Source organism: Phaeodactylibacter sp., assembly GCF_040219495.1.
GTDB lineage: Bacteria > Bacteroidota > Bacteroidia > Chitinophagales > Saprospiraceae > Phaeodactylibacter.
The window spans coordinates 1-115,343 of the sequence record NZ_JAVJSK010000079.1; the positions used below are offsets into that span (position 1 = coordinate 1).

Consider the following 115,343-nt stretch of genomic DNA (forward strand, 5'->3'; position numbering starts at 1 on the left):
AGAGTTCTGTCTCCTTGTTGCCCTTTACCAGGCTACCTAACACTGTATTTCTTAATTAACCGATAAATATTTTACCTATGAAAAATGTAAACCTGAACCTGAAACCGCCCGCACAGACGCGATTGCTCTTTCTTTCTTTCTTTCTTTCTTTCTTTCTGTAATTTGGTAGTAGCCCAGCAAAGCAGTTTCTACCTGGAGACCTGGCAGGCCAGTCAGGGGGCGCAGCCTGCGGTATCGCTGGACCGGGTGCTGAGCACGCCTAACCGCTTTGGAGGCGCATTTACAGCTGGAAGTGTGTACAATGAAAGCGCTGGGTATTATGACCTGCTGGTTACCCAATACCATGGAAGCGGAACGGTAATGTATCAGGACACCTTTAACCTTCCTGTGCCAGGAAACATTATTGTCGGGGCCATTACGACCAACAGCAACAAAACAGAATTATTCGTTACAGGCACGGTTTATAATGGCAGCGCCAACAGCTATGACGTCTTGACTATGAAGTATGGGGTTACAGGCCAGGTAGACTGGTACAGCACTTACAACGGCATTGGTAATGGATACGATGGGGGCAGTAGCCTTCTCGTAGATAGCGATACTATATATGTGGGAGGCGCGATAACGGATACCACCGGCTTATTTGGTGCGCTCTGTATCAAGTATCTTGACGGAGGGACTGAAGTCTGGGACCATGTCACTACAGTGAACAACCGGGATTTGGTAATAGGCACCCTATCAAAAAGCAACCCTGGTGAGCTGACTATTGGAGTGGGCCTTGAATTTAATAATGGTACTCACAGGGTAGGCTCAGCAGTATTGGCAACGTCCGATGGGAGCACGCTGAGCGGGTTTTCCGAAAATAGCCAGGTGGACCTTGACGAAATCATTGGATTTGCGGCTGATACCGAACAAAATCTCTATGTTACCGGCTACAGCAATGCGGCTGGCAATGGGGATGATATTGTCACGGTGATGCTGGATGACACCCTTGGCCTGGTCTGGGAGTCTGTTTACAATGGGGCTGCCAATAGTGACGACCGCCCTTCCAGCCTGGACATCGATTCTTTGGGCAATGTATATGTCGGGGGCTATGCCACCACCTCCAACGACAGGGACTTTGCGGTGATCAAGTACAACAATAGCGGCACGCAGCTGTGGGCTGCGCTGTACGATGGGCCGAGCCACGGCGATGATGAAGCCAAAGCGGTAGTAGCAGGCAAAGACGGGCTGGTCTACGCCACCGGCTCAACAGATACCCTTGGGCAAAAGGACTACCACACCCGTATATTGAAAGCCAGCGACGGCACGACAGAATGGTCGTCCAGCTTCAATGGCTTGCACAGCAAAGACGATGAAGCGACCTCTATTGCATTAGATGGTGAAGGCGGTTTGTCTGTTCTGGGCAAGAACGGGCTGTCAAACGGTAAAACGGAATACATGCTCGTGCGGTACGCGAAAAAAGAGCTGGTCATCCCTCCGGGGGATGGAGGAGCTTCGCCGGCAATCGCTTTCACAGAGCAGCGGGGGCAGCTGACTGATACGTCAGGAACATCAGTAGATGATATACGTTTCTACAGCCTTGGAACTAACCCAAGTATTTTTGTCAGAAAGGATACGTTGAGCCTAGTTGGTTCAAGAATTGATTCAAGCGCTAGCACGACAGACACGCTCCACCGAGTAGATATTTCGTTTAAAGATAGTAAATCATCATTAATGTCGGTAGCTGGCTTGGAGAAGCAACCTTACTATGAAAATTACTATTTAGACCATATACAGGAGGGTAGAGCAAAAGTAGGTCAGTATGGTCGTGTAGTAATTTCTGATCTATACGACAATATCAACTTACAGCTTTTTGCAAGTCCTTCAGGGGTGAAATATTACTTCGTCGTTGAACCTGGAGGAGACCCTTCAGACATTGAGCTTGAGCTCAATGGCCAGGATGCTTTAGCTATTGATAGCAAGGGGCGCCTAGGAATCCAAACCAGCCTACATGATTTTTTACTGGCAAGCCCTTCTTCGTTCCAACTTGATACTGCCAACCAAAAAACCTCTACCTCTTGGCAGCCAGAATTCAGTATTTCAGGCAGCAATGTTACTTTTGACAGTATTGGAGTTTTTGATACGACAAAGGTATTGGTAATTGTTTTAGAAGAACCGATTTCCAAAGAAGAAGATGGAAGCGGCAATGTAGAGTGGTGTACATATTTTGGGGGTACAAACTATGAGGAAATATTTGAATCTGATGCGACTGAAGGAAATGAATACGCAATTACCGGCTTAACGTTTAGCCCTGACTTCCCTAATGAAAATGGGGTTTTTAATTACTTGGCACAATCAGACGCATTTGTTTCTACTTTTGATAGTGAGCTGAATCTCTCTTGGAGCAGTTATATCGGCGGAAATTTCGATGATAGAGGGAATGATGTAGTGTTTTCTGGTGCATCAGGATTTAATTTAATCTTAGTTGGATCTACCGCAGGGAGTGGAACTGGAACAAATAGTGCCGGATTTCCAATTCTTGATAATGGTTTTTCCTTTATTGATGATTCGAATTCATGTGCAACTGAGAATAGTACCTGCCGTAACGCTTTTATTACTTTGTTTACCGCTGATGGGCAAATTAACCATTCCACTTTTTTTGGGGTCGATCAGTCTGCTACGATTACAGGGGGTACTGCTCAGGCTTTTGCACTGCATGAGTCTCCGAGTAAAAACATTTATATTGGTGGATTAGGTGTAGTGCCAACCAACACAATTACTGGTGGAGATTTTACAGATTATGAAGGGACCGGATTTATAGCAAAATTTGGCAATAATCTTTCATCTATTGAATGGTCCACAGGTTTCATGGATAACGTTAGTAGTATTAATTCGGATGGTTTTGGTAATATATTTGTACTTGGGCGATACGTTGATAATACAGGAGATACTTACGGAGCTCCAATACAGGAAAACTCTAATTCAGATGTTTATTCATTCAATGGCGGATCATCAGACATAGGAATTTCCAAGATAAATGAGGCTAATAACGATTTAGTCTGGTTCTCTTATTTTGGGGGTGACGGGGGAGATAATGAATCAGCAATGGATGTGGATAACCAAGGTAATGTTGTATTTACAGGCGAGACGAGTTCTACTGATTTTCAAGTACAGTCTTCAGGAGTAACTGGTAGTTTATTCCAAAATACTATTGATGGATCATCAGATGGCTTTGTTGCAAAGTATTCAAATACAGGGCAGCTTTTGGCCTCCTCGTACTATAATAGTGGGAATTTTTTGAACTTCACATCTGTTAAAGGGGATGCTAATGGAAATATTATTGTAGGAGGACTTGCCCAAGGGGGAATTAGTACTATTAATTATCAAAGTTTCTATTCTCAAGCAGCAACAGGTACAACGAATATTGATGGCTTTCTATTAGGCTTGGATGGGGACTTCACCCCTTACTGGACTACCTACTTTGGCGCAGATGGAGTTGATGCTATTTACACTTTAGATGTGACCTCAGATCATCTTTTTTTGGGGGGAGTTGTGACACAAACCCCTTCTTCTCCTACTGATACTGACTTCCCATTGATGATGTACTCAAATAAACCTGAAAGTTATTTTGTGGACTTTATAAACGAGCCTTCGAATCAAGCATCTTTATTTTTGGCCAGGCTTAGTTATGATGCATTAACTTCTACTAAAGACTTGAAATTGTCAAAAGATAGTGAGTTAGTTGTATATCCAAATCCAGCCTTGGAAACACTCGAAGTAAAGGTTTCAAAAGGTGAGATTTTTAGTTTTGTCGTTTACAATGCTTTGGGGCAAGTTGTTGAAATTAAGGAGAATGTTGGCAACTCTTTTTATGTTTTGGATATCCATGCATACCCCTCTGGTACTTACTTTATCACGGTCAGGTCTTCCTACGGAAATAGTTCTACACAGTTTACAAAGGTGGGTGAGTAATAATCAAATATCTAATTCTGAGCAGTGGCTAAGTGATTATGTTTAGCCACTGCTTCTTTAAGTTTTGCCATCATGCGTTATCTGGTATTATTCGCTATGTCTTTATGGTTATCTCCAATGATTGGAAATAGTCAGGTGTTCATGGGGGGAGATGTGAAAATCGAAAGGGATTCCATACTGCCATCATTTATGTTTAATGTGGAAATTGATATTTATTATGCCACAGAAGACACAACTTACAAAGGGCATTCTATACCTGTAAATGTATCTGCTGGATTCACGGGTCGAGTTGATTGGGTAAGAAAAAGTGTGCTATCAAAAAACCTAATTCAGTTTAGGTATGAATTCTCTTCTGCTATCGGTGTAGAGAATAATACTGTAGTCCAGGTAGATACAATTTTCACTTTTGAAGACGTGAACAATTTAAGTATCAATCCTGCTAACTTCATACTCAGTAATGCATTCAGCAGTACACCAATTGTAGTTGTCCAGGATCAAGATATAGCTAATTTCGAAAACAATCAGGATACCTATTATTTTGACCAATATGGGGTGTTGCACTATCCATTTAATGTGTCTGAAAGCGACGGAAATCAAGTTGATCTTGGCTTTGAAAATGTGCTAACATATGAAAATGATTTTTATGAATTACCAGTTGCCACGGATTCAATATATGTAGATAATATTGCTAAGGAATTTATATGGGACAGGCCAACAGCGCCTGGAAAATATCTATTTGCCTTTAGATTGTTGGAGTATAGCCCAGGAGTGCTAGTCTTTGGTGCGAAAGAACGCTTTCAAGTAATTGAAATAAAGGAGTCAGATTTAGTGGTTAATACAGAGAAGGTAATTGATGAAAGCTTCAAAATAAACCTTTTCCCCAACCCCACCACTTCCACCCTACATATAGAACTACAGCATGCCCAATCCACCCAAGCCAAGCTCCAAATCGAAAACTTTGCCGGCCAAACACTTCACGCTGAAGCCCTGTATCTAAGCCCTGCCCTTCAAAGCTGGGAAGTCGATGTGGCGGACTGGCCAAGTGGTGTGTATGTGGTAAGCTTGCAGGCCGGGGCGGAGCAGGTGGTGCGGAAGTTTGTGAAGGAGTGACGAGTAGAAGCGACGGCAAAATAAGCAGGATGGCAGTATCAAATGCGCCGTAGAGCCATTGATCAGATTAAACAAGCGGATCAAAAGGTACGCGGCACGAAATCCGCCTTATTAACAATAGCCGCTGAGTCTCCGGTAGCGCGGATGACAAATAGCCCTTTGTTTTCTGCCATCTGTTCTGCCCCGGCATCGGCCTGTAGGAAAGCTACCGCACCATAAATGGTATTGGGGGCGTATTCCTCAACCCAGGTTTTGAAGGAGGCCATTTTGTCGAGGAACTCATGGATGTGCTTGGGCTTGAGGGTGGTTTTGACTTCTACGACCACCACTTCTGTGCCATTTCGGGCAACGATGTCAAACTCATAGCTTAGCCCTTTATGACTGCCTTTGACCCGCCGGGCGGTCTGCTCTACTTCGATACCGCGCCTTTGTAGTATAGGCACGAGGTCGCCTTCCACCAGGCTTTCCACCAGGCGCCCCCACTGCGAGGAGAACAGCCCATAAAGTTCGTTGAAGCGTTTGTCCAGCTTTCTATCGGTCTCTTTAAACTTCCTGTCGGTCTCTTGAAACTTCCGGTCAGTCTCTTGAAATTTCCGGTCAGTATCCTTAAACTGTCTATCGGTCTCTTGAAATTTCCGATCGGTCTCTGCGAACAATGCTTTGATTTCGTCCCAGCTGATACCGTTGTTTTCTGCCATGGTTGGTAAGATGATTATTCCTTATAACCAGCTCATTATAAGTTTGGTTCCGTTTAGGTGTACTTTTGGGTTAGGCTCCTACTGAGAACCTGACCGGCCAAACCCTTCATACCGGAGCTCTGAATTTGAGCCCGGTCCTCTAAAGCTGGCAGGTTGATGTGGCAGACTGGCCGAGCGGGGTTTATGTGGCCCGCTTGCTGGCAGGGTCGGAGCAGATGGTGCGGAAGTTTGTGGTGGAGTGAGTGAAGGAAGTTTGGGGCTCGATTTGAGCCATCATCTCTGGGCGAATATTAAGGGGACCAGTGACTGGTCAGGTTCATTTGACGAACCATTGCCCGACCGTGGATTTGAGGTAGGAGCATCAATAGGGGTACAGTATTTCCTGCAAAGGGGGAATTAGATACCTGAACCAGTACAGCCATTCCTACTGCCTGGGATCTATATTTATTTCCTGCGCTCCATTTCGAAGCAAGAACGGGCCTGCATCCCGGTCAAGGTCAGGCTTGTTTTCCCATTTTAGCCGAAGTTCATCAGTATTCAGGACCGCATGGGCTTTTACTTTTTTACCCTGCATTTCCCACCCGAAGTAGTCCTGCCAGGCTTTCAGATGGAGCAGCAGGGCAGGTGGCGGATTGGTCAGCTTCAAAAAACCACTGGGCATTTGAGCGAATAAATTGCCATTTGTATGATTGTGAGTATTCGGCAGCTCAATGGCGTGCTTGCGGCAGTCGATGAAGATGTTGTCGGTTACGCTTTGTGCGCGGGCGGTTCCTCCTCTGCCCGCTACGATGCGGGTTGGATTGAGGTAGGAGCCGTAGCCAGTGTTTTCGATATCTATCGCCAGGTTGTGGTGGAAATGGATGCTGTCTGAGCCATCCGTGTAAAAGGCGTTGCCACCCGCACCGTAGTCGCCGCTGATCCAGTACTGGCTGCGCAGTTTGTGGAAAACGTTGTGGTCGACGTGTATAGCGCCCCGGCTGACTTCCACATAAATGGCACCCCGGGCCGTGGTGATATCCGAAAAGAGATTTTGGGTCACCCTGCAGTTTTCGCTGGAAAGATAGTCCAGCCAAATACCGGGCGCATAGGTAATGTGGCGGAATACATTGCGCCGGATCAGCGTCCCCCGGGCGCGGTGAAATTTGATTGCACCGGACTCCCAGCCGTGCTCCGCATCGTGCCAGCCAATGTGCTCAAAGAGGTTGTCCTCCACCAGCAGTTGACGGGCACCATTGGCCTGCAATCCGCCGGTGCCGCAGTGGCGGAAGGTATTCCCGCGCACGACATGGTGGCCGAGCCCGGGCTGGGAATTGGTATGCCACATTTCGTTGCCAAGGTCAAGGGCAATGCTATTGGCCCATTCCAGGGTACACTCCTCAATGATCCAGTGGTTGCCCCGGCGGGCAGAGACCATGCCGCGCTGTGGCATGGCAAACCCATTGCCGGCTTTTTCAAAAGTGAGCCCTTGCAGCCTGATGTAGGGCAGCCCGTAGGCTTTCGGCGCAAAGATCTGCTCCTGCACGGTCGCTTCAATGGATGTGTAGTCCGCAGGCCCGGTCCGCCCGGGGAACCGGACGTGCAGCCTCAGCCCGTTGTGCTCAATCCAGTAAGCGCCCTGCTCCGCTTCGGCAAGGTCTACCGGATGCTCCGCCTGCTTCAGCAACTGCCCATCCAAAAATAGACGGCCCCGGCGCTGAAAGTGGGCGTGCATGTTGATATTCTTATAGTCCACCCATTCCAGGTCCTGCCCGAGGTTCCGCAGCGCAAAGGGATTGTAGCCCATAAACCATTCCGGTGGCAGATCGTATTGCCAGATCTGTAGTGGTGGTTTCTCAGTATCTTCGTAGGTGTGCCGCTGCCCGGTATAGCGCCATCCTTTGCCGGGTTCCCATCCTTCCAACGGCAATTCCCGCGCACCGCTAATCACCACCCGGTGGCCGGGTGCAGCCGCATACGTGATCATCTTCTCCGGACTTGTTCCACCCCGTGCAGGATGTACCGCTTCCCGGTAAGTCCCGCTTTTGATCAGTACCTGCTCCCCGGGCTGCAAAGCCGCCGCTGCTTTTCCAATAGTACGCCAGGGCCGCGCCTCCGTACCCGGGTTTTCATCACTCGCCTTCGGATGATTTTGGTCTACAAAAAAAGTTTGGTCGGGCTCAGCTTTTCTTTCCCAGCTTTCAAAAGCATTACCATGTGGCATCAGGCTGCTGTCGAAATTCCGGTAAGGCGATTGGGCATACAGGGTACAGTTGAGTATCAGAAGGAGTAAAAAGGCAGGATAGCGGATTGGCATAGTTGATGTTTTGGATAACAAAATATTACCGGGGGGCAGCAAGCTCAAATTCAGCGTTTAGATGAGCCTTCGAGCTGTTACCTGCAAATACCGAAAAGCGCCCCGGCTCCGCTTCCCATTTTCCATTGGCGGTGTAAAAAGCCAGATCAGCCTCCGTAAGCTCAAAGGATATTTTGCGGTGCTGCCCAGGTTCCAGAAAGACCTTCTGAAACCTCTTCAGCTCCCGCACCGGACGTGTACTGCTGCCCGTATGATCGCGCGTGTACAGCTGCACGACCTCGTGCCCCGCCCGGTCGCCGGTATTCGTAAGGGTCAGGCTGACCGTCAGTATTTCGCCCGGTGTAAGAGTCGAAGTATTGAGCTTTAAGTCTCTGATTGTGAATTCGGTATAGCACAATCCGTAACCAAAGGGATAAAGGGCATCCGTGCGCTCGTCAATATAGCCCGACCAGAAAATATGCGGATGATTTTCGTCTCCGGGGCGGCCGGTATTTTTCTGACTGTAGTAAAGCGGCAGTTGCCCTACGGAGCGGGGAAAGCAGACCGGCAGTTTCCCGGAAGGGTTATACGCTCCGGTCAGCACATCGGCTATGGCGTGCCCGGACTGACTGCCCAAAAACCAGGTTTCCACGATGGCGGGGATGCGCTCGTCCATCCAGCTAAGGTCGAGCGGACGGCCATTCATGAGCACGAGGACGATGTTTGGATTGACTTCGTAAACAGCTTCCAGCAGTTGCTGTTGTACACCCGGCAGGTCGAGGTGTACCCGGCTGCGGGCTTCTGCCGACATAAAGCAGTCTTCCCCCAGCGCCAGTACCACCAGTTCAGCCTCCGCTGCCACCCGGCGGGCTTCCGCAAATCCAGAGGTATCGTAGTCGATCGTTAGGCGGTCGCGGAAGCTGCGGGCACCCGTTGTGATGCCACAGCCTTTGGCATAGCTCCAGCGGGCATCCGGCCAGGCCGCCTGCAGCCCTTCCCAGATGGACACCGCGGAACTGTCTATGCCCCTCGCTCGCCAACTGCCCAGCGGGTTGTCCTTGTCTTTGATCAGTGGGCCAATCAGGGCAATGCGCTTTTGCTTGGACAACGGCAGCACATCCTCTTCATTTTTAAGCAAAACAATGGACTGCCGGGCGACCGACCGCGCCGCTTCCTGATGCTCAGGGGCAGAGAGCCATCGTTTTTCCCGTTCAGCGTCACAGTAGCGGTAGGGGTCATCAAAGAGCCCCAGCTCAAATTTGACCCGCAGTATGCGCGCCACCGCCTGATCAATGACTGATTCGTCCAATTGTCCGGAAGCCACCAGCTCCTTCAGGTGATAGTAGTAAGTCAGCGAGCCCATGTCCATATCAGTACCCGCTTTTAAAGACCGTGCGGCGGAAGCTTCCAGGTTGGAAGCCTGCCCGTGACTGACGACCTCCTTCACCGAGTTGTAGTCAGATACCACAAACCCTTCAAAGCCCCAGTTGTCCCGCAGTACCTCCTGCAGCAGATAGGCATGCGTGGTCACCGGCACGCCATTGAGCTCGTGATACCCGCCCATGAAGGTCGCCACACCGGCATCCACGCAGGCTTTGAAAGGTGGTAGCACCACATTGTGCAGGGTCTGTCGGCTCATGTCTACGGTATTATAATCCCGGCCAGCCTCCCCAAAACCATACCCGGCAAAATGCTTGGCGCAGGCTGCTATGGTCGTACTGGCCGATAGATCATCGCCTTGAAACCCTTTCACTTTAGCAACGGCTACCTGCGCATTCAGGTATGGGTCTTCCCCGGCACCTTCCATGATCCGGCCCCAGCGGGCATCCCGGCTGACATCCACCATCGGGGCAAAAGTCCAGTGTACACCGGCGGCGGCACTTTCCCGGGCGGTGATGCGGGCCGAGGTGGAAATGGCTTCCAAATCCCAACTGCTGGCCTCGGCGATAGGGACTGGGAATAACGTCTCGTACCCGTGCAGGGCATCCAGCCCAAAGAGCAGGGGGATAGCGTGCCGGTTGGCTTTCAGGTGCATTTCCTGAATGGCCCGGGTGTGTTCGACTCCGGTGATGTTCAGCATGGCGCCCAGCAGGCCCTTGCTGAGTAAGTCGTACCGGATTTTATTTTCCCCTTCATCGGGGGGCGGACCGGTGATGTCAAAGTGATTGCTGATTTGCGTCAGCTGACCGATTTTCTCTTCCAGGGTCATGGCATCCAGGAGCGCCTGGATTTCAGCTTCATGATTGGTTGTGTTATGGTTTGGGATTTGGGCATAGAGCCATCCAATGGCAGCTACCCAAAAAATGGTGACTAAGGCTAATGGTTTCATGGCTAAGGCTTTCTAAGTTATCGGTTGTTCAGTAGTTTTTGGACTTCAATGCCGGCGAAGATGAGCCCCAGCAAGCCATGGGAGTCGTCCTTTACCACCGGACGCTTGTAGTAGTACTGCACGTCTTCGGTGCACATGGTGCCCATGCAGATTTGGCTTACGGTCCCGTCTTCCCCGATGACGCTATCCAGAGCTTTCCAGCCTTTCAGTACGTAAGGGCGGTACTTTTTATCCTTGATCCATCCCTGATTGATGCCACGGGCAATGGCCATAGTGAAAATGGCGGTGCCGGAAGTTTCCTCAAAGGAATCAGGACGATTGAGGACGTTGTGGTAAAAGCCGGATACAGGGTCTTGCATCTTGACCAGCCCGTCCACATGGTCGCGGTAAATTTTCAGGATGTTTTTGTACTTTGGATGGTCTTTGGGCAGGTGGAGCAGAACTTCCGTGGTTGCCCAGATACCCCAGCCATTGGCACGGGACCAGTAGGGGAGCTTGACTTCGGGGCGCTCGGAGTACTGCGCGTGCATGTAGAGGTCCATCTCCGGGTCGTACACCCGCTTGTGGAAGCCCAGCACCTGATTGGCGGCATCGTCGAAGTATTGCTGCCGCTCAGCAGGGGCTTCAGTAAGTAATGCCGATTGCAACAGGAACGGTATGCCCATGAACATATCATCCACCCAGGTGGTGTACTTAAAGGGCGTTTCCCGGGTGAACGTACCATCGGGCAGGCGGATTTGCTCTTTCATCAGATAATCCTGAGTAGCCTCCACCAGCGCCTCATATTCTTCCTGCCGGTCAAAGTTATTGTCTTTGCGTAATCGGTAAATAAAGGGCAGGGCAGGAGCGGAGGTGAAGTCCAGCAGGGGCGTATTCCAAAGATGGGTATGGCGGGAATACGGCCGGTGCAGGGTATACTTCTCGTACCCGATGTACGGCTTGATATCAAACATGAAATTACAATAAGTGGTCAGATAGTCCACATACTTTTGTTCTCCGGTAAACTCGCCCAGGTTCCGGATAGCCCAGGCGTAGCCCGCCGTATGGTAATTCCAGTCGTAGAGCGTGCCCCAGAGCGGATCAGCATCAATTACGTCTGCCAGGATTTCCACTTTAGGCAATTGCCAGGCGATTTCCTGACCGCCGTATTCGTACAAACGCCCGAGTACAAAACCTTCTTCCAGTGGATAAGTGGTGCTCAACCCGGCCCGACCCGGGTTGGGGAAGGGGCCAATGACGAGCCAGTTGGACAGCTCTGCTACCTCTTCGGTGATATGCGGCAGGTATCCGATGGACAGCTTCATCCATTCATCGTCCTGCTTTTGGCCCTCCGCGACTTTGGGGAAGCGGGGGCGCAGGAAGACTTTCCAGTCGGTGCCTGCACTTTCCGATTTGATGAGCAACTCATTGCGGCCTTTCTGAATGGGCAACTGAATGGTGTTTTCCAGAAAGATATCCCGTTCTTCTTCCCGCACTACGGCGGGCCCGGTTTTTTGTTTTTCGTAGACGACTTTTCCGTTGAGCCAGATTTTCAGCCCGTCGCTGTGGCTGACTTCCAGGGGCAGCGTAGAGGTACGTTCGCTGTTGATGACACTTAGCGCGTAAGCCACGCCCGGTTTGCCCATTGGGAAAGTCCGCTCCAGGTTGAGCGTGTTCATACCCCGAAAATAGGTGCCCGGTTTTTGAAGGATTGCCCGGAAAGCGAAAGGAACATCCCGTAGGGTCTTATCCGCCACCGCTTTTACAGCATCGACGGGCTGTCGTTCAAATTCCTGGGCAAAAGCGAAGAGGGTGGAAAAGAGCAGGCACCCCATCAGGAACACCTGCCTTCTAACAATACGTCGTGTATGAAACTTATTCATGGTTGTTTATTTTTTGAACTGAAGGGTGCGGCTTTCACCGGGCTTCAGGGTTGTTGTTGAAGTATTCCAAAGGGCAAGCTCGCCTAGAGGGCGGGCCCGGTCGGCGGCATTTTCCACCAGTATCCTGACGTTGGCTACACCTTCGGTGGGATTGTGAAGGACGACCTCCAGGGCTTCCGCCGTTTCGGTTTGGCTCCTGACTTCCACGTGGTCAAAGGGGATGCAGATGCCCCGGTCGGGCTGCACATAGAGCCCCGGGATTTCCACGTAAGTGAGCATAAGCGCCGTCTCCGACCAGGTGGTGAGGTAGGAAATTTCCCCAATGCCTTCCAGCCAGTCGGTGGTGCTGACCCGTTCGCACATCCAACCTTCCTTTGTCCCTTCGATGGGGTTGAGGGGATGGGGAAGGTACTGTGGCATATTGCGGGCAATGTCCTGCAGCAGTTCGGCATAAAAAGCATCGCCGGTCGCCCGGTAAAGCTTGAGCAGCGCCTGCCCGGAGTGGGTGCAAATGCCGGGTGCGCCGTGTTTGTTTTGGGTATTGGCGTTGACTGCGCCCATGGAGTGCATCCCTTCCCTGCCAAACAGGGAGTTTTCCGGAAAAGGATAATCGTAGGCAATCACCCAGGTCGCAAACTGCCGGGCGATATCTTCACCCATTTGCAGCCATTCCGTATTGCCGGTGGCTTCGTAGAGACTGGCGTAGGATTCGATCAGGGCATAGCAGGACTCGCTATCGGGGTTCTGCATGGCGTCGCCCGGGCCGCCGTTGGTCAGGCCGCGTTGTATGTAATTTTTGTAGTAGTAGCGGCCGGCCGCTTTCGCTGTTTCCAGGTAAGCAGGTTCGTCAAAATAGGAGGCGGCCAGGGTGAGGGCTGCCGGGATAATTCCCCCGCTCGTGGAGCCGCCTACAGCGACTTCCCCGGAAGGATTGTCTACGAAGTGCCCAAACTGACCGTGGTCGTCCCAAATCTTCACCAGGGCATCGGCTACGCCCTGTGTGCCGGCAACCCAGTTGGGCTTTGGGGTAATCCCCAGGCTGTCCATCAGCATCAGTTGCTTTAGGACGTAATAGAGCCCATCCCCGCTCTTGCGGATCAGGTGCCAGTTTTTGGTGTGGGGCTTGCGGATATCCCCGCCGTACCATTGATCGCCATGTTCCCCGGAGTCCCAGAACAGCCCGGAGGGGGCAAGCCCATCCGGAAAGAGCCAGTCGAACTGCCGGAGCACCCGCTGCCGGGTGGTGTCATGCCCTTCCCAAAGCAGGGGCAGGGTGGAAATCATACCGCCCGTCCAGCCGATCTGCCAGTCTTGCAGGAACATATTGCGGGGCCCGACTGAATAATAGCCATGTTCGTCTTCCCAGTTCAGCCTGTTAAACTTGGCTTCCTGTACGGGAAAGGCCTCGGAAAAGGGCAGGATCAACCGGTGCTCACCTGCCGGCAAATAGCTTTTGCGGATATCGGTGTAGTAATCGAATAATCTTTGCAGTTCAGGCGCTGAAAACAAGTGCAACTGAAAGGTAATCTGAACCGTGTCCCCCGCGGTGAAATCCGCAGGTATATCATCGGAGGGCCAGCGGCTATCCGTAATCCGGTATTTATATTGCTCACGCACCACAGGAGCGGTGAGGCTAATGGTCGCTTTGTCCCGGTTCCTGTTCTCGGTGATGTCTATGCCGGAATCGCCAAGCCGGGTCTGTGGCGGGGTCAGCAGCCATACGCCCTGTTGTTTTTGCGGTTGATGGAACCCAATAGCGGGCAGGGTCATATCGCCCGTCCGCTGTTGGATGCGCGAGGGACCATCACTCACGTTGAGCTTGGGCACATCGCTAATGATTGTGGGTATGTCGGGCCCGATATCTCTGGGGTCCAAAAGTTTGGGCGAGTAGCGGATGCGCCGGTAAGGGAAGCGGTTCCCATTGTAAACGGCCCCCGGCATTAGCACATAGTTGTCGGTGGACCAGTCTGAAAATTCAAAATCGATAGATACTGAGGCGGAAGGCGTTTGCCCGGATTGACAAATAAAGGTGGCGGTGCCTTCCAGTACATCAGGCTGACCGGGAAGGGGTTCCAGGTCGAGCTGAATGGCCCATGCACTACCGGGTAGGGCAAGTGGATTATTCCCGGCTTGCAGCGGGGTGCTGTACCGGTTTGTCAGCAGATTGAAGTGTTCCGCATCGTACTGATTGACCCGCGCGTGCAGCTTCAGGTCAGGAGGTAGTTTTGGGGCCTGAGCAGGCAAGATACCCATACCGCATAGCAAAAATGCCAGGATCAGCGGGATAGGGATATTGCCCCAAAGGCGTCTTGGAAAATACAGAAGCATATCCAAAGGATTAAGAGGTTGAAAATCAAAATTATCAACCAAAGGATAAGCAGTGAAGCGTATTGTAATGAGGTAAAACCGCTGTTAACGAGCGTTTCACAAAACAGAAGGGTGCCCTTCCGAAGACGGAAAAGACACCCTTCTTCTTCTGCGATTAGCGCTTACTGCTTAATCAGTTTACGGATCGCCCGGAACGCGCCCTCCTGCATCACACGCACGGTGTACATGCCATTAGGCAGGGTGTTCAGGTTCAACGTTTCCTGTAGCACCGTACCGGCTTTGTCTACACGGATGGCGCGGACTTCTTTGCCGGTGTAATCATATACGCCAATCAGGATGGCACCCTGAGCGTCGTTGTCGAGGCGGATGTTCACCACATCCCCGTTGCTTGGGTTCGGGAACACGCGGAGCAGGTCAGAATGATCGACTTCCTGAGTGTTCGTCAGCGTACCGAGGCGATATTGACCGGATTGTAAGCCATCTACGGCGAACTTCACGGTGCCAGCGCCGGCAACAGGTGCCAGACCAGTGTCTGTCCATTCTTCACCATCGTAGTAGAGCAGCTTCAGGTTGCCTACCGATCCCGGTGCATCAATACCAGCTGCTTCAAAGTCGAAGATCATATCAACATTTGGGCTGTTGCCGATGACCTCTACGTGCCAGATGCGTTCCCAGTTGCTGGGTGAGCTTACCGGCAAGCCGTTGTGGGCCGCCATGACGAAGTTGTCTACCGCGAACGGAGAACGGGCGTCAATTTGCAGACCGGCACCGGCAGCAGAACGGTGTTCCTGTTCGGTGGTACCGTCGATGTACAGGGCCTTACCCACCCCAATAAGATCCTCGGTGTAGTCGGTATTGGTGTACAGTTTCAGGTCGGTATCGCCTTCCATGATGTCCAGTCCGTACTTCACGGCCAGGTAGTTGTGCACGATGAGATTCTGGGCAGCGTTCAGCCCTTTCTTGTAGACCACGACTTCCGGAATGCTGATCGGCTGGAAGCCACCAACGATAACCGGAGCATCCACTGCCGGAATGATACCGTTGTAGCTGTTGAGCTTTTCAATACCACCATTGCTGCGGAGAATCGCCTGAGCAAAGTCACCCTGCAACTCTGCATTCACGATGTAGTAATCCTGGTCATTAAACTCAGAGTCACTGCGCAGGAAGAGCGACCGTTCGATGACAAACTGCATGGTGTGGGGATTGGCACCACCGTTGAATTCCAGCACGTATGCTTGTGCGGCTGCACCGGAGGAGATATCTCGCTTCTGGAAAATAGCCGCAAAGTCAGCATAGAACTGATTCCGCTTGAATACGGTGAAGATGGAAAGGCCTGCTCCGCCGTCGAGGTTGTCCGCATCATCAATGATGAGGGAACGGTTAAGCGGAGTGGAACCGTCGTCCAGCCCAAATTGAAGTACCGGCTTTCCATTTAGCCCATCGGCTATGTAGGTAGGAGCAGGCTTCTGGCTTTCGCCGGTGTTTGGAATACCGTTGTTGCCGCCTTCCACGTAGGTGTTGTAAGCATCGTTACCGTTTCCTGAACGGTCTTCCCATGTGAAAACCTGTTCGCCATCGGCTATATCTGCAATGGCATCAGCGCGGAGCCAAAGGGCGTTTTCGGGCTGTCCGGCAATTGCGTTGTCGGAAGCGCCCACACCACCAGGTCCGGTACCGGTACCAGGTACGGTATTGACAACCGTATAGGTGGCTTCAAGGATAGGCCCAAAGGCAGTGCCTTCTGCATTTACCCCGCGTGCACGGATCGTCGTCGTCTCGGTCAGCAGGATGCCGCCGCCCGGATAGGGTGTCAGTGGGTCTCCGCCTTCATCTGTATAGAAAACGAAGGCATCATCCGGCTGTATGTCGATCGTTACGTTGACCGCGTCGTTGTACTCCACCAATGGAGTAGGGGAGAATACTGGTAATCCAACGGGCGCAACGTTGTATGTTGCAGAAACTGTACTACTGGCTACGAGCCCATCTGCAAATGCGCGGGCGGTGACTGTAGCCGTGTCCGTCAGTAGAATGCCGTCTGCGTAAAGCAGGCTTTCTTCCGTAGGCTCAGTACCATCCAGGGTGTAGTAAATGGTGGACCCCGGCGTTTGGGGTACAATTTCCACGGTTACTTCAGGGACATAGTCTCCGGCAGGGGTAATGATTGCCGGTGGGGCTACAATCTGACGGTAGTCGAGGAACAGGCGGGCAGGCTGCCAGCCCTGATCGGAAATCCAGACATTGGAGCCCGGTGTATTGTCCCGGCCACGAATTACAAATGAAACATATTCATGCCCCTGACTGATGGCGTTCTTGACAAAATCAGTCAGCTCAGGGCCTGAAAGGTCGTGGAAGGCGCTTTCGGTCACGTTGTACGCTGCCAATGGGCCAGTCACGTTCTCTGGCCGCGTATTCCAGGTCACTGTGGTTTCATCCCACGAATTATCGGTCGTTCCGTACACTTCAATCCAGAAGTTATCGAGGGGGATGCCGGCATTTTCCTGATCACCTCTAAGGGTAAGGGTCGCAGTAACGACATTGGAACGGGCACCGTCAAGGTCAAACTTGACCAGTGTCTCCCGGTCATTATTGGCATCATCATCCATGGCAATCTGCATGGCGGTAGTGCCGTCGTAGTTGTCGTCCGGTGCGCCTTCTGCTACGTAGGAATCTTCGATCACCCGCTTCTCTTGTGTGGAGTAGTCGAGGGCGAGCTGTGCAGGCACCCAGTTCTTGGAAGAAATCCAGCCTCGGAACGTAGTCTCATCGCGGCCACGGACCACGAAGGTCAGGTTGCTGCGGCCCGCTTTGATGGCATCATTGACGTAAGTGGTCAGTGCACTGCCTTGTACCAGGTGTACCGCACTTCCGGTGATGTTGTACTGTGCGAGTGCATCCGTAGTGACGGCAGGCGTGGTATTCCAGGTCAGGGTGCCTTCCGACCAGTCGTCGCTGTCTGTACCATAAATCTCAATCCAGAAGTTCTCGTCCTGTGATGGCGGTTCATGTTGTGCACCACGCAGCATCAGGGTAGCGGTACCAATGCCATTCCTGGAGGCACTGATGTCAAACTTGAGGTAAATGTCCTTGCTCTCGTTAGTGGAAGCGGCATTGATCACGTGCATATCTGCATCAGCGATCTCAAAGTTCATGTCGGCTTCCGATTCGGAGACAAAGACGTCCTCGATGACTGTCAGGGTATCATTCTCCAGGCGGAACAGGTTAGGCCGGCTGATGTCGAGGACCGGGCCATAGTTGCCGTTCTCCACCCCACCAATCCACATATTGGAGGTGGAGTCTTTGGCGGCGGACCGGACCAGGAAGCTGACCGTTGTTGCCCCTTTGCGGATTTCCTCATTGATGTAGTCTACCAATCGGCTGTCGGTATTGACGAAGTCTTTGCGGGCAGAGCTGCTGTTGAGCAGGGAAGTGGCCAGGACTTTGTCTTTTGCCGGGCGGTTGTTCCAGGTCACCGCTTCAGGGTCAAAGTCGGCCTTTACGCTTTGCAATTGAACCTCGAATTCCTCTTCAAAGTCTGCATCCCCGGTTTTGCCCCGGTAGCTGAAAGAAGCCGATTCAATCTGTTCGCCGTTCAGGCCGCTGAGGTCATACTTTACGTAAGACTGCACGCGCATGAGGGCACCGTCCACGGATTCGCGGTAAGCAAGGATATTTCCGCCCACTTGCGACTGATCGAGGGTGGAGTCCGGGTGCATTTCGAGCACTACTGCATCACCAATACCGTAGGCGCTGGCCATCGGTTTGGTATCGTACTCCAGGATTGGGCCGTAGTTGCCATTTTCTGCACCACCAATCCACATATTGGAGGTAGAGTCTTTGGCGGTGGAGCGCACCATAATATGCAGCTCGGTAGCGCCTTTGCGGATCTCTTCGTTGATGTAATCCTGGAAGCGGGTGCCTTCATTGATAAAGGCTTTACGGGCGGAGCTGGCATTCAGGGTGGAAGTGGCCAGCTTCTTATCATTCTGAGGCTTGTTATTCCAGGTTATGGTACTGCCATCATAAGCCGCCTTTACGCTGAAGGCTTCTAGTCCGAATAGTTCTTCAAAGTCTGCCGCTCCGGTTTTACCCCGGTAGCTAAAGCTGATGTTTTCGACCTGCTTGCCGCTCAGGGCGCTGATGTCGTAGGTCACATAAGACTGTACGCGCATGAGGGCACCGTCCACGGATTCGCGGTAAGCGAGGATGTTGCCTCCGGTGTTGGACTGATCAATAACGGAATCCGGGTGCATTTGCATGACCACCGCATCGACTGCAGCGTATTGGCTGCCCTTTGGCGCGATGGTGTAGTCTAAAACCGGGCCATAGTTGCCGTTGTCTGCCCCGCCGATCCACATATTGGAAGTCGAGTCTTTGGCAGCAGAGCGCAGCAATAAGCCCACGGTTGTGTTGCCTTTACGGAGTTCCTCGTTGATGTAATCCGCGAACTGAGTCCCTTCGTTGATAAAGGTTTTGCGGGCGGAGCTGCTATTCAGGATAGAGACGGCCAGCTTTTTATCTTTTTGGGGTTTGTTGTTCCACGTCAGGTTGTCCGCATCAAAATCACTCTTGATGCTGTGTATTTCAACTTCAAAGAGTTCTTCAAAATCAGGCGCTCCGGTTTTACCCCGGTAGCTCAGGCTAACGGTTTCCAGCTGTTGGCCCGCGAGGTGGCTGATGTCGTACTTTACATAGGATTCCACGCGCTTCAGTTCGCCGTCCACGGATTCGCGGTAAGCGAGGATGTTGCCACCGGTATTGGACTGATTGATTATGGAGTCCGGAAAGGCTTCCATAACAACTGCATCGCTGTGGGCGTAGCCGCTCTTTTCCGGTGAGATGGTGTATTCCAGAACCGGGCCATAGTTGCCGTTGCCAATACCGCCAATCCACATATTGGAAGTGGAGTCTTTGGCAGTGGAAAGGATCAGGAATCCGATCGTTGTCTCGCCTTTACGGGCAGCTTCATTGATGTAATCTACAAATTTGCTGCCATCATTCACAAAAGTCTTACGGGCGGAGCTGCTGTTTAGCGCAGAAATAGCCAGCTTACTGTCCTTTTGGGGTTTGTTGCTCCAGGTCAGGTTGTCTGCATCGAAGTCACTTTTGAGGCCGTGCAGCTCAATTTCAAAGAGCTCTTCGAAGTCGGCCTCGCCCGTTTTGCCCCGGTAGCTGAAAGCAGCACTTTCTACCTGGGTGCTGTTGAGGTTGCTGATGTCAAACTTGACATAAGAATATACAGCATAGAGGTTGTCGCCTTCCCGGTGCCGGTAAGCCAGTATATTGCCTCCGATGTTGGATTGGTCTATGATGGAATCCGGATGGGCTTCCATCACCACGGCATCTGCCTGGCCGTATTTGGATACGGTTTGTCCCCATATCGGGCTTAGGGACAACAAGCAAAAGACCATAGCGGAAATCAGGTATCTAATTAGCATGCCTTTTTGGTATTTGGTTAAGAAAAAAATCATTGGCAACAAGTTGGGCAGCTTCCCGGGAATATCCGTGTAAGAATGTCCCTTTCAACCGGGACAATTGTCCCATAAGCCCTTCAGCGGCCCGCTCTTTTGCATTCTGGTACGTTTGTCATGGTTCATCGGGATATAATTGCACACCGGACGCAGGGGCAAAATTTATATTTGTCCATAGAACCTAACCAAGGCTCTGCCAAACCGGCTGAGCATGGCATACCAAAAAGACACAACCATGAAGCATTTTTTATTCCTGCTCCTTATGCTGCTGTCCGCCCACACCTACGCGCAGCGCACCCTGACCGGGCAGGTGACGGATACCGATGGGGAGCCGCTCATTGGCGTAAATATTCTGGTGAAAGATACCGAGGTGGGCACCATTACGGACTTTGATGGGCAGTACTCCCTGCGTGTGCCGGAAGAGGGCGAAGTGCTGATATTCAGCTACATCGGCTATGCTGCCCGGGAGGTCCTCATTGGTACACAAACCCGCATTGATTTGGAAATGACTACAGACGCAGAGGCGCTCGATGAAGTGGTAGTCATCGGTTATGGGACCAAGAAAAAGCGGGACGTTATTGGTTCTGTAGCAACGGTGAAATCCGAGGACATTACGAAACTGAAGACGACCTCTTTTGTGGATGGGCTGCAAGGGCAGGCCTCCGGGGTGCAGGTGGTCTCTAATAGCGGGGTGCCCGGTGCGCCTTCCACCGTGAAAATCCGGGGCATCAGTTCCCTCTCTATTGATACTGACCCCCTTTGGATTGTTGACGGTATGCCGATTTATACCGGTTCCTCTCTTGGTTCGAGCAACGGTGCTACCGCCCAAGACCCCATGAGTATGATCAACCCTAACGATATCGAGTCGATTCAGGTACTGAAAGATGCTGCTGCAACGTCCATATACGGCTCGCGTGGCTCCAATGGGGTCATTATCATCACAACCAAATCCGGGAAAAAGGGCAAAGGGTCTATCACGTTGGATTACTCCGCCGGCCTGACCGAGCCTTCCCGCGCTGCTGAGGATATCGGCTTCGCGAATACCCGGGAGTGGTTCGATCTGGTGGAGACTGCGCGGCTCAATTCCTTCGGGGGTGAAGCGGAGGCCTTGTTCGACCCCAATTCTATCCTCAACCTCTTTCAGGATGACCCAATCGCCCGGTTGAGCCGGGAGGAAGCGATGGCCATCAATACGAACTGGTTTGATCAGATCCTGAACCAAGGCAATTATCAGGACATCAACGTGTCTGGTGCTAAAGGTTTTGAAGGGGGCAATATGTATGTCTCCTTTGGCTACCGCAACGACAATAGTGTGCTGCGCAACAACGGGCTGGAACGCTATTCCGTGCGGGCCAATCTGCAATTCAATCCCTTCCAAAACCTGAGTGTGGAGACCCGCCTCAATTTCAGCTATACCAACAACGACCGCGTAAAGCAACAGGTAGGCGGTGCCCTGGGCAACAACAGCGGTGGCAACAGCGCCGGCTGGGGTAATGCCAACCGCAATGCGCTGCCCTGGTACCCGATATTCAACTCCGACCATCCAACCGGTTACTGGAACCCCATGTCCGGGAATAACCTGGTAGCCGCTATCGACCGCGATCTGCTGGTGGATGAAGTGACGAGTTACCGTGGGCTGGGCGGACTGGCGCTCGAGTACAATATACCACAGGTGCAGGGGCTTTCACTGCGGGCGGAGGGGTCCTTCGACCTGGTGCAGTCCAATACCCTGAACTGGGTGACCGCCGCTCTGCGCGAGTTTGGCTCCTTTGCTTCCGACGAAAGCCGGGTGCGCCAAAGCATCAATTACAACCTTTACGCAAAGTACAACCGGGACTTCGGCAATCATGGGCTCAGCTTTACCGCTGGTACAGAATCGCAATCGATCAATCAGCAACTCCGTCTTATGGAAGGGCAAAACCTGACCGGCACCTACAAGGAAATTGGCAACCCTCAGGACCTGCTGACCCTTTCCGGCGGCCTTTCCTACGAAGAGTACCTGCGTGCTTTTTTCGGCAGAGCAGACTACAAGTTTATGAACCGCTACTTCTTGGGGGTCAGCTTCCGGCAGGATGGTTCTTCCAAGTTTAATGAGGCCTACCGTTGGGGCACTTTCCCAGCGGTCTCTGCCGGCTGGGTGATCAGCGATGAGCCTTTCTGGAATAACCGGACCTTTAGTTCGGTCAAACTCAGGGGCAGTTATGGGCAGACGGGCAATAAGAACATCCCGAGCAACCGCTTCGTAACCACTTACACCAACCGCACCGACTGGCGCTATGGCCCGGCGGATGTCATTCTGGAGGGCACCCGCATCACCAATATCGGGGTGCCGTCCCTAACCTGGGAAACCACGAGCAGCTATGATGCCGGGATAGACTTCGGGCTCTGGGACGGCAGGCTCGCCGGTTCGGTAGCCTACTATCAGCAGGATGTTTCCGACCTCCTGCTGGCTTCGCCTCTGGCTACTTCAGCAGGGCTGGAAGGGAACCGCATCTGGGGCAATATCGGGGATATGTCCAACTGGGGAGTGGAGCTGGAACTGAGTTCCACAACGATTCGCCGGGGAGACTTTACCTGGACTACTGATTTCAACATCACCACCAACCGGAACCGCGTTAACCGGCTCACCCCTGATCTCGACCGTTCCGGGCGGGGGCTGCTTAGCGGCAACCGGGTTTCTCAAACCGGAGGGCGTTTGTGGGCCTATTACATGGCAGAAGACGCAGGAGTAGACCCCGAGCGCGGCGTGAATATGATCTGGGAGATTGATATAGACCATTTTGAAGCCACCGGAGAAACCCTCAAAACCGGGCGGAAAATCCCGGCTACTTTGAATAACCTGCAAAATCACCGCATTGTACACGAGGATAAGACCACCGTCCCGACCTTCTTCGGTGGCCTCAGCAATGCCTTCAAATATAAAGGCATCGACTTGTCGGTCTTCCTGAGTTTCTCCGGAGGCGACTACATCTACGATTACGAAGAGCAACGCACGACTGACGTTCAGTATGGTCAGGTGGTGCTCCGTTCTGACCTTGTCGGGAATACCTGGACCCCGGACAATCCAGACGCCAAGTACCCCGAGTTACGCTGGCAGGGCGCCTACCCCTACGGTTGGGACCCTGAAGTGGACAATCCGGATTCGCCCACCGGCAAAGGCGACTGGACGGATGCTACCGGTAACTATAAAAATGAAACCGTTAACTGGACCAAGTACCTCTACCGGGCAGACTTCCTGCGCCTTCGCAACGTGCAGGTAGGCTACACCTTCCCCAATGAGCTGGCTCAGCGCTGGCGCCTGCAAAGCCTGCGGGTATACCTGACCGGTACCAATCTTTGGGTCTGGGCACCGCACTACAATGGCTGGGATCCGGAGTCCGGTGGTGGTGTGCTGCCGCCCCTGCGGATGTACGCCGGAGGGATAACTGTGAAATTCTAACCTAAAAACGAGCCAAATTATGAATACCATAAAGCAACGCATCTTGGCCTTGAGCTTACTCCTGGCATTCGCCGGATGCAATAACGATGAGTTTTTCGAGCTGCAGAACCCGCCTGAATTCCCCTGGCTCAATATGGAAGAGCTGGAGCGTGGCGTGGTGACCCCGTACAATTATGCCTTCACGAATTCCTGGAGTAACTTTTTCGGGGACGACCGCCTGATTTTTGACTGTATGTCAGATGCCGTTTATCTGCTGCCCAATACTTCCGCAGATATCCCCTTCGAGGAAATGTACCTGCGGACTACCAGCGTGGAGATGACCAAGGCGAATTCTGGTTTTTCGCTGGGCTATAAATGCATCACACATGCCAATTCCGTACTCGACTTTTTGATAGAGAATGACTACCGGCCATTCGATAATCCTACGGAGCGCGACCTGGCCAATCTGGATCGCATTCAGGGTGAGATGCAATTCATGCGCGCCTACGCTTATTTTTACCTGACGAGGAGACACTGCCCGGTACCAGGAGTACCCCAATTTGCAACCGAGGAAATACTGCCCCTCAGGCTGGAAACACCGCTATCGGCAGAAGAAGCCAACAGCCCGCAGTATGTGTCTACTGATGTGATCTACAACCAAATCATTGAAGACCTGAAGGCAGCGAAGGAGCTCCTGCCTGAGGCCTTTGACGCGGGCATTCACCATCCGTCCTACATTCAGGGGCGGGCCACTCGTTACGCAGCAGCGGCTATGCTGGCACGGGTGTACTTCCAGATGGGCGCTTTTGACCTGGCAGAGGCCGAGCTGGACTTTGTGATCAACGGGCCTTTCTCTCTTGATGAAGACCCTATCGAAGCTTTCAACAAAGACTATGCAGCAGACGGTGCCGAAGTCATCTGGGCGACCAACAACCACGACCCCGAGATCATCCGCCCTAATAAAGTGCCAACGAGTATGAACTGGAGCGACTACCGGGCAACTAATGGCGGGCGGGGTGTAAACCACAAACGCTGTACCTGGAACCAATTCCCGATGAGCCATAGTATCCTGAAGCAGATCGGCTGGATGGACGAGGACCTGGGCGTGACGGAAGAAGCCCTGCAAGACAAACGCTATCAGCAACTCTTCTGGCGCATCGAGGGCAATCCGGGCACTAACTCTGCTGACCCCACCGAATACGAAATGCAGTACCCGCACATTAAAGACCCTCACGTATGGGGAGACAAATACTACCGGGCGACCGATGGGCAGCGTTCTAATATTCCAGTCATCCGCCTGGCAGAAATGTTGCTGACCCGTTCCATCATTCGGTTTAATGATGGAGATCTTGCCGGTGCGGCTGAGGATTTGAATAAAGTCAGAACGCGCGCAGGATTAGAGCCTTTGACTGCCGTGGCCGAACAGGACATTCACCAGGAGCGCATCAGGGAGCTGGCCTTTGAGGGCGACCGCTTCCATTACCTGCAGGCGCTGCAGTTGCCGATTGACCCCGGCGACCGGGAGGCTGCACCGATTGAGTATCCGTACAATGATTTATACTGGAAATTACCACAGTCTGAACTCGACTTCAAATAAGACCATCATGAGAAAAACAATCCTTTTTATCCTTTCAGCTGCGGTAGTCCTGTTAATGGCAGTGGGCTGTAACAAGGATACGATCAATATCCCGTTCATCACCATCACCGGTGAAGCCATGCAGCCGAGCGCGTTTGGTGCTGCTGATGGCGCAATCGACATAGCCGTGGAAGGCGGTGCGCCGCCCTATCAGGTTTTCTGGAGCCACGGGCCGGATACTGAAGATGTTTCCGGATTGCCAGCTGGGAGCTACACCGTCAAGATTATTGATACCAAGTCCACGGTAGCTTCGAAGACCTTCGAATTATTACAACCGGAGGCAACACCGCTCAACCTGGATTTCACCGTGGAAGAAGTCACCTATTTCGGTGGCAACGACGGTACGGCAACCGTGTCAGTCAGCGGAGGCACAAGCCCCTACACCTTCCTTTGGAGCAATGAGGAGGACACCGAGCGCATCGGAAAACTCACCACTGGCTGGTATGCGGTAACGGTGACCGACGGTGGTGAACCCGCCGTAGTCACCATTGACTCTGTGCTGGTTGGCCAGCCGGAATTTGTCTGTGGCCGCGACAGCATCACCGATGTGGATGGCAACAAATACCCAACCGTTGACATAGGCGGACAATGCTGGACCACCCAAAACCTGCGCACCGAGCACCTTCCTGAAAATCCGGAAGCCGCGATAGAGGGCCGCTTCTGCCAGGACCTGAACTGCACGAATGCCATGGGCGCCCACTACACCTGGGGTGCTGCCATGAACGGGGCTGAATCCGCAACGGGCGAGGAAGAAGTACAAGGCATCTGCCCCTGTGAATGGCACCTGCCCACCAAGGAAGAATGGGAAACCTTTAATGCTTACCTTTCGGTTGACGGGCAGGGCGGAACGGGTGTGAATGTACCCAATAAGATCCGGGGCGAAGGCAGCCCTTCCGGCTTCGATGCCCTGATGGCTGGCAACTGGGGCTATTCGGTCTTCGAGGGAGAAAATGCTGTATTCTGGACGGCAACGGAACAAGCTGACGGCAGAGCTTTTTACCGCCTGATCAACAATTTCCCGTTGCTTGGACAGGGGCATGTGGTGAAAAACAGCGGGCTGAGCGTACGCTGTGTAAGGGACCGGGAATAGGCATAAAAAAAGGCATGCTTTCAACCCAAAGGAGTGATATTTGTCATTGCTTTGGGTTGTTTTGTTTTGGGGAGGGTTGGTTTTGGTGATTTTTGTTGGGTGGAAATAGGGTGTAATGAAATTTTAGTTAAATTGTAGGCAGTGAACATCGTTTACAATTTCAGACAAACAGAAAACATGCGAAGCCTAATTGCCACCACCATTCTCCTGATTGCCTGGAGTGCCGTGGCCGCCCAGAATTACCGGTTTGATCAGCTTAATGTCGCTGATGGTTTGTCTCAGAATACCGTTAACACGATTCTGAAAGACAAGCGCGGGTACATTTGGATAGGCACCAATGATGGGCTCAATCAGTACAATGGGTATAGCTTTCAGGTATTCCGGCATCAGAATGCCAACCCCAATTCCCTAAAAGGGAACAAGGTCCTCACGCTGCTTGAAGACACCGCCGGCCGTTTGTGGATCGGTACGGCCAGCGGTTTATGCATCTACAACCCTGAACAGAGTCAGTTCGATCCTGTCCATCTTGAATCTGATCCATCTTCCGGCCCCGGGGATCCGTACATTCGGACGATCGAGCAAGACCAGTCCGGCCGGATTTGGGTAGGCACCCTTAGCGGTATGCTATATGTAAGGGAAAATGATGGCGATGGCTTCAGGGAAGTCCGGTTCAACTCAGCGCCAGTAGCTGATGTCAGCGCAATCTGTGAAGATCAGAAAGGCACCATTTGGATAGGAACAGACCATGCGGGGCTGTACTATAAATCGAAGGGGCAAATTGATTGGACGTTTCTGCCCATCGAAGCACTGAATGGAGGGCAGGGGCTTGCCAAAACAATTGTGGAAGACCAAAGTGGGCACCTTTGGGTGGGCACACAGGGCGCAGGGCTTTTTAAGATCAGCGCCGACCGGTCAGGCCATCAGCATTATAAAGCAGCTCAAACGCCCGGTCTGCAAAACGATTTGATTAAGAGCCTCGCGCTCGGTCCCCATGGAAGACTATGGGTGGCTACGGATGGCGGCGGCTTATCTATTTTTGATACCCAAAGTGAAGTTGTACAGCACCTGGGGTATAATCCTTATGATCCGCAGTCTGTTGCCAGCGATGCCGCCTACGCCCTCTTCAGGGATGAGGAGGGGCTAGTCTGGGTCGGTACGTTTGACGGAGGAGTGAGTATTTTTAACCCCAATCACAAAGCTTTTCACCACATTGGCCGCAGCCTGGTCAGCAGCCGGGGGTTGAGCCATCGCTCTGTATTGTCCTTTCTGGAAGACCGTCGCGGTGATATCTGGGTTGGTACGGATGGAGGCGGGCTGAATATCTGGACACCAGGTGCCGATCAGTTCCGGATACTTACTCAGGCTGACGGGTTGAGCAGTAAAGTGGTCACGAGCTTATGCGAGAGCCCAGCCGGACAGATATGGATAGGTACTTACAGGGGCGGTTTGCAGCAGTTTAATCCCGAAACCGGTCACCTGGAAACCTACAAATACCAAGCGGGTAATCCAAAGGGCATCCGCAACGATAATGTCTGGGCTGTGCTGCCGCAGGGCGAACAGCACCTTTGGGTGGGTACGCTTGCCGGGCTGGACCGTCTGGATTTAGCTACGGGCTCTTTTGAGCATTGGTCTACCTTCAGCCCGGAAGGAGAGGAAGCTTATGCCGAGCGGGTGACTACGCTCTACCGTGGCCCTTCCGGTACGGTTTGGGTAGGGGGAAAAGGTGTCCGGTATGTCTCAGAAAATTTAGGCGAAATGATCCCGCTGAAGGTGTCCTCCGGAAGCACCCTTAATCAGTTTGACAGCAGGGCTTTTCTGGAGGATACAGGCGGACGGTTATGGATCGGAACAGAAGGCGGCGGGCTTTTCATCCGATCCGCCAATGGAAGTGAAATCCGCAACTACACCATGTCAGACGGGCTGCCCAGCAATGCCATTCACACGTTGTACGAAGGAGAAGATGGAGCCATTTGGATGAGTACGAACAAGGGGCTTTCAAGAGTTTGGTTGGATAGCACATCCGGATCGCTGCGATGCCGGAATTATTGTAAAAAGGATGGGCTGCAGAGCAATCAGTTTTCCTACAATGCCGGGCTGCAAACCCGGGATGGGCACCTTTACTTTGGAGGCATTAACGGGTTTAACTACTTCAGGCCTGGTTTAATTCAGGATAATCCCCACGCACCGGAAGTAGCCCTGACCGGGCTTAAGCTTTACGATAAGTACACCACCCCGGAGGACGAAGGCTCTCCACTGAAAAAACCTGTTAGTCAGGTGCAGGAGTTGGTACTGAGCCATCAGCAGAGCCAGTTGTTTGCATTGGAATTTACTGCACTAGGCTACACCTCCAGCGAAAAGAATCAGTATGCCTATAAGCTCGAAGGCTTCCTGGACGAGTGGAGCTATATCGGTGACCGCCGGAGTGTGTCTTTCACCAACCTCAATGCGGGCACCTACACCTTCAAGGTCAAGGCGGCCAACAACGATGGCGTCTGGAATCCCGAGCCGGTTGCTCTGAAGATCGTCATCAAGCCACCATTCTGGAGAACCCCCTGGGCTTATGCGTCCTATATCCTTATTTCTGTGCTGCTGCTTTTTGGCTTCCGGCATGCGCTGCTCATGCGCGAACGGTTCAAAAACAACCTCCGGCTTAAAGACCTGGAGCGTCAGAAAATCGAAGAGGTTAACCGGTTGAAACTTGCTTTTTTCACGAATGTATCCCATGAGTTCCGGACCCCGCTTACCCTGATTTCCGGCCCGGTGGAGCAGCTACTGGAATCCGGGCAATTTGGTGGCCGCGCTGCCCGGCAGCTTCAGATCGTACAGCAAAATACGAAGCGCCTGCTACGGCTGGTGAATCAACTGCTGGAGTTCAGGAAAATGGATGAGGATCAGGTACAATTATCTCCACAGTCTTCTGACATGGTCTCCTTTGTACAGGGGGTGAAAACGGCTTTCGATGGTCTGGCAGAAAGCCGGGGCATCAACTATCAGCTGAATACTTCTCTGCAGCGCATCCCAATCTGTTTTGATCCGGATAAGATGGAGAAAATCGTATACAACCTCCTGTCCAATGCCTTTAAATTCACCCGGCAGCGGGTAGAGGTCGATATCAGGCAGAGCAAGCGGGTGGTTGAATCCGGAGAACCCCCAAAACCTGTAGTGCTGATTAGCATTACTGACGATGGGTCGGGCATCTCGCCTCAGCACCGGGACCGGGTTTTCGACCGCTTTTATCAGGTACAGCCGGGACAGGGGCATGCCGTTGATGAGCTCCCGCAGGGCACTGGTATTGGGCTGGCCTATGCTAAAGCGCTGGTCGAAATGCATGGGGGCGGGCTGGAGCTGGAAAGCGACCCTGGAAAAGGCAGCCGGTTTACCATCTGGTTGCCGCTGGATGCACAGGGCTTAGACTGTGGGCCGCAGCAGGAACTGGAAGTGCCTGAGCTGGTCGTGGAACAAGAAACCGAAGCAGCGCACCTGAACCCAACCGTTGCCCTTCCGGAGATGCTGGTCAAAACCGGAACGAAGCCCACTTTGCTCATTGTGGAGGACAATGAAGATGTCCGCCACTTCCTGCGGATGAGCTTTGAGCCCTTCTTTACCATCGCCGAAGCTGAAAACGGTGAGAAAGGTATTGTCAAAGCGCTGGATTTGTTGCCGGATCTCATTCTTAGCGATATTATGATGCCTCAAAAGAGCGGCATTGAACTGTGTCAAACCCTGAAAACCGACGACCGGACAAGCCATATTCCAATCGTTTTGCTGACCGCCAATCAAAGTGAGGAGAAACTGGTGGTTGGGCTGGAAACCGGCGCAGATGATTACATCACTAAACCCTTTAAGTTCCGCCTGCTGAAAGCCCGCATCTTCAACCTCATCCACAACCGGGAGATGCTTAAGCAGCGGTTCAGCCAAAACATTTTGCAGCCGGAGCCCGATCAGCCCCCTTCCCCGGATGAGCAGTTCCTGCAAAAGGCCATCCGGATTGTGGAAGACAACCTTAATGAAAGCGAATTCGGGGTCAGTGATTTTGCCAAAGCGCTGGGCATGAGCCGGTCGGTCCTCTACCGAAAGTTCAGTGCCCTGACTGATCAGTCGGTGAAGGAATTCATCAATATTATCCGTCTCAAGCGGGCCGCTGAGATGCTTAAACTTGGGGTATGCGATTCTATTTCGGAAGTGGCTTACTCCGTAGGCTTCTCAGATGCACAGTATTTTAGCAAAAAATTCAAAAAACACTACAACATGACCCCAACAGCTTATATGTCGGCTAATCAGGAGAAGGCTACAGCTGATAAGGGCGCAGAAGGACATTTGTAACGGGCATTTGGAACGAAATTCCACACGCTTTCTCCGGTTTGCGCCTATGTTAGGCACCTAATCAGAAGCCTATGTGGAATATTATCATCAATTGGGCCCGAAAAAAGACGCTGGAAAAACCCTACTGGCACTGGGTGGTACTGGAATACTTTTTCTTTGCGTTGCTGATCGGGATGCTGATCCTGCTCCTGGTATTTATTGGGTAGCAGCCTGCTTAAAGCCATGCATCCGTTCCCTAACCCATCAGGATTTTGCCAAGAGCCTACTTCAGGTTGATTTCCTCCTTTTCAACCTTGTTGCCGGTTGCTAAAAATTGAGCGGCTATGCCCATCGGGTCATTATCCCGGAATACCAAATTACGGCTTTCAGCGCCCAAGACCTCAAATAACGTAGCCGTGCCCGGCTGAGGCAGGGTGTTAGTGATGTAGGCGTTTTGTACTTCCGTAAGCCGGATTGCGCTCCCTTTAGCAGCCTGTTTGCCCCGTACGCGGTCCATTTCCACGTTCTTCACCCGCTGCAGCGCTACTGCTGCATCCCATTTGGGTTCCATTCCTTTCGAGTTATCCCAGTTGATGGTAAGGTCAGAAAGGATGAGCCCGTCCACATCGTGGGCCTCGAAACCATGGGTGGCACGTTTGTCGGGTTTATCTTCCGCCTCCATCGTGAGTTGTATATTGTACAGCCGGATATTTTCAAGCATTTGTTCGCCGGGGTAGCCTTCAATTTTGCTGGTGCCCTGCCCGCGTGCCTGAATGTTTTGGAAGGTCACATTCTGAATTTTGCCAAGTTTGGAATCCGGGAACCGGCGCTTGAGCACCAGCCATATCGGATCGCCATTGCCCCACCAATTGAAGTGCTTACGGTCGCACTCTATGGTGATATTGGAAAACAGCACATCGCTTACCGTTGCCCCGTCCCGTACCACGATGCTCAGCCCCCGGTTGCTGTTGCGGATCACGCAGTTGGTAAAGGTGATGTGTCGGAAGTCGCCGTGGCTTTCGGTACCCAGCTTCAGCCCGGTGGAGGTGGACACCAAAGAACAGTTGGTTACCGTAATGTTCTCACAAGCCCGGTAATCCTCACCGGTGATCGTGGACTTCAGCACAATGGAATCATCACCAGTAATGATGGTGCAGTTGGAGACCACTACGTCCTTGCTCCCGTCAATATCAATCCCATCGGCATTGACACCCTGCTCCAGGCTGGAGAAAATATAAACCCCATCCACAAAGACCCGTTCGCACCACTTAAAGTGCAGGGTCCAGTCGGTGGATTCGATCATGGAAATATCCCGAATCCGGATGTCTGTGCAGTCCTCTAAGAAAACCATACAGGTGTAAGGCTTTACCTTGTAGTACATTTTCATTTCCACACCGGAATTTCTGGCGTTCTCCGTTTCCTCTGCTATGAAGCCATCTACGCTTTTCAGAGGCTCGTACGTCCGGCGGGCCTGCCCGTGGATCGTCCCCTTTCCGGAAATGCTGATGTTTTTGGCACCTTTTGCGTAAATCAGTACAGGCGTACCTTCGCCCGGCAATTTACCGGAGTCGTTCTTTTTGTAGACCACGAAGTCATTCTCATAGTCCTTTTCCCGCTGACTGGCGTAAAGGGTGGCGCCCGGTGCCAGGTGGAAATCCACATTGTCTTTTAGTACGATGGTGCCGGTGGTATAAGCCCCGGCCGGCAATAGCACCTGTCCGCCGCCCGCGGCATAGCAGGCATTAATAGCTTTTTGCAGATAAGGCTGCGCATATTGAGCTGAATCTCCGCTTGCTCCGAAGTCCCGCACATTAAAAACGGGGGACTGAGCACCAAGTGAGAAGCTGGAAAACATCAGGAACAAACACAATAAAAGCGGGCTATTGCCAATTGAACAGTCTTTGCGAACCATCATCTTCTTTGGGAAAAAGAGCAGTGCAGGACCTAGCTGTAACCCCTGCCGGATGATAAGATCGTAACTCCTGACAGGCTTCAGTCGGCTTTTGATTACAAGCCACAGGACAAGCCCTCCTTTCCCAAAGGGCTTCTCGAAAAATAAAATACACAACTGGTTTTGTTCCAACGTTGGGGCAAAAGCTTTTCGAAAGTTGTGTATTTTATTTTTGCCCACTACAAAGCATTTCGCTGACTTATGAAGTACGCTATTCAACCACTTTTTGAGGTCCGTTGCCACCACGGCGAGGGGCCGGTCTGGGACCCGCAGGCGGAGCAGTTTTACTGGGTCGACCTCATGCAGGGGCAGTTCTTTATTGGCGATTGGGAAACCGGCCGGGTGGAAACCCATGTAGTCGGGCAGCCGCTTGGTGTACTGGCCCTGCGTGAACAGGGCGGTGTGGTTATGGCACTGCGGGACGGCTTTTTTACCTACGATACCCACAGCCGTGAGCTGAAGCAGGTATCACCCACTGAAGCCGACGTACAAGCCACCCGCTTCAATGACGGCGCGGTAGACCCTAAAGGCCGCTTTTGGGCCGCCACCATGACTTACGATGGCACGGAGCCGGTCGGCAACCTGTATTGCCTGAACGAAGCGGGAGCAGTACAACGCCACGAGCAAAACCTAATGCTCCCCAACGGTATGGGCTGGTCTGCAGACCGAAAAACCTACTTTTTCGCAGATACCGAGCGCCATGTTGTTTATGCCTACGACTATGATTTGGAAACCGGCCGCCTCAGCCACCGCCGCAACTTCATTGAGTTTGGCCCCGAAGGCTTCCCCGATGGCCTTACCGTTGATACCAACGACCACCTTTGGGTCGCTATGTGGCAGGAAGGCAAGATCAGCCACTTCGATGCGCAGGGGAAGAAGGTGGAAGACATCGAATTGCCCGTTTCTCACCCCACAAGCTGCTGCTTTGGCGGACCGGAAATGCAGCACCTGCTCATCACAACCTCACAGCGCCCCTTATCTCCGGAGCAGAAAAAAGCCCAGCCCCTGGCAGGGGTGTGCCTGCAAATACAGACCAACACAACTGGGCAGCCGGAGCCCCGCTATTTGGGTTAACCTTTGTCAAAATTCATCACATGAAATATTTCCCGTTCTTTTTAATCCTCCTGTTGGCGGGCAGTTGTGCGGAACCTGCCGGGGAGGCGGACGCGCAGCTGTTGGAGCCGGCATTCGACCTCGACAGCCTTACTGAAGTTGCAGCCCGGCAGTATGCCAAAACGCTGGAAACTTTACCGGACACCAACCGCATTCCCCGCAATGCTCATCCGGACGGCACCTGGAACCTCGTCAAAAAGGGCAGCTGGGTCAGTGGTTTTTATCCGGGTGTGCTGTGGCACCTCTACGCCCTTACCGGTGATGAAAAGTGGAAAGAAGCTGGTGCGGCCGAGCTGTTGAAACTGGATTCCGTTCAGTTTTTCGATTACGATCATGATATCGGCTTCCGGATTTTCAACTCATTTGGCAGTGCCCTGCGCTTTACGCAAGACTCCAGTTACGCCCCGGTGATTGTGGACGCCGCTAAAACCCTGAAAACCCGCTACCGGCCGGTCACTGGTGTTATTCGCTCCTGGGACTGGCACGATCAATGGCAGTATCCGGTGATTATCGACAATATGATGAACCTGGAGCTGCTGTTCTGGGCAGCCCGGCAGACTGGAGACGCGGAAATGGAAGCGATCGCCGTTTCCCACGCCAAGCACACCATGGACAATCACTTCCGGGACGATTACAGCACCTACCACGTTCTCGACTACGACACCCTCAGCGGTGCCGTGCGGGAAAAAGTCACTTTTCAGGGCTATGCCGACAGCTCCATGTGGGCAAGAGGGCAAGCCTGGGCCATCTATGGATTCACCCTGACTGCCCGGGAAACCGGACGGGCGGACTTCCTGAAGCAGGCGAAAGGCGCAGCGGATATCTTCCTGAAAAGGCTGCCGGAAGATGGGGTGCCCTACTGGGACTTTGATGCCCCCGGCATTCCCGACGAGCCGAAGGATGCCTCCGCAGCTGCTATTGCCGCTTCTGCACTGCTGGAGCTTTCTCAGTTGGTGGAAGCAGCCGACGACCAAATCCGGTACCACAACGCAGCCATTGCCCTGCTCAATGCCTTAGCCACACCGGAATACCTGGCAGCATTACCTCAACAGGGCTTACTGCTGCATTCCACCGGCCATAAACCCGGCAACAGCGAAATTGATGAGCACATTATTTATGCGGACTACTATTTTCTCGAAGCCTTACTTCGCCTTAGGGCACTTCAAAAGCCAGCAGAATGAAAACCACCGTATTAATTTTTAGCCTGATCTGCTGGACGCTTTGGCTTGGGGGGCAGACTCCGCCTTCCATCGGTGCGCAGGTGTACATCGAGCCCGGACAAACAGCAGAAGAGATTGAAGGCTGGTTTTCCATCATGGCAGAATATAATATGACCGTTTGCCGCATCCGGATGGACGAAACGCACATGGCTCAGACAGACGGTAGCTGGGACTTTACGCTGTACGATGCCGCGTTTGAGGCTGCCGGGCGGCATGGCGTCCGGGTATTTGCCACCCTTTTCCCGGCGAATACGGGCACGGGCGTAGGCGGCTTTAAATTTCCCGAAGATGCGGCTCACCTGGCTTCCATCGAACGCTACATTGGAGCCGTGGTGCCTCATTTCAGCAAGCATCCGGCGCTTTTTGCCTGGGTGCTGCAGAATGAGCCAGGTGTGGGCGGGATTTTGCCGAAAGGCGCGTACACGGAACAAGCCTGGTCGGAATGGAAAGCCTCCAATCCTTTGCCAGCTGACCCCAATGGCTTCATGCGGGAAGACTTCCGGGAGCCGGAGTTCATTCGGCAGCATACCACCGCTTACCTGAGCTGGATAGCGGCGGAAATTGAAAAGTATGACTCTGGCCGCCATTTGCACGTCAACAGCCACATGCTCTTTGTGACCTTGCCAGAGTATGAATTTCCAGTCTGGCGGAAGCTGCTTTCCTCCTTTGGTGCCTCCATGCACCCGAGCTGGCATTTCGGCTACTTTGAACGCGATCAGTACCCGGTGGCGATGGGCGCGAACAATGATATCATCCGGAGCGGTGCCGGTGAGAAGCCCTTTTGGGTCACCGAATTACAAGGCGGCAACAACAGCTACAGCGGCTTTAACCCCATGACGCCAAGTCCGGAAGAAATAGAGCAGTGGCTGTGGGGCAGCTTGTTCAGCGGAGCCGAAGGCATCATCTTTTGGTGCCTGAACCCCCGGAAAGCCGGGCTGGAAGCCGGAGAGTGGAGCCTGCTGGATTTTCTGGACGAGCCAACGGACCGGATGGGAGCGGCGGGAGAAGTAGCGGCCTGGTTGGATCAAAACCCGGATTTTGCAAAGGCGCGACCGCAGACTGCAAACATCCATGTCCTCTACAACCGGGAGTCCATGTACCTGCAGCGCGACCGGGAAGTCCGCTCAGTAGAAGTGGAGCAATACTTTGAAGGCCGGTTGCCTGGAGCTACCATCAAGTCGGTTCTGGCGCACTACGAGGCATTGCTCGAGCAGGGCATTACGCCTGAAATTGGCAGCATGGATGACTTCGACTGGAAAGCGAGGGGCAGGGCAGGGGCAGCGGTGATCATCCCGCATCAGATTGTAATGCCGCGCCGGCACTGGGAAGGATTGAAAACCTTTGTTGCGGAAGGCGGGCAATTGTTGTTGACAGGTTTGTCTGCCCATTTTGATGAGTATGGCCAGAATATCATGACGGGTGGTTTTCCTTTCCGGGAAGTACTGGGCGGGCAGGTGCGCGAGTTCAGGGTGATGGGCAATACTTTTTTGATGTCTGTCAATGAGAAGAAGTTGCCGGCCCACCTTTGGCAGGGCACACTGGCGGTGGACGAAGGGGCGGTACTAAGCTTTGCACAGGACAGCCTCCCTGTTGCATTGCAGCATCAATACGGTCAGGGGCGCACCCTTTGGATTCCTGCTCCAATCGGGTTGGCAGCCTGGCAACAGGATAACATGCCACTGGCTCAGCTGCTGCAAACCTGGCTGGAAAATACTGAATCCCCGCAGGTTCGTTTCAGGGGCCATCATCCCGGCGTCACTATGAAAGCGATGGCCTCCGAGTCGGGGCTGTACACGATGCTAATCAATACAAATGACTATCCAAAACAGGTAGCGCTGGAATTTGCTGAGCTGCGGTCAGGGCAAATCCTCTACGATTCTGCTGGGGCTGAATGCCGGGAGAATGGGGTGTTGTTACCACCGAATGCCTGTGTGGTATTATTTTGGGAAAAACAAAACTAATTGTATGCAACAATTTCTTCCTGTGCTGTCTCTGATTTGCCTGCTGCTTTCCCCTGTAATTGCTCAGGAACAGCCCAATCTGGAGGGGCAGCCCTGGCCGGCACAATGGATCACTCATCCTACCGCTGATGCAGAAGCTTTTGGGGTATACCTGTTCCGGCAGGAGATGAATGTGGAAGCTGTTCCGGATGATTTTCCCATCCGGATTTCGGCGGATAACCGCTACAAGCTTTTTGTGAATGGCCGATACGTTGGTAAAGGACCTGCCCGGGGCGACCTTCTGAACTGGCGCTTTGAGACGTACGATCTGAGCCCTTATTTGCAGTCCGGAGTGAATGTGGTTGCCGTGCAGGTATGGAATTTTGGAAAATATAAGCCCGTCGCGCAAATCTCAAGAGGCACCGCGCTGATCATTCAGGGGGAGGACCGCAACAGCTCCCAGTTCAATACGGGCACCGGGCAGTGGCGGGTGCACCGGGATACCGCTTATGCGCCCATTGCCATTGACCGGGAACAGGTGATGGGTTACTTTGTAGTCGGCCCCGGAGAACAGATGGATGTGGAGGCTCACCCCTGGGGCTGGAAAGCAGCGGATTTTGAAGTGGAAGGCTGGCATACACCCCAGGTATTATTTCCCGGAGTCCCTGCAGGCGGCACCTTTGCACATGGTGGAGTACCGGCTTATCAGTTGGTCCCCCGTCGTATTCCAGCTATGGAAGAAAAGGTTGGTCCCCTGGGGCGTATCCGCCGGGCCAGCCTCAAGCTGCCTGATCAGGGGATGGTATACGTACCAGCGAATACCAAAGCAACGGTTCTCATCGATCATGGCACGCTGACCACCGCTTACCCGGAGCTAAAAGTCACAAGTGGAGGAGAGGCCACCCTGCGCCTGTTTTACGCCGAAAGCCTGAACGATTCGACCCTTAACAAAGGGCACCGGGACAGCATCAACCATAAAATGCTCTATGGCTTCCATGATGAATGGAAACTCGCGGAAGGCAGGTACGAACTGACTACCCTTTGGTGGCGGACCTTCCGCTATATCCGGGTGGAAATAGAAACGAAAGATGCGCCGGTATCCATTGATCAGGCCCAAAGCCGCTTTACGGCTTACCCTTTTGAAGAGCGGGCGGTTTTTGATAGTGATAAAGAATTGCTGTCCGATATCTGGTCCGTTAGCTGGCGTACGCAACGCCTATGCGCCGGAGAAAACTATTTCGATTGCCCGTACTACGAGCAATTACAGTACGTCGGCGACACCCGTATTCAGGCGCTGATTTCCTACTACGTCTCAGGTGATCACCGGTTATTCCGAAAAGCAGTGGCCGATTTTTATCAGTCCCGCATGCCCTTTGGGCTTACGCAAAGCCGATATCCCAGCCGCGATGAACAGATTATCCCGCCCTATTCCCTGTTCTGGATTGCGATGCTACATGACTATTGGATGCACGTAGGTGAACCGGAGTGGATTGCCAGTATGTTGCCTGCCGTAGCGGATATTCTGCAGTGGTACGAAGAAAGGATGGGCGAAAACGGGCTGCCGGGCCCAATGGAATGGTGGAACTTTGCCGATTGGGTGATTGGAGAAGAGGGTTGGAAAAGCGGCGTGCCACCGGGTGCCGAATCGGGAGGTTCTGCCCTTATCGGCTTGCAGTTGGCTTACAATCTGCAACTGGCGGCTGATTTGTATGAAGCCTTTGGCGAGCCGGAGCGGGCAGCAACTTATCGCGCCCGGGCAATGGGCATCAATAATAGCCTTCGTAACCGCTGCTGGGACAAAGACCGTCAGCTATTTGCAGATACGCCTGCAAAAACGACTTTCAGTCAGCACGTCAATACTATGGCGGTGCTCACCGATGCCCTGCCCGAGGCAGAACAACCCGCACTATTGGAGCGGCTGCTGAAAGATACCACTTTGGCCCCCTGTTCCTACTACTACGCCTTTTACATTACTGAAGCGCTACGGAAAACCGGGCTTGGGGACACTTACTTTGAGTATCTTGGCCCGTGGGAGGAGCAACTTAACCTCGGCCTGACCACTTTCGTGGAAGCCCCCGGTAAGACCCGCTCCGATTGTCATGCCTGGAGTGCTTCGCCAGCCTACCACTTTTTGTCGCTGGTAGCGGGTATCCGTCCGGCAGCGCCGGGTTTTTCCAAAGTTAGCATTACGCCCCATCTGAACGGGCTAAGCGAGCTCCGGGCCAACATGCCACACCCCAAGGGTACTATTGAGGTGGAATACAGCGAGGCAGACGGGCGTTTGGAGGGCAAGGTCTCCCTGCCTCCCGGATTGGAAGGCACCCTAAACTGGAAAGGGCAATCGCAAACTCTAAAGAGTGGCCCCCAATCCATTAAATTCCGATGATGATGCAAAACAAAACGAGCAGCGGGCAGATGACCCGCCTCGCCCTGATTATTTCTCTGGGCGGTTTCCTCTTTGGCTTTGATGCCTCGGTAATCTCCGGAGCTATCCGGTTTCTGGTGCCGGAGTTTGGGTTGTCTGACCTGGCTTTGGGATGGGTGGTGGCGTCCCTGACTTTTACTTCCACCCTGGCTATGATGGTCGCCGGGCCATTGAGTGACCGGATAGGGCGGAAGAAGCTGCTGCTGATCATTGCTTTCATGTATGCTTTCTCAGCCCTCTTTTCCGCCATAGCTCCGACCTACGGCATTTTGGTTGCTGCCCGAATGCTGGGCGGACTGGCGGTAGGAGCGAGCCTGATCATCGCCCCCATGTACATCGCAGAGCTGAGCCCTCCGGAAAAGCGCGGGCGCATGGTCTCTATCAATCAGCTGAATATCGTTATTGGGTTTTCGGCGGCCTATTTCTCGAATTACTTCCTGTTGCAGGCCAGTGGCTCGGGCGCAGAATGGGTGCAAAACCTGGGTATAGATACGCAAACCTGGCGCTGGATGCTGGGCGTGGAGCTATTGCCTGCACTGGCCTACTTCGGGACCCTTTTCGCGGTGCCGGAGAGCCCCCGCTGGCTGGTGGTGCAGGGCAGAGAGGAGGAAGCCGCTGTGGTCATCGGACAACTGTCGGGCGAAGCGGAGGCCACGGCTCAAATACAAGCGATTAAGGAAAGTGTGCAGGCTAAAGATGCCGGGGACCCGCTGGGTCAGAAACTACGGCGGCTGTTCCGGCCAACGCTGCGGAAGGTTCTCTGGGTGGCTGCCATCGTGGGCATTTTGCAGCAGCTGACTGGCGTGAATGCCATTTTCTTTTATGCCCCTTTCATCTTTGAGCAATCCGGTATTGGATCAGACGCGGCTTTTTCGCAGGCCATTTATATCGGGCTGCTCAATGTGGTCTTCACCCTCATCGCTATGAGCCTGATTGATCGTATTGGGCGCAAACCTTTGCTGCTGGTGGGGTTGTTGGGCATTGCGCTCAGTATGGGGCTGGTCAGCTATGGGTTTCAGCAGGCGACTTATGAGCTGACTTCGGAAGCCGTAGCTGGTCTGCCGGAAGGCGTGAACAGGGAAGCTTTGGGTGCGGTCACCGACGTCCGCTTCGAAGATGACCTGGCTTTCAAAACTGCGCTCAAAGCAGCCTTAGGCCGTACGGTTTATGTGGCGAATGAAGCAGTCATCCTGCAATCCGCTGCCAGGATCAACCCTACCTTGATTTTGACTGGCATACTGGGCTTCGTGGCGTTTTTTGCCGTTTCCCTGGGCCCGGTTATGTGGGTGCTCTTTTCGGAGCTTTTCCCCAATTACATCCGGGCGGTAGCCGTTTCTTTTGTAGGCTTTATCAACTCCGTTGTGAGCTTTTCGGTACAGCAGTTTTTTCCGTGGGAGCTGGCGAATCTGGGCAATGCCCTGACCTTTGGCTTGTTCGGTGGCTTTGCCGCTGTAGGCTTTCTGTTAGTCTGGCGCTTGTTGCCGGAAACCAAGTCCCGCTCATTGGAAGAACTGGAAAAAGAACTCATCACCGATGATTAAAATTGAGAACCCCGTTTTACCGGGCTTTCAGCCTGATCCCTCTATCATTCGGGTGGGGGAGGATTACTACATGGCCACCTCAACCTTTGAATGGTTTCCCGGGGTACAAATCCATCATTCCCGGGACTTGAAGCACTGGCGGCTCATTGCCCGTCCGCTCAGCCGGCTTTCCCAACTGGATATGGCCGGCAATCCGGACTCCTGCGGGGTGTGGGCGCCCTGTCTGACTTACGACAAAGGGACTTTCTACCTGGTGTACAGCAACGTGCGCTCCTTCGATGGGGTCTGGAAGGACGTCCATAACTATCTGGTCACGACTCAGGACATGACGGGCGAATGGTCAGACACCATTTATCTCAACAGCAGCGGGTTTGATCCTTCTCTGTTTCACGCGCCTGATGGCCGGAAATGGGTAGTCAATATGCTGGCCGACCACCGGAATAACCGCTTATTTGGGGGCATCGTGCTGCAGGAGTTTGATTGGGATGCCGGTAAAATGACCGGTCCGGTGCGTATGATTTTCGAAGGCGATGGGATAAAGAATGTAGAAGGACCACACCTGTACTACCGAAACGGCTATTACTACCTGCTCATGGCTGCCGGCGGGACGGAGTACGACCACTGTGCGATTCTGGCCCGCTCCCGGGACATCACCGGCCCCTACGAAGCCCACCCCGGCAATCCGGTTTTGACCACCAAGGGGCACCCGGACTGGCCCCTGCAAAAAGCCGGGCACGGCGACCTGGTCGAGGTGCCGGACGGGCAGTGGTACATCACTTTTCTGTGCGGCCGGCCTTTGTCGACACTGGGGCGCTGCACCCTGGGGCGGGAAAGCAGCCTGGCTCCGGTAGAGTGGCGGGATGATGATTGGTTGTACCTTGCCAACGGCAAACAGGTGCCAGACCCGGCATTTTCGATTCCCGGTGAAGAGGTGCCTTTTCCCCAACCGGTGGAACGCCATGATTTTGACACCACAGAGCTGCCTGAAGACTTTCAGTCCCTGCGCGTACCGATTACTCCGGATTGGGCTAATCTGGAAGAACGCCCCGGTTTTTTGCGCCTGTACGGCCGGGAGTCGCTGAGTTCCTTCCACTACCAAAGCCTGCTGGCACGGCGGCTACAGCACTTCGATGCCACGGCTGCCACTGCCCTGGAGTTTCAACCGGATAACTTTCAGCAGATGGCCGGGCTGATTGCCTACTACAATACCGGGCATTTCTACTACCTTCATATCACCTGGGATGAGCGGCGGAAAAAGCGGGTACTCGACCTGATTGCCTGCGATCATTATGCGATGTTACACCCAATGAGTCAGTGCAGTGATTTACAGGTGGATGGCAGGGTGGAACTCAAGTTGCACTTCAATCATGGCGAGCTTCAGTTTTTTTACAGAGAAGGAGCAGGAGATTGGCAAAAAGCCGGCCCGGTTTTGGACGGGAGCATCTTATCAGACGACTACATTATGGAACAGTGTGGACGTTACCGGCCGGCATTCACCGGGGCTATGGTTGGTATTTGTTGTCAGGATTTGACTGGCAGTCGCAAGCCCGCTGATTTTGACTGGTTTGAATACAAAGCGGTTTGAAAGGGATAAAGAGGGCGAAGTGTCCTGATTTTTTTAGCTTTAAGCACCTGAAAAAAAATAACTGATATGCCATCTTTTTATACTTACCGCAATTTAGCGGTTGTACTGTTGCTCACCTTGAGCACGGCCTTTTCCGCACAGGCCCAGCTACAACCCTGGGAAGACCCTGCCGTTAACGGGATCAACCGCATGCCGGCCCGGGCAACGTCTTATTCCTATCCCGATGAAGCCACAGCGCTTATGGTGGACCGCGAAGCCTCCGGGCGTTACCTTAGCCTGAATGGAAACTGGGCGTTTGCCTTCGCTGAGGTGCCCGAAGCCGCTCCGAAAGATTTTCATCTGCCAGACTTTCAAACCAAAGGATGGGCGCAGATTCCGGTGCCTTCCAACTGGGAATTGCAGGGCTACGGTACAGCGATTTACACCAATATTACCTACCCCTTTGTGCCGGTAGACCCGCCTTACGTGCCTGATGAGGACAACCCCACCGGCTGCTACCGCCACACCTTTGAGGTGCCTTCAGACTGGTCTGATCAGCAGGTGGTGCTGCACTTTGGAGGTGTGAGCTCCGCATACTATGTGTGGGTGAATGGGGAGATGGTCGGCTACAGCGAAGACAGCCGGGTGGCTACGGAATTCGACATCACGCCCTACGTGAAGTTCGGAGAAAAGAACCTCTTGGCGGTCAAGGTACACCGCTGGTCGGATGGCAGCTATCTGGAAGATCAGGATCACTGGCGCCTGAGCGGTATTCACCGGGAGGTAATGTTGCTGGCGCAGCCCCGGACCCACATTCAGGATTTCTTTGTCAAGGCAGGACTGGACGAGGGCTATAGTTATGGCAATCTTACGGTCAAGCCCCGGCTCAACCACAGCCGACTATCCGATTTAGAAGGCTGGTCGTACGAAATTGATGTGTATGATGATTCGGGCCACCCGATGCTGGAGCAGCCCCTCAAGGCTACGGTCAGTGAGGTGATAAGGGAGGACCTTCGGGTTTACCCACGGGAAGGTACGGTGCTTTCGGCTACTGTTTTCAATATTAAGCCCTGGACAGCGGAAACGCCCAACCGTTACACCCTGGTTATTGCGCTTAAGGATGAAAATGGGCAAACCGTGGAGGCCCGAAGCAGCCGTATTGGCTTTCGGAATATCCAAATCGGCCCGGAAGGAGAACTGCTCATCAACGGGGAATCGGTGGAGTTGTACGGGGCCAATCGCCACGACCACCATCCGGTTACGGGCAAGGTGGTCTCGGTAGCGGATATGGAAGCGGACATCCGCCTGATGAAACAGCTGAACTTCAACGCCGTGCGGACTTCACACTATCCCAACGACCCCCGCTTTTACGAACTCTGCGACCGCCACGGTTTGTATGTCATTTGCGAGGCTAATCTTGAGGTCCACGGCATTGGCAGTTTGTTGACTAAAGACCCACGCTGGTCGAATGGTTTTGTGGAGCGGGCGGTGCGTATGGTGGAACGCCACAAAAACCACCCCTCCATTATTTTTTGGTCACTGGGCAATGAGTCTGGTGCCGGAGCCAATCATGCTGCTATGACCGGCTTCATACGCGAGTACGACGATACCCGCCTGGTGCATTACGAGGGCAACCACGAATTTCCGCACACCAAAGCCAGCTACGTGGATATGTACAGCCGCATGTACGCTTCCATCCCTGAGATGGTCAACCTCAGTCGTCAGTCAGATTTGAAACTGCCCATCATGTGGTGCGAAATGGCGCACTCCATGGGCAATTCAACAGGCAATCTTTTCAAATTCCGGGATGTGATACAGGCGGAACCGCAGATTGTCGGGGCATTTGTCTGGGACTGGGTCGATCAGGGGCTGGTCAAGACCACCGAAACCGGCGAAAGGTACTTTGCCTACGGAGGTGATTTTGGCGACACGCTGATCAACTCCGGCAACTTCTGCCTGAATGGCGTTGTAGACCCCGACCGCCGGGTGAAGCCCGGTGCTAATGAGTGGAAAAAAGTCTTCCAACCGGTAAGCCTGACGAGTCAGGTGCCACAAGAGGGCAAACTTACGTTGACCAACCTGTATGATTTTACCAATCTTGAAGGGTATATGCTTTCCTGGCAGCTTATGGAAAATGGCGTGACCCTGCGTTCCGGATCCATGGCCCTTCCGGATTGTCCGGCGGGTGTTGCTGTACCACTGCAATTGGGGCAAATGTCGCCCAAGGCACCAAAGCCCGGCGCCGTCTACACCCTCGACCTGAGTGTTACGCTCCCGGAAGCGCAATCCTGGGCACCGGCGGGTCATGAGATGGCCTCTGCGCAGTTTGTGCTGCCGGAAGTGCCGGACAACCGAAGCTTTAGTGCGCCAGAAGGCAAGCTCACGCTGGAGGAGAATGAGCAACAAGTCAGCATTACGGGCAATGATTTTGAAGCCACTGTAGACAAAAGCACCGGTGCACTATCCGGCTACAAAACAGGCTCCACCAACTGGCTGGAAGCCCCCCTGAAGCCCAACTACTGGCGTGCCCCGACCGACAACGACCGACGGGGCTGGAAAATCTACCGCGAAGCCGCGGCCTGGAAAACGGCGGCTGAAGAAGCCAAAGTTCAGGGCGTGCGCGTACAGGAAGCGGCCGGCTACGTACAGGTGGAAGTGCAAAGCGTCCTACTGGAAGGCAAAGCCAGCCAAAAGACGGTGTACACCTTCTACGCGGACGGACAGGTCAAGGTCGATTACCATTTCAAAAAAGAAGGCGACTACCCGGAACTGCCCCGCATCGGAATGCAAATGGCGATCCCGGATGCTTATGATCAGATTGAGTTTCTCGGGCGCGGGCCGCATGAGAATTACATCGACCGGTTGTTGAGTGCCCAACTAGGGCGCTACAGCATGCCGGTGGACAGCTTTTTCGAAAGCTACATCATGCCACAGGAGTGCAGCAACCGAACCGGCGTGCATTGGATGGCGCTTTCCTCAGGGCGCGGCAGTGGATTGCTGGTGCAGGCTCAGGATAGCCTTAGTATGAGCGTCTGGCCTTACAGCATGGATGATTTGGAAGCCGCAACGCACACTCCGGAACTGCCCGAACGAGACTTCCTGACCGTCAATATTGACCATCAGCTACTGGGCGTAGGCGGGGACAATACCTGGTCAAAGGAATCTAAAGCCCATCCGGAGTTTCGCCTGAATGCTTCAGCGTACAGTTATGGTTTTGTGCTGCGCCCCCTCAGTAAAGAACAACCTCTGGGAACGTGGCTAGCAACGCCCGTACCAAAAACCAATTAACATGAGCACCTCCATTTTGCCCCTGTTGTTTTTCCTGATGGCCCAATCGGTCGGGCTACCCGATCCATCTGCCATGAAAGGCTGGAGTGACGAGTTTGACCGACCGGCTATTGATACCACCCTCTGGAGTTTCGAAGAAGGGTTCATCCGTAATCACGAGGGGCAGTACTACACCAACCGCCCGGAAAACGCCTACATCGAAGAGGGTTGCTTGGTGCTTGAAGCCCGACGCGAGCCCTTCCCCAATGCCCGCCATAATCCCGATAGCGACCGGTGGCAGGAACAGTGGGGAACCGCTGAATACACCTCCGCCTCTCTGCATACAGCCGGCAAGCGGGAATTCCTGTACGGTCGAATGGAAGTCCGCGCTAAGCTGCCCGCCGGGCGCGGGGTATGGCCTGCCATCTGGACATTGGGTAATAAGATGGGCGAAGACATCCCGTGGCCCGACCGTGGGGAGATCGACATTATGGAATTTGTAGGGTACAATCCGGGGATGATCTACGCTAACGTCCACACCGGCGCTTACAACTGGGTAGCCGGCACCAACAAAGGGGATTCCATCCGGGTTGAGGATGCCTCCACTGCCTTCCATGTCTACGCCATCGACTGGACACCGGAACGCATTGACTTTTACGTCGATTCCACCCGCTACTTTTCCTTTGAGCGGGAGGCAAAAGCCACTTTTCAGCAATGGCCCTTCGACCGGCCGCAGGCTCTAAAACTCAATCTGGCAATCGGTGGCAACTGGGGCGGCCGGCAGGGTATTGATACGACGATTTTTCCTCAGCGGTACTACATTGACTACGTGCGGTATACCCCGTTTAGTCCGTAAAATGGAACCAATCCAGATGGATACTGGCTTCCGCTTCGCCCTTAACGACCAGGTATAAACTCCTTGTGCCGTTGGTATCCTGGATATCAGTGGAGATGGTCTGCCAACCGCTGCTCAATTGCTCTGGGTGTATTTGGCCTAGCATGGGACCGGTGGGGCTGCCGATTCTAACCTCCAGCGAAGCTGGGCTGCCCTGTGCATTCAGCCTCGCCGTGAAACGGGTGCGGGAGGGATCAAATGCCATATTGGAAAAATGCACCCAATCGCCAGGGCGGAGTTGTTCCAGTACAAAGCCGTTCGTGCGGTCTCCCGACTTTCGGGCTGTCCCGGATATTTCGTAATACCACTCCGCTTCAATTTTTTCCCAATCCGCCTGATACCTGGCCACTCCATGGCTGAAATGCTGATCCAGGAAATCAGTGTCCGTCACGATTCGCCCGTCGTCATCAAAGTGGCAATAGGTAATGATGGACTCCCGGTATTTAAAGCCGGGCCGGATATAATAGCACCAGATGTGGTAAAACTGGCCTTTCCACCAAAAGAAGCTGCCGTGGGCGTAGGGGCTCAAGCCGTGGCCTTTACCCACAGCACCCTGACAAGTGTACGGGCCATATACATCGGTGGCTGTGGCGTAGTCCCGGCCCCAGCTCAGATAATAAAGGCTGTCGTATTTAAAGATGAAGTTTTTGTCCATCCACTCTGTTGCGCGTTCCCATTCTTCGCCTTCAATTTTAATCGGTTTTGGCTCTTCCGCCAGGGAAGTCATATCCTCGTTAAGCTGTGCGATATGGTAACCGCCCTTTTCCTTGGCGCCATAAACGATATAGGGGGTGCGGTTCGGATCATCGTCGATCAGGATGGTGGGATCGTGCATATCCGTGAGGGGATGCCCCAGTGCGTCCTTGTAGGGACCATCGGGGCGGGCACTACTCATTACCCCAATGGTTCTGGACCGCTCCGAAAAGTAGAAATAGTATTGCCCGTTCCGGGTAGCTGCATCACCTGCCCAACATTCATGGCTATGGTCATCCATGTAGTTGTCTGCCGGGCTAATGATGTCTTTTAATTGCCAATGGACGAGATCGGTGGAGGAATAAACCCGCCAGTCTTTCATGATCCAGGTCTTATCTGTGCGGCTGCTGTCATGCCCGGTGAAAAGGTAAAGCGTATCGTTAAAAACCCGGACGTGCGGGTCTGACATGCCTATGTTGGGGATGATCGGGTTTTGAGCCAGCAGGTTGAGGGTGGCACCGAGCGCCAGTAGGGTCAATAGTTGAGAATGGGTCGTACGTATCATTTATTCCATAGTTGGGATTCTCGGATGGGTTACTCCGCCCGCCAGGTAAATTCATTCACCACCACATTATCAATATTGATGATGCGGTAGGTGACCTCCGGCGTTTCTCCAGTAGTATCAAACAGAAGTTGCCCGAAGGAGCACTTTTCGTTGTAGCCGTATTCGCTTCCGGGCATGACTTTATGTGTGTGCATATTGGTCAGCTTGGAGCTTTCAAATTCATACAGCGGATAATCATTCGGCCGTTTGATCTTCCAAATGTCGGAGCGGTGGCGGTCGGCGGAAAGGAGGAAAACGCCTTTAATATCGTTCTTGGTCAGGAAGTCAAAAATTTCCGTCCGTTCCTCTTTATAACCGCCCCAGGTATCAATGCGGCCTTCTAGCTCCGGCTTGGCATCAAATGCCCAGGGCACGGAGGAGATGAGGACTTTCACCCTGGCGTTGGATTGTAAAAGAGCGGATTTTAGCCACGCTTTCTGCGCCTCGCCCAGCATACTCAGCGGTTCTTCGTGCACCGCGCCCACCTCGCTAGGTTGACGGTAGTAGCGGCAATCCAAGAAGAAGAAGTCCACATCGGCGATTGAATGCTTAAAGAACACGCCAGGCTTGCCCGTTCCATCTCCGTAGCCGGGGTCTACCCACTGCCGTTTGAAGAGAGAAAGTACCGGCCGTTTCCAGGCGGGGGAATCAGGGTCTGGCGTGCCGTACTCATCGTTGTCTCCGAAGTCATGGTCATCCCAAATGGCGTAGGTCGGCGTTTGGGCCACCAATTTTCGCCAATGCGGCTCCGACTGCCTACGGTGGTAGCAGTACTGCTGTAGATAGGGGTGTTCGGGATAGTCGATGTACACATTATCGCCCAGCATGAAGAGCGCATCGGGGCGGTGCGACTGAATGGTGCTCCACATGTAATGCTGCCAGGGGATATACGCCGCCCCGCCTCCGAAAACCACAGAGAACTGCCCCGGTTTTCCGGGCTTAGGGTGGGTAGTAAACTGATAGGTGCCCTCGGTGGGCTGTTCGTCGATGAAGAGGCGGTAGAAGTAGCTCAGTCCGGGCTTTAACCCGCTGACCGACAGCTCAGCCGTATGCCCATCTTCAGTTTTGGTACGACCGGTGACGGTTCGGGTTTTACGAAATCTTTTGTCCCGGCTCACTTCCACCTGCACCTTCCGGGGTTGATCCGTACGGCACCAGAAGGTAGCGCTGTTGCCGGAGACATTACCGATCATAGGTCCATGCACGAGGGGAGTGGCATGCTTTTCTGCCAGGGCTTTGAAGCCCGGCAGTTCCACAAGCGGTTGCATCAACTTCGAAGGGCCTGCCAGATAGCGGCTAAAGGGCATCTCCTTCCCCAGGGAAGCTTTAACGTAGCTAATTGACTTTTCGGTCTCATCAATGTAGGCGTAGGCCAGTGCCCGGACAAAGTCGGCTTCCACATCGCCCTCCCGGGCATCCGCCAGCGGTAATACCTTCTCCGGTTCCCCTTCGTAGATATGCCGGAGGTAGGTGGTAATGGCTTTCCGGTTGTACCAGTCCTCGGCATCGCGGCAGAAGTATTCGCCCTCGCGGGGGATTAGTTCCTGGGCTTGAAGCGTCATTCCGGCACAAAACAGGAAGCAAAAGGGTAAAAGTAAAAGGCGCATTTCTCGGATTTATTGAATGATTATTTTCTGTATTTGCTGGGTGTCGGAGCCAGCTCGCAGGTAGTAGATGCCAGGTGGTAAATGCCCGATGTCTATCCGCTGCACCAGTTTCTGTAGGTTCACTTGGTGTACTACCTGCCCAAAATTATTGAATAATTGCAGTGGGAGCGCAGCTGCACCGGGACGGGTTTGCTCCACGTAGAGTACGGAAGTTGCCGGATTCGGAAAAACCTTCAGCGGCAGAGACTGATCGGGCGAACGGACAGCCACAGGCTCGCCCTCATACCGGTGATGTACTTCCAGATTGGCCAGGTAAGCCTGGTCCACCCCACGGAAATAGAGGCGAAGCGCTTCAATCTGTTCAAACCAGTGGTACAATGCAGGCGGCTCATTGATATCTGTGCCATGCGCTTCATTCAGCTGATCGACGATGAGCCCCTCAAACTGATCGGAACGCGGTGTTTCCATAAACATCACCAGCTCATTATCGCTTTCGGGCGCCAGCGCATCCCTTTGGTAGAAGGACAGGCGGTTGGGGGCAATGACCCATGTGTAGTGCTTCCAGTGGGTAGTGGAGGCCAGTGCCAGGCCTTCATTCTTTTGGGTGGGGCTCAGAGGATAGGGGTCACCCTGCCCGGGCGTGCCCCCGCCGGCCTCGCTGGAAAAACCAGGCAGCCAGTACCCAAAAGCCTGCTCTATTTCGCCCTCCAACTCTTCACCGCCCCCGTAGAGCATCAATCCGCCAGACTGGAAAGCACCGGTGTTTTCGGTATTGCGGAGGCGCATATTGTAGGCCGGCCGTCCAAAGGGTGCTTCCGCTGACAGGTCATCAATGGCCCCAAACGGAATACCGTTTTCGGGATAATCATGCAAAAGCGTCACCACTATCCGCCCGGACTCGCCCCAGCCGGGGCTGTTCAGTGCATCCCAAAGGGCATCGAATTCCACGATAAGGGTGTCTGCTTCCCGGGAGATGGGCGTGGGAAACCGAAAATCCACCGCCTGCGATGCCCGGATGGTATTGGGCTGATACCCGGCATACTCCATGGCTTTGGGCGTCATGTGTATGGCCTGGTAGGTCAGCCCCCGGCTATCCTCAATGGAATCGTACTGAAAGCCGCTTTCCACTTCGGTATTGTCGCCCCAGATCAGGAGGCGGGAAAGGTCGGTGAAGGCGGAGGTGTCGGAGAAGTCCTCGCTGATGATCAGGGTGTCCTGTAAGGATTGGGCCTGTGCAGGTAGAACATGGACCAGTCCAAATAACAAGTAAAATAGGTTTCGCATGGTGTGAAAAGGCTTTGGAATTAGATCGTATTAAAGGAACCTTAGGTTCCGGCTATTTACTAATCACCTCACAATCCTTCAGGTCATAGTAGGGCTGCTGACCATCTGAAGACTTGGCTAGCGGAGTGTTAAGTATAGCGTTTTTCAGCCCGCGGCCATATAGTACCTTAAGTTCCGCCTGCCGGGCTTCGGTCCGGGTAGGGTAGAAGGCTTTCAGGGTGCCGTTGGCGATCTTTTTAGGGAACTGCCAGTCCGCCGGGACTTCCTCCGTTTCCGGCCAGTTGATCACCACATTGTCCAGTACGAAGTTGTGGATGTTTTCGGTGACAATGGCGGCTTTGGCAGTCTTGGCAGCGCGCTTGACGGGTGCAAATTGCGAACTTGTGACTTCATCCACATGCGGTACCGGGTCTTCAATCCAGGGGTAAGTGAGGTTGACGTTACGGAGGGTCAGGTTTTCAATGGCGTACCCGTCGCCGGCGGTCATAAGGATGCGCCCGCCGGTCTTGGCGTGGAAATTGGTGATGGTCACATTGCGCAGGCGTGGCTTGCGGCCCTCGTAGTCGTACTGCTTCTTTTCCTGGTGCATCCAGTCTCCGTTTCGGCCACCCGCTCCGGGCTCCGGCAGATAGAGGCTCAGGTGGATGGGGCGATTGTAGAGCAGCGGGGTCCGGGAGTCGGTGATAATGTTGTCGACTAGTATGTCTTCTACTGTTCCGGCGCTTTCGGCGTAAATAGCGAAGGCACGGGAGGAGCCATAGATCACGCTGTTGCTAAAGGTTACCTGCTTAATATCCCGGAAGGTTTCGTTGCCAATCTTCAGCGCAGCGCAGGAGCACTCGATGACGCAGTTGGTGACGGTGACGCGCTTGCAGTCGCGGGAATCCACCATAGTTTTTAGGCAGATGGCATCGTCGCAGGTTTTGATGATACAGTCGCTGATCGTCACATCGTGGCAGCCTGAAATGTCAATGCCATCCCCGTTCGGCGCAAACAGGTCGTTGATGATTTTAACGCCCTGCACCTGTATGCGGTCGCTGTCGTACAAATGAAGGGTCCAGCCGCCTCCGGTGAGCAGCAGCACATCCTTGATTCGTACATCCTGACAGTCTTGTATTTCCACCATGGGGCTGATCTTCAGGGGCTTGGCCATTTTCCACTGCGGGTCTTCTGCCGGGTCGAAGTCTTCCCAAAAAGCGGGCCCGTTGCCATCAATGGTGCCGCCGCCAATGATGGCGATATTGCGGGCATCCTTCCCAACAATAAGGTGGCGGGGCTGCCGGTCTTTGTTGTGCCCCCAGGTCATGACCGCGTAGTCCTCAATATTGGGAGAGCCAAGGATTTTTGCCCCGGACTGAACGTCCAGGGTGGTATTATCCTTCAGGAAAATGGTACCGCTGAGGTACACCCCCGGTGGAACCGTCACCGTGCCACCGCCCTGAGCAGCAGCAGAGTCAATGGCGCTTTGAATGGCGGTGGTATTCAGGGTAGCACTGTCTCCACGGGCGCCAAAGTCCTTTATATTCAGATAACCGCTATAGTGCTGGGTAAAACTGAGCGTAGACAGCAAAAGGCTGAAAGCCAGAAAAGTAAGTCTTGTCATTAATCTTGGTTTTGAATGCGTTCGAGTTCAGCGGCCATGGCTTGTACTTTGTCGGGATAAGTGGCAGCAAGGTTGTTTTGCTCCCCGGGGTCTTCCGACAGGTTGTACAACTGCTGCTCTGTAGCGATACCGCCCTCAATATCTTTTATGCCCTTAATCCAGGGGAATTCTTTTTCGGTGGGGGCGATGTATTTCCATTGCTCCTGCCTCAGCCCGAGGGTGAAGGCTTCCTCCAGCATCACCGACCGCCCTTCATCAGATTGTCCTGAGAGCGCAGGCCAGAGGGCTTTGCTGTCTTTAGCCTCAGCTTCCTGCAGTTCATGCCCCAGCAGCTCAGCAATGGAGGCATAGAGGTCTACCTGATTCCAAAGCGCCTCACTGCGCCCGGGCTGAATGTTTCCGGGCCAGCGCAGAATGGTTGGTACCCGGTTGCCACCTTCATAGATGCTGTACTTGCCGCCCCTGTATGGGCCGGCGGGCTGATGGCTGCCTAGCTTTTCCACGGCCTGGTCTGTGTAGCCGTCATCCAGCACAGGACCGTTATCACTGCTGAAAAACACCAGCGTATTTTCGGCTATGCCAAGGGAATCCAGCGCTTTCATCAACTGGCCTGTGACCCAGTCCATTTGCAGGATGGCATCGCCTCTGGGCCCCATCTTGCTTTTGCCTTCAAACCGGGGGTGGACAATGCGGGGCACATGGATGTCGTGAAAGGCATAGTACAAAAAGAAGGGCTGGCCTTTCTCCTGAGCCATAAACTGTATTGCTTTTTCCGGAAAGGAATACGGAAAGTCTTCATCCCGGAAGTGCGCCGCTTCTCCGCCTTCCATAAAACCAATGCGGCTCACGCCATTAATAATGGTACCACTATGCTGCGTATCGGCCGGCATTTTCAGTAATTCAGGATGACTGAGCCCGGTGGGCGTGTCATAGGGGCTGCCTCCTGAGGGATCATCTGTGAAACTGACTTGCAGGGGGTCGGCGGGGTTGAGGTTGACGACCTTGTGCTGTTCGACGTAAACACTCGGTACCCGATCACCGGTAGACGGCAACAGGAAACAATAATCGAAGCCAATCTCCAGCGGTCCGGGTTTGATCTCCTCATTCCAGTCCAGGTCGCCATCGCCCAGTCCAAGGTGCCATTTCCCAACCACACCGGTACGGTAGCCTTCGTCTTTTAGCATTGCCGGGAGAGTAGGAGTGCCAGGCCGAATCATCAATGGCGCATCGCCTGGCAATATCCCGGCTTTTCGCCGAAAGGCATAGTTGCCTGTAAGCAGGGCATAGCGGGAAGGCGAGCAAGTTGCTGCCGCACAGTGGGCATCGGTAAACAACCGGCCCTCTGAGGCGAGGCGGTCGATGTGAGGGGTTTGAATATCGGTGGCACCATAGCAGCTTAGGTCGCCGTAGCCCAGGTCATCTACGTAAACGAACAGAATATTGGGGGGTGGCGGGACTTCCGCGGCTGTTGGATCAGCCGCAGGGCTACAGCTCGTGGCCGCCAATAATACTGATAAGCAAAGGAATAAGGTCCGTTCAGACATTGGTCAAGGGCTTTGGAATTAGGAATACTGTGGTGGAGTTGTGTAACCCAGGTCCGGGCGTGGCCGTAGCGCAGCAGTAATTTTTTTTCAAAAGTTAGTGTAAAGATTACACCTAGAAGTCTCTGGTAACCTACTGTTGGATAGCGAGTTGTTGCACCACTTCCTATGCTGGCTATACAATAATTCATGAATTGAATCATCAAATACTGCATATTAAGTTGGGAATTCTACAGATTTGCTTAATTTAAATTCCAAAATCAAAACAATCAGATTCAATGAAAGAACTAGAGAAAAAAGGATCTAAAGGACTGGATCGCAGGTCTTTTATCCGTCAGGCCGGGATTGCCGCAGCGGGCATGACCATTGTGCCCAGCACCGTAGTTTCCGGACTGGGGCATATCATGCCTAGTGACAAATTAAACATTGCAGGCGTAGGTGTAGGCGGTATGGGCCGTTCTAACCTGCGCAATATGAATTCTCAAAATATCGTAGCGCTTTGTGATGTAGACTGGAAATACGCTGCCAAGTGCTTTAATGACTATCCGGATGCCGCCGTATACAAAGACTACCGCCGCATGATGGAGGATATGGGCGATGAAATCGATGCCGTAGTGGTAGGTACGCCTGACCATACGCACTACGTAGTCACCGCAGATGCCATGCGTGCCGGCAAGCACGTCTACGTACAGAAACCACTGACCCACTCGGTCTATGAGTCCCGCATGCTGGCCAAGCTGGCAAAAGAAACCGGCGTAGCCACACAGATGGGTAATCAGGGCAACTCCGGCGAGGGCATTCGTCAGGTTTGTGAGTGGATATGGAATGGTGAAATAGGTGAGGTAAAAGAAGTCCACGCATGGACCAACCGCCCGATCTGGCCACAGGGACTGGAACGTCCGGCGGAGACCCCATCGGTGCCGCCTACCCTTGATTGGGACCTCTTTATCGGCCCTGCTAAATGGCGGCCTTATCACCCGGCTTACACACCGTGGAACTGGCGTGCATGGTGGGACTTCGGTACCGGTGCTCTGGGTGATATGGGATGTCATATTATTGATCCGGTTTTCAAGGCGCTGAACCTTGGGCAGCCTACCGCTTTCGAGGGTAGTTCTTCACAGGTCAATACCGAAAGCGCACCGATTGCTGAAAAGGTAACCTATTACTTCCCTGAGCGCAAGAAGATGGGCAAGGTTAACATGCCTGCCGTTGAGTTTACCTGGTACGATGGGGGCTTGCTGCCAGATCGCCCTGAGGGAATCCCTGAGGGTAAAATCCTTGGTGACGGTGGTGGCGGTGCCATGTTTGTTGGAACCAAAGGAACATTGATTTGCAGCACCTACGCTCGTAATCCATACATCGTAGGCCGGGAGAATGATCCACCAAAGGCAACCAATGAATTGCGCCGTGTGGAAACCAGTCACGAGATGGACTGGGTGCGTGCCTGTAAGGAAGACGCTAAGGGTCGTACAGAAGCCTCTTCACACTTTGGCTACTCTGCGCCATTGAATGAAGTAGTTGTTATGGGTAACCTTGCCATTCGTTTACAGGACTTGAAGCGTAAGCTGGAATGGGATGGTGCCAATATGAAGATTACCAATATCGCCGATGATGAAGAAATCCGGGTAGTATCTTCGGATAGCTTCACCGTGGTGGACGGCGACCCGCGTTTCGACACGCAATATGCGACCATCAATGCGAAGCAGGCAATGGAGTCGTACGTTAAGCGGCCATACCGTAAAGGTTGGAATTATTAAGATCAACGAAAAACAAAACTTTGATTATGAAATTCAAAATTCTTTTGTTTGCTGCTTTGGCGTTTGCACTGGCTTCGTGTCAGGGCGGTGCCTCGGAAGCTACCGAAGGGGAAACCACAGAAGCAGAAGCTACTGAGGATGCTCCCAAGGAAGCTACAGCAATAAATACGCTCACGGAGGAGGAAAAAGCCGATGGCTGGATGCTCCTGTTTGATGGCGAAAGTACCGATCAGTGGAAGGGTTACTGCAAAGACGGTTTCCCGGAAAGGGGCTGGAAGGTAGTAGATGGTGCCATCATGTGCGAAGCTTCCGGCAAGGGTGAAGCTGGTGGCGGTGGCGACATCATCACCAAGGACGCCTTTGGCAACTTTGAGCTGAAACTGGAATGGAAAATTTCCGAAGGCGGCAACAGCGGTATTTTCTACCTGGCCCGCGAGAAGTGCGGTGAGGAAGAAGGACAGCCCATCTGGAAATCAGCTCCGGAGATGCAAATCCTGGATAATGAGAAGCACCCGGATGCGCGCCTCGGAAAGGATGGCAACCGTCAGGCTGGGTCTCTTTATGACCTTATCCCGGCTAAGCCGCAAAATGCGGTGCCAGCCAATAGTGGTTGGAACGAGGTAACTATACTGTCTTATGATGGTACGATTGTACACACTCAGAATGGTGAGAATGTCGTAGAATACCACCTCTGGACAGACGACTGGAGGGAGATGGTCGCCAACAGTAAGTTCAAGGACTACCAGGACTTCATTGACGTAGCGAAGGAAGGGCACATTGGCCTTCAGGACCACGGCAATGATGTTTGGTTCCGGAATATTAAGATCAAGAAGCTGTAAATCAGGCAGTGCTCTTGATTAAGTTTAAACCGGCTGTGGGCATTGGGCTTGCAGCCGGTTTTTGTATCCGTTTACTCTTGTTGATGCAGTAAGTATTTTAATCTAGGATAGAAAACTTTGACCGTAATGAAATTAAGCCAGCGTACTTTTGGTTTGCCATTTTCGCGCTTTGTTCTATCGCATTTCAACAGGTCATGCCCTTTGAATGAGAGGTAGTAGAATTGAACCAGAGCCTAAATCGAGGTTATCATTAGATACTTGATCAACCGAACGCTTAATTTCATGGGCTGATAAAAATGCTGGTGATGAATCTACAGTAAAATGAAAAGAATAGCCATCATTGCGATCATACTTCTGGTAGGGTGTACCCGTAGCGACCAGGATTCTAAATACTTAAGATGGGTTGGCGACGCTGAGCCCGACCCTGAAATGGATGCCAGCGATTTCCAGTTATGTGGCAGCGAAAAATTGGTTCAGCAGTACTTCTACTTCGGGCAGGGGCTTCAGTATGAAGGGGAGAAGACAGCGCTGCGAAAACGATTTAAAGAAGCGTATCTACCAGTAGAAACAGCTCAAAGTGGTTTGGTAAGGATCCGCTTTATTGTCAACTGCCAGGGACAGGCTGGAAGATTTAGAATGATAGGCTCCGATTTAGACTATCAGGAACAAATTTTTGATGAACGGATCACCAACCAGTTATTAAAGATTACCCAATCATTGGATGGTTGGGCAGTGCTCTCAAAAAGTGGCAAACCCCGGGATTATTACCAATACCTAATCTTTAAGATCAACAACGGAGAACTAACTGATATTTTGCCATGAGAATGCTTCTGATTTTTGTTTTAGCTGTTGTGTCCGCTCGTTTAGCTGCTCAGCCCAATTGTAACGCCTATAAGTATAACGGAGACGAGTTAAAGTATAAGGCTTGTAAAGCTATGGAAAAAGTGAAAGGGCACTATCAGTTCAGCAGAGCTTTCCAGGAAGCACTCGATGAGGCGCTTGCGATCGATTCTACCTTTGCATACGCTTACCGGATTAAATCTACTGCATATCTGAAGAGTGGTGATTTTATCACCTGGAAAAAGCTAATGGACAAAGCCGTGAAATACGATCCGGAGGGCGAGCTATTCTATCGGGCTTCGTGCCGCTATCAGTTTTTTAGAGATTATGCGGGAGCTATAAAAGATATTGAACTTTTAGATAGCCTGGTCGACTATAATATCGGTTATTCCCAAAATGGCGATTATCACCTCAATATTATCAAAGCTTTGTCCTATAAGGCTATTGGGAAACCGAATGAGTCCTTACAGATATTCGAACGACAACTAAGTGATAGCACGCATAGCGTTGGTATTTACGATTATTTACATTTGGGAGTTCTTTACCTGGAAATGGGAAAATTTTCCTTGGCTCTGCGTGCTTTAAAACAGCAGGCATTAGAAAATGATATCGCGGAAAACAGGTACTATATGGCTTTGGCCTGTAAGGCACTGGGGGATGAAAAGGGCTACCTGGAAAACATAAAACTTGCCAAGGAGAAGTACGAAAACGGAGTGAAAATGTTTGACCCCTACGTTGAAAAAATGGATCAAATATTTTTAACTGACATCATGGATGCCATGAAAACTGAGGGCTTTTGAAAAGGTTAAAAGCCTTTGAATTGGCTGATTTTCAGATTCAATCGTGGCTATTCCACCTAATTCCCTTTTGCAGTAAATGCTTTGATCACCTGCCGCCCAACCCGATCTCCTACTTCCAGCCCTACCTCATTGTCGGTGCGGAAATGCACCCCTCCCTCAAAGCGGGATTCTGAGCACTCCCTTGCGAGCGCTGTAAATAAAGCCTCGTCTCCGGGGAACAGGAACGAGAGGACTCTGGCTATGGATCCGGCAACGGTGGTATGCCCGGCAGGATAGCCCGGGAAGTTCGGTGTGTCAATCAGAATAGGTTTAAAGGAAGGGTCGTACTGAAACGGGCGGATGCCCCAGTAGTGGTATTTCCCATCCCATGCCGCAATGATGGCATCGAATCGGGCGGTGTGGAAAACGGCATTCGCAAAGGCGGCTTCCATTGGATTCAGATCGTATTCCAAAATTTTGCGTTCGACTAATAGGTCCCATACCGGTTCGCTTTTCCACTTCCAGGCTATGGTGCTGCTTTGATGGGCAGCGTTGAATTGCCGGAGCTCCTCCATGTCAGCAGTCCAGTCGGTGGGCGGTGGGTCGGGCCGGAACTGATCGGCTTGCTTCAGGGTGAGCGGCTTCCATTGCCTTTTCATCGGGTCCCAGGGGCTGGGATTGCCTGACCACAGGCTATCCGCCTGAGGCACTTGCCCTTCCCACCTGCGGTCTGTACGGTCAGTTTTCGCATATTCGATGTACTGTTGGGCTATCTTCCGGCCCATTTCCAATCCTTTTTCAATATCGGAGGGGAATACCAACCCTGTAGCCAGGCGGGCAGACTTGAAGGCAATGAGATGACTGTCCAACATAGCCTGCTGCTCCGGAAAGTAATATCCGATAATCCGATGTGCCGCTCCGGCTGCCGCACTCCATTCGCAGAGGGAGGAGGAATATTCCGGTTCCGCTCCAAGCTTTTTTACCCTTTGATCGTATTGGTAAGCTGCCTTGCGGAAATGTGCCTGTTTGTGCTTCCAAACTTCCACCGTAGCGTCATAGACCGCAAGATGTAGAATGGCCACCCGGCCTCCATTTTTATGTCCTTTATGGTTCCGGCTCGCCTGCATGAGCAATTGGTGCCAGCGGTAAGCGGGATAGGCGTTGTTCCAGTACCGTACAGCCCATAAACCCTCCGCTTCCATCTGTTGCTGGGCTGCTGTGATATCCGGGATTTCATCCAGTAGTGCTTCTTCACTGACTGGAAGCACAGGTTCTTCCAGTTCAAACTTGAAGGGCATATATCCGGAGGCTGCCATTTGCCCGTACCCTGGGGATGGAGCAATCAGGATGATTATCAGGCAAAATATGGGTGCGAATAGTAGGGTAGACCAATGAGCAGATGTGTACATGAATCGTTTTTTTTTAGAAAGGGGATACTTCATATTAACCAATACTGGGTGGAATGGCTTAAAAGTCTTTTGGGAATTTTGGATATTTAGGATTGGAAATGGGGGTGGTGTGACCACGGAATACGCGGAAAACATGGAAATGGGGGGTGGGTAACCACGGAATACGCGGAAAACCCGGAAATGGGGGTGGTGTGACCACGGAATACGCGGAAAACCCGGAAATGGGGGGGTAACCACAGAATACACAGAATACACAGAAATTAGGGAGCTTTAAAAATATAGAATATGGACAATCACGAAGGATTATTATACAAGGAAGAGAGTTACCGGATTCGGGGTGCTGTATTTGAGGTGTACAGGGAGATGGGCGCTGGTTTTTTGGAAGCAGTTTACCAAGAGTGCTTGGAAAGGGAGTTGCGTAGTCAGCAAATCCCCTTTGTTTCACAGCCTGCCCTTGATCTTTTTTATAAGCAGGAAAAGCTAGATACTATTTACAGGCCAGACTTGATTTGTTACGGCAAGATTATCGTAGAGCTGAAAGCGGTAAAAGAAATCGCGGATGAGCATCGGGCCCAGTTGCATAACTATTTGAAGGGTACTGGTTTTCGGCTAGGGTTTTTGGTGAATTTTGGGCATTACCCCAAAGCGACAATAGAAAGAATTATAAAATAGCCTACCGCCACCATAGCTAAAGCATTCCGTGTATTCTGTGCCTTCTGTGGTAAAAAAGCATGCCTCGGTGTATTCCGCGTCTTCTGTGATAAAAAAAGTATACCAGCCCAAAAGGCTCTGTTTGGTCAGGGTCAATCTGCTTTGGGGCATGTTGTTTTCCTCTGTCACTTATCAATTTTTTCCGGTACTTTTTGTGAAATCCGGAAATAGGTGTTGCATAGGTCACGATTGAGTTTGTCTGCAATGGTGATAATGCCAACGGGTTGGTTTTCGCCCCCATCGCCCCTGCCTGCCACTTCCTGATCTTTAAATTGGTACCAGTGGCTTCCCACAGCATATGGGTAGGACGCCCAGGTAAGGACATAATTTTCTATCATATCATACCGCTCGTGGTCAGGAAAGTTCTCATAAACAGGCCACAACTGTTTAGGGGTTCGGGGTGGAATATGGTGTTCTCCTATCAGAATGGGTTTTTTCGCGGCATCGTACCACAAATCCATTTCCTCCCGAAAGGGATAAGCGCTGTAGACATTGACCGATAAAACATCGGCATATTTTCCAACCTTTTGGGCAACCCCTTCCATATGATCAAAGTTACGAGTAAACCGGCACCCCAGATACAAATGATTGGGATCATATTTCCGAATGGCAGCGCTGATCACAGAAAAATACCTTTCCGCATACCATTCCATTTTTGCCTCATCTCCCGGAATATTTTTAAGTTCTCTCCCTGTGTAGCTCATGGAATCAATCCGGGGAATGTCTCTCCAGGACATCTCGTTGTCAACAAAATAGCCTAAGAGATAAGGGTCATTGCTGAAATGCTGAATACCAGCAAATACACTATCAACATGATGTACCCATTGGGGATGAAAAACATCGGGCAGATTTCCAAAAGCAGTGAATTTGCTGGCGCCTCTGGTGTCAAGGGTGAATGTATAGGGTATTTCAGGTTCGTGGAAAAAGAGGGTGTCACTCCAGTTTCCAACCGTATTGAATCCTATGGTTTTCATACGTTCAATAGTATGCGCTCTCCATTGGTCATAGTCTTCGTACTTCTGCTTAATGTTCCAGGTGTAATGAGAAAAGTATGTTGAATCATTGAAAAAACACTCGGGGCATTCCTGATAGGATGGCAGGTGTTCAAAAATTGCTTCCCTTCCTTCAACCCTTGTAACGTCTGCTGTGCCCCGGAACGATTTGCGCCGCACACCATTTATGCCCAGGCTGAAAAACGGATTGCCTTCAGGCGTAACCAGATACCAGCGTCCATCCTTAAGTTGTGTTGTGAAAAAACCAGTAGCATCCAATAATATACCTGTTCCTTTGTATCCTCCATATTTATCTTTTTGATGTTTTCCGGGGGTAGCAGATAAAGAATCAAGGTATCTGACCTCTTTTTCCCTTTCTATCAATTCCTCCTGGGTTTTGACCTTTTCAGGATAGCTAGCCAGGTTGCGTTGGCCAAAACGGTCGACCAGTACCTCAGGGGCATCAGAAAAGTACAGGCGAATCCATTCGATTTTACATTCAACAGCTTCAGCAGAACTTACCTTCAGATAAGTAGGTTTGGCATCCAATCCGCCCAGCAGCCCCGTTTCTTTCATTGCCACGGTGTATTCGTTTTTTCCTTTTTCCAACCGGAGGGTGTCATGCGTACGGGTGCGGCTTCCAAAAACCTCTATTACCAAACGGGAAGGGGTAGAGGAATGAATATTTAGAACAAGTTTCTGGCTGTTTTTCCAGGAAACCGGCAGACCGGCACTTTCAGGTGTAAAACGAAAGTATCCGTCTTCTGAGAAGTTAAGGGCAATTGCACTGTTATTCACTTTAAACGATACGCCTTCCCATTGCACATTAGCAATTTTTTCCTGTCGGGCACCACCAAAAACGCCGATGGTTTCCCGCCGATCACCTTCCTGGCCCTCCAACAAATTTGAAAAATCAGATTCCACAAATTCCCCGTGGGGAGAACAAGAGAAAAGAATCGGGATTAAAAACAAAAGGAGAAAATTTCTGCTCATGATATGGGCTAAGGTTAAGGTTGAGAAAGGGATGGGGGTGGATTACCTGATGCCCATTGTGTAGGTTGATCTGACATTTCCAATTCGAGTTCCCCACCCTTTGCAATTTCGCTATGGGTAAACCATGCCTGTTCTAACTTTTTACCGTTCAATCGGGCTGATTTTATGTAGATATTCTCATGCGAGACATTGTTTGCTTTTACTACGAAAGTAGCATTGTTTTCCAGGTGGATGACTGATTTCCTGAACAACGGACTGCCGATCAGATATAAGTCCTGCCCTGCGACCGGGAAAAAGCCCATACTGCTGAAGACATACCAGGAAGAGATCGCCCCGGAATCGTCCTGCCCGGGCAGGCCATTATGCCCGGCAACGTATTCCTGCCTTAGGAGGCGGTGCACGGCTTCCGCTGTCTTATCGGGGCGCCCGGCGTAAATGTACTGATAGGGGAGCAGGAACAGCGGCTCGTTCCCCAGGTCGAATTTCGGGTCTAACAGCAATCGGTCCAGGTAAGCGATATATGCCTCCCGGCTCCCGTGCCGCTGAATGAGCCCCCGCATATCATGGGGCACATAGCTGCTGTAGGCAAGGGGCGTAGCTTCGTAAAAATAGGGGTCGTTCCAGTGGTCTTTGCGCAGGTTTTCGGTGGTGATGCCAGGCTGCCAGTTGCCGGTGCGGTCCTTGGCCCAAAAATGCCCGGCTTCTTTATTGAACAACTTGAATATACCCTGTGAGCGCTCCCGGTACCGCCTTGCAGTGGCAGTATCACCTGCCGCTTCGGCAACTTTGGCAATGCAGAAGTCATTGTAGGCATACTCCAGAGAGCGGGAAGTCGCCCCTTTGGCAGAGGCCGAAGTGACATAGCCCAGTTTTAGGTAATCTTCCAGGTAGCGGCCGTATTTTTTCGGATTATCGGAGGAGCGTTCAGCGTGGTGCCGCAGTGCTTCCAGAGCCTGCTCCAGGTCAAATCCACCCAGCTTTTTGGCAACGGCATCCGCGAAAACGACATCCACGTTCGTCCCGCCCTGAATATTCGCATAATCACCGGCCACCCATGCATCCGGCAGCCAGCCCTCCTTTTCGTAAATGGCCAGAAGGCTTTTGAGGATGGCACGTTGTTGCTCCGGTGCAATCAGCGTATGCAGGGGCATAACGGTGCGGAAAACATCCCAAATACAATAATGATCCCAATAATGAGGCTGACCTGCGGGCCAGTCTTCGGTAGCGCCAGTGACTTCGGTGGGCATGAGGAAGGTATTGCGAAGGGTAGAGTAAAACATCCGCTGATGCTCGGGCAGCCCGCCTTCCACTGCAATACGGGACAGCCGCTTGTCCCAGGACTGATCGGCGGTAGCTCGTGATTGATTAAATGTAATTTGCTTTTCCTCATTCAGAAATTTCCTGGCATTTTTTATGCTTTTAAATGAAAGCCCAACCTTTGCTTCCACCTGCTGCCGCTGCGGGCCTTTGAAGGTCGCCCATGCGCCCATGCGGCGACTTTTGACCGGCTGATCGTCCGGGAAGCGGATTGATAAGTTTTGCTGACCGGGCAGGAGGGTGGTGTCTTGCCAAACACCTGCTGTATCAAAGGGGCGGTCGAACTGGGCGAAGAAATATACCTTATACGGGTTTTGCCCGCCCCAACCACCGGCGAAATGGCCCCAGCCCTGAATTGTGTTTTCTCCAACAATCTCCACTTCGGCTTCGAGGCAACGGCTGTCTTTCAGCCCTGTTCGGCCAATGGCATGGGCGACATCAATAATCACCTGCCCTTCGATTTCCGGTGATTTATCCCAGGTGTAAAAGGTGTAGCGATGGTAGCCCACTTTGGCAGAAGCCGTCAGTTCCACCTCTACATCGCCGGGTTTCCGGGCCAGCGTGACAGCGTAGTACCCCGGTGCAGCCCGCTCATTGACCTGTTTTAGCGAAGCGTAATCCTTGAGGTTGAGCTTTTGGGTCAGTGGGGTAAACAGGATGTTGCCATACCGGCCGCCTCCACCGGTCCCGCTGGTATGAGTGTGGCTGAAGCCCGCAATTGGCTTGCCGGGGCGATAGCCGGAGGTGGGCTGCGGGGGCATAATATCCGGGCTCAGCTTTACCATTCCAAAAGGGACGGAAGCACCCGGAAGCACATTGCCATTGATACTCCCGAGAAAGGGGTCAACAAGGGCGGTGGATTTGGCAGGTACCGGATGTCCTATATCAGTACGTGGGGCGGACCGGGGGTGACGGTTGGCTCGGTGCGAAGGTGTGGAGCCTCCAAAGTAGGGCCCTTTTTCGAAAACAGTGCCCTGGCCATTGGCGCGCGGGTCATGGGTAACTGATTGCCATTCGTTGAGGGTGTTGCTCAGCTCTGCTTTTACCGGATTGTACTCCGGATTGGCGGCCTGATTTGCCATTTGGTAAGAATCTTCTGCAAGCACGTAAAGCTCCTCAGCAGGGCGTTTGCCGAAAGCCAGTTGCCTCAGGATGCTGTCCTGCCCCTCAAGGATGGCGTCTTTCGTTACAGAATCATCGCAATCGCCGTAAGCACCTACCGCATAGATGTGCACAGGATCGCCCGCCGGATACCGATCGGGTTCCAGGTTCCGGATGTAGAGGTAGTCTTTTGTCCGAACGGCCCGCATGGGATAGCTTTGGTTATCGGGGCGAACGTAGGCGTGGCGCTCTCGTTCCAGAAAGACTTGATCACGGTGCTCCCGGCTCTGCCCTTTGAGCAGGGGGAACAGGCTTTTGCCTGACATTTCCCCGGGGACAGTTAGTCCGGCAGCTTCCATAAAAGTGGGGGCCAGGTCGATGAGGTTGACAAAGTTTTCCGTTTCACGGGCGGGCTGTAGTTGCCCTTTCCAGTAGATCGCTAAAGGGACTCTTGTCCCGTAGTCGTAAAGATTGGCTTTGGACCGGGGGAAGGGCATGCCATTATCGCTGGTGATGACAATAATGGTGTTGTCCAGCAATCCACGTTTTTCCAGTTCCCGGACAGCGGTACCGATCCGCCGGTCGAAGCGCTCCACCTCGTAGAAGTAGTCGAGGATATCTTCGCGTACCTCAGGCAGGTCTGGAAAAAAAGGTGGGAGATCAACAGCAGAGGCATCCATACCCTGATTCGCCCCGCTCCCCGGTTCATACACCCGGTGCGGATCGTAGCTGCCATCCCAAAAACAGAAGGGGCGGTCCTGGTCCACCAGTTTGAGGAAATCGGTGAAACTATCGTAATTTGGACCAGCGGGATTATGCGGGTAACCGCCTGCTTTTTCATTTCCGGGGCCCCATCCCTTATTGGCTTTGCCAGTTGTGTAACCGGCTTTTTCCAGCAAGGCTACATAATTGGGAAATGTATCAGGCAGCAGGCTCCAAAGATTGCCGCCCGGCCCCAGTTCGTGCGGGTATTTTCCGGTCAGCAGGGCCGCGCGGGAGGGCGTGCAGGATGGGGAAGCGCAGTAGGCATGATCAAAGACAACGCCTTCCCGGGCTAGCCGGTCGAAGTTGGGGGTTTGTACCACCGGGTCGCCGTAAATGCCCGCGTGGGGGTAAGACCAGTCATCGGCGATGAGGACCAGAATATTGGGCGTGTTTTGTGCGGGGACTAAAAGAGGCAGGCACGCAGCAACAATGATCTGAAGTAAACGCAAGAGCATATCCGAAAGCTTTTTTAGGAGAGGCACAGCAAGGGAGATTGTAATGCGCGAGGCTTACAGCGGGTCTTTCCTGTAAGCTTGCAAGCTCAGCCGGTAATATTGGCTGACGGATAGGTGCTGTCCGCCGGGAGTTTGATGGATGGATCAATCATAATACCCTTCCTCCATCAGCCCCATCAGCGCCAGCAATCCGCCCCAGGTATACCAAGGCGAGCTTTTGAGCTGAGGCTCGGTGCAGGTGCCATCAATAGGAGAGTAGTTTTCACAGACGAATCCATGTTCCGTCCAGTTGCGCACGAAGAGGTCCACAGATTTAGCTACCAGTGCCTTTCGGGCGTCCTCCAGCTCCGGGTAGTCGCGCATACCCAGATAAACCAGGAAGTTCATTGGGGCCCAAATAGCGCCTTTCCAGTACCGCTGCCGGGGATAGAGCGGGTCTTTTTTGGAAATGGAAGGCAGCACCCATTCGCCCCAAAACTCCTCTTCATTGAGTAGATGCTTGTCAACCATCGCCCGGGCTTGTTGGGCTGAGGCGGTGCGGGTGAGCAAGGTGTAAAAGGATGTGGGTGAAATCCGGTCTGAGAAGGCCTTCTGAATCAGGTCATAGTTTTGGAAAAGCTGGTTTTCCTTATGCCAAAGTGCCTGAATTTGTTGTTGTAAGCGGTCCGCCCGCTCCCGCAGGCGTTGGGCGTCTTCCGATTGCCCCAGGACGTCCGCCATTTTGGCTAGCACCCGGCAGTCGGCGATGTACATGGCATTTAGGCCTACATCGTGCATTTCCATCAGGTTCTTCTCCGGGTCAAACTGCGCATCGAGGTACATGGGGCTGTCATCGATGCCGGTCTCCAGCATAGCAGCGCGTAGGTTGTGGTAGACTTTGTCATGGAAAGGGTTTTGAGCGGGATCGGAGCCCCAGGAGAGCAGGTCGCCATTCAGGCGGTTTTCCAACCACCACTCGTTCCAGCGCAACAGCCGGGGATAGACCATTTCCAAGAACCACTTTTGAGGATGTTTTTGGTAGATATCCCAGCAGGCCAGCCCGCCTACCGGTGGTTGAGAACGGTCCCAGGCTTTTCGCCCGTTGCCCTGACTAAGGTTGCTGACAAAGCCATCAGCGGTGGCTTCACGGAGTGCCTCCACGGCATTGGCTATAGCCAGTTCCGGGGCATCCAGCCCAATCATATGCGCCATAAAGAAGTTGTCCCAGCCGAAAAATACGTAGCCACCCCGGTTGATATTCCACTGCCGGTCTACCGTAGAGAACACCCGGTCCTGCACGGGATCGTAAATGGTATTCCAGCCCAACCCGGCAGCCATGCCCGCGTAGGCTTCAGCGAGTTTGCCGTACTGCTTTAGGTAAGTTTCATAATCGCTCCGTTTCCCGCTCACTTTGTTCTGAATGACGCCCAGATCTGCGGTTGCATTACTAATGCCCACCGGGCCGTTCAGTTCAATCGCCAAAAAGGGGCTAAGGGTATTGAAAAACGGGTGATTGCTGAGGGGAGCAGAGGACCGGAATTCCAGCTTTTGAATTGGGGTTGTTATCGTTAGTGCGTCTTCCTCCCGGGAAATCTGCCCGGGCCTGTTCCAAAGCAAGCCGCCTTCAAGGAGCAGCGTCGATTTATATTCCTCATCCAGTTCAAGTGGCGTAATGAGCAGGTAAAGGTCATTGCCGTAAGCTGCAGATTCGATGCGTAGTTTTACTTTCCGGTATTCTACCTCCATACTCGTATAATCGCCGGAATAGCTGTGGTAACCGGGTTTGACGATGGGTTCGCGCCAACCATTTGCAGTTTTATCCACGAAAAAGCGGTTGACAAAGCCATCGGTGTTTTTGCTGCTTTTGTGGATGCCCAGGTTGAGGGCGGCTCCGGAGGGCAGGAGGACGTGTTGCCCCATGCTGTAGGTGCTCCAGGTGTTCCATCCTGTTTTTAGCTGGTTTTGCAGCGCATTGTATTCCTCGCTTTCCTGTGCAAAAAGTACAAACGGCACCCAAATAAGAAGTGACAAAAGCGGGTACGTACGGATCATTGGATTACAGGTTTTTTCTTACATTGAGGAGGAACGATTGGGAAAGTGTCACCCTACTAATTAATTCGTATTCAAAACAAGTAATGCCAGCTAAGGATATCCACCATTTTGCACTAAAGAAGGCTCTGGAAAAGGACGATTGGGAAATAACCAAAGACCCTTTTACAATATCCACACCCGGAGTAGATTTTTATATTGACCTTGGTGCTGAAAGAAATTTTATTGAAGCGGAGAGAGGAACAGAAAGGATTGCGATTGAGGTTAAATCGCTTAAGGGTAATTCACCTTTTTATGATTACCACCAGGCACTAGGGCAATTTCTAATGTATAAGCTGGCACTAAAAATGAGCAATTTTGATCATAAACCTTATCTTGCCATACCAGAGGCACAATATTTAACATTGAAGAGAACTCTGATTTATCCCGAATCATGGGAAGTTTACGGTGTGAATTTGATTGTATTTGACGAAGAATTTCAAAAGATAATCCAGTGGATAAAAAATTAAAAATATACCAGAAAGCGATTCTATCCTTTCTTGAGCAATACTCATCCTTTTTGCCTGCTAACTGGGAACAGGTGGAGAATCAGGTGATCGCGGATAAAGAAAATCATCATTATCAGCTGATACGTATGGGGTGGAATGGGAAAGAGCACATTCACTACGCGCTTTTTCACTTTGATTTACGTGAAGGGAAAATCCTTATCCAAGAGAATCGGACTGATTTACCTATTATTGATGAGCTTGTTGCCCTTGGTATTCAAAAAGACGATATCATATTAGCTTTTCAGGAAATGCCTCAGGCATAAATCAAACATTATGGTCTTTATTCCGTGCTTCCGAAAAGCAGAAAGCCATTTTTTAATTCTTAGAATTCTTGTCGGGCTTGTGTTTATTACGCCTAAGTTTCTGCCCGCACAGGCAGATTCCATACCACTCTGGCCGGAAAGCCCACCCTTTTCCAAGCCCAATGACCTGGTTGAAAAAACCTGGACAACCAACGTCATGCGGGTCAAAGATGTGACGGTGCCAAAGCTGTACACCTTCCTTCCGCCAGCCGATCAGCGTAATGGCAGCAGCGTAGTCATTTGCCCGGGCGGCGGCTACCGGATTCTTGCCATCGGCCACGAGGGCTATGCAGTTGCCCGTTGGTTCAACGAGCGGGGGATTTCCGCATTTGTGCTCAAATACCGCCTGCCCAATGAGGAGGCTATGGACAATAAGACGATTGTCCCTCTGCTTGATGCCCAACAAGCCATCCGGCTGGTCCGCCAAAACGCAGAGGAATGGGGCCTCGATCCTTTCAAGATTGGCATCATGGGCTTTTCAGCAGGCGGGCACCTGGCTTCTACGGTGGGTACGCATTTCCAGAAGCCGGTCGGTTCAGTTGAGGACACGACTTCGGTCCGCCCGGATTTTATGATTTTAGGCTACCCGGTCGTCAGTATGTTAGAGACAACCACCCACGGCGGTTCCCGAAAAGCCTTATTGGGTAGCGATCCACCCCTCGATTTGGTGCGCCGCTTTTCCAATGAACTTCAGGTGACGTCAGAAACCCCACCCACTTTCATCGTACACAGTACGGATGATCAGGCGGTACCGGTGGAGAATAGCCTTCGGCTTTATCAGGCGCTGGTAGAGCATAGCGTACCGTCAGAAATGCATTTATACGAGTCTGGCGGTCACGGCTACGGTATGGCGGAAGCGGAAGAAGCACTGTCTTCATGGATGAACCGCCTTTCAGGCTGGCTGAAGGGCCGTGGGCTTTGGTAAGGTAAAGCCGCTACCTTCATCGGTCTTTTAATTGAGCTTTTGCCCATTCGATGTACTGTTCCCAGTCGTACGCCTTCACATCATGCCCCCCGGTGCGAATATGATAGGCGACTGTGTTGTGGATAGGGGCATCCAGCCCCGGCATCTCAGCGGTTGGAATCCCATTTTTGCCGTAGAGGTCATAAACCGGGCCTGCATGGTAAGCGGACAGGAACTCTCCCTTAGGGTCAGCCCATTGGTCATCAACAGCGCTGGCTACGTATACCGGGCGTGGAGCGACCAGGGCAATTAGCTCATGTTGGTCAGCGGTAAGCGCGGCCTCGTTTTTGCTGTAAGCGTGGAAGTTTTTGCAAAACCAATGCGGGAATTGATCGTTAATCCGACTTACGGTTTCGCCGTACTGCCGCTTGGAAAGTGCAGCTCCCCCACAACCGGAATTGTTGGAAATAACCGCTGCAAAGCGTTGATCTGTTGCCCCTGCCCAAAGTGCCGTTTTGCCCAGGCGGGAGTGCCCCATAACGATAACTTGTCCCGAATCGACATCCTGATCCTCCTCCAGGTAGTCCATGACACGGCTAAGCCCCCAGGCCCAGGCCGAAATAGCACCCCATTCATTTTCAGTGGGTTGCTCTTGTCCGTCTTTATAAAAGAACGGATGTATGCCATCACTAAAGTTATCCCGGTCAGGGTCAATCTCGCCGTAGTAAACCGTGGCCAGCCCAAACCCGGCGTTGATTATTTTCTCAATCGGCCAGCGGTTTACGCGAACGCCCCTGGACTGTGCTGTGAGCTTATGATCCTCCACTCCAAAGGCTGCATTATTGCGCGACCAAGCTTCAGGAATATGAACCATAGTGTCGGTAGTCACGGTATGATTGCCATAGAAGTTATAGCCCAAAAAGACCGTAGCAGGCTGAGTTCCTTTCGGCAGGTACATCAGAATATGGCAGTCCAGGCGGCGCCCGTTTTGCTCAAAGGTTAGCTTCACTTGTTTACGGTGAGCCTTGCCCCCCAGAGCATCATTGGATTGTTCTATTAGCTTTCTGGAAGTGATCTCCAACTGCTCGGGTACCGCTCCGTAAACCTGTTGAGTGAAAAAGTCGAGCAGCTCTGGACGACCCTCGGCTTCCCATGCCTTTGCGCTGCGGATGGGCCTCCCTTCAAAGGTTTGAAGTGGGTCTGGCAAAGTAAAGATGGGCACCTTGCTTTCCTCGTAATTCGGCACAAAGGCTTCCTTGGTTTGTGCAAAGGCAACATTGAAAAGGAAGAAAAAGGGAAAGATTAGGCAAAGCTTTTTCATGATAGGGATCTATTTTAGTTCTTTCTTCTAATCTGAACCGTCCGGCTGCCCTGGCTTTCCAGTTTTAGCAAGGTCTGGGCGGAGCTTTCTGCTTTTTCTAATACCTCGGCTCCTTCAACGGTTGGCGAACCCAGCTCTGCGGGCCAGCTGATCGTCTGAATGCCATCGGTAGCAGTATGGTAAGATAAAATTGCAGCTTTGACTTCCCAACTCAAAATTGGGCTGTCGGAGGCTGTAATCTGAATGCCTTCTTCTCCAGCTGGCAGCAGGAAGGCAGCTGCCGTTGCGTAGGGCTTATCCAGTGTGAATTGTATTCGGGCTTCCTGCTCACCTAATTCAAAGGGTGCATGAAGGATAGCGCCCACTTTTTTGGTATTGATCTTCACTTTCTGGTTTAATGTCTCAACCGGTTCCGTAGTAAAAGCGAAGACCTGTCCGGCGCCTGCTTCCGCATTGACCATACAGTAAATCTCGGGAGATGCCCCCACTTTGCCTTCCACTTCCGGAGCGATATCGGTAAGGTAAGGGAGGACTTGTTTGGACAATGCCGTTCTAGTACCGACTTGTTGACGGCCATCGGCAGTGGTCAGGTCGAGCTTGCCCCAGTAACCATGCCCGGCAATCAGGGAAGTATGAATGTTGTAGTCCTGGGAGCTTTCCAGGTCATGCGGGTAGTTGGCGTAGGTGAAAAGCTCCAGCGGGATAAGGCCCGCAAATTCATTGGGGATGGTGCGCATGGACTGCGCCCGGTAGGGGCCATAGTCGTTGTACCCACTTGCGCCGTTGTTCATCCAAAACAGCTTGCCCTGGCTCAGTGGTGCCAGCCCGGTCATCACCCGGCGGGCTTCCGTCAGATCGACCTCAATGATTAGCTCCGGTTCGTATTCGGTGAGGATACGCATGGCTTCCGTTACGTAGATAGGCAACAGGTATTCGTACCGGGCACGGCGCTCGGCTTCAGAATAGGTGGTATCGCCGTGGTGGAGCCCGGGGAGGTCACTGAAGAAGGTATTGATGGCATCCCACTTAAAAAAGCGGGCGCCCTGATCAATGAGCCGCTTGCAGTCGTCAATGAAAACCGGCTGAAAGCCGCTAACCATATCAAAGGCACAGTGCCCCCACTGCGCTGTGATGGGGTTACCTTCTGAGTCTTTGATCACCCACTCCGGATGGGCGCGGTAACGTGCGCTTGTGCTGTCTACCGTAGCCGGGGAGAGCCATATGCCCATTTTCATATTGTGCTGCTCCAGTTTTTTACGGATGGGGCCAAGCCCATCGGGTAGTCTTTTAGTATTGGGCGTCCAATTGCCGAATTTTTCCTGCCAGCCATCGTCCAGCACGAATATATCAGCGCCAAGATCAGCAGCGTGTTCTATTTCGCGGAACAGGTTTTCGTAGGTCAGGACATCGCGCAGTTCATCAGAGGCCCGCTGCATCCCCCAGGTGTTGTAGTAAAATTCAGGCTTACGGGAAGCCGGGCGCTCACAAATTTTATTCAGGAGGTAATCCCGAATTAAGGCTTTGCTGTCTTCAAGCGCAGGCCCGGCATGATGAAAATGAGCTGTCCATACGGAGGCATAAGGGTGTTGGGCGTCAATTGGCTCTTCATCCAGATAGGCACCGCGCATAGCCTGTACGCTGGCATCGATGCCCGCTGCCTGCCCTACAGCACCGATACCCAGAAACTGAAAATCTTCGTCCTTCACTTCAAAGTTGAACACCCCTTTGGTGCCTTGCATAGCATCAACAATTCGGCCATCGCTGGCTTTCTTTTCGGTGTCGAGCAGCCCGTTGGTGTTGTCCTGCGAGGCGTGCTCGTAAGCCAGCCCAAAGCTCCAGTCCCTGTGTTGGATGATCCGGAAGGGGCCTTTGGCAGGGCGGTCGCCGGGGGCATCAGGAGCAGTGGTCTGGATATCCGGGTAGTACATGTGGTTGGACTTGCCGGGCGGGTCATCGGCTTTGGCAAAAGTAATGGGCTTGTGGTTCCAGCTGGCGATCCGGATTTCAGTGGTTTGGGGAGCGCCTGCCTCAGCGGTTCTTAGCCGGTATTGCGGAAAGCGGAAGTGCAACTCCCCATCCTTTTTGTTTAGGGTGAAGCGGTTGTTGGCATCCGCTAAGAACTCGAGCTTTTCCCGTACGATTGGGCTTTCGGGGAAGAGCTGCTGACGGATGAGGACAATTAAGCCTTCGGCAGGTCCGGCAGCCGCCCGGAACCGCAGTTCGTATTCAGTGCCCCCGTTGCCTATGGATCGCGATTGCTGACTTTCAAATACCCAAACCGGATCGGCAGCAGTGAGGAGCTGCCCGTTGATGACGGCTTCGAAATAGGGAAGTCCGGCAGGGTCGTTAAGGAGGGCGGCCTGTTCCTTGCCGTACAGCTCTACTGAAATGGCATCGGGCTGCCGGGGCTGGGAAAAGGTTTTGCGCAGAGCTTCGTTCTCAAACTGAAGCACAGTTGGCTCTTTGGGAGCACAGCTTTGCAAAAGAAGTAAGGTAAGACCAAACTGGAGTAGGACGTTTTTCATGTTTTCAAGTCAACTCAAGGGTGAATTAAAGATGTAGATTCGATTAAGAGTAGCATACTCATAGGTGATACTTTACCCCAAATTTGAACAATCTATAGCTTCCATTCGAACTGATCTGCTCCCGTTTTATATCTCCCCCGTTTATCTGGTAGGCGATATCTATTTCGAATAGTTGATCGGTACCGAACAGATAATTATAATGACCAAAGAGAGATACTTTGTCACCAAAAAACAGTTCCAATCCCAGCCCAAGTTCGAAGAGGTTGAACGTTCTGCGGAAGCCATAGTTGCTTTTGGCTTCTTCATCATAGGTCAATGTGGTTCCCTGCCTTGTAATTGAAAAGCCGGACTGATACAGGTCTGGTTCTTCGTATGAAGTGTTAATCCCAAAATGATAGCCTAATACGCTTTTCAGGAATAATTTACTTTTGAAGAACTGCTTGAAAATGGGAAAATTCGTATTCAGACGCAATGGAATCTGATAGACCGTAGGCCCGTTAGTGGTCGTAAATGATACAAGCGAACTGTCTGTAATCTCATAATCTCCATGAAAACTGTTTATTAGAATTCCGGTTTCCAGGCTATGGAATTGGTTGAACGCTCTGCTAACCACTATCCCAAAAAAAGAGAACTGCGAGGTTTTTTCCAGACTCAGCGTGTTGTTGAAATTAGTGGCATAGTAAATTGGAGAAACGCTTCCTGCTTCAATGCCGATCGAAAGCTTGGATTGTGCTTTTGCCGTGATGCACAGAGCCAGGAAAATGAAAACTGATGCCCTTGTGGATATATTTTTTGTCATAGGCGACAGTGCCTTTTGATATTTTTATCTTCTGTCAATAGGGTCTCAGTTCAGCCATTCGAGGATGCCATCCCTGACCCGCAGCCGGTAGGAGCCGATCTTGATGCGATTGCCACGTGCCTTTATTTTGGGTGCTGGGCTCTGGCTCAGGTATTTGACGGTTATCGTCTGACCTTTTATTTCCACCTGTTCGCCCTCGTGTTTCCCGGTCGCAACCAGTAGGGCTTCGGGCACATTGCCTTCCGGAAATCCAATGGCTACCGATTCTCCGTTTTTAAAGCTTAGCAGACTGCGCCTGCCATTTTGGGAGCGGCCCCAAAGCGCTACGGCTCCGGGGATTTCCCCCCAGCTGAAGTTTTGTCCAAAGGCCCGGATTTGAAAAGCTGTATCCGCCTTAGCCCCCATGAAGCCGCGTGCGCTTTGGGTAAGTGCCGTGATGATGATGTCATTGTTGTCTTCCCAGCGATTGCGCCAAGCATAGAAGCCATACCGCTTGTCCTGATAGCAATGGGGCAGTACTTCCGCCGGATTAATGCCATCCAGGGTATCGGGCCAGTTCACGAAAGTGGCCGCTACAATATGAGGGTAGGCGGAGGGCTCATATTGGATACCAGCGTCCTGATCCGTATCTTCTAAAAAGCGCTCGTAAAACCATTGCAGCGCAGCAGCGTATTCAGCAGGCAGCACACCAAACGCCAGCCCGAAGTATCCGGAGCCGGATAGCCCCTTCCGGCTCCAGGCATTGTGGGGGTAACCGCCGCGTACCGGCCAGATGGCAGGCTTCTCATTCTCCGTATAGGTCAGGTAGAGCCAATTAAGTGCCATCATCCGTATATTAGGTGGTTGGGCAGCGCCAAAGTCCTTGCCTAAAGCATTTTTCCAGCCCTGCAAAGCGGTAAGGTAGGTAATGTAAGTCGCCATAGAGCCCGTACCATCGCCTTCGGCAAAATAGCCGCCGTCGCCAAAGCCCTGATTGGCATTATGAACCATGCTGCGCTGACTGACCTGTAGCAGGCTGTCAATGCGCACCTGATTAGCCCAGGGCTCTTTATCAAGGACCAGTAAAGCGAGGGCCGCTCCCCCTGTCTGCATGCTATAGTGGTTGCTGGTAGGAGGCATCGTACCGCTTGTCAGGCTCTCCAGGTTCACCCGGACACCACCCCATTTGGTGATGATGTCTGTGCTGTAGTGTTCTATCGCTTTGCCCAGCCTGATACGAGTTGCTTTGTCCCAGGCATTATAGCAAAGGTCATAGCCTATTGCCATCCATCCGAGTACCGGCCCGGCCCGCAGGGCGCCCCCGGGATTCACCCAGCTGTAGCGGTCATCCCGGTCGCGCTGCCCCTTCAGTGCCAGATCGAAGCATTGGCGGCTCAGATCGGCGTAGAGGGTGTCGCCCGTTAGCTGGAAGAGCAGCCCATAACCGACTACATGCCCAAAGGTGTACACGCCTGCGCTGTCTAATACAAGTGCTTCATAATGCCCGTTGGTGTAGGCACTGTCCGCTGGATTGAAGAACAGAGGCATTGTACGCCCATTACTTCCGTTAAGCAGCTCCCGCAGACGGCTTAACAGCATTTGCCCCTCCGGTTTATCCATTTTGCTGCGCAGCCACGGCAGATCCTTCTCCCGAAAGAGGATGCGCGGATGCTCCCCGGGCTCCACCGGCTCAAAACCAGGCACCGGAGCCCACCAGCGTTCCGGATCAGTTACCGGTACGTCCCAGCTTCCAAAATCCTGCGCATTGGCGGCAAGTGCAATGGACAAATTGATGATGGCAAGGGTTATGATGCGAAGAGTCTTCTGCAAAATGGTCTGTTTAGGGCTTCTCAATACGTACCCAGATACCGGAACGGGCAGGGACGGTGATTTCAAAGCCCTGTTCGTTGCTCTTCAGGACTTCGTCTGTATAGATATTAACGGCTTTACCGTATTTTATGACGTCTGACTGCACCCGTATCGTCTCTGCCTGCCCATCATTTTCATTGAGGATGAAGTAGTGGTCGGCCTCCGGAGCCGAGCGGCGCATCACCATGCTGTGCTGAGCGCCTTCTACCTCATAGACCGGGCGGATGTCCCCCAACGTAAAGTAGGTAAGGATGTCTTCCATTTTTTCGTTGCCCTTCCGGAAGGTCATGCGGGAACCCTCAAAGTTAATCAGCACCGCTTCGCCTTTGCCGTATTCGTTCCGGGTGACAGCGGGCAAACCATTTTCAAAGGTGCTGATGACTGCTGCTCCGTTGACTTTAAGGGCACCGTACTGCGTATCCAGCGTATCGCCATCGAAGTGGATGGGGCGGTTGAAGCTGTGGTAGAAATCGGCGGTTTGTACCTCGAAGAGTTCTGCAAAATCACTGCCGGTTTTTTGCTTATTGAGCCGGCCGTAGGTGTCCAGCATGAGCACAGGGAAGTCAGCAACTAATCTACCGCCTTGCTGTACATAGTTTTTGAGCACTTTGATGTGCTCGTCCTTCAATGCGATGACGTAGGGTAGGTAGATCACCGGATAGCGGCTGGCCAAGCCTGCATCGAGGTCACGCTCGGTAAGGTACTCAAAGGGGACGTTGTTGTTCATCAGGGCACGGGAAATGCCTAGGCGTGCTTCGGAATGGAACTGCCGGAACTGCTTGTCGCGATCAGTTTTGTACACTGGCGTGTTCATATCGTAGGCGCCCAGGGAAAGGCGGCCGAGCATGGCTTCATTTTCCCAGCTGTACAGAATACCTACGGTGGGCTCGTCTACACTTTCCCAAAGCTCGAAGCGGTGTTCCTGTAGTTTTTTGGAGAAATTACCGGCGACGATAGCCCGGTCAGCGGGCTCGCCCTGAATATCGGTCAGAGCGTATTCCCCAACTTCCCAGCCTTCGCCCCGGCTGTTCCACATCCAGAAACCAATACCTTTGAGCCCGGCAGCGAGATAAGATACGATGAGCTGCGACATCGTCTGCCCGTCAACGGTATAGCCCTGATGCCCGCTCCATTGGGTAGGCCCGCCGGTAGACTCCCAGGTTGCGGCCCAGCCGCCTTTGAACATGTCGGCTACAATGCGGGCCTGCCAGTAGACGGGGCGCAGGATCTCATGGTCGGTCAGGAAGAAGTGGTGGGTCAGGTGGATGGAAGAATAGAATGACCCGCCAATATCGGCCGTTTTTGCCTGTGCCTCCAGGTCCCAGGTGTTCATGGCCTGGTTTTCAAAGATTTGGTGCCCACCGGTACGCTCCGGCTCCTCGGGGTCCCATTCATAATAGAGGTCCATCGTTTTTTGGTAGTTTTCAACGATAAGCTCCGACTGGAACTTCATGGCGTCCCGGAACCGGCGGAAGTCTTTGGAAAGATTGCCGGTACCGTTCCCGTACTGATCGAAGCCGGTGCCCCTGAGCTCCTGAGCAGCATCTTCAAAAGACCCGAACTTGCAGTTGCCGATGTACCCGCAGTTCCAGGCGGTTTCCAGGGCATCAAGAGTGCCATAGGTGGTTTCCAGCCATTCGGCAAATCTGGGCAGTAAGCGCTCGGGCATCCAGGGGTTGTTGCGGCCGGGCTCGCCCATGCCTTCGGGCTTTGGTGGCTTTTGATCCATGCGGTCTACACGGTCGTACCAAACCTGTTTTTGGTGGGCAATCATTTTTGGATGGGCCTGAATAGCGGGCATATTAGCTTCAGTAAGCTTCATGTCGATACCCAGTTCTTTTAGGAGTTCGGGGGTGATGTTGGTCCAGCCACCTTTGCCGTAGTACCAGGGTGAAATGCCAATATCGATGGCGGCATCAAAAACTTCTTCCTGGAAGCCATCCGGATTATCAGGTGCGACCAGTTGTATCTGTTTCAGTGCGGTAAAGCCCAGGTCGCGGATGGTCTCAAACTCGTGTTTGGCAGCCTCCAGGTCATCGCCCCGCTGCTGATAGTACACCACGCCTACCGGGAAAGGTTTGAGGTTCCGCAGCTTTTGTTGCATGGGGCTGTTGTTGAGGGCCCAGTATTTTTCCTGTAGGTAGGGATCCTTTCCTTCCCTGATTTGCGTGCCGGAAATGTTCCACTTGCTCTGCGCGTTCAGTGCGCCTGCAAAAAGTAAAATGCTACCCATTGTCAGCAGCTGCTTCCAATTCTTGATCATAGCTTGGTTTTGGGTAAATGAGGCTTTATTGTTTCATTTGTAACGGTGAAAAGGGCAAGGGAAAAGACAAAATTCACGGCTGGCCTACGGGCTTTTGGAAGTCTCCATTTTGTCCAACTGTAGCAGCCGGAAGTCAATAGCCTGATTGCCGGGGATATCCTTTGCGGAAAGGGCGAGCCGTTGTTGGCCTCGCTTCAGCTGAAGGCTGCCGACCTTTAAAGGCTTCCAGTCTTTGACATAGGAAACGTCCCGGGGCGTACGGTCGTATCGGGCACCTTCTAATGGTGGGTTGTGGGCTTCACTGATTTGAAAATCAATGGCGGTGCCGTTTGCGGACAACCGGAAAGCTGCGCCGGTATTTTCCTCTGCACAGGTGTAGTAAAGTGTAGCCTGATAATGGCCGGGTTTCAGGACCTCCACGTCCCAATAGATGCTGTCATTGGTGTTTGTCCAGTTGGTGTAGTAGGAACAATTGGGCCAGCGGTTGGACCGTTCGATGTTACCGGTGGCAATGGCATCACGGGCGGGCAGTTGGGTGAATGAGTAGTCAGGGTGCCCTACAGTAAAGGTCCGTTTTTGGTCCGGGTTTAGTTCTGATAGCACTTCTTTCCGGAATTTTTCCTGGGCTGCGGCAAGGGTTTTATGGGTTTCCGGATGTGTCTGGCTTATGTCTTCACGCTGCCCGGGGTCGGCTTTCATATCAAACAGCTGCCCATCGTGGCTCAGCCGGAATTGCTGGCTGCGCACGCTAATCCGGTCGCCCCACTGATTAATGATCAGGCGCTCCGGCCAATCCTCGACTTTACCCAAAAGAAGGGGTTTCAGACTTTTGCCATCTAAGGGCTTTGGGGGATCCAAGGGTATTCCAGCCAGGTCGGCTAACGTAGGCAACAGATCATGCACGCTGGCGATGGGTTGGATGGTCTTTCCGGGAGGGAGTTGCCCTTTCCATTGCATCAGCAGTGGCGAACGCACTCCGCCCTCATCGGTTTTGGCTTTACGCCCTTTCATATCACCATTCCAGCGCCAGGAATTGGGCCCGTTATCAGAGAGATAAACGATTATGGTGTTGTCTTCCAACCCGAGTTGCCGTAGACGGGCAGTCAGGCGGCCTACATTCCAGTCGATATTTTCCACCATCGCCAGCGCAGCCCGGGTAAAGGTGGTATCTTCTTTTTCCGGTGCCCGGTGGCGGGCTCTCAAAGGGCGGTCTTTGGCTTTTTCCCACCAGTCATCCGGTACCTGCATGGGGGTGTGTGGGGTGGGGAAGGGCAGGTAAGCAAGAAACGGCTTGTCTTGATGCTGTGCAATGAAATTCATAGCCTGGTTCGTTAGATCGTCGGGCAGGTAGCCATCGCCTTGAATGATTTTCCCGTTATTTTCCAGCATAGGGCTGAAATAACTGCCCCAGTGCCCGGAGCAAAAGCCGTAGAACTCGTCAAAGCCCCGGCTGTTAGGGTGATAAGGGGGCTGCATACCGTTGTGCCATTTGCCGAAAGCACCAGTAGCATAGCCGGCCGCTTTGAAGTATTCCGGCAGGGTCTTTTCATCAAGGTCGAGCCGCTCGCCACCGGCAGAGGTTGCATATACGCCGCCCCGTACCGCATACCGCCCCGTTAGCAGTGCGGCCCGGGTGGGCGAACAGACCGGATCAACAAAAAACCGGTCGAACTGAACCCCATTCACCGCTAAGCTGTCAATATTTGGAGTGCTGAGATTGGTATTGCCATGCAAGCTAAGGTCGCCCCAGCCCTGATCATCGGCTACAACAATAATAACGTTTGGCGGCTGCGCGGCAAGAGTAGTAAATGCCAGCAACAGGAAAAGTATCCACGGGAACATTGAACGGGATGAAAGGCAGGAGTGCATTGGAAGTTTTTTAGGTTTTATCCAAATAGTCAAGGAAAATAACCATAATTATGAGATCAGTTGCCCCCTTCTGTAATCAAATAAGGGTTTTTCGTCGTTCTAATAGCCTTACTACTCGAATGCACTTCGAGAATTGGCTATTGTTTTGCATTTTGCGATTTGTTAAAAATGAATTAAACCAAATTTCAATATGACGCTCAGAAAACTATTTTTTCTACTTAGCGGTGCGCTCCTGGGTACCAGTCTTTTGGCACAGGACCGCGCCATTGAATTCGAACAGCTCACGCTGGATAATGGGTTGGATGTTATACTGCACCAGGACAAGACCACGCCCATTGTTGCCATTGCGGTGATGTATCACGTTGGGAGCAAAAATGAAAACCCCGAACGTACCGGGTTCGCCCACTTCTTTGAGCACCTCTTATTTGAAGGTTCGGAGAACATCGAGCGCGGCCAGTTTGACAAATACATTCAGGACGCGGGCGGTACGCTGAATGCCTACACGACTTCAGACGTCACCTGCTACTTTGAAATTCTGCCCTCCAATCAGCTGGAGCTTGGGATGTGGCTGGAATCGGAGCGTATGCTGCATGCCAAAGTTGAGGACAAAGGTATCGAAACGCAGCGCGAAGTAGTGAAAGAAGAAATGCGGCAGCGGTATGAGAACCAGCCCTACGGCACTTTTCGTATAGAAACACTAAAGCGGGCATTCGAAAAACACCCTTACCAATGGCCAACGATTGGCTCTATGGACCACCTGAATGCGGCTACCGAAAAGGATTATGTCAATTTCTACAAAGACTTCTACGTGCCCAATAATGCAGTATTGGTCATTGCCGGCGATTTTGAGAACAAGCAGGTCAAAAAGTGGGTGGAGCAATACTTTAGCACCATTCCTGCCAGAGAAGGTAGCTTCTACCGGCCTGACATTCAAGAGCCTGCACTGTCCGCCGAGATCCGTGACACCGTTTACGATCAGGTACAGCTGCCCGCAGTTATCCACGCTTACCGGATTCCATCCATTAGGGAAGATGACGCTTATGCTATTCAGATGCTAAACCGGGTACTTTCCGATGGTGAGAGCTCCCGTATGCGCCGTGCTTTGGTGGACGAACAGGAAAAAGCCCTGGCTGTATACAATTTTGCAGACGGTACGGAAGATCCGGGCTTGTCGATGACTTTTGCTATTGCAAGTGCAGGCACAGATGCTAAAGCACTGGAGGAAGCTATGGATGCAGAAACGGCAAAAGTCCGGGAAGAACTGATCTCAGAGCAGGAGTACCAAAAGCTGCAAAATCAGATCGAAGCGAGTTTCTTTACTGATAATGCTTCCATGTTTGGCATTGCCAACAGCCTGGCTACCTATCATACCATTTATAATGATGCCAATCTGATCAACACCGAGCTGGAAAAATATAAGGCGGTAACCCGGGAAGACCTGCAGCGGGTGGCAAAACAGTACCTGGTGCCGGGCAACCGGGTGGCGCTGTACTATCTGCCAAAGCCGGCTCAGCCGTAACCACTTCCCAAAACCTAATTTTCAAGAAAAAATCTGAATTAAGATATGAATTTCAAATCCCTATTATACCTCGTTTTCGCGCTATTGGGTACGACCGCTCTACAGGCGCAAGACGAAGATTTTCGCAAGCAAGCACCGGAAGGTGGACCACCGCCCCGCATTGAATTTGGCGAATACCAGCAATTTAAGCTGGACAATGGGCTGGAAGTGATCGTGGTGGAAAACCACAAACTGCCCAAGGTGACCTTACAGTTGCTCATTGATGTGCCGCCCAAAGCCTATGGCGACAAGGTGGGCATGGCGAGTATGGCCGGTGAAATGCTGAGCCGTGGTACTGCCAACCGCTCTAAGAACGAAATAGACGAAGCGGTTGACTTCATCGGTGCAAGCTTGTCTACCAGCAGCGGCGGTGCTTACGCCACCTCCCTCAGCAAGCACAAGGAAACCCTGATTGAGCTGATGGCAGATGCCATCCTCAATCCTGTTTTTCCGGAGGAAGAGTTTGACAAGCTGCTCCAACAGCGCATTTCCAGCCTGGCACTGCAGACCTCTGACCCCGGGTACATCTCTTCTACGGTTTCTGATGTGCTGCGCTATGGAGCAGAGCACCCCTACGGAGAGATCGAGACAAAATCAACCCTGGAGAATATTAAACTCGAGGACCTGAAGACTTACTACCAGAAAAACTTTAAGCCCAATATCAGTTACCTCGCACTTATTGGAGATATAAAGCCGGATGAAGCCAAAGCCCTGGCTGAAGAACACTTCGGCAGTTGGGAAAAGGGGAATGTGGCCCGCGAATTCTATGCCCGCCCAAAAGTCCCGGAAGCGGCTCAGGTAGCCTTGGTGAATAAGGACGCCGCCACGCAGTCTGTCCTGAACATCACCTACCCGGTCAATCTTAAGCCCGGTACTGATGACGCTATTGTTGCGAATGTGCTGAACACCATCCTGGGTGGAGGCTTGCTTTCCAGCCGCCTGAACCAGAATATCCGCGAAGACAAAGGTTATTCCTACGGGGTGCGGTCTACACTACAGTACGACAAAGTCATTGGTTACTTTGCAGCGGGCGGCAACGTGCGGAATGAAGTGACCGACAGTGCAGTAGTGGAAATGCTGGGCGAAATGGAAAAGCTGCGCCAGGAACTGGTGCCCGAAAAAGAATTGAACAGCGTAAAGAGCTTTATCTTCGGTAGCTTTGCACGCAGTACGGAGCGTCCGGAGACCGCTGCCCGGTTTGCCCTAAATATTGCCCGGTACAAGCTGCCCAAAGATTACTACACCACCTACCTGAAACGCGTGCAGGAAGTGACACCGGAACGCCTTCAGGAGGCTGCCCAAAAGTATCTCCTGCCGGAACAAGCTTATATCGTAGTAGTCGGCAATGCAGGCGAAGTGGCAGAACCGCTGCAACGTATAGCGCCTGTGCTGATATACGACAATCAGGGCCGCCCCGTGGATAAAGCCGGGCTGAGCCTGCCGGATGGCCTTACGGCTACAGATGTGATTGACCAATACATCGAAGCTCTGGGCGGCAAAGAAAAGCTGGAAGGAGTCAAAGACGTGAGCATGACGATGGGCGCAAGCATTCAGGGCATGGAACTGACGATGAAGATGAAGCAGAAAGCAACGGGCAAAATGGCAATGACCGTTGAAATGAACGGCTCGGTCGTTAATGAAACCCGCTACGATGGGGAGAAAGCGATGGTCAGCGCAATGGGCCAAAAGCAGGTCCTAGAAGGAGCGGATGCAGAAGCCATGAAATCACAGGCGATCATCTACCCTGAGCTGGAGTATGCTAAGAAAGGGTACGAGCTCAAGCTGACGGGTGCAGAAAAGGTAGGCGATGATGCCACTTACAAAGTAGAGATCACAAGCCCCGACGGCACGAAGAGCACAGAATACTTCAGTATCGAAAGCGGGCTCAAGCTGAAAGCCGTCACCACTCAGGAAGGGCCACAGGGTACGGTTACCATTACGAATAGCTACAGCGACTACACGGAGGTAGAGGGTATTCTCTTTCCCTTTGAAACCGTGTCGGAGGGCATGGCGCCCGTACCGCTGAATATGAAGGTGTCAGAAGTGAAAATCAACACCGGTATTGAAGACGAAGTCTTCAAAGTATCCGAATAAACGCTAACAGGTCCTTTGCGGGGCTGAGCACCTAACCCTGACTGCCATATGCGCCGTCAGGGTTTTTTTGTAACCAAAGGCATTTGTTGCATTCTGGTAAAGAAGCTGTATTTATCCCGGGGTTGCACTTTGTGGCAGTGGCCATTTGTTGTATTATTGCCTCAAAGCGCAAAAACAGCAATAATGATTCAGGTCTACGTTACCGGTGGTACTTTTGATAAAGAGTACAACTACATTTCGGGAAGTCTCTTTTTTCGGGACACACATTTGCCCAGTATGTTTGACCGGGGCAGGTGCACCCTTGATATCAACATCAAGACCCTGATGATGGTAGACAGTATGGATATGATGGAGGAAGACCGGGAGATTATTGCCTACAATTGCCAGCGGTGCCCGTATGATAAGGTCCTGATCACTCATGGCACGGACCGATTGGTGGAGACGGCGCAGTACCTGGCCAATCGCAAAATTGCGGGCAAGACGATCGTGCTCACCGGGGCTATGGTCCCGTATGCATTCGGTACGTCTTCCGACGGGTTCTTCAACCTGGGCAGTGCCCTGGCTTTTGTACAGACCCTGGAGGCGGGGGTTTATGTCTCTATGAACGGGCGTTATTTTAACTGGGATAATGTGGTGAAGAACAAAAAAACCGGATTCTTCGAAGAATTAAACAGCAATTAACAAATGGAGTACCTCGGCTTGCTGATGGAGCTTGTTTTCCTGGTCTTTGGTGTGTACCTGTACCTGTTTAGTGTGGGCAGGGTGACTGCCGGCAACCCGGAAGCCCGGAAAAAAGCAGAAGTTTTCCGGCAACGTAATGCCTGGTGGATGCGTATCGGCGCACTCGCTATCATCGCTATTATGGCCGTAAACCTCTACCTGCATTTTCTGCAGCTGAGCGCAAAATGAGTAGGAACGAAAGCCGGTTTCGGTAAGGGTTTGCCAAAGCAGAGCCTGCTATCGTCAGCATAATTTATTAATATTGCAATGGAAAAAGTATAATTTGTCAGGGTAGAAGAGCCGTTGATAAATATACCCAGCATAAAATCCTGAAAATCACATCACACCTTCAATATGAAAAAAACAACGCTGATCTTACTAAGCCTCTTTTGTTTTGGGGCTTATGGAACACTATGGGCTCAAGATGATGCTTCCGATTTTTATGATACCGGTACCATTCAGGAAATCAAAATCAAATTTGAGCAGGAGAACTGGCGCTATGTACTGGATTCTTTGCGCTTCAACGGCGACGGCCTGCTCTTCGGCAGTGTTGAGATCAACGGGCAGCAGTTTGATGATATAGGGGTGCGCTACCGCGAAAGCCGCTCCTTTCAGCCGGGCAACAAGCGCAACAGCCTGTACCTGAAGCTCAACTTTATCGATAAGGAGCAAAATTATCAGAACAGGAGTACGGTAAAACTTTCCAGTGCCCTGCGTGACCCCAGTATGGTGCGTGAGGTGTTCGGTTACGAAGTCGCCCGCCGGTACATGCCCGCCCCACTGGCCAACTACGCCCGTGTGATCGTGAATGGCGAATATTATGGCTTGTTTGTGAATGTTGAGCCGATCGACGATGCCTTCCTGAAGCGTAATTTCGGTACCGATGAAGGCACCTTTATCCGGTGCGCGCCCAACCTCGTAGAGAGCGAGCCGAAAGGCTGCAAGGCGGATGTGTTCGGTACCCTGCAGTTTGATGAAAGCGCCAAGTGCTACCTCCACAACTTTCAGCTTCTCTCCGAAAGCGGATGGGACGATCTCATTGAGCTGACCTACCTGCTGAATAAAAAGCCGGACGAGGTCCACCGCGTGCTCAACGTAGACCAAACCCTATGGATGCTGGCTTATAACAACGTGCTGGCCAACCTGAGCAGCTACACGGGTCGGTTTAGCGAAAACTACTACCTGTACCGGGACAATCAGAACCGGTTCAACCCTATTGTATTTGACCTGAACCTGTGTTTTGGTAGTTACAAAAATACCGGAGTGGGCTCCGACCTCAAACTGAAAGACCTGCAGGAAATGGACCCGCTCCTGCACCTCAGCAATTCGGAAAAGCCCCTGATCAGCAAGCTGCTGAGCGATGAGCATTACAAGAAAATGTACTTGGACCATATCCGGACAATCGTCAACGAGGTCTTCCGCAAAGATCAGTACCTGGAGCGCGTCAAAGAACTACAGGCACTGATCCGTGACGACTTTGAGGCGGACAAGAACCGCTATTACTCCATGGAAGACTTCGACAACAGCCTCACAGAAACCATTGGCAAACGCAGCCGTATCCCCGGTCTGCAGGAGCTTATGACCCCGCGGACCGATTACCTGAAGCAGGACGTGGTCCTGGCGGTCATCCCACCTGCCATTAGTGATGTGACGGTGAGCTCCCGTGAAAAGTTCTCCGCTGAGCGGGTGACAGAATTTAAGATTCAGGCGAAAGTGGAGAAATTCCCGACTGAGGTTGTGCTGTTTTATCGGCTCGATGACACCAAGCCATTTAAGCGGGTGGAAATGGCAGATGATGGGCGCCACAATGATGGCGAAGCCGACGACAGTATCTTCGGCGCTATCGTTAAACCAGAGGGCGGTGGCACAGAAATCAAGTACTACATCTATGCGGAGAACGCCCGCGCGGCGAACTTCAGCCCGTCACAGTATATGTTCGAGCAACATACCGCTACCCTGGAAGAACTGAATAATTAAGGTATACCAAAATTTTGGGGCAGCTGCCTATAGCTTTTGCCGCCAGAATTTCTCAACTTGCGAAGCAGGCACCCGTAGCCTGCTTCGCAATTTTCATTTGACGGGGTTCAATTGACAATAGACCATGCAACGACTTATTTTACTGACACTTCTTGCCCTGAGCTTTTCGGCTTCGGTGATGGCTCAGGATGAGCAAATTGATATTTACAATCCGGATTCCGTTCGGGAGGTACGCATTTACTTCGAAGAAGAAAACTGGGATGATATCCTGGACTCCCTTAAACAAGCCGACTTGGATCAGCGCCTGATCGGTACGGTGAAGTTTGCCGGGGAGACCTACGAAGGGGCAGGGATCCGCTACAAGGGCAACAGCTCCTACTACAACGTCCGCAAGAACGACTACGCCAAGCTCCCTTTCAATATAGATGTCAACGAAACCAACAAGGACAAGAAGCTGCCAGGCGGCTACGACAAGCTCAAGCTGAGCAATGTTTTCCGGGACCCTTCGTACCTCCGGGAGGCTTTGTCCTACCAAATTGCCAATCAGTATATGGTTTCTCCCCGTGCCAACTTCGTGCGCGTTTTCATCAATGATAATTACTTTGGGCTGTACAACAACACCGAATCCGTAGATGAAGAGCTGCTTGAGCATTTTTTTGGCGGTGACTATGAAGACGAAACCGGGGTGCTGTTTAAGTGCGACCCGGTGTGGGACTACGAAGCCCCTGAAGGCTGCAAGAAAGGCGAGAAGTCTTCCCTTCAGTACCTTGGCCCGGATGCTGCCTGTTATAAGGGTAACTACGAGCTCAAGTCTGACTCCGGTTGGGAAGCACTGGTCGGCCTGACGGATATCCTCAACAATCATCCGGAAAAGATTGACTCTGTACTCGCCGTCGATGAAGCGCTGTGGATGCTGGCTTTCAATATCACACTGGTCAATCTGGACAGCTATACCGGCCGTTTTTGCCACAACTACTACCTGTACCAGGATCAAGCCGGCGTTTTCCACCCCATCATCTGGGACCTCAACCTGTCGTTTGGAGGCTTCCGGTACGACGGGCTGGGCAAACCACTGGGGCTGGAAGACATGCAAACCCTAAGCCCTTTCACCCACTACAAACAGAAGAACGAGAAGCGCCCGCTGATCACCCAACTGCTGGGCAATGACCTGTACCGGAAGATGTACGTTGCCCATATCCGCACGATTGTACAGGATTACTTTGCAGATAGCACTTACCTGTACGAAGGTATGCGCATGCAGGAGCGGATCAGGCCCTTTGTGGAAGCCGATTCGAATAAGCTCTACGACGTCAAAGCTTTTGAGAAGAACCTCTATGAGTCCGCACGGGCTAACAAAGTCAATATTGTAGGCATCACCGAGCTTATGGGCCCTCGCGCCGAATACCTGCAGAACCACCCGTTGATCGGGCATGAACCACCTAAGATTGACACTATTGAGCACATAGACCTGGGAGGCGAGGCGATCTTCGCTACCCGGTTGCAGGGCGCTACCCGGGCGTGGCTCTTTTACCGCAACGGCACTAAGGGGAACTTCAAAGCTGTAGAAATGCTGGATGACGGAGCAAGTGGCGATGAGATGGCGGAAGATCAGATCTACGGTGTGATGATTCCGCACAAGGACAAAGATACTCCTATACAGTATTTTGTGGTGGCCGAAAATGACCGGACCGCAGCACTTTCGCCCGAACGGGCTTCTTTTGAATACCATACAACTGTGACTGCGGATGCCACTGATTAAATCCTCAACGTACAAGCGTGCCCCTCGGTATCAATTCAACGGGCATTTGCAAACCGTGCTGCCGGCTATTCTCCGGCGGGTGCATACGACCTATGAGCGCGAGCGCCTGACGCTGTCCGATGGTGATTTTGTGGATCTGGACTGGGTAGACAACGGCAGCCGAAACCTCGTCCTGCTTTCCCACGGTCTGGAAGGCAATAGCTCCCGCCACTACATGATGGGCATGGCTAACCGGTTTTCCGAAGAGCATTGGGATGTATTGGCCTGGAACTGCCGTTCCTGTTCGGGTGAGATGAACCGCCACTTCCGGCTCTACAACCACGGTGAAATCGGCGATATCGCGGAGGTGGTGGAGCATGCGCTGCAAACAAAAAACTACGAGCGGGTCCTGCTCATCGGGTTTAGTATGGGGGGCAGTATATTAATGAAATACCTGGGGGTGCATGGAAAGGAAGTGCCGGCGCCGGTCATTGGAGGCATTGCGTTTTCGTCACCCTGCGACCTCAAGTCGAGCGTTGATGCCCTGGAGCTGCCGGGCAATGGGTTCTACAAGCGGCGGTTTTTCAACAGCCTGAGTAAGAAAGTCTCGGAAAAAGCTGCTGATTTCCCGGGCCGCCTTGACCCGACTAAGCTCAGCGAAATTGAACACTGGCGCGACTTTGACGAGCATTATTCGGCTCCATTGGGCGGGTATCAGGATGCTGCAGATTTCTACAGGCAGGCTTCCGCCAAAAACTTTATGGCCGGTACCGCCCGTCCCGTGCTGTTGGTCAATGCCGTAAATGACCCGATTTTGCCACCTGCCTGTTCACCGGTAGACCTGTGCCGCGACCATCCGAAGCTCTTCCTGGAAATGCCACAGAGCGGAGGGCACGTTGGTTTTAGCCTCCCTCATAAACCCTACGCCTGGTCCGAGCATCGGGCGATTCAGTTCCTCAAAACCCAGTTGAACTGACCGGACTGGAAATTTCGCTGGTTTCTTTTCGATCAATGCCGGGGAGTTCTCTATCTTGCGTGAAAAACCGGGATGAATACCCTTGATCGGATTGCTACAGTTTTTAGCGAAAAATTTTCCTCACAGCCGCTCCTCGTGCAAGGCTGTGGCCGCATCAATATTATTGGTGAGCACACGGACTACAACGAAGGCTTTGTCTTGCCTGCCTCCATCAACAAGTACATCTACTTTGCCATAGCGGAGAATGGGACCAACGAGTGCCATTTCCATGCACTTGACATTGATGACTCCTACCAGTTTTCCCTGAATAATATTCAGCGGTCAGAAAAAGGATGGGCCAACTACCTGATGGGTATTTTGGACCAGTTGCAGCAGGAAGATATCCTGTTGGAAGGCGTGGATGTCGTCTTTGGCGGCAATCTGCCAATTGGTTCAGGTATGAGCTCTTCCGCAGCGCTGGAAGCGGGTTTTGCGCTGGGCATCTGCAGCTTGTTCAACCTGCAGAAAAGCCGGCAGGAGCTCGCGCAGCTGGCCCATCGTTCTTCCAACAACTTCCTGGGCGTGCCTTCAGGGATCATGGATCAGTTCGCCAGCCTCCTGGGGCAGCGCGGTCACGCAATTAAGCTGGACTGCCGCTCCTTGCAGTACGAATATGTACCCCTCGACCTCGGCGAATATGAGTTGCTGCTCATCAATACGGGGGTCTCTCATGCCCTGGCAAACTCTGCTTACAAAGACCGGGTGCGGGAATGTCATGAAGGGGCTGCAGCGGTAGGCCGTAAATACAAGGGAGTAGAGTCTCTCCGGGATGTATCCCTGGCGCAACTCGAAGACTGCCGTTCTGATATGACGGACATCGTCTTTCGGCGTTGCCAGTACGTCATTGAAGAAAACGAGCGCCTGCATCAGGCCTTATCCCTGCTCACCAATGGAAAAATGGAGGAGCTGGGGGCTTTATTGCTGCGCACCCACGAAGGATTAAGCAAAGAATACGAAGTCAGTTGCCGGGAACTGGACTTCTTGGTAGAGCTGGCCAAAGACCACAAAGGCGTGGCTGGCGCCCGTATGATGGGCGGCGGCTTTGGCGGCTGTACCCTGAACCTGGTCAAAACCGAAGCCAGAGAAGACTTCCTGAAATACGCTAAAAAAGAATATTACCGTGCCTTTTCCGTGCAGGCAGAGCACTACGAGCTTGAGATTGTAGACGGCACAGACATCGTAAGAGAGCAGTAACCGGTCTGCCAACCAATTATGCAAACTAACGACATCCTCCAATCAGCCTTTGACCCGGAGCAGTTCCGCGAAACCGGGCATCAGTTAATTGACCTCCTCGCTGACCATTTGCAGGCCGTTCAGGGCAGGCAAAATGGGGCCATACCTTACTTGCCACCGGCTGAACAAGCCGCCTTTTGGAAGGAAGACCTCCGAAGCCCGGCTGGCAGCCCTATCGGGTTTTTCCAGGAGGTTTTATCCCGTAGCGTTCAGGTACAGCATCCCCGCTATATGGGGCATCAGGTGTGCCCGCCTGCACCCCTGGCCGCACTAGGCAGCCTGGTCGATGGCTTGCTGAACAATGGGATGGCCGTGTACGAAATGGGAATGGCTGCTTCCACTATAGAGCAGGAGGTGGTTAAGGCCGTGGCTCGAAAAATGGGCTTCAGCGAGCAAGCCGGAGGTGTCCTTACTTCCGGGGGCACTCTGGCCAACCTGACGGCTCTGCTGGCTGCCCGCGCCATCAAAAACCAAAGTGCGGCATGGACAGTAGGGCAGCAAGGTGCACGCTTTGCTCTGATGGTCTCCGAGGAGGCGCATTACTGCGTAGACCGTGCGGTGCGCATCATGGGCTGGGGCGAGGGCGGGATCCTGAAAATACCTGTTGATGCGCAGTTCCGAATGCGGCATGAATTACTGCCAGCGTATCTGGCAAAGGCACGGGCGGAAGGGCTGGAAGTGATTGCAGTAGTTGGTAGCGCCTGCTCTACTTCAACCGGTTCCTTCGACAACCTGAATGCCCTGGCGGATTTTTGTGCAGCCGAAAACCTATGGCTTCATGTAGATGGTGCCCACGGGGCCGCGCTGGCACTCTCCCCTCAGCACCGGCAAGTGGTATCTGGTTTGGAGCGGGCAGACTCCGTGGCGATGGACTTTCATAAAATGCTTCTGACTCCCGTACTGGCTACAGCACTGATTTTCAGGGAAGAGTCCGACAGCTACAAAACCTTCAGTCAGCGGGCGCAGTACCTTTGGGAGGGACAGACCGAACAGGAGTGGTACAATTTGGCCAAACGGACCTTCGAGTGTACCAAGCTGATGATGGGCGTTAAGGTCTATGCGTTGTTTCGCACCTATGGCTTTGAACTGTGGGAAGCTTATCTGGACCGGGTGATGGAAAACGGCGCACACTTCGCCACGCTGGTCCGCGCACATCCTGATTTTGAACTGGCCGTTGAGCCGGGCTGCAATATCGTTTGCTTTCGGTATAAGTCACCGGGGGCAAGTCTTACGCAGTTGAACCGGCTCAATAGCGCTATCCGGCAGTTCTTGCTGGAAGATGGGCGGTTTTACATCGTGCAGACCCAACTGAAAGGCCACAGCTATCTCCGCGTTACGCTCACCAATCCACATACTTCGCAGGAAGATATAGAAGCCTTACTGACGCTTATTGCCAGTAAGGCTCCGGAATTGCAAGAGCAATGATTTAGAGCTTGTTGGGATTGTACCCTTTGGGCTGCTCTTGCCAAATTTCGTACTCCTCTTAAAATGGAGGATGGTTAGGTTTGTTTTCCAGCACCCCTTCGATTTTGTTCAGCACTTCATCCGTTAGTTGAGGCAGCAGTTCCAGGGCATCTATGTTTTCTTCCAGGTGGTGGACCTTCGAGCCGCCCAGGATCACGGTACTTACGTTGGGGTTTTTCAGGCACCAGGCGACTGCGAGTTTGGGCATACTCGTGCCCATATCATCAGCAATTTTGCTGAGGCTCCGCACTTTTTCCAGGCGGTCTTCGGTCAGGCTAAGGTCCTTGAGCCACTCCAGCCCTTCCATGCCCAGACGAGTGCCCTCCGGGAATTGATTCAGGTACTTTCCAGTCAGGACGCCGGATGCCAGGGGCGACCAAATCGTTGTGCCCAGCCCGACGGTCTTATAGATCTGGCTGAACTCCACTTCCACTTTTTCCCGGTGGAACATATTGTACTGTGGCTGCTCCATGGTAGGGCCGATGAGGTTTAGGCGCTGGGCTGCCATGTGAGCTTCCATGATTTCCTGGGCTGACCATTCGGAGGTGCCCCAGTACAGGATCTTTCCTTGTTGTATGAGGTGGTTCATGGCCCAGACGGTTTCCTCAATGGGCGTGTTCTTGTCCGGGCGGTGGCAGAAGAAGAGGTCCAGGTAGTCGACCTACAGGCGTTTCAGTGCTGCGTGGCAGGCTTCAAAAATGTGCTTGCGGCTCAGCCCGGTCTGATTGGGCTTTTTACCACCATCGCCAAAGAAGACTTTGCTGGACACCACGTAGGAGGTGCGGTCCCAGTTTTGTTTAGCGAGGATATTGCCCATCACAATTTCGGACTGCCCACCTGCATAGGCCTCCGCATTATCGAAAAAATTGACGCCCCGGTCATAGGCCGCCACCATAAGAGACTCAGCCACATCATCGCTAATTTGCTTCCCGAACGTGAGCCAGGAGCCAAGCGAAAGCGCACTGACTTGTAAGCCGGAGTTGCCGAGCCGGCGGTATTGCATTTCCATAGATTGAATTGGTTGTTTTGTCTTTCAACTCAACCCGTACCGGAATGGCTTTGTTTAGCATATTCTGCCCAACCCGCTCTAAAACATTACCGCGGTTCGCACACCTACTGCGTACAAGTTCCGGTTGTACTGTGCAAGCGGGTCATTGAGCAGCCCGCCCAGCCAAAACTGAAAGGTGGGTTGGATGATGGTGGAGAATCCCTCGAAGTGGTGCTCCCAGCCCAAACCGGAGATGAAGCTATAGCCCAGGCCTGAAAAGTTATCGCCTTCCGGTGTTTCGGATACCCGTTCTGATATGTCGTCGGTGTAGTAGGTGATGCGTTCCCGGTTGGCAATATTGACCGCCATCGAGATGCCCATAGAAAAGAGGAAATCGTTCTTGTCATCGAGGGTTTGGTAAAAGAGCAGCTCGGCGGGCAGCTCAATAAAGTAGTGCACATAATTGATCCGCTGATCCTCGGCACCGTCCGGGATGTCGTCGCGCAGGTCGACCTCCATGCGCCGGGTCTGATAGCCGCTTTCGACGAAGTACACGCCCGTTTTGAATGCGATACGTTCGGTGCGCCACTGTGCCATAAGCCCTGCAGAGTAGGAAAACCGGGACACTTCGAGGTTTTCCAGTCGCTGGGTTTCGTTCGGGTCCACGTCATTGAGTTGAGCGACGAGGCGGCGGTGGCTGATGTTAGGGTAGAGTTCCACACCGAAGCTTAGCTCCGATTGCCCGAAAAGGCTACCGGCCAGACAGCAAGCTGCCAGAAGAAATCCGATTTTCTGCATAAATAGCTTTTATGGAAAAACTCAATTCTCCGGGCTTTATTGCCCGTCGCGGTCCAGCAAATTTCGTTTCTGGAAATCAGCAAGGATGGTATTCAGGACCATATTCGTGGCCCGGTTGGCGGCAATACCTGCGCCCCAGCGTTTCCAGACCCCTTTGAGGAGCCAGGTGATGAAGTTGCCCATCAGGCTGGGCTTCACTGATTGGTGGTTGTGGCTTTCCAGGATTTGCCGGACCTGCTCTTTCAGGGCTTCCTGCTCGGGTACGGGCTCTGGTTTTTCGTATTTGTCCACATTCAACAACACTTCCCGGAGACGGTGGCGGATATTGCCTTCAATGCTCAGCAGCTCAGCGGGTTTCAGGCGCTGTCTTGGCGGTAAGGGGATCTCCTGATTGTCCTCCCTGCGGCGGTCGAAATTCATATCAGGCACGATGGGGTAGCCATCCACGGATTCGCTGTAGAAGCGCTTATGGCGTTCATCGCTCGCATCCCAGTCCCGGAATACGCTGTCTTTGTTGGCTTTTTCCGTTGGAATGCAGAAATAATTGCGCAGGAAGCTCTGGCAATTGCGCCGCCCCAGCTCGAAATCATGCTCCCGGAAGCCACGGCTGAAAAAACCACCGAAGCCGTCGAGGGAGCCACAGGAAATAGGGTAGGGGTCCTTCTGGTCGGCTTCCCGCCGCGATGGGAAAATCATACGCAGGGTATGGTCAGAGGACAGCCCGCCCACGAGGTCGCTTTCCTTCATCATAGCCTGCCCGCGGATGGCTCCAAGCACTTTGGGCACCAGCTCGATGAGTTTGGGCGTTTCGTCCCGGTCCTGCTGGGCTTCACTTTCAAAATTAGGGAAAGGGTCAATCATCAGGACTGCGTAGTTCTGCCCCGGATCATTCTGGCACTTTTCTTCCAGGGCCCGGATGACTTCACCGAAGGGCTCGTTGTTTACCGTACCGCCGTCTACGGCATAAAAATCAAAGGTGTCTTCTTCGATTTCGATCCGCAGCCCCTGATTGGGCAAGGTACCTTCTTCATGCCGTTGGGGCGAGAACATACGGTCTACCATGGCTTTGATGTAAGGCGTCTGCGTGTTGGTCAGGTGGCGGGGCGCCAGGCCGAGCGGGAAAGCACCGGTCGCTTTGGCGCACTGTAGCAACGTCATGCGGTCTACCTCGTTTTCCGGGTTGAACGACAGCGTGTGACTGGGCTGAGCATATGCGGTACCGGTAACGCCGGAAGTGTCAACTTTGAAGTGGGCGATCCCTTTGTGCAGGTACATCCGGTGGGCCGGTTTAGGCGGCTCGGTGAAGGCGCGTTCCTTCTTGACTTCGTCAAAGAAGTTGACCGCCAAAGGGATGCCCCTGAGGCTGGTAATGGTCAGGATCACTTCCAGGTCAGGTGAAATGTAGTCCGGTAGTTTGGAGATCCGATTGAGCTCTGCTGCCCGGTTGGCAATCTGGTCAATAGGCTGGGAATTGAGCAGTGAAATCACACCGCCATTTTCCTGAATATCTTCGGTCTGCAACATCTGCAGCAGGGTCGACATTTTGCCATCTCCCTGATCGTTGAGGTTGACCCAGGCTTCATAGAGTTTATTCTGTTCTTTGTGTGGGTTGTCTTCGTTGATTGGCCGCAGCCCTTCGAACAGCCCAAGGGTGGTGATGGCTGCCGTCATACCCCCGGCGGATGAACCTCCCATAACATCGATTATCACATCGTGCATGGGCACACTATGGTCGTATTCGGGGTGATCTTTGCCAAGTTGCTTATTGCGCTCTTTGGCACCTTCCCACTTGGAGAGGGTTTCCAACAGGTAGTCCATGACGCCAGCTGTGTAAGCTCCGGCAGAAACAGCTCCTGCCATTGCAATTCCTATTTTGAAGACATTCTGTTGTTCAGCCATGATTGTTTTGAGGTTTAGGAAACGGGCATCGTACCCGCTTCACCAAAGCTAGGGCTTTTTTGGAAATGGAGCAACCCAATTATCGCAGCCCCCGCTTGCGCAAATTGGCCCGGTAGATGGCGGCATTTTGATTGTGGGCGGACAGGGTGCGGGCAAAGGCATGCAGCCCGGAGCCATCGCCTTTGGCACAAAAGTAGAGGTAGTCGTGGTCTTCGGCATTGAGCACCGCATCAATACTGGAGATAGACGCCATAGAGATAGGCCCGGGAGGGAGCCCGGCGTACATGTAGGTATTGTAAGGGGAGTCGAACTTCGTGTGGTAGTCGGTCACCCTTGGTGTCTCAAAATCCCGTCTAGCAAACACGGCAGTGGGATCAGCCTGAAGCGGCATGCCTATGCGCAGCCGGTTGAGGTAAACGCCTGCCATACGGGGCTTCTCGCTGCCCACCAGGGTTTCCCGTTCTACGATAGAGGCGAGGGTGTAGACTTCAGCTGCCGACATGCCCCTGCTGTCGGCTTTAGCCATTCGGCCGTTTTGCCCCCAAAAGCGGTCATGCTCCCTGAGCATCCGTTTCATGAATGCTTCCGGCGTTGTATTCCAGTAAAACTCGTAGGTATTGGGGATAAACAGGCTCATCAGGGTTTCCGGGGTATACTCAATGGAGTCCAGGTAGGCTTCGTCCTGCATAAGGGTTAAGAACGCCAGGGAGTCCTGCTCCAGAAAGCCCGCCACTTTACCCGCCACCTCTTCGATCAGGCGCTCGTTGTTCAGGACCAGGTCGATGGGGGCCTGAGGCCCGTTGCGAAGGTGCCGGATGAGCTCAATTTGGCTCCAGCCCGCCTGTAGCTCAAACCTTCCGGCCCGCATGGGATTGCGGTTATAAGCCATCCGGTCAGCCAGCACCCGGAAGACCGGCTCATCTTGCAGGTACCCCTGCGACTTTAGCCGTTGGACCACCTCTTCAAAGGAGGCATTTGTCGGAACCTTGATGATGTAGTTTTCCAGCCCTTTGGGCACAGCAGCCTTTGCGATAAAGGTGTTATAAAGGTACAGCCCTGTTCCAATGATGGCGACGGCTAGTACCAATAGTGTTATGCTTACCGTTTTTTTCATAGTGTCAGTGATTTAGAACTCATCAGGAGTTGCTCAGGCGGGCGATGCACTTTCCTTCAGAAAATTGCAGTCCGGCTTGTGTGTGGCTATCCTAATACTGCTCTTTTTCATTCGGGAAGTCTCCGGAGCGGACATCATCACCGTATTGCTCCGCGGCCCGCTTGATCTCATCGAACAAATCGAGGTAGCGGCGCAGGAAGCGGGGCTTAAAATCTTTGGTGATGCCCAGCAGGTCGTGAGAGACCAGGACTTGTCCGCTTACATCAGGCCCGGCACCAATACCTATAGTAGGGATGCTGATGCTCTCGGTCACGCGTTTGGCAAGTTTGGCGGGGATTTTTTCGAGTACAATAGCGAAGCACCCGAGCTCCTGTAGCAGTTTGGCATCTTCGATCAGTTTGTTGGCTTCTGCTTCTTCTTTCGCACGAACCGTGTAGGTGCCGAATTTATAAATGGACTGTGGAGTGAGCCCGAGGTGGCCCATTGCTGGCACGCCAGCCGAAAGGATGCGGCGGACGGATTCCTGTATCTCCGCCCCGCCTTCCAACTTGACGGCATGAGCCCCCGATTCCTTCATGATGCGTATGGTCGATTCCAACGCGATGCGGGAGTTGCCCTGATAGGAGCCGAAGGGCAGGTCCACTACCACCAATGCCCGCTTGACCGCCCTGACTACCGAGGAGGCGTGGTAAATCATCTGGTCGAGTGTGATGGGCAAAGTCGTTTCGTGCCCGGCCATAACGTTGGAAGCGGAGTCGCCCACCAGCAGGACATCAATATTGGCTTCATCCAAAATGCGAGCCATGGAGTAATCATAAGCGGTGAGCATTGTGATTTTTTCGCCCCGATCTTTCATTTCCTGGATGACGTGCGTGGTCATCCTTTTTACTTCTTTGTTGACGGACATGCGTTCCAGGTTTGTTTGGAGCCACAATATAGGCTCTATTTTCTGTGCCAGAAAAATATTCCCCTCCCTTTGGCAGAATGTAGGCAAAGGGACAACCGGTAAATAGGTCTTTCAAACGTCAATGCCTTGTTTTGGTGTTTGTATTATTGTTTGGATTTAGTTTACCTTTGTCGCTCTAAATCGTTACTGCATATAAATTTTGAGCATGAAGTTATTGAAGCCTATCGTATTGCTGTTTGTTTTGGTTGCGGGCTGGAGTGCCTGCTCGACCGAAGTGAACCTGGAGGCAGAATGGAAAGATATTCCTATTGTTTACGGTTTTCTGAACGTACAGGATTCTGCACACTATATCCGGGTCCAAAAGGCCTTTCTTGAGCCCGGTGGCGATGCGCTGCAAGTTGCGCAAATCAACGATTCAATTTATTACAGTGACGTTGCAGTCACTCTCGAAAACCGCACCAAGGGCACTTCTTTCGTGCTCGAGCGGGTGAATGGAGAAGAGGAAGGCTACGATAAAGAAGAAGGTGTTTTTTCAAACTCACCGAACATCCTCTACAAAATAAGTGCTGAGGAAGCGGACCTGGAAGGCGGTAACGAAGTCTTTTTGCGGGTAGACCGGGGGGATGAACTACCGCCGGCGACTGCTACGACTATTGTGCTCAGCCCAATTGATTCAGTCAGCTCTTCACCCTCTAACAACATCAACACCTGGCGCTATAATCAGCTTCTGCCCGTTTCCTGGCGGCCCGGCCCGGAAGCCCTGATCTTTGATGTCCGCTTTATTATCCACTACCGGGAAGTCATACCTGGGCAAATGGAAGAACCGGTCGCTAAAACGCTGGAATGGGTTGTTAACAAATCTGTGCTTCGGGACAACCCCGACGGCGAACGGGAAAAAGTGGATATTTCCGGACAATCTTTCTTTGCTTTTCTCGGCAGCGCTATCCCACCGAGCCAAGGCGAAGTCAGGGTGTTTGACTTTATCGATATCGTGATCACGGGAGCAGGGGAGGAGTTCAGGGATTTTGTCTTGGTGGAACAGGCCAACACGGGTATTACCTCAGCTCAGAATATCCCGATCTATACTAATGTGGAAGAAGGCTTAGGCGTGTTCACGTCTCGCTATCAGCTGGTTAGGAGAGGTGTACGATTGGGCGGCGAAGCTCGCGACACGCTGGAAAATGGTATATTTACCCGGGATATCAACTTTAATTAGAGCTTGTTGCAATTGGGCCGCAAGCCTTTTTGTTTATTAAAAAAAACGTACAATCTGTAACACTTGGTTTTTTCGGCGGATCAATGAGTGAAAATCCCATTACTCCAACTCCCAAAAACCAAGAATCATGGCAAAGCACCGTGAAACACCAACGGACACAAAGCAGCCGTTGACCGCATTAGCTTACCGTTCGGATGGGCGCCTGCTCTGCAAAGGGAAAATCAAGGGCGAGCATACCGTTTACTTTGATGCCGACCCCAAAGCTCTTCGCCGGGCTCGGGTGTTTATCCTCCCTGAACCCGAATCAGGCATAGACTTAACCCAACTCAGCATACAGCAGCTGGAACGGCGCCTGGCTTTCGAGCCCCGCCTCCGTTTCAATGCTGACGGCGGGCTGGTCTTCGAGCGCATTCCTGATCATATTCGTCAATTCTGGTGGTGGCGCCGCTGTTGTATCCGCGGGCGCATCACCAACCGCGCAAATGTCGAGGGGCAATTGGAGACCTATCCGGTTTGCAATGCCGTGGTGCATATCTGTGAAGTAGACCGGATCAGATGGTGGATTGAGCGCATCGACCCCGACCTGCTTGAACGCCTGCGCCGCGACCTGATTGACCGTATCCCTGTTCCCATTCCTATCCCCATTCCTATTCCAGAGCCGCCACGCCCTTTGCCTGATCCACCGCCTTTTCGCCCGGATTTAGGGCTGCAGCTTGCCGAAAGCACCATGCAACCGCTTATGCTCAACCGGTTGCAGACCAACGTGAGCCTGGAAAGCGCCACTCAGCTACAGTTGCTGCAACAGCAAATCCAGCGAGCCGATGCCGGGCAGTTCCGGGCAGTACTGACCAATAACTTCCCCGTTTTCTTCCCTTATTTCTGTCGGTTGCCCTACCTCTGGCCCTGGCTGTACCGCTGTGACGAAGTTGCTGTTGTGGAGACCGATCAGAACGGGCGATTCGAGGCTTGCATCTGGCATCAGTGGGATCAGCCGGATGTCTACATCTGGGTGGAATACCCAATCGGGGACACCTTAACAACGGTCTACCGCCCCCGCGTGCCCTGCGCGACCTACTGGGATTACGCATGCGGAGAAGATATTGATATTCAGCTTTCGGACAATCGCATCCCACCCGTCTGCGGCGGTATTTTGGAAGGCACCTCTGTCGCCATCCGGGCTATTGGGACCCATATTTCCCCCCTGCGTATTGCACAGAGCTTGGACGATAGCATCGTGCTGCCCGGGCGGAGTGATTTCAGGACGGTAGGGCTGACCAATTACGAAACAAACGGACTGGGGACTTTCAGCCCGGCGCTTGCTAATCAGTTTGTACGGCCGTTTACCGGTACGATCCCTATTTATGCACAGTTTGGGGATGGGCTGCCTGCTGCTAACATCCAATACTTCCAGGTGCAGTACCGACGGACTCACAATGCCGGGCTACAGATCGTCAATAGTCCTTTTGGGGCCTGGAAGACCCTGGAAAGCGGAGCACTTAACCGCCGCTATGTTTTGCAGGACGGGCTTGATTTCAAATACGAATATTACAACTTGGGGCCTTTCAATGTGAATGGGCAGCGGGCTTACCGCATTCCGCCACTTGATCCGCAGTTGGCAGGCGTTGACGGGCAGCCTGCATCGGCGGACCCTTCGGCGCGGTGGTCGCGCTATGACCGGGTCGCTATTGCCAAAATCAACTCGGAGGGGCTCGATGGAGAGGGGCTTTATGAGTTTCGCATCCGCTTCCTGGATCAGGACGGCAACCTGGCAGATGTCAATCCCGAATTCTTCCGGGTGCCTGACCCCACAAACCGCAATACCACTATGGCTGCCCCTGCTACCTACATCAGTCAGGCTGGAGGAAGAGCCGTCTTTCAGTTCCGTATGCGGTTGGACAACCAACGGCCGGATCTCGGGATTTTTGGGGTTTCGCTGGACGGAGACCTCGACGCCATGAGCAGCTGTGGCTTTCTGGGCTACGAGAGCGTCAGTCAGCAGGTTGGGCTTGCCTTTGAAGCCACTCATCCACAGGGGTTCGGGCTATTCCAGTTCAATCTGGAACGCGGACGGGCAAACAGCGTGGGCAATCACTTTACGCTGGGTGATGCCAGAGGAGTGGTCACCGGCGATAAAGCTCCGTATACCTTAGATTCCTATGGTGTATACCGCGCGGACTTCTCGGTGGGCAGTTTGCTGTCCGGGTGTGGAAGCAAAGCCGCGTTCTCAGAACAACTTACCGTGATCGGTTTGCATACCGACGGTACCCATGCCGGTAACTTCTTCCGCCGTACAGTAAGCAATGCTTTTGCATTAGCGCCTGAGTAGTATTGCCCTCATGAACGTATGACTCCCTGCCGTCAGTACTAAAAAGTTGGTGCTGACGGCTTTTTGTGTTAACGGATGGCAGCATTGACCACCTGCTGTGCTTCCTCCTGCAATTGCTTCAAATGCGCTTCCCCCTTGAAGCTTTCGGCATAAATCTTGTAAATATCTTCGGTGCCGGAAGGGCGGGCTGCAAACCAGCCATTGGCGGTGGTGACCTTGAGCCCACCGATGGGCGCACCGTTGCCCGGTGCTTCGGTCAGCTTCGCTTCAATTTTTTCACCTGCTAGCTCGGAAGAGGTAATTTGGCTGGCGGAGAGCTTTTTGAGCTTGTCTTTCTGCTCAGGAGTGGCAGGCGCATCAATGCGAGCATATACTGGCGCCCCAAACTCAGCAGTAAAGCCTTCGTAGATTTTTCCAGGGTCTTTACCGGTCTTTGCCGTGATTTCGCCCGCCAGCAGCGCTGCAATGATACCGTCCTTGTCCGTAGACCACACCCGCCCTTTGCGGTCCAGAAAAGAAGCGCCGGCACTTTCTTCTCCGCCAAAGCCGAGGCTGCCATCGTACAGTCCATCCACAAACCACTTGAAGCCCACAGGGACTTCTACCAGTTTCCGCCCCAGTTTTTGAGCGACCCGGTCTATCATCTGACTGCTGACGAGAGTTTTGCCTATCCCCGTTTCCGCAGACCAGCCCGGGCGGTTTTGGAACAGGAAGTCGATGGCTACGGCCAGATAATGGTTGGGCTGCATCAGCCCCTGACTGCGGGTAACGATACCATGGCGGTCGTAGTCGGTATCACAAGCTACAGCTACCACAAAGCGGTCCCTGAGCGACAGCAGCCGCTGCATGGCATAAGCGGAAGACGGGTCCATGCGCACTTTGCCATCCCAGTCGAGCGACATAAAGCGGAATGTCTGATCGACTTGCGTATCTACAATATTCAGATTGATGCCATAGCGCTCTGCAATACGCCCCCAGTACTGTACGCCGGCACCGCCAAGCGGGTCTACGCCTATTTCCAGCCCTTCGTTTTTGATGGCTTCCAGGTCGATCACCTGATCGAGGTCAGCGGTGTAAGCCCCGAGGTAGTCATAGGTGTCTGTAGTTTCCGCGCTCAGCGCCCGCTGCAGGGGCATTCGTTTAACAGCCTTCAGCCCGTTCTCCAGAATTTCATTGGCTTTGGCTTCAATCCAGGCTGTCACGCTACCTTCGGCAGGCCCGCCATTGGTCATATTGTATTTGAAACCGCCATCCTGAGGCGGGTTGTGGGAAGGCGTGATGATAATGCCATCGGCCAGTCCGCTCGTCCGCCCCTGATTGTAGGTCAGAATAGCGTGGCTGACGGCCGGAGTAGGCGTGTACTCGTTGTTGGGCGCTATTCGGGCAGGGACGCTATTGCCAGCCAGGACTTCCAAAGCCGTGACCTGAGCAGGCTCCGAGAGGGCGTGCGTATCCATACCCATAAAAACCGGCCCGGTGATGCCTTCTTTGTCCCGGTACAGGCAAATGGCCTGTGTGGTGGCCAGGATGTGGTCTTCGTTGAACGAGCAATGCAGGGACGAGCCCCGGTGGCCGGAAGTGCCAAAGGAAACGCGTTGCCCGCGTTCGGCAGGGTCCGGATGCTCCGTGAAGTATTTGGTGATGAGGCGGGGGAGGTTGATCAGGTCGCCGGTGGTTGCCGGTTTGCCGGCATTAGGGTGGATGGCCATAGAGCGGTGTGGGTTTGATGAGGCTTAAAAATAGGGGACAGGGGGCGGGTGTGCAAGTTTTTTTTACATTTGAGGAAAGCTTGATTGCTGATTGAGAGCATGTTGGCGAAATGGGTGCATTGGACTTGTCAGATAAAATAATTGGGGTAACGACTCAGCTGATGAATAAAAGGATAGCGAAAGTATTAAGGCAAACCGGTAACCCGGGATGTATAGAAAAAGCCAAGGCACTTGAAAGTGACGGTTATCAGGCCGGCACCCTGAATTTGAGGGGCCTTAGTTTGAAGCCGGAGGAGGTTATGGGCATTTCTGAGGTACTCCAACCAGGAAAGGGCGACGGTACTGATCGAATAAGGTCAATAAGTTTTAGCTACAACGATCAAATTGGAGACACCGGTGCCATCGCTTTATCCAAAAGTCTGCCCTCTCACATCCGTGAAGTTGGATTAGTGGGCTGCGGAATAGGCGACGAAGGAGGAAGCGCAATCCTGAACTGGATGAAGACGAACCCCAACCTTGAAATGATCTGTATAGAGCAGAACCACTTTTCAGATCAGCTAAAAGCAGCTTTCATGGCATTTAAGCGGGCTAACCCGGAAATGGTGGTTGTTTATTAAGTTAGTGCGGACCTGGGGGAGACTGTAATCGGGTTGTTGCCGTTGGTATATCCGGAAACTTTGAGCTTTGGCATACGATTATTGGTTGGAGGTAATGTTGTATATTTGGAATGTGAGGTGATGAAATACTTGCATTATCGAGTTCGCTTACCTCTACCCTAAAAATGAACGAAGCCAATCCTTACCAAATGAAAGCAAGCAGCATATTACTACACGTCATAAAACCATTAATCATAGGGCCACTTTTGCTGGCAATGACCTCGTGTAATGGGCAAGAGGCCCCATCAGCAATAGAAAGCAATATGTCTCAGGACTCAACTATGATTGAAACCCATAAAGTTAGGGACGCTCTCTTTTTTATTGACGGACAGTTATGTCAGCACCTCCGCAAAATATTTCAAGACTCCAAAGGAAACCTTTGGTTTGGGACCAATATATATGACCTCATGAAATATGACGGAGATACTCTAACCTATATCACAGAAAAGGAAGGGTTTAGCGGAGGAAGAGTGACGGGCATTGTAGAAGACAGCATCGGTCATGTTTGGTTTGCAACAAGTGCCGGATTAAATAAATTTGATGGGAAATCATTCACTGTATTCACCGAAGAAGAGGGCTTATTAAATGCAGAGATTTGGAGTTTGATAATTGACTCCAAGGGAATCTTTTGGATCGGTCACAACGAAGGCCTGAGCCGTTTCGACGGGAAGGAATTTAAAAACATCTCAATCCCCAAACCACAGGTTGATACAAACAGTACCATCTATTCTCCGGATAGAATAATCGGAATTGCAGAAGACAAAGAGGGCAACTTATGGTTGGGCACAGATGGCTTTGGTATTTGCAGGTACGATGGTCGTTCTTTTACACATTATACGACAATAGACGGACTTGCCGACAACGCAATCCATGAAATACTGCTAGACTCAAAAGGGCTTTTATGGATAGGTACGTATTGGGGCGGGCTCAGCAAGTTTGACGGAAAAAAATTCACCAATTTCACGAAAGATGGAGCGATAAGTGGTGTTGAGGTCAGTGCTTTTTTTGAGGACAGTAACGGAGACATTTGGTTTGGTGTAGAGAATAATGGTGTGTACAAGTATGATGGGGAGAATTTTACACATTACGGTCAGGAATTGTTCTCAAAGGGGTCCATCTTGAGTATTTACAAAGACAGAGAAAACAGATTCTGGTTTGGAGGGTGGGGCGGCTTGTTTCGATATGACAAAGAAAGCTTCACAGCAGTAACAGAAGATGGGCCTTGGGAATAAGAGCGTGTTGGGACCTTGACGGTCAGGCAAAGTGGGCAACGCTAGCCGGGCGTGGCGCATATTGCATTTCAGGGCAGCCACAATAAAAAAAGCCCCAAGACTTAGTCTTGAGGCTTTAGGGGTGCCCGCGAGAGGACTCGAACCTCCACGTCCGTAAGGACACATGAACCTGAATCATGCACGTCTACCAGTTCCGCCACGCGGGCTTTAAGTTATCGTACCGAAGGCGGGAATCGAACCCGCACTCTCTTGCGAGAACTGGATTTTGAATCCAGCGCGTCTACCAATTCCGCCACTTCGGCAAAAACTGCCGGTTAACCGACACTGCAATTCATCAATTGCGGATGCAAATATAGAGCAGTATTTTGGATTTGTAAAGCAAATAGGGTGAAAAAAGTTCCATTGAACAACACCCTATTTGCTTTATCACTGATAGTCAGTGTATTCCTAGCCAAAAAAGCTACGGATAATATCCAGCCCGTTGGCGTACAGGACCAGCCCGATCACCAGGACAAACCCGACGATAGTGGCCCGCTCCAGGAATTTGTCGCTTGGCTTACGGCCGGTAATGATTTCGTAGAGCAGGAACATCACATGCCCCCCGTCAAGTGCCGGGATTGGCAGCAGGTTCATAAAGGCCAGGATGAGCGACAGCACGGCCGTCATCGTCCAAAAGCGTTCCCAGAGCCATTCGTTCCCAAACATGGAACCGATCGTGCCGAAGCCGCCCAGGCTTTCGGAAGCCTTGATGCGCCCTCTAAACATTTGCCCAAAGGCTTTCACCTGATCGCCCAGGAAGGTCCATCCCTTTTTTACGCCCGCAGGCAGGGCCTGTGCAAGGCTGTATTCTTTGCGCTTGGTACCAAACAGCTCACCTGCACTGACGCGCTCCACACCAATCATGCCGGTCTCAGTGGTGGTCAGGCTAACTTGCAGTGTATCCGTGGATTTGCGGAGTACCTTGAGGTCGACCGTTTCGCCATTTTTGCCCTGAATCGCTTTCGCAAAGTCAATGAACCAGGGGGTGGGCTGCCCATCGAGCCCGATGATTTGGTCACCGGCCTGAATGCCTGCTTTGTCCGCCGGGCTATTCTCCATTGCCGATTTGACTTTGAAGGGCATACGGGGGTAAAAGAGGACTTTGGATTTGTACTCATAGCTGGACAGCAGCGTGACATACTTAGGGTCAATAGGGACCTGGACTTCCTTCCCGTCGCGCTCAACGGTGATCTGATCAGCATTATTGATAATGATCTCGCGCACCACGAGGCGGTCGTTGAACTGCTCGTAAGGAGCGTCCCCCACGCTAAGGATATGATCGCCGTCGCGCAGGCCCATTTCAGCACCGAGAGAGTCGACCTGAATGCCGTACGCCAGGTTGTCATTGGGGAGGTACTCCTGCCCGTAAGCCCACAACACAAAGCCGTAGAGTAAAAAACCAAGGATGAAATTAACGGTAACGCCGCCCAGCATGATGATCAGGCGCTGCCAGGCTGGCTTGGACCGGAACTCCCAGGGCTGTGGCTCCTGACTCATCTGCTCCGTGTCAAAACTCTCATCGATCATACCTGATATTTTGACGTAGCCACCCAGCGGGAGCCAGCCGATGCCGTATTCTGTATCGCCGACTTTTTTCTTATAGAGCTCAAACCAGGGGTCAAAAAAGAGGTAGAATTTTTCTACCCGCGTCCCAAATAAGCGGGCAGGCAGGAAGTGCCCCAATTCGTGCAGCACAATCAAAATTGAAAGGCTAAGCATTAGTTGCCCGCCCATGATCAGGTAGTCCATATATTACGTTCTTCCTTGGAGGTTGGTTATGTTGTACAACAAAAAACAGCTTTCTCCGGGTTATGTTGTCGTTAAGAGTGTGTTGGGATTTTGGTCTTCCAGTCAAAAACCAGCAATTTTTTGTTTATACGAGGCGGAAAACCGGAGTTTAGCCTTAGCTAAATAGCCTGTCCCGCAGTTTGCGGGAAGGATTTCCGGAACGAAGTATAAGCAAAAAATTGCAGTTTTCAGACCGATTACTAAAGTCCCAACGCGCTCTAAGCGGGCAAAGGTAGTTAAATATTATATTAGCGCCGTGGATTTCAAGACGAAACCCACAGGATCAGTAAACCGAGGATATGAACATTTTTTTTACCGATCAGGTACAGGGAGAAACAGCAGAGCTTCCGGAAGAGGAGGCCCGTCACTGCGTGCAGGTGTTGCGCTTTAAAGCGGGCGACCCCATCCGCTTTATTGACGGGCAGGGCGGATTTTACGAAGGCATCGTCGCGGAGACGGGCAAAAAACGGTGCCGGATCAGGATCGTATCACGGGTGGGAAACTACGGGCAACGCCCTTACCGCGTGCATTTGGCTGTGGCTCCAACTAAAAATATCAGCCGTATGGAGTGGCTGCTCGAAAAAGCCACCGAAATAGGCCTGGATACCTTCACGCCACTGCTGTGTGAACACTCCGAGCGGCGGGTGCTGAAACTGCAGCGGTTGGAAAAAATCGCGCTTTCCGCAGCCAAACAGTCGGTAAAAGCATTCCTGCCTCAGCTCAACCCCCTTGTTCCTTTCGATGCCTTTCTGCAGCAACCGGCAGGTGAAGCAGGCCGGTATATAGCTTACCTTGGGAATGGCGTTAAGGGGAGCTTAAAACAAAACTACATGCCCGGGCAAGACGTTTGTTTGTTGATTGGGCCGGAAGGCGGCTTTAGCCCCAAGGAAGCGGAGGCGGCTGTAAAAGCCGGCTTTACCCCGGTTGCTTTAGGCGAAAGCCGGTTGCGGACCGAAACAGCGGCGCTTGTCGCCTGCCATACTGTTCACTTATTAAATGCTTAATACATGTTGAGAATAGGAGTCGTGCTCTTTGCAATAGTTTCATTGGCATTCGTTAAGCCGGAAAACCCCGGTACCGGGACCCTTAAGATGGGATTACTTAAGTACAACGGCGGGGGCGACTGGTACGCCAACCCGACTGCGTTGCCCAACCTGGCATCTTTTTGCAACGCGCAGTTAGGGACGGACTTTGATACCGACTACGAAGACGTGGAAGTCGGCAGCGTGGAGCTGTTTGACTATGCCTTCATTCATATGACCGGGCATGGTAATGTGGTGTTCTCTGATGCGGAAGCGGAGAATTTACGGAACTATCTGCTGGGTGGCGGGTTTCTGCACATTGACGATAACTACGGGATGGACCCCTACGTGCGGGTAGCCATGAAAAAAGTATTCCCGGAGCAGGAATTTGTGGAGCTGCCCTTTGAGCACGAGATTTTCCGACAGAAGTTTGAATTTGAGAACGGGCTCCCCAAAGTGCACAAGCACGACGATAAGCCGCCTCAGGCCTTTGGGCTGTTCCACGAAGGGCGGCTGATTTGTTTCTACACCTTTGAGTCTGATCTGGGCGACGGGTGGGAAGACGAAGACGTCCACAACGACCCGGAGCCTATCCGCCGCAGGGCTCTGCAGATGGGGGCCAACATTATTCAGTTTGCCTTTCAGCAATAGCAGGGGGCCTACTGCCAGATGACAGATCGCTTCCGCCGGATGTAGTCCCGTACATTGAGCCAAAAAGCCACAAAAATGTACAGGATGACCGGGGAGCCGAGTGCTACGAAGGAAATGTAGATGAAGTTTAGGCGCACCCGGGCGGAAGCTATCCCCATTTTGTCTCCAAGGTAGCTACATACACCAAATGCTGATCTTTCCATTAAATCTTTCACATATCGCATAAGCCCGTTTTTTGGTGATGTTGAATGCAACTCAAGCACATACAGCAGCAGCGTTAAGGTACAACTCTTTAACGAGGTTATGGCTGTATACGTTGCCAGCAGGCGAGATTCCGGTCTAAAAAGGCATAGATCACCCCTGCGTTTGTTATTCAACAAATCACTAACAAAAAAGTAGGCTTAAGGATTAAAGAACCGGCAGAAAAATTATCGCTGCCGGGCTGAGCCTTTGATTATTCTGCTATTGCAGTAGCGGAATGATTCATAGAAACCTGCTCATAAACGGCAGCGCCATTCTCCAGGGAGTGGCTGGGTTCGCCTATGCCGTCTTCAGATCCGGAAAAAAGAAAGAAAGCGCCGGCAGCGCCGAAAACGAGGAGCAATGCAATAATGATGGTTTCGATGTTGGACTTGTTACGTGCCATGATGGTGTTTTGTTTGTTGCAATGGCAGCACTGGCAGGCTGCAGCTTGCGGTTGAGCAATAGGGGGGCTTTCCCGGCGGGGCGTTTAAGCGCTCCGACAGGGCAAAGGGGGGGCTTGTCAAGTGCAGGCACCTGACGAGGAGAAAGGGTCCGACAAGGCACAGTATGGGCTATCAGCCTGCGTTACCGTTGAGGCTGTTCATGAGGAGCAGGCATAGCTTGCCCCTTTAGCGCCGTGCGTCAGGCACGGGCTATTCAGGCATAGGAGTAGCAGGGCAAGGGCGTCGCCTTACCTTTGGTGCAGGCATACATTGGGCACAATGATAACGGGGCATTACCCGGTAATCATTTATATGCCCCTCAGGGCCTGCAGGGTACGCTATCGTACCTGGCCAATACTGTCTTAGAAATCGGTGGTTGTAAACGGCCTGCGTTGTGCAGGTAGAGGAGTGTTGTTTACGGAGGAGACGGTGCGGTACAGCCTTTGAGGCAATAGTTGCCAAGGCAGTATGCACCCGGTTTGTAAAGGTTCTGCATAATAGGTCGTCTTGGTTTACTGTTTTTATGAGATTGCTGGCATACAGTTTTACAACTGTGCCCATGCAAATATTATAAAAAATATCTATATAAGTAAAACCCCGGTCTGCTTTTCTGAAAAAAATATTCATTTTTATACTCTGTATTGGTCTCATTAACAGAGTATCAAAATATATGCCAAAAATAATATGTGTTTTATTGGAGGCTCGTGCTGACGGGTTTGGGGGTGGTTTTGGGCGGCAGCAAGAGCCATAATCTACCGTAAGCCTTGAGGTTGCCAGCCTCCCGTGAAGCCGCATCGCCGATGCCGGTGTAGAAGTCTACATGGCCGGGCCCGCGGATAGCGCCCCCGACATCCTGCGCAATCAGGAGGCGGTATTCGTGACCAACTACCCGTTGCTTGCGGTTGTCGAAGATAGGGAATGCCCCAAGCAAACAGCTGCCCAGAGGGATGTAGCGGCGGTCAACAGCAATGGAGTAGCCTGGCGTAAGGGGGACATTACCGGCCCCGGAAGGCTCCGTCTGCTGGCGAATAAAAAAAGTGTAGGAAGGATTTTGGAAAAGAATCGTATCCGTTAGGGTAGGGTTTTGGAGGAGGAATTTTCGGATACCGCGCATGGAAAGGTTGGGAACGTTGAGGTCTGCCCGGTCCATGAGGTATTTTTCAATGCTGAGGTAGGGGTGGCGGTTACTGCCGTTGTAGGAAAACAGCTCTCGGGTGCCATCGGGGTATTCCACAAACCCCGACCCCTGCACTTGCATATAGTAGAGGTCAACTTTGTTGGCGGCATAGGCGAGCTCCAGCCCCATATTATCCAGTACGCCTTTGCCTTCAATCTGTTCTCGTGTAGGCAATGGGCCTTCCCAATCCAGTGGGCGGCTATAGATCGGGTACTGGAACGCCCCTTGTGGCTTTCGTGCCACTTTAATGACCGGGGTGAAGTAGCCGGTAAATTCCACATTGCCTTTTTGATCCCGGCCCCAGATTTGGTAGGCGTTTAGATATTGCTGCATGCCAAAGGGCTGTGCATGTTGCCAGGCGGCTAGCATATCGGTGACTTCGCGTAGCTCCTGATGCCGGATGCGGAGATCCCCCACCTGATAATTGCTTCTGCTGCGGGCAAGCTCGAGGAGCTTCCGGTTTTGCTGCAAGGCTTCGATGGCTTTACCGTCAATAATGGGAAAGACGAGAGAGTCCAATGAGGTGGGCGCATAGATATTTTCCTGTGGTTTTACTCCTTTCACCCTGCCGGCCCGGTCGATCTTTATTTTCAGGGACGGATCGTTTGGAGGAGGCGTCTCGACCAGCAGTTGACCTGATGGGGGCTCAGGCTTGCACCCGGTAAGGGCGGCAAGCGCCAGGCAAATGATGGCCGTTCGTATTTTCATAAGGTGGTAGGTTGATGCCACCAACAATTATACTATAAATATTATGGACTTCCAAAGCCCTTTCTGGCAGTGACCAGTCCATAAAACCACAATTCCCTGCGCAAAGCCTGGAATTGCCGGACGCTCCCCACGATATTATTGTGTTGTGCCCGGGTGCGCAGCCCAATCGGGTACAGCAGGTAGTTGGCCCAAAGCCACCGCCGGGAAATCTGGTATAGATTTTTGAGCGAAATAAAAGCGTACCTGGTGAAATCCTCAATTTTTATTTGTTCGAACCCCGCTTTTTGAAGGTAGCTTTTATGCTCTGCGGCAGTATCCAGATCAGGGATGGCCCAACGGTTGACCCAATCGAGCAGAAGCTTCTCGTCAGCCTCTCCCAAAGGGCGCCGGTGCCGGATATACTCAGCGATGACCAGTCGGCCACCTGGCTTGAGCACCCGGTAGGCTTCCGTATAAAAGGCTTGTTTGTCGTTGGCGTGGCACAGGCTTTCACAAGCCCAGACCACATCAATGCTTTCGGCTTTAAGCGGGGTTTGGCAGAAATCGCCTTCTATGAACTGGCATTGCGTTTCCAAATTACGCTGCCGGGCCTGAGCCTGAGCCGTGGCGACCTGCGTGGCGACCGGTGTGACTCCAGTAGTGGTGGCCCCTTTTTCTGCCGCCAGCCACATACTGCTGCCACCGTTGCCGCATCCGGCATCTAGTACGCTTTCACCGGGCTCTACTGCGCCGGCGGCGGCCATGATCCGGTTGGTGTTGACCAGCGCTGCTTCGTGCGTGCGGTGCTCCCGGTCGTAAAAACCAAAATGCACCGCCTGATTTTCTTCATTCAGCCACGCGACCTTATAGTCAAAGCGGGTTTCGTCATAGTACCGGATGATATCCTGGAATGCGGCGGTTTGGAAAGAAGGAGTAGGCATCTGTTCCCATTGCTGTTTTGATGGGGTAAAATAGGGATTTTGGGACAAAAAAAGACAGCCCCGCCAACCTGATGTTTGACGGGGCTGCACTCTGCTCTTGAGCAGAGAAGGTATTATGCTCTGCCTTTCAGCATCAAATTCCAGTACATGAATGGTAATCCATATTTCTTGAGAATCCACATTGGGTAGAGCTCCTTTGCTGTATCGAAAAACATGGACAGCGTCGGATCACTATCTCGTTCGCCAGCGTAGTTGAACTCTGCCAGCACCATCTTGCCGTAGCCGGTTACGAGCGGGCAGGAGGAGTAACCCTGATAGTCGTTGTTGAGCTGGCCGTCGTTGGCGATTGCATGTAGCAGGTTCTCCACCACAACGGGGGCTTGCTTGCGCACTGCAGCCCCGGTTTTGGCCGTCGGCAGGGCAGCGGCATCACCCAGCGCGAATACATTGGGGTAGCGGTTGTGCTTCAGGGTGTTGATGTCCACATCAATCCAGCCTTTGGTCGGCCCTTCCTGCACGGCAATCTTAGACTGCTGAATGAAATCAGGAGCTGCCTGTGGGGGAGCGAGGTGGAGCATATCGAACTCCATCATCGCATGGCCTTCCACGACTTCCTCTTTTTCGGTATCGCGGTAGTTGTAGCAAATGCCCGAAAGCTTGTCGTACTCTTTGACGATGTCAAAATATACCCGCTTATTCTCGCCGTCAATTTTCTTGATGCGGTGGAAGAACCGGAGTTGCAGCCCTTTCCGGTCCACTACTTTCATGAGGGTGGACTTGAAGGGTTCCACACCAAAGATGACGCCGCCGGGGGTAATGAAGAGAATATCTGATTTCTCGCGTACGCCCTGCTTGCGCCAGTAGTCATCCGCGAGGTACATGATTTTTTGTGGGGCGCCACCGCATTTGATAGGCGTAGCTGGTTGTGTAAAGACGGCATTGCCACCTTTGAACTCCTGCAGGCATTTCCAGGTGTAATCGGGGTCCACGTAATTACTGCAGACCTGGTTTTTGTTCATGGTTTCTTCCAGCCCTTCCACCTGCTTGTAATCGTACTTGATGCCCGGACAGGCTACGAGGTAATCATAGGAGACCTTAGTGCCATCGCGCAACACCACTTCGTTGTTGTCAGGGTTGACGGCTTCAACGTATTCCTGTATCCACTTGGCGCCTTTAGGGATGAGGTCTCCCATATTGCGCTCGGTGTCTTTATAGTTGTAGGTGCCGGCTCCAACAAGGGTCCACGCCGCCTGATAATAGTGCTTAGTTGCCGGGTCAATGATGGCAATATCCAGATTCTTGTCTTTTAAAAGGAGTTGAGCAGCAACCGTAATGCCTGCTGTTCCTGCACCGATAATTACTATTTGATGTTTCATGTGAATTGGCTTTGATAATGTTTGGTAAAGTAAGTGCCAATCCTGTTTTTCTTTTGTGTGTTTGGTCACAGAACAAGGTGATAATTATCACCGGCGATCATAAACGCTACTATCTACGGTCAGTTTTCTCCTTCTCCAGGTAGATGTCCCCGAAAGTAACTGAAATGGTCACGCTGGGGTAATACTCCGCCCGGGGCTGGAATTCCACTTTCTTTATGTCCTCTGTATTTTTCAGGAATTCCATCTTGAGGTTGCTTGGGAAATAGATGCTGCCGTGCTGAGCGGTCAGGGCATAGCTGTAGTCCAGCAGTTTGGGGTCAAAGAGGAAAATGTCGCTTTTGGTACCCGTGATATTCAGGTCGAGCAATCCGGCGGAAGCCGACAGGATGCGCACGTCTCCGTAGTTGGTATTGATGCTGTAGCGGCCCTTGATCTCTTCCAGCGTGATATTGGACCGCCGGGAATCGATGGTTACCTGACCATCCAGCCTCTTCCCGGAGATATCGCCAAAACGGGTGGTAAGGTCAATGCTGCCCTGCACATTTTCCAGGCCTACGGGGCTGAATTCTCCCTGATAGCGGAACCGCTTGGCAAGATTGATCACATTTGCGGTGCCAAAGTAGTTTTTCAGGTAGACCGGGCAGCTCTCCGGCACTTTGACGACATAGCGGGCGGATAAATTGGAAGCAGGCTCAGGCTCGCCTTCAGCTACGGAGATATAGTTGCGGATATAGATTTTGTTGCGGACCCGTTCGGCGATGTACTTGATCTTTTCAATATCGGTCTCCGCGGTGCCTTTGTCCGGGTGCTTGGCAACGAACTCCACGGTCAGTGAAATTTCTTCCCTGCCCCAGGTTTCTATAGACACATCAGCTTTTTCGCCTTCAATATTCACTTCGTACCCGTCCCGGTATTTGAAGGTCTTTTCCAGCCGTTTGGTGATGACATGCAGGTTGCTGGTCTGTGCAGTAAGCTCGTTGCTGCTCAGCCCCAGCAAGCCGGAGCACAGGATAGCCAGGAGCAGGCGTGCAGGTGAGGTGATTATTTTCGATAAATGCTTCCAACGATTCATTGGTCCAGACATTTGATGGGCAGTGGTCATTAAATTTGAGCAATCATTTCCCGGATGAGGCCGGAGCGTTCTTTTTCGATCTTGCTCATCTGCCGGATGAGCTGAGCATCTTTTCCGTAGCGATCCATCATATCCGAAATTTCTTCCTGAGCAGCTTGCAGGTCCGCCCATTCCGATAGCAGTAATTCGTAGGTGGGCAGTTGCCTGGCCACCGGGTCTCGTCGGAATGTTTGCACGGCCCGTTGCATGAGTTGATCGGCTTGGCCCCAGTCAGCCTCGTGTCCAAATGCGCCGTCAATGGTTTCCCGGGCATAGGCGTAGGAAGTGTGGGCGGGTTCTGCATCCTCTTGGGGCCAGGCCCACCAAAGCCCGATCAATAGCGCAATAGCAGCAGCTACTCGCGCCATCATCTTCAGTGCAATCCGTCGGGCAGAAGGGCGTAGTTCACGACTGATGCCAGCCCAAACATACTCCGGTGGCGCGTACTGAGGGAGTTCGGACAGGGCTTCCCGAAGAGGCTGTTCTGCCGCGTCAGCATCAAGGGCATCAGCAATGTGCATCCAGTTTTGAAAAGGGGGCGCATACGCGGGCAGGGCGTCCAGAGCTTCCTGCAGGGGCGCTTCCTGTAGTTGGGCACTCAATTCCTGGCCGATCTCCTGCCAGCACTCGTCCGGTGGCGTGTAAACCGGTAGCTGAGACAGGGCCTTTTCCAGGGTATTGCGGTTTTGCTCAGTCATCGTTTAGGAATTGTAGTGTTGTAATGATTCCCGAAGCCGTTTTTTGGCATGGAATAGTTGTGATTTCGAAGTCCCCACCGAGATGCCGAGCATATCGGCTACTTCTTTATGAGGATAGCCTTCGATTTCCACCAGGACAAAGACTGCCCGGTAGCCTTCAGGGAGGGCCTGTATGGCGCGCTCCAGGTATTCCACATCCAGGCGGTGGCCCCAGTTGATGGCTTCTTCGCGGGCATTGGGGTCCAGGGGCTCAAACTTCAGGTTGCGCTTGATGTGGCTTAGGGCCGTGCGCACCACTATGGTTTTGATCCAGGCGCCCAGCGTAGACTCCCGCCTGAACTTGGGCAGCGCCCTGAATACCTTAATAAAGGCATCCTGTAGAACGTCATTCGCGGAATCAAAGTCGTTGGTGATCCGGTAGGCGGCCGTGTACATAGCTTTGCAGT

75 protein-coding genes, 2 tRNA genes and 1 pseudogene (1 of these 78 running past the window's edge) are annotated in these 115,343 nt (G+C 52.5%); 39 read left to right on the top strand and 39 right to left on the bottom strand.

The features are described from left to right. Nucleotides 1–162 precede the first annotated feature (162 nt). The gene (locus RIC19_RS11425; protein WP_350178451.1) at nt 163–3,951 is read left to right on the top strand and encodes a DUF7948 domain-containing protein; all 3,789 of its coding nucleotides are present in this window, start codon (nt 163–165) and stop codon (nt 3,949–3,951) included. A 72-nt stretch (nt 3,952–4,023) separates the two neighbouring features. Further along, nucleotides 4,024–5,061 carry a T9SS type A sorting domain-containing protein gene (locus RIC19_RS11430; RefSeq protein ID WP_350178452.1) on the top strand — a complete coding sequence of 346 codons (1,038 nt, stop codon included), beginning with the start codon at nt 4,024–4,026 and terminating at the stop codon, nt 5,059–5,061. Between the two features lie 80 nt (nt 5,062–5,141). Here RIC19_RS11430 and RIC19_RS11435 read toward each other — a convergent pair whose 3' ends face one another. Continuing rightward, a complete protein-coding gene (locus RIC19_RS11435; protein ID WP_350178453.1) occupies nt 5,142–5,759 on the bottom strand; it encodes a hypothetical protein in 618 nt (205 codons plus the stop codon). Between the two features lie 158 nt (nt 5,760–5,917). On the opposite strand from RIC19_RS11435, the gene RIC19_RS25760 reads away from it, so the two are divergent. Continuing rightward, entirely contained in the window at nt 5,918–6,001 is an 84-nt protein-coding gene (locus RIC19_RS25760; RefSeq protein ID WP_502930834.1) for a hypothetical protein, read from the top strand. A 182-nt stretch (nt 6,002–6,183) separates the two neighbouring features. On the opposite strand, the gene RIC19_RS11440 is transcribed toward RIC19_RS25760, so the two are convergent. From RIC19_RS11440 to RIC19_RS11460, 5 genes are all read right to left on the bottom strand, one after another. Next, nucleotides 6,184–8,052: a right-handed parallel beta-helix repeat-containing protein gene (locus RIC19_RS11440; protein ID WP_350178454.1), complete on the bottom strand. Its 1,869-nt coding sequence runs from the start codon at nt 8,050–8,052 to the stop codon at nt 6,184–6,186. 25 nt (nt 8,053–8,077) lie between these two features. Beyond that, nucleotides 8,078–10,360, bottom strand: a complete 2,283-nt coding sequence (bglX, locus tag RIC19_RS11445) for a beta-glucosidase BglX (protein WP_350178455.1) — start codon at nt 10,358–10,360, stop codon at nt 8,078–8,080. A 17-nt stretch (nt 10,361–10,377) separates the two neighbouring features. Further along, on the bottom strand, nt 10,378–12,222 hold the full coding sequence (locus RIC19_RS11450; RefSeq protein ID WP_350178456.1) for a glycoside hydrolase family 88/105 protein: 1,845 nt from the start codon (nt 12,220–12,222) through the stop codon (nt 10,378–10,380). Between the two features lie 6 nt (nt 12,223–12,228). After that, on the bottom strand, nt 12,229–14,550 hold the full coding sequence (locus RIC19_RS11455; protein ID WP_350178457.1) for a hypothetical protein: 2,322 nt from the start codon (nt 14,548–14,550) through the stop codon (nt 12,229–12,231). Between the two features lie 161 nt (nt 14,551–14,711). Continuing rightward, the gene (locus RIC19_RS11460; protein WP_350178458.1) at nt 14,712–19,985 is read right to left on the bottom strand and encodes a DNRLRE domain-containing protein; all 5,274 of its coding nucleotides are present in this window, start codon (nt 19,983–19,985) and stop codon (nt 14,712–14,714) included. A 244-nt stretch (nt 19,986–20,229) separates the two neighbouring features. Between RIC19_RS11460 and RIC19_RS11465 the strand changes: the two genes are divergently transcribed. From RIC19_RS11465 to RIC19_RS11485, 5 genes are all read left to right on the top strand, one after another. Next, nucleotides 20,230–23,457 carry a SusC/RagA family TonB-linked outer membrane protein gene (locus tag RIC19_RS11465; RefSeq protein ID WP_350178459.1) on the top strand — a complete coding sequence of 1,076 codons (3,228 nt, stop codon included), beginning with the start codon at nt 20,230–20,232 and terminating at the stop codon, nt 23,455–23,457. Nucleotides 23,458–23,476: 19 nt separating this feature from the next. Beyond that, nucleotides 23,477–25,033 (top strand): RagB/SusD family nutrient uptake outer membrane protein, encoded by a 1,557-nt coding sequence (locus tag RIC19_RS11470; protein WP_350178460.1) that lies wholly within the window; start codon nt 23,477–23,479, stop codon nt 25,031–25,033. Nucleotides 25,034–25,040: 7 nt separating this feature from the next. Continuing rightward, the gene (locus RIC19_RS11475; protein ID WP_350178461.1) at nt 25,041–26,162 is read left to right on the top strand and encodes an FISUMP domain-containing protein; all 1,122 of its coding nucleotides are present in this window, start codon (nt 25,041–25,043) and stop codon (nt 26,160–26,162) included. Nucleotides 26,163–26,339: 177 nt separating this feature from the next. Then, nucleotides 26,340–30,485: a two-component regulator propeller domain-containing protein gene (locus tag RIC19_RS11480; RefSeq protein ID WP_350178462.1), complete on the top strand. Its 4,146-nt coding sequence runs from the start codon at nt 26,340–26,342 to the stop codon at nt 30,483–30,485. Between the two features lie 71 nt (nt 30,486–30,556). Then, nucleotides 30,557–30,691: a hypothetical protein gene (locus RIC19_RS11485; RefSeq protein ID WP_262501664.1), complete on the top strand. Its 135-nt coding sequence runs from the start codon at nt 30,557–30,559 to the stop codon at nt 30,689–30,691. 56 nt (nt 30,692–30,747) lie between these two features. On the opposite strand, the gene RIC19_RS11490 is transcribed toward RIC19_RS11485, so the two are convergent. Continuing rightward, a complete protein-coding gene (locus tag RIC19_RS11490; RefSeq protein ID WP_350178463.1) occupies nt 30,748–32,379 on the bottom strand; it encodes a glycoside hydrolase family 28 protein in 1,632 nt (543 codons plus the stop codon). A gap of 237 nt (nt 32,380–32,616) precedes the next feature. Here RIC19_RS11490 and RIC19_RS11495 point away from each other — a divergent pair, with 237 nt between their 5' ends. The 8 genes from RIC19_RS11495 to RIC19_RS11530 all read left to right on the top strand — a co-directional run bounded on the left by RIC19_RS11495 (nt 32,617) and on the right by RIC19_RS11530 (nt 46,341). Continuing rightward, a complete protein-coding gene (locus tag RIC19_RS11495; protein WP_350178464.1) occupies nt 32,617–33,489 on the top strand; it encodes an SMP-30/gluconolactonase/LRE family protein in 873 nt (290 codons plus the stop codon). A 20-nt stretch (nt 33,490–33,509) separates the two neighbouring features. After that, nucleotides 33,510–34,709 (top strand): AGE family epimerase/isomerase, encoded by a 1,200-nt coding sequence (locus RIC19_RS11500; protein ID WP_350178465.1) that lies wholly within the window; start codon nt 33,510–33,512, stop codon nt 34,707–34,709. Further along, nucleotides 34,706–36,709 carry a beta-galactosidase trimerization domain-containing protein gene (locus RIC19_RS11505; RefSeq protein ID WP_350178466.1) on the top strand — a complete coding sequence of 668 codons (2,004 nt, stop codon included), beginning with the start codon at nt 34,706–34,708 and terminating at the stop codon, nt 36,707–36,709. The genes RIC19_RS11500 and RIC19_RS11505 overlap by 4 nt, the downstream gene beginning before the upstream one ends. A gap of 4 nt (nt 36,710–36,713) precedes the next feature. Further along, the gene (locus RIC19_RS11510) at nt 36,714–39,074 is read left to right on the top strand and encodes an alpha-L-rhamnosidase-related protein (protein WP_350178467.1); all 2,361 of its coding nucleotides are present in this window, start codon (nt 36,714–36,716) and stop codon (nt 39,072–39,074) included. After that, nucleotides 39,071–40,654 (top strand): sugar porter family MFS transporter, encoded by a 1,584-nt coding sequence (locus tag RIC19_RS11515; RefSeq protein WP_350178468.1) that lies wholly within the window; start codon nt 39,071–39,073, stop codon nt 40,652–40,654. The genes RIC19_RS11510 and RIC19_RS11515 overlap by 4 nt, the downstream gene beginning before the upstream one ends. Further along, complete coding sequence (locus RIC19_RS11520; protein WP_350178469.1) at nt 40,647–42,239, top strand: glycoside hydrolase family 43 protein; 1,593 nt, start codon at nt 40,647–40,649, stop codon at nt 42,237–42,239. Before RIC19_RS11515 ends, RIC19_RS11520 begins: the two co-directional genes overlap by 8 nt. Before the next feature lie 66 nt (nt 42,240–42,305). Beyond that, the gene (lacZ, locus tag RIC19_RS11525; RefSeq protein ID WP_350178470.1) at nt 42,306–45,506 is read left to right on the top strand and encodes a beta-galactosidase, LacZ type; all 3,201 of its coding nucleotides are present in this window, start codon (nt 42,306–42,308) and stop codon (nt 45,504–45,506) included. Between the two features lies 1 nt (nt 45,507). Continuing rightward, entirely contained in the window at nt 45,508–46,341 is an 834-nt protein-coding gene (locus RIC19_RS11530) for a glycoside hydrolase family 16 protein (RefSeq protein ID WP_350178471.1), read from the top strand. Here the strand turns inward: RIC19_RS11530 and RIC19_RS11535 are convergent. Genes RIC19_RS11535 through RIC19_RS11555 form a run of 5 tightly spaced genes read right to left on the bottom strand, consistent with a single transcriptional unit; the run spans nt 46,331 to nt 53,715 of the window. After that, nucleotides 46,331–47,638, bottom strand: coding sequence for a family 43 glycosylhydrolase (locus tag RIC19_RS11535; protein ID WP_350178472.1), 1,308 nt, complete (start codon nt 47,636–47,638; stop codon nt 46,331–46,333). The genes RIC19_RS11530 and RIC19_RS11535 overlap by 11 nt on opposite strands. 29 nt (nt 47,639–47,667) lie before the next feature. After that, nucleotides 47,668–49,284, bottom strand: coding sequence for an alkaline phosphatase D family protein (locus RIC19_RS11540; protein WP_350178473.1), 1,617 nt, complete (start codon nt 49,282–49,284; stop codon nt 47,668–47,670). 9 nt (nt 49,285–49,293) lie between these two features. Next, the gene (locus RIC19_RS11545; RefSeq protein WP_350178474.1) at nt 49,294–50,568 is read right to left on the bottom strand and encodes a T9SS type A sorting domain-containing protein; all 1,275 of its coding nucleotides are present in this window, start codon (nt 50,566–50,568) and stop codon (nt 49,294–49,296) included. Nucleotides 50,569–50,620: 52 nt separating this feature from the next. Next, entirely contained in the window at nt 50,621–52,171 is a 1,551-nt protein-coding gene (locus RIC19_RS11550) for a glycoside hydrolase family 28 protein (RefSeq protein ID WP_350178475.1), read from the bottom strand. Next, complete coding sequence (locus RIC19_RS11555; RefSeq protein ID WP_350178476.1) at nt 52,171–53,715, bottom strand: sulfatase family protein; 1,545 nt, start codon at nt 53,713–53,715, stop codon at nt 52,171–52,173. The genes RIC19_RS11550 and RIC19_RS11555 overlap by 1 nt, the downstream gene beginning before the upstream one ends. Before the next feature lie 275 nt (nt 53,716–53,990). On the opposite strand from RIC19_RS11555, the gene RIC19_RS11560 reads away from it, so the two are divergent. From RIC19_RS11560 to RIC19_RS11575, 4 genes are all read left to right on the top strand, one after another. Continuing rightward, nucleotides 53,991–55,469 (top strand): glycoside 3-dehydrogenase, encoded by a 1,479-nt coding sequence (locus tag RIC19_RS11560; RefSeq protein WP_350178477.1) that lies wholly within the window; start codon nt 53,991–53,993, stop codon nt 55,467–55,469. A 26-nt stretch (nt 55,470–55,495) separates the two neighbouring features. Beyond that, nucleotides 55,496–56,308: a 3-keto-disaccharide hydrolase gene (locus RIC19_RS11565; protein WP_350178478.1), complete on the top strand. Its 813-nt coding sequence runs from the start codon at nt 55,496–55,498 to the stop codon at nt 56,306–56,308. A 321-nt stretch (nt 56,309–56,629) separates the two neighbouring features. Beyond that, the gene (locus RIC19_RS11570) at nt 56,630–57,130 is read left to right on the top strand and encodes a hypothetical protein (RefSeq protein ID WP_350178479.1); all 501 of its coding nucleotides are present in this window, start codon (nt 56,630–56,632) and stop codon (nt 57,128–57,130) included. Continuing rightward, nucleotides 57,127–57,948, top strand: a complete 822-nt coding sequence (locus RIC19_RS11575; protein WP_350178480.1) for a tetratricopeptide repeat protein — start codon at nt 57,127–57,129, stop codon at nt 57,946–57,948. The genes RIC19_RS11570 and RIC19_RS11575 overlap by 4 nt, the downstream gene beginning before the upstream one ends. Before the next feature lie 56 nt (nt 57,949–58,004). Here RIC19_RS11575 and RIC19_RS11580 read toward each other — a convergent pair whose 3' ends face one another. After that, complete coding sequence (locus RIC19_RS11580; RefSeq protein WP_350178481.1) at nt 58,005–59,336, bottom strand: vanadium-dependent haloperoxidase; 1,332 nt, start codon at nt 59,334–59,336, stop codon at nt 58,005–58,007. A gap of 285 nt (nt 59,337–59,621) precedes the next feature. On the opposite strand from RIC19_RS11580, the gene RIC19_RS11585 reads away from it, so the two are divergent. Then, the gene (locus tag RIC19_RS11585) at nt 59,622–60,008 is read left to right on the top strand and encodes a GxxExxY protein (protein ID WP_350178482.1); all 387 of its coding nucleotides are present in this window, start codon (nt 59,622–59,624) and stop codon (nt 60,006–60,008) included. A 164-nt stretch (nt 60,009–60,172) separates the two neighbouring features. On the opposite strand, the gene RIC19_RS11590 is transcribed toward RIC19_RS11585, so the two are convergent. The 3 genes from RIC19_RS11590 to RIC19_RS11600 all read right to left on the bottom strand — a co-directional run bounded on the left by RIC19_RS11590 (nt 60,173) and on the right by RIC19_RS11600 (nt 67,701). Continuing rightward, nucleotides 60,173–62,032 (bottom strand): hypothetical protein, encoded by a 1,860-nt coding sequence (locus RIC19_RS11590; RefSeq protein ID WP_350178483.1) that lies wholly within the window; start codon nt 62,030–62,032, stop codon nt 60,173–60,175. 14 nt (nt 62,033–62,046) lie between these two features. Beyond that, nucleotides 62,047–65,670 (bottom strand): GH92 family glycosyl hydrolase, encoded by a 3,624-nt coding sequence (locus RIC19_RS11595; RefSeq protein ID WP_350178484.1) that lies wholly within the window; start codon nt 65,668–65,670, stop codon nt 62,047–62,049. Between the two features lie 144 nt (nt 65,671–65,814). Next, entirely contained in the window at nt 65,815–67,701 is a 1,887-nt protein-coding gene (locus RIC19_RS11600) for an MGH1-like glycoside hydrolase domain-containing protein (RefSeq protein ID WP_350178485.1), read from the bottom strand. Nucleotides 67,702–67,784: 83 nt separating this feature from the next. Between RIC19_RS11600 and RIC19_RS11605 the strand changes: the two genes are divergently transcribed. From RIC19_RS11605 to RIC19_RS11615, 3 genes are read left to right on the top strand one after another with little or no spacing between them, the layout of a single operon-like run. Further along, nucleotides 67,785–68,207 (top strand): element excision factor XisH family protein, encoded by a 423-nt coding sequence (locus tag RIC19_RS11605; RefSeq protein WP_350178486.1) that lies wholly within the window; start codon nt 67,785–67,787, stop codon nt 68,205–68,207. Further along, nucleotides 68,192–68,509, top strand: a complete 318-nt coding sequence (locus tag RIC19_RS11610; RefSeq protein WP_350178487.1) for a XisI protein — start codon at nt 68,192–68,194, stop codon at nt 68,507–68,509. The genes RIC19_RS11605 and RIC19_RS11610 overlap by 16 nt, the downstream gene beginning before the upstream one ends. Before the next feature lie 10 nt (nt 68,510–68,519). Next, nucleotides 68,520–69,473, top strand: a complete 954-nt coding sequence (locus RIC19_RS11615) for an alpha/beta hydrolase (RefSeq protein ID WP_350178488.1) — start codon at nt 68,520–68,522, stop codon at nt 69,471–69,473. 16 nt (nt 69,474–69,489) lie between these two features. On the opposite strand, the gene RIC19_RS11620 is transcribed toward RIC19_RS11615, so the two are convergent. The 6 genes from RIC19_RS11620 to RIC19_RS11645 all read right to left on the bottom strand — a co-directional run bounded on the left by RIC19_RS11620 (nt 69,490) and on the right by RIC19_RS11645 (nt 80,077). Further along, on the bottom strand, nt 69,490–70,773 hold the full coding sequence (locus tag RIC19_RS11620; protein ID WP_350178489.1) for a glucuronyl esterase domain-containing protein: 1,284 nt from the start codon (nt 70,771–70,773) through the stop codon (nt 69,490–69,492). 14 nt (nt 70,774–70,787) lie between these two features. Continuing rightward, entirely contained in the window at nt 70,788–73,298 is a 2,511-nt protein-coding gene (locus tag RIC19_RS11625; RefSeq protein ID WP_350178490.1) for an alpha-galactosidase, read from the bottom strand. A gap of 58 nt (nt 73,299–73,356) precedes the next feature. Then, nucleotides 73,357–74,097, bottom strand: a complete 741-nt coding sequence (locus RIC19_RS11630; RefSeq protein ID WP_350178491.1) for a hypothetical protein — start codon at nt 74,095–74,097, stop codon at nt 73,357–73,359. A gap of 45 nt (nt 74,098–74,142) precedes the next feature. Beyond that, nucleotides 74,143–75,906, bottom strand: a complete 1,764-nt coding sequence (locus RIC19_RS11635; protein ID WP_350178492.1) for a hypothetical protein — start codon at nt 75,904–75,906, stop codon at nt 74,143–74,145. A 10-nt stretch (nt 75,907–75,916) separates the two neighbouring features. Continuing rightward, a complete protein-coding gene (locus RIC19_RS11640; RefSeq protein WP_350178493.1) occupies nt 75,917–78,208 on the bottom strand; it encodes a beta-galactosidase trimerization domain-containing protein in 2,292 nt (763 codons plus the stop codon). Between the two features lie 84 nt (nt 78,209–78,292). Then, nucleotides 78,293–80,077: an arylsulfatase gene (locus tag RIC19_RS11645; RefSeq protein ID WP_350178494.1), complete on the bottom strand. Its 1,785-nt coding sequence runs from the start codon at nt 80,075–80,077 to the stop codon at nt 78,293–78,295. 190 nt (nt 80,078–80,267) lie between these two features. On the opposite strand from RIC19_RS11645, the gene RIC19_RS11650 reads away from it, so the two are divergent. From RIC19_RS11650 to RIC19_RS11690, 9 genes are all read left to right on the top strand, one after another. Further along, the gene (locus RIC19_RS11650) at nt 80,268–81,596 is read left to right on the top strand and encodes a M16 family metallopeptidase (protein WP_350178495.1); all 1,329 of its coding nucleotides are present in this window, start codon (nt 80,268–80,270) and stop codon (nt 81,594–81,596) included. A gap of 45 nt (nt 81,597–81,641) precedes the next feature. After that, complete coding sequence (locus RIC19_RS11655; RefSeq protein ID WP_350178496.1) at nt 81,642–83,729, top strand: M16 family metallopeptidase; 2,088 nt, start codon at nt 81,642–81,644, stop codon at nt 83,727–83,729. 183 nt (nt 83,730–83,912) lie between these two features. Next, on the top strand, nt 83,913–84,410 hold the full coding sequence (locus RIC19_RS11660) for an asparaginase domain-containing protein (protein WP_350178497.1): 498 nt from the start codon (nt 83,913–83,915) through the stop codon (nt 84,408–84,410). Nucleotides 84,411–84,413: 3 nt separating this feature from the next. Beyond that, nucleotides 84,414–84,638 carry a hypothetical protein gene (locus RIC19_RS11665; protein WP_350178498.1) on the top strand — a complete coding sequence of 75 codons (225 nt, stop codon included), beginning with the start codon at nt 84,414–84,416 and terminating at the stop codon, nt 84,636–84,638. Between the two features lie 165 nt (nt 84,639–84,803). Then, entirely contained in the window at nt 84,804–86,426 is a 1,623-nt protein-coding gene (locus RIC19_RS11670; RefSeq protein ID WP_350178499.1) for a CotH kinase family protein, read from the top strand. A 124-nt stretch (nt 86,427–86,550) separates the two neighbouring features. Then, nucleotides 86,551–88,185: a CotH kinase family protein gene (locus RIC19_RS11675; protein WP_350178500.1), complete on the top strand. Its 1,635-nt coding sequence runs from the start codon at nt 86,551–86,553 to the stop codon at nt 88,183–88,185. After that, nucleotides 88,172–89,140, top strand: coding sequence for a YheT family hydrolase (locus tag RIC19_RS11680; RefSeq protein ID WP_350178501.1), 969 nt, complete (start codon nt 88,172–88,174; stop codon nt 89,138–89,140). The genes RIC19_RS11675 and RIC19_RS11680 overlap by 14 nt, the downstream gene beginning before the upstream one ends. Before the next feature lie 72 nt (nt 89,141–89,212). Continuing rightward, nucleotides 89,213–90,373: a galactokinase gene (gene galK / locus RIC19_RS11685; RefSeq protein ID WP_350178502.1), complete on the top strand. Its 1,161-nt coding sequence runs from the start codon at nt 89,213–89,215 to the stop codon at nt 90,371–90,373. A gap of 18 nt (nt 90,374–90,391) precedes the next feature. Further along, complete coding sequence (locus tag RIC19_RS11690) at nt 90,392–91,837, top strand: pyridoxal phosphate-dependent decarboxylase family protein (RefSeq protein ID WP_350178503.1); 1,446 nt, start codon at nt 90,392–90,394, stop codon at nt 91,835–91,837. Nucleotides 91,838–91,895: 58 nt separating this feature from the next. Here the strand turns inward: RIC19_RS11690 and RIC19_RS11695 are convergent. The 5 genes and pseudogenes from RIC19_RS11695 to panB all read right to left on the bottom strand — a co-directional run bounded on the left by RIC19_RS11695 (nt 91,896) and on the right by panB (nt 97,582). Then, nucleotides 91,896–92,879, bottom strand: a pseudogene (locus tag RIC19_RS11695) (potassium channel beta subunit family protein). A gap of 84 nt (nt 92,880–92,963) precedes the next feature. Next, on the bottom strand, nt 92,964–93,662 hold the full coding sequence (locus tag RIC19_RS11700; protein ID WP_350178504.1) for a hypothetical protein: 699 nt from the start codon (nt 93,660–93,662) through the stop codon (nt 92,964–92,966). Nucleotides 93,663–93,698: 36 nt separating this feature from the next. Beyond that, nucleotides 93,699–95,561 carry a patatin-like phospholipase family protein gene (locus tag RIC19_RS11705; protein WP_350178505.1) on the bottom strand — a complete coding sequence of 621 codons (1,863 nt, stop codon included), beginning with the start codon at nt 95,559–95,561 and terminating at the stop codon, nt 93,699–93,701. 79 nt (nt 95,562–95,640) lie between these two features. Next, entirely contained in the window at nt 95,641–96,675 is a 1,035-nt protein-coding gene (gene mltG, locus RIC19_RS11710; RefSeq protein ID WP_350178506.1) for an endolytic transglycosylase MltG, read from the bottom strand. 91 nt (nt 96,676–96,766) lie between these two features. Beyond that, entirely contained in the window at nt 96,767–97,582 is an 816-nt protein-coding gene (gene panB / locus RIC19_RS11715) for a 3-methyl-2-oxobutanoate hydroxymethyltransferase (RefSeq protein ID WP_350178507.1), read from the bottom strand. 205 nt (nt 97,583–97,787) lie between these two features. On the opposite strand from panB, the gene RIC19_RS11720 reads away from it, so the two are divergent. Continuing rightward, nucleotides 97,788–98,798: a hypothetical protein gene (locus tag RIC19_RS11720; protein ID WP_350178508.1), complete on the top strand. Its 1,011-nt coding sequence runs from the start codon at nt 97,788–97,790 to the stop codon at nt 98,796–98,798. Nucleotides 98,799–98,925: 127 nt separating this feature from the next. Then, nucleotides 98,926–101,124, top strand: a complete 2,199-nt coding sequence (locus RIC19_RS11725) for a hypothetical protein (protein ID WP_350178509.1) — start codon at nt 98,926–98,928, stop codon at nt 101,122–101,124. Between the two features lie 68 nt (nt 101,125–101,192). On the opposite strand, the gene pgm is transcribed toward RIC19_RS11725, so the two are convergent. Then, complete coding sequence (gene pgm / locus RIC19_RS11730; RefSeq protein ID WP_350178510.1) at nt 101,193–102,833, bottom strand: phosphoglucomutase (alpha-D-glucose-1,6-bisphosphate-dependent); 1,641 nt, start codon at nt 102,831–102,833, stop codon at nt 101,193–101,195. Nucleotides 102,834–102,943: 110 nt separating this feature from the next. Between pgm and RIC19_RS11735 the strand changes: the two genes are divergently transcribed. Next, complete coding sequence (locus tag RIC19_RS11735; RefSeq protein ID WP_350178511.1) at nt 102,944–103,450, top strand: leucine-rich repeat domain-containing protein; 507 nt, start codon at nt 102,944–102,946, stop codon at nt 103,448–103,450. A 164-nt stretch (nt 103,451–103,614) separates the two neighbouring features. Beyond that, complete coding sequence (locus RIC19_RS11740) at nt 103,615–104,721, top strand: ligand-binding sensor domain-containing protein (RefSeq protein WP_350178512.1); 1,107 nt, start codon at nt 103,615–103,617, stop codon at nt 104,719–104,721. Between the two features lie 122 nt (nt 104,722–104,843). Here the strand turns inward: RIC19_RS11740 and RIC19_RS11745 are convergent. The 3 genes from RIC19_RS11745 to rseP form a co-directional block, all read right to left on the bottom strand. After that, nucleotides 104,844–104,927: transfer RNA gene (locus RIC19_RS11745), tRNA-Leu, on the bottom strand. A gap of 12 nt (nt 104,928–104,939) precedes the next feature. Continuing rightward, nucleotides 104,940–105,023 (bottom strand) — tRNA-Leu (locus RIC19_RS11750). A gap of 145 nt (nt 105,024–105,168) precedes the next feature. Then, on the bottom strand, nt 105,169–106,509 hold the full coding sequence (rseP, locus tag RIC19_RS11755; RefSeq protein WP_350178513.1) for an RIP metalloprotease RseP: 1,341 nt from the start codon (nt 106,507–106,509) through the stop codon (nt 105,169–105,171). 338 nt (nt 106,510–106,847) lie between these two features. On the opposite strand from rseP, the gene RIC19_RS11760 reads away from it, so the two are divergent. Both RIC19_RS11760 and RIC19_RS11765 read left to right on the top strand, forming a co-directional pair. Further along, complete coding sequence (locus RIC19_RS11760) at nt 106,848–107,552, top strand: 16S rRNA (uracil(1498)-N(3))-methyltransferase (RefSeq protein ID WP_350178514.1); 705 nt, start codon at nt 106,848–106,850, stop codon at nt 107,550–107,552. Nucleotides 107,553–107,555: 3 nt separating this feature from the next. Next, entirely contained in the window at nt 107,556–108,221 is a 666-nt protein-coding gene (locus tag RIC19_RS11765) for a DUF4159 domain-containing protein (RefSeq protein WP_350178515.1), read from the top strand. An 8-nt stretch (nt 108,222–108,229) separates the two neighbouring features. Here the strand turns inward: RIC19_RS11765 and RIC19_RS11770 are convergent, their stop codons facing one another. From RIC19_RS11770 to RIC19_RS11805, 8 genes are all read right to left on the bottom strand, one after another. After that, a complete protein-coding gene (locus RIC19_RS11770; RefSeq protein ID WP_350178516.1) occupies nt 108,230–108,445 on the bottom strand; it encodes a PspC family transcriptional regulator in 216 nt (71 codons plus the stop codon). A 230-nt stretch (nt 108,446–108,675) separates the two neighbouring features. After that, on the bottom strand, nt 108,676–108,867 hold the full coding sequence (locus RIC19_RS11775; protein ID WP_350178517.1) for a hypothetical protein: 192 nt from the start codon (nt 108,865–108,867) through the stop codon (nt 108,676–108,678). Nucleotides 108,868–109,598: 731 nt separating this feature from the next. Then, nucleotides 109,599–110,792, bottom strand: coding sequence for a murein transglycosylase A (gene mltA / locus RIC19_RS11780; protein WP_350178518.1), 1,194 nt, complete (start codon nt 110,790–110,792; stop codon nt 109,599–109,601). Between the two features lie 41 nt (nt 110,793–110,833). After that, nucleotides 110,834–111,712 (bottom strand): methyltransferase domain-containing protein, encoded by an 879-nt coding sequence (locus RIC19_RS11785; RefSeq protein ID WP_350178519.1) that lies wholly within the window; start codon nt 111,710–111,712, stop codon nt 110,834–110,836. Nucleotides 111,713–111,825: 113 nt separating this feature from the next. Continuing rightward, nucleotides 111,826–113,088: an NAD(P)/FAD-dependent oxidoreductase gene (locus RIC19_RS11790; RefSeq protein WP_350178520.1), complete on the bottom strand. Its 1,263-nt coding sequence runs from the start codon at nt 113,086–113,088 to the stop codon at nt 111,826–111,828. A gap of 109 nt (nt 113,089–113,197) precedes the next feature. Beyond that, the gene (locus RIC19_RS11795; protein ID WP_350178521.1) at nt 113,198–114,160 is read right to left on the bottom strand and encodes a DUF4097 family beta strand repeat-containing protein; all 963 of its coding nucleotides are present in this window, start codon (nt 114,158–114,160) and stop codon (nt 113,198–113,200) included. Between the two features lie 29 nt (nt 114,161–114,189). After that, entirely contained in the window at nt 114,190–114,897 is a 708-nt protein-coding gene (locus tag RIC19_RS11800) for a hypothetical protein (RefSeq protein WP_350178522.1), read from the bottom strand. Between the two features lie 3 nt (nt 114,898–114,900). Next, a protein-coding gene (locus RIC19_RS11805) for an RNA polymerase sigma factor (protein ID WP_350178523.1) crosses the window boundary here: on the bottom strand, nt 114,901–115,343 show its 3' portion. 73 nt of this gene lie beyond the right edge of the window; only the last 443 of its 516 coding nucleotides appear in the window; the start codon falls outside the window, past its right edge — the gene reads right to left on this strand; its stop codon occupies nt 114,901–114,903.

Coding starts and splice junctions, on each gene's coding strand:
- RIC19_RS11440 (WP_350178454.1), bottom strand. CDS start 8,052: ATGCCAATCCGCTATCCTGCCTTTTTACTCCTTCTGATACTCAACTGT.
- RIC19_RS11705 (WP_350178505.1), bottom strand. CDS start 95,561: ATGGCTGAACAACAGAATGTCTTCAAAATAGGAATTGCAATGGCAGGA.
- mltA (WP_350178518.1), bottom strand. CDS start 110,792: ATGAAAATACGAACGGCCATCATTTGCCTGGCGCTTGCCGCCCTTACC.
- RIC19_RS11450 (WP_350178456.1), bottom strand. CDS start 12,222: ATGAATAAGTTTCATACACGACGTATTGTTAGAAGGCAGGTGTTCCTG.
- mltG (WP_350178506.1), bottom strand. CDS start 96,675: ATGAAAAAAACGGTAAGCATAACACTATTGGTACTAGCCGTCGCCATC.
- RIC19_RS11620 (WP_350178489.1), bottom strand. CDS start 70,773: ATGAAAAAGCTTTGCCTAATCTTTCCCTTTTTCTTCCTTTTCAATGTT.
- RIC19_RS11515 (WP_350178468.1), top strand. CDS start 39,071: ATGATGATGCAAAACAAAACGAGCAGCGGGCAGATGACCCGCCTCGCC.
- panB (WP_350178507.1), bottom strand. CDS start 97,582: ATGTCCGTCAACAAAGAAGTAAAAAGGATGACCACGCACGTCATCCAG.
- RIC19_RS11580 (WP_350178481.1), bottom strand. CDS start 59,336: ATGTACACATCTGCTCATTGGTCTACCCTACTATTCGCACCCATATTT.
- RIC19_RS11480 (WP_350178462.1), top strand. CDS start 26,340: ATGCGAAGCCTAATTGCCACCACCATTCTCCTGATTGCCTGGAGTGCC.
- RIC19_RS11595 (WP_350178484.1), bottom strand. CDS start 65,670: ATGCTCTTGCGTTTACTTCAGATCATTGTTGCTGCGTGCCTGCCTCTT.
- RIC19_RS11585 (WP_350178482.1), top strand. CDS start 59,622: ATGGACAATCACGAAGGATTATTATACAAGGAAGAGAGTTACCGGATT.
- RIC19_RS11650 (WP_350178495.1), top strand. CDS start 80,268: ATGACGCTCAGAAAACTATTTTTTCTACTTAGCGGTGCGCTCCTGGGT.
- RIC19_RS11510 (WP_350178467.1), top strand. CDS start 36,714: ATGCAACAATTTCTTCCTGTGCTGTCTCTGATTTGCCTGCTGCTTTCC.
- RIC19_RS11495 (WP_350178464.1), top strand. CDS start 32,617: ATGAAGTACGCTATTCAACCACTTTTTGAGGTCCGTTGCCACCACGGC.
- RIC19_RS11700 (WP_350178504.1), bottom strand. CDS start 93,662: ATGCAGAAAATCGGATTTCTTCTGGCAGCTTGCTGTCTGGCCGGTAGC.
- RIC19_RS11720 (WP_350178508.1), top strand. CDS start 97,788: ATGAAGTTATTGAAGCCTATCGTATTGCTGTTTGTTTTGGTTGCGGGC.
- RIC19_RS11535 (WP_350178472.1), bottom strand. CDS start 47,638: ATGATACGTACGACCCATTCTCAACTATTGACCCTACTGGCGCTCGGT.
- RIC19_RS11675 (WP_350178500.1), top strand. CDS start 86,551: ATGCAACGACTTATTTTACTGACACTTCTTGCCCTGAGCTTTTCGGCT.
- RIC19_RS11800 (WP_350178522.1), bottom strand. CDS start 114,897: ATGACTGAGCAAAACCGCAATACCCTGGAAAAGGCCCTGTCTCAGCTA.
- RIC19_RS11430 (WP_350178452.1), top strand. CDS start 4,024: ATGCGTTATCTGGTATTATTCGCTATGTCTTTATGGTTATCTCCAATG.
- RIC19_RS11560 (WP_350178477.1), top strand. CDS start 53,991: ATGAAAGAACTAGAGAAAAAAGGATCTAAAGGACTGGATCGCAGGTCT.
- RIC19_RS11545 (WP_350178474.1), bottom strand. CDS start 50,568: ATGCGAAACCTATTTTACTTGTTATTTGGACTGGTCCATGTTCTACCT.
- RIC19_RS11600 (WP_350178485.1), bottom strand. CDS start 67,701: ATGATCCGTACGTACCCGCTTTTGTCACTTCTTATTTGGGTGCCGTTT.
- RIC19_RS11460 (WP_350178458.1), bottom strand. CDS start 19,985: ATGCTAATTAGATACCTGATTTCCGCTATGGTCTTTTGCTTGTTGTCC.
- RIC19_RS11435 (WP_350178453.1), bottom strand. CDS start 5,759: ATGGCAGAAAACAACGGTATCAGCTGGGACGAAATCAAAGCATTGTTC.
- RIC19_RS11645 (WP_350178494.1), bottom strand. CDS start 80,077: ATGCACTCCTGCCTTTCATCCCGTTCAATGTTCCCGTGGATACTTTTC.
- RIC19_RS11660 (WP_350178497.1), top strand. CDS start 83,913: ATGATTCAGGTCTACGTTACCGGTGGTACTTTTGATAAAGAGTACAAC.
- RIC19_RS11540 (WP_350178473.1), bottom strand. CDS start 49,284: ATGCGCCTTTTACTTTTACCCTTTTGCTTCCTGTTTTGTGCCGGAATG.
- RIC19_RS11500 (WP_350178465.1), top strand. CDS start 33,510: ATGAAATATTTCCCGTTCTTTTTAATCCTCCTGTTGGCGGGCAGTTGT.
- RIC19_RS11605 (WP_350178486.1), top strand. CDS start 67,785: ATGCCAGCTAAGGATATCCACCATTTTGCACTAAAGAAGGCTCTGGAA.
- RIC19_RS11490 (WP_350178463.1), bottom strand. CDS start 32,379: ATGATGGTTCGCAAAGACTGTTCAATTGGCAATAGCCCGCTTTTATTG.
- RIC19_RS11465 (WP_350178459.1), top strand. CDS start 20,230: ATGGCATACCAAAAAGACACAACCATGAAGCATTTTTTATTCCTGCTC.
- RIC19_RS11565 (WP_350178478.1), top strand. CDS start 55,496: ATGAAATTCAAAATTCTTTTGTTTGCTGCTTTGGCGTTTGCACTGGCT.
- RIC19_RS11640 (WP_350178493.1), bottom strand. CDS start 78,208: ATGATCAAGAATTGGAAGCAGCTGCTGACAATGGGTAGCATTTTACTT.
- RIC19_RS11475 (WP_350178461.1), top strand. CDS start 25,041: ATGAGAAAAACAATCCTTTTTATCCTTTCAGCTGCGGTAGTCCTGTTA.
- RIC19_RS11555 (WP_350178476.1), bottom strand. CDS start 53,715: ATGTCTGAACGGACCTTATTCCTTTGCTTATCAGTATTATTGGCGGCC.
- RIC19_RS11590 (WP_350178483.1), bottom strand. CDS start 62,032: ATGAGCAGAAATTTTCTCCTTTTGTTTTTAATCCCGATTCTTTTCTCT.
- RIC19_RS11690 (WP_350178503.1), top strand. CDS start 90,392: ATGCAAACTAACGACATCCTCCAATCAGCCTTTGACCCGGAGCAGTTC.
- RIC19_RS11680 (WP_350178501.1), top strand. CDS start 88,172: ATGCCACTGATTAAATCCTCAACGTACAAGCGTGCCCCTCGGTATCAA.
- RIC19_RS11550 (WP_350178475.1), bottom strand. CDS start 52,171: ATGACAAGACTTACTTTTCTGGCTTTCAGCCTTTTGCTGTCTACGCTC.
- RIC19_RS11725 (WP_350178509.1), top strand. CDS start 98,926: ATGGCAAAGCACCGTGAAACACCAACGGACACAAAGCAGCCGTTGACC.
- RIC19_RS11570 (WP_350178479.1), top strand. CDS start 56,630: ATGAAAAGAATAGCCATCATTGCGATCATACTTCTGGTAGGGTGTACC.
- bglX (WP_350178455.1), bottom strand. CDS start 10,360: ATGAAACCATTAGCCTTAGTCACCATTTTTTGGGTAGCTGCCATTGGA.
- RIC19_RS11760 (WP_350178514.1), top strand. CDS start 106,848: ATGAACATTTTTTTTACCGATCAGGTACAGGGAGAAACAGCAGAGCTT.
- galK (WP_350178502.1), top strand. CDS start 89,213: ATGAATACCCTTGATCGGATTGCTACAGTTTTTAGCGAAAAATTTTCC.
- lacZ (WP_350178470.1), top strand. CDS start 42,306: ATGCCATCTTTTTATACTTACCGCAATTTAGCGGTTGTACTGTTGCTC.
- RIC19_RS11655 (WP_350178496.1), top strand. CDS start 81,642: ATGAATTTCAAATCCCTATTATACCTCGTTTTCGCGCTATTGGGTACG.
- RIC19_RS11625 (WP_350178490.1), bottom strand. CDS start 73,298: ATGAAAAACGTCCTACTCCAGTTTGGTCTTACCTTACTTCTTTTGCAA.
- RIC19_RS11615 (WP_350178488.1), top strand. CDS start 68,520: ATGGTCTTTATTCCGTGCTTCCGAAAAGCAGAAAGCCATTTTTTAATT.
- RIC19_RS11470 (WP_350178460.1), top strand. CDS start 23,477: ATGAATACCATAAAGCAACGCATCTTGGCCTTGAGCTTACTCCTGGCA.
- rseP (WP_350178513.1), bottom strand. CDS start 106,509: ATGGACTACCTGATCATGGGCGGGCAACTAATGCTTAGCCTTTCAATT.
- RIC19_RS11455 (WP_350178457.1), bottom strand. CDS start 14,550: ATGCTTCTGTATTTTCCAAGACGCCTTTGGGGCAATATCCCTATCCCG.
- RIC19_RS11670 (WP_350178499.1), top strand. CDS start 84,804: ATGAAAAAAACAACGCTGATCTTACTAAGCCTCTTTTGTTTTGGGGCT.
- RIC19_RS11775 (WP_350178517.1), bottom strand. CDS start 108,867: ATGGCACGTAACAAGTCCAACATCGAAACCATCATTATTGCATTGCTC.
- RIC19_RS11735 (WP_350178511.1), top strand. CDS start 102,944: ATGGGTGCATTGGACTTGTCAGATAAAATAATTGGGGTAACGACTCAG.
- RIC19_RS11520 (WP_350178469.1), top strand. CDS start 40,647: ATGATTAAAATTGAGAACCCCGTTTTACCGGGCTTTCAGCCTGATCCC.
- pgm (WP_350178510.1), bottom strand. CDS start 102,833: ATGGCCATCCACCCTAATGCCGGCAAACCGGCAACCACCGGCGACCTG.
- RIC19_RS11530 (WP_350178471.1), top strand. CDS start 45,508: ATGAGCACCTCCATTTTGCCCCTGTTGTTTTTCCTGATGGCCCAATCG.
- RIC19_RS11765 (WP_350178515.1), top strand. CDS start 107,556: ATGTTGAGAATAGGAGTCGTGCTCTTTGCAATAGTTTCATTGGCATTC.
- RIC19_RS11575 (WP_350178480.1), top strand. CDS start 57,127: ATGAGAATGCTTCTGATTTTTGTTTTAGCTGTTGTGTCCGCTCGTTTA.
- RIC19_RS11790 (WP_350178520.1), bottom strand. CDS start 113,088: ATGAAACATCAAATAGTAATTATCGGTGCAGGAACAGCAGGCATTACG.
- RIC19_RS11630 (WP_350178491.1), bottom strand. CDS start 74,097: ATGACAAAAAATATATCCACAAGGGCATCAGTTTTCATTTTCCTGGCT.
- RIC19_RS11770 (WP_350178516.1), bottom strand. CDS start 108,445: ATGCGATATGTGAAAGATTTAATGGAAAGATCAGCATTTGGTGTATGT.
- RIC19_RS11665 (WP_350178498.1), top strand. CDS start 84,414: ATGGAGTACCTCGGCTTGCTGATGGAGCTTGTTTTCCTGGTCTTTGGT.
- RIC19_RS11785 (WP_350178519.1), bottom strand. CDS start 111,712: ATGCCTACTCCTTCTTTCCAAACCGCCGCATTCCAGGATATCATCCGG.
- RIC19_RS11505 (WP_350178466.1), top strand. CDS start 34,706: ATGAAAACCACCGTATTAATTTTTAGCCTGATCTGCTGGACGCTTTGG.
- RIC19_RS11795 (WP_350178521.1), bottom strand. CDS start 114,160: ATGAATCGTTGGAAGCATTTATCGAAAATAATCACCTCACCTGCACGC.
- RIC19_RS11485 (WP_262501664.1), top strand. CDS start 30,557: ATGTGGAATATTATCATCAATTGGGCCCGAAAAAAGACGCTGGAAAAA.
- RIC19_RS11740 (WP_350178512.1), top strand. CDS start 103,615: ATGAACGAAGCCAATCCTTACCAAATGAAAGCAAGCAGCATATTACTA.